Annotated in this window: 111 protein-coding genes, 4 tRNA genes and 1 other RNA gene (2 of these 116 cut by a window edge); 62 read left to right on the top strand and 54 right to left on the bottom strand. The window is 65.0% G+C overall.

All coding sequences use genetic code 11. The features are described from left to right. The 5 genes from H8F26_RS09960 to topA all read right to left on the bottom strand — a co-directional run. Positions 1-900, bottom strand: partial view of a twin-arginine translocation pathway signal gene (locus H8F26_RS09960; RefSeq protein ID WP_197153812.1) — the 5' portion only. It extends 105 nt beyond the left edge of the window; the window shows 900 of its 1,005 coding nt (coding positions 1-900); the start codon lies at positions 898-900; its stop codon lies off the left edge, out of view. A gap of 82 nt (positions 901-982) precedes the next feature. Then, positions 983-2,158 (bottom strand): nicotinate mononucleotide-dependent phosphoribosyltransferase CobT, encoded by a 1,176-nt coding sequence (cobT, locus tag H8F26_RS09955; protein WP_370594607.1) that lies wholly within the window; start codon positions 2,156-2,158, stop codon positions 983-985. Then, positions 2,155-2,760, bottom strand: a complete 606-nt coding sequence (locus H8F26_RS09950) for a DUF2232 domain-containing protein (RefSeq protein ID WP_197159109.1) — start codon at positions 2,758-2,760, stop codon at positions 2,155-2,157. Before H8F26_RS09950 ends, cobT begins: the two co-directional genes overlap by 4 nt. An 82-nt stretch (positions 2,761-2,842) precedes the next feature. After that, positions 2,843-3,427: a hypothetical protein gene (locus tag H8F26_RS09945; protein ID WP_197159361.1), complete on the bottom strand. Its 585-nt coding sequence runs from the start codon at positions 3,425-3,427 to the stop codon at positions 2,843-2,845. Further along, on the bottom strand, positions 3,424-6,207 hold the full coding sequence (gene topA / locus H8F26_RS09940; RefSeq protein WP_197153811.1) for a type I DNA topoisomerase: 2,784 nt from the start codon (positions 6,205-6,207) through the stop codon (positions 3,424-3,426). The genes H8F26_RS09945 and topA overlap by 4 nt, the downstream gene beginning before the upstream one ends. 162 nt (positions 6,208-6,369) lie before the next feature. Between topA and H8F26_RS09935 the strand changes: the two genes are divergently transcribed. Together H8F26_RS09935 and H8F26_RS09930 are read left to right on the top strand one after the other, a co-directional pair. Beyond that, on the top strand, positions 6,370-7,929 hold the full coding sequence (locus H8F26_RS09935) for an NAD(P)H-quinone oxidoreductase subunit N (RefSeq protein ID WP_197153810.1): 1,560 nt from the start codon (positions 6,370-6,372) through the stop codon (positions 7,927-7,929). Between the two features lie 50 nt (positions 7,930-7,979). Further along, positions 7,980-8,624, top strand: a complete 645-nt coding sequence (locus tag H8F26_RS09930) for an ABC transporter ATP-binding protein (RefSeq protein WP_231605124.1) — start codon at positions 7,980-7,982, stop codon at positions 8,622-8,624. A gap of 38 nt (positions 8,625-8,662) precedes the next feature. On the opposite strand, the gene H8F26_RS09925 is transcribed toward H8F26_RS09930, so the two are convergent. From H8F26_RS09925 to H8F26_RS09905, 5 genes are all read right to left on the bottom strand, one after another. Continuing rightward, the gene (locus H8F26_RS09925) at positions 8,663-9,877 is read right to left on the bottom strand and encodes a M23 family metallopeptidase (RefSeq protein WP_231597737.1); all 1,215 of its coding nucleotides are present in this window, start codon (positions 9,875-9,877) and stop codon (positions 8,663-8,665) included. A gap of 65 nt (positions 9,878-9,942) precedes the next feature. Further along, the gene (locus H8F26_RS09920) at positions 9,943-10,776 is read right to left on the bottom strand and encodes a biotin--[acetyl-CoA-carboxylase] ligase (RefSeq protein ID WP_231597730.1); all 834 of its coding nucleotides are present in this window, start codon (positions 10,774-10,776) and stop codon (positions 9,943-9,945) included. Further along, a complete protein-coding gene (locus H8F26_RS09915) occupies positions 10,773-11,984 on the bottom strand; it encodes an aminotransferase class I/II-fold pyridoxal phosphate-dependent enzyme (RefSeq protein WP_197153809.1) in 1,212 nt (403 codons plus the stop codon). The genes H8F26_RS09920 and H8F26_RS09915 overlap by 4 nt, the downstream gene beginning before the upstream one ends. Next, complete coding sequence (locus H8F26_RS09910; RefSeq protein WP_231597728.1) at positions 11,971-12,291, bottom strand: co-chaperone YbbN; 321 nt, start codon at positions 12,289-12,291, stop codon at positions 11,971-11,973. The genes H8F26_RS09915 and H8F26_RS09910 overlap by 14 nt, the downstream gene beginning before the upstream one ends. A 121-nt stretch (positions 12,292-12,412) precedes the next feature. Next, positions 12,413-13,189, bottom strand: a complete 777-nt coding sequence (locus H8F26_RS09905) for a PspA/IM30 family protein (protein ID WP_197153807.1) — start codon at positions 13,187-13,189, stop codon at positions 12,413-12,415. A gap of 82 nt (positions 13,190-13,271) precedes the next feature. On the opposite strand from H8F26_RS09905, the gene H8F26_RS09900 reads away from it, so the two are divergent. Continuing rightward, on the top strand, positions 13,272-14,018 hold the full coding sequence (locus H8F26_RS09900; protein ID WP_197153806.1) for a DUF721 domain-containing protein: 747 nt from the start codon (positions 13,272-13,274) through the stop codon (positions 14,016-14,018). Here H8F26_RS09900 and H8F26_RS09895 read toward each other — a convergent pair. From H8F26_RS09895 to H8F26_RS09885, 3 genes are all read right to left on the bottom strand, one after another. Next, the gene (locus H8F26_RS09895) at positions 14,012-15,859 is read right to left on the bottom strand and encodes a glycosyltransferase family 39 protein (protein ID WP_197153805.1); all 1,848 of its coding nucleotides are present in this window, start codon (positions 15,857-15,859) and stop codon (positions 14,012-14,014) included. The genes H8F26_RS09900 and H8F26_RS09895 overlap by 7 nt on opposite strands. A gap of 110 nt (positions 15,860-15,969) precedes the next feature. Then, a complete protein-coding gene (locus H8F26_RS09890) occupies positions 15,970-17,058 on the bottom strand; it encodes a glycosyltransferase (protein WP_197153804.1) in 1,089 nt (362 codons plus the stop codon). Beyond that, on the bottom strand, positions 17,058-18,047 hold the full coding sequence (locus H8F26_RS09885; RefSeq protein WP_197153803.1) for a DMT family transporter: 990 nt from the start codon (positions 18,045-18,047) through the stop codon (positions 17,058-17,060). Before H8F26_RS09885 ends, H8F26_RS09890 begins: the two co-directional genes overlap by 1 nt. A 52-nt stretch (positions 18,048-18,099) precedes the next feature. On the opposite strand from H8F26_RS09885, the gene sppA reads away from it, so the two are divergent. The 10 genes from sppA (at position 18,100) to H8F26_RS09835 (ending at position 24,858) form a co-directional block, all read left to right on the top strand. Further along, positions 18,100-18,912 (top strand): signal peptide peptidase SppA, encoded by an 813-nt coding sequence (gene sppA / locus H8F26_RS09880; protein WP_197153802.1) that lies wholly within the window; start codon positions 18,100-18,102, stop codon positions 18,910-18,912. Continuing rightward, positions 18,909-19,292 (top strand): chorismate mutase, encoded by a 384-nt coding sequence (aroH, locus tag H8F26_RS09875; protein ID WP_197153801.1) that lies wholly within the window; start codon positions 18,909-18,911, stop codon positions 19,290-19,292. The genes sppA and aroH overlap by 4 nt, the downstream gene beginning before the upstream one ends. Before the next feature lie 365 nt (positions 19,293-19,657). After that, complete coding sequence (locus H8F26_RS09870; RefSeq protein ID WP_197153800.1) at positions 19,658-20,119, top strand: DUF2808 domain-containing protein; 462 nt, start codon at positions 19,658-19,660, stop codon at positions 20,117-20,119. Between the two features lie 74 nt (positions 20,120-20,193). After that, the gene (rpmH, locus tag H8F26_RS09865) at positions 20,194-20,331 is read left to right on the top strand and encodes a 50S ribosomal protein L34 (RefSeq protein ID WP_006170261.1); all 138 of its coding nucleotides are present in this window, start codon (positions 20,194-20,196) and stop codon (positions 20,329-20,331) included. A 34-nt stretch (positions 20,332-20,365) separates the two neighbouring features. After that, the gene (gene rnpA, locus H8F26_RS09860; RefSeq protein ID WP_197153799.1) at positions 20,366-20,749 is read left to right on the top strand and encodes a ribonuclease P protein component; all 384 of its coding nucleotides are present in this window, start codon (positions 20,366-20,368) and stop codon (positions 20,747-20,749) included. Next, positions 20,746-21,264: a PH domain-containing protein gene (locus H8F26_RS09855; protein WP_197153798.1), complete on the top strand. Its 519-nt coding sequence runs from the start codon at positions 20,746-20,748 to the stop codon at positions 21,262-21,264. The genes rnpA and H8F26_RS09855 overlap by 4 nt, the downstream gene beginning before the upstream one ends. 80 nt (positions 21,265-21,344) lie before the next feature. Continuing rightward, positions 21,345-22,481, top strand: a complete 1,137-nt coding sequence (yidC, locus tag H8F26_RS09850) for a membrane protein insertase YidC (protein ID WP_197153797.1) — start codon at positions 21,345-21,347, stop codon at positions 22,479-22,481. A 10-nt stretch (positions 22,482-22,491) separates the two neighbouring features. Further along, on the top strand, positions 22,492-23,010 hold the full coding sequence (locus H8F26_RS09845) for a DUF177 domain-containing protein (RefSeq protein WP_197153796.1): 519 nt from the start codon (positions 22,492-22,494) through the stop codon (positions 23,008-23,010). A 49-nt stretch (positions 23,011-23,059) separates the two neighbouring features. Further along, positions 23,060-24,577: an AAA family ATPase gene (locus H8F26_RS09840; protein WP_197153795.1), complete on the top strand. Its 1,518-nt coding sequence runs from the start codon at positions 23,060-23,062 to the stop codon at positions 24,575-24,577. 101 nt (positions 24,578-24,678) lie between these two features. Next, entirely contained in the window at positions 24,679-24,858 is a 180-nt protein-coding gene (locus H8F26_RS09835; protein WP_197153794.1) for a hypothetical protein, read from the top strand. Here H8F26_RS09835 and H8F26_RS09830 read toward each other — a convergent pair. Further along, positions 24,846-26,417, bottom strand: coding sequence for an inorganic phosphate transporter (locus tag H8F26_RS09830; RefSeq protein WP_197153793.1), 1,572 nt, complete (start codon positions 26,415-26,417; stop codon positions 24,846-24,848). The genes H8F26_RS09835 and H8F26_RS09830 overlap by 13 nt on opposite strands. A 38-nt stretch (positions 26,418-26,455) precedes the next feature. Further along, the gene (locus H8F26_RS09825) at positions 26,456-27,181 is read right to left on the bottom strand and encodes a DUF47 domain-containing protein (RefSeq protein ID WP_231597724.1); all 726 of its coding nucleotides are present in this window, start codon (positions 27,179-27,181) and stop codon (positions 26,456-26,458) included. Positions 27,182-27,209: 28 nt separating this feature from the next. On the opposite strand from H8F26_RS09825, the gene H8F26_RS09820 reads away from it, so the two are divergent. Continuing rightward, entirely contained in the window at positions 27,210-28,502 is a 1,293-nt protein-coding gene (locus H8F26_RS09820) for an aminotransferase class V-fold PLP-dependent enzyme (RefSeq protein WP_197153792.1), read from the top strand. A 44-nt stretch (positions 28,503-28,546) separates the two neighbouring features. Here the strand turns inward: H8F26_RS09820 and aqpZ are convergent, their stop codons facing one another. The 4 genes from aqpZ to yidD all read right to left on the bottom strand — a co-directional run bounded on the left by aqpZ (position 28,547) and on the right by yidD (position 31,494). Further along, a complete protein-coding gene (aqpZ, locus tag H8F26_RS09815) occupies positions 28,547-29,317 on the bottom strand; it encodes an aquaporin Z (RefSeq protein WP_197153791.1) in 771 nt (256 codons plus the stop codon). A 77-nt stretch (positions 29,318-29,394) separates the two neighbouring features. Continuing rightward, positions 29,395-30,909, bottom strand: coding sequence for a UDP-N-acetylmuramoyl-L-alanyl-D-glutamate--2,6-diaminopimelate ligase (locus tag H8F26_RS09810; protein ID WP_197153790.1), 1,515 nt, complete (start codon positions 30,907-30,909; stop codon positions 29,395-29,397). A gap of 32 nt (positions 30,910-30,941) precedes the next feature. Beyond that, positions 30,942-31,214 carry a glutaredoxin family protein gene (locus H8F26_RS09805; protein ID WP_197153789.1) on the bottom strand — a complete coding sequence of 91 codons (273 nt, stop codon included), beginning with the start codon at positions 31,212-31,214 and terminating at the stop codon, positions 30,942-30,944. Positions 31,215-31,242: 28 nt separating this feature from the next. Continuing rightward, the gene (gene yidD / locus H8F26_RS09800) at positions 31,243-31,494 is read right to left on the bottom strand and encodes a membrane protein insertion efficiency factor YidD (protein ID WP_197159104.1); all 252 of its coding nucleotides are present in this window, start codon (positions 31,492-31,494) and stop codon (positions 31,243-31,245) included. Between the two features lie 189 nt (positions 31,495-31,683). Between yidD and rpsD the strand changes: the two genes are divergently transcribed. Then, positions 31,684-32,292, top strand: coding sequence for a 30S ribosomal protein S4 (rpsD, locus tag H8F26_RS09795; protein WP_197153788.1), 609 nt, complete (start codon positions 31,684-31,686; stop codon positions 32,290-32,292). Between the two features lie 224 nt (positions 32,293-32,516). Here the strand turns inward: rpsD and trpC are convergent, their stop codons facing one another. The 5 genes from trpC to H8F26_RS09770 all read right to left on the bottom strand — a co-directional run bounded on the left by trpC (position 32,517) and on the right by H8F26_RS09770 (position 36,175). Next, positions 32,517-33,404 (bottom strand): indole-3-glycerol phosphate synthase TrpC, encoded by an 888-nt coding sequence (trpC, locus tag H8F26_RS09790; protein ID WP_197153787.1) that lies wholly within the window; start codon positions 33,402-33,404, stop codon positions 32,517-32,519. A 58-nt stretch (positions 33,405-33,462) separates the two neighbouring features. Beyond that, complete coding sequence (locus H8F26_RS09785; RefSeq protein WP_197153786.1) at positions 33,463-34,905, bottom strand: dihydrolipoyl dehydrogenase; 1,443 nt, start codon at positions 34,903-34,905, stop codon at positions 33,463-33,465. A gap of 13 nt (positions 34,906-34,918) precedes the next feature. Then, the gene (locus H8F26_RS09780; RefSeq protein ID WP_197153785.1) at positions 34,919-35,860 is read right to left on the bottom strand and encodes an RNA methyltransferase; all 942 of its coding nucleotides are present in this window, start codon (positions 35,858-35,860) and stop codon (positions 34,919-34,921) included. Continuing rightward, positions 35,835-36,083: a hypothetical protein gene (locus H8F26_RS19405; RefSeq protein ID WP_231597723.1), complete on the bottom strand. Its 249-nt coding sequence runs from the start codon at positions 36,081-36,083 to the stop codon at positions 35,835-35,837. Before H8F26_RS19405 ends, H8F26_RS09780 begins: the two co-directional genes overlap by 26 nt. Before the next feature lie 8 nt (positions 36,084-36,091). After that, positions 36,092-36,175: transfer RNA gene (locus tag H8F26_RS09770), tRNA-Leu, on the bottom strand. 226 nt (positions 36,176-36,401) lie between these two features. On the opposite strand from H8F26_RS09770, the gene murA reads away from it, so the two are divergent. From murA to H8F26_RS09745, 5 genes are all read left to right on the top strand, one after another. Further along, the gene (gene murA / locus H8F26_RS09765; RefSeq protein WP_197153783.1) at positions 36,402-37,703 is read left to right on the top strand and encodes a UDP-N-acetylglucosamine 1-carboxyvinyltransferase; all 1,302 of its coding nucleotides are present in this window, start codon (positions 36,402-36,404) and stop codon (positions 37,701-37,703) included. Positions 37,704-37,746: 43 nt separating this feature from the next. After that, positions 37,747-37,828, top strand: a tRNA-Leu gene (locus H8F26_RS09760). Beyond that, the gene (locus H8F26_RS09755; RefSeq protein WP_370594606.1) at positions 37,802-39,076 is read left to right on the top strand and encodes an aspartate aminotransferase family protein; all 1,275 of its coding nucleotides are present in this window, start codon (positions 37,802-37,804) and stop codon (positions 39,074-39,076) included. The genes H8F26_RS09760 and H8F26_RS09755 overlap by 27 nt, the downstream gene beginning before the upstream one ends. Positions 39,077-39,080: 4 nt before the next feature. Continuing rightward, on the top strand, positions 39,081-40,343 hold the full coding sequence (locus H8F26_RS09750; protein ID WP_197153782.1) for a folylpolyglutamate synthase/dihydrofolate synthase family protein: 1,263 nt from the start codon (positions 39,081-39,083) through the stop codon (positions 40,341-40,343). 44 nt (positions 40,344-40,387) lie between these two features. Then, positions 40,388-41,020, top strand: a complete 633-nt coding sequence (locus tag H8F26_RS09745) for a pentapeptide repeat-containing protein (RefSeq protein WP_370594702.1) — start codon at positions 40,388-40,390, stop codon at positions 41,018-41,020. 34 nt (positions 41,021-41,054) lie between these two features. On the opposite strand, the gene H8F26_RS09740 is transcribed toward H8F26_RS09745, so the two are convergent. From H8F26_RS09740 to H8F26_RS09725, 4 genes are read right to left on the bottom strand one after another with little or no spacing between them, the layout of a single operon-like run. Then, a complete protein-coding gene (locus H8F26_RS09740; RefSeq protein ID WP_197153780.1) occupies positions 41,055-42,599 on the bottom strand; it encodes an FAD-binding oxidoreductase in 1,545 nt (514 codons plus the stop codon). 17 nt (positions 42,600-42,616) lie between these two features. Next, a complete protein-coding gene (locus H8F26_RS09735; protein ID WP_231605122.1) occupies positions 42,617-43,963 on the bottom strand; it encodes an amidohydrolase family protein in 1,347 nt (448 codons plus the stop codon). Next, on the bottom strand, positions 43,960-44,403 hold the full coding sequence (locus H8F26_RS09730) for a DUF4359 domain-containing protein (protein WP_231597710.1): 444 nt from the start codon (positions 44,401-44,403) through the stop codon (positions 43,960-43,962). Before H8F26_RS09730 ends, H8F26_RS09735 begins: the two co-directional genes overlap by 4 nt. Before the next feature lie 36 nt (positions 44,404-44,439). Then, on the bottom strand, positions 44,440-45,204 hold the full coding sequence (locus tag H8F26_RS09725; RefSeq protein ID WP_197153779.1) for a hypothetical protein: 765 nt from the start codon (positions 45,202-45,204) through the stop codon (positions 44,440-44,442). A gap of 154 nt (positions 45,205-45,358) precedes the next feature. On the opposite strand from H8F26_RS09725, the gene H8F26_RS09720 reads away from it, so the two are divergent. Continuing rightward, positions 45,359-45,431, top strand: a tRNA-His gene (locus tag H8F26_RS09720). A 188-nt stretch (positions 45,432-45,619) separates the two neighbouring features. Here H8F26_RS09720 and H8F26_RS09715 read toward each other — a convergent pair. After that, positions 45,620-46,705: a DUF1611 domain-containing protein gene (locus H8F26_RS09715; RefSeq protein ID WP_231605121.1), complete on the bottom strand. Its 1,086-nt coding sequence runs from the start codon at positions 46,703-46,705 to the stop codon at positions 45,620-45,622. After that, positions 46,699-47,805: a dipeptide epimerase gene (locus H8F26_RS09710; RefSeq protein ID WP_197153778.1), complete on the bottom strand. Its 1,107-nt coding sequence runs from the start codon at positions 47,803-47,805 to the stop codon at positions 46,699-46,701. The genes H8F26_RS09715 and H8F26_RS09710 overlap by 7 nt, the downstream gene beginning before the upstream one ends. Positions 47,806-47,970: 165 nt before the next feature. On the opposite strand from H8F26_RS09710, the gene glsA reads away from it, so the two are divergent. The 6 genes from glsA (at position 47,971) to ftsZ (ending at position 54,992) form a co-directional block, all read left to right on the top strand. Then, positions 47,971-49,803, top strand: a complete 1,833-nt coding sequence (glsA, locus tag H8F26_RS09705) for a glutaminase A (RefSeq protein WP_197153777.1) — start codon at positions 47,971-47,973, stop codon at positions 49,801-49,803. A 163-nt stretch (positions 49,804-49,966) separates the two neighbouring features. Beyond that, positions 49,967-51,271, top strand: a complete 1,305-nt coding sequence (miaB, locus tag H8F26_RS09700; protein WP_231598266.1) for a tRNA (N6-isopentenyl adenosine(37)-C2)-methylthiotransferase MiaB — start codon at positions 49,967-49,969, stop codon at positions 51,269-51,271. 39 nt (positions 51,272-51,310) lie between these two features. Beyond that, the gene (locus H8F26_RS09695; protein ID WP_197153775.1) at positions 51,311-52,408 is read left to right on the top strand and encodes a D-alanine--D-alanine ligase family protein; all 1,098 of its coding nucleotides are present in this window, start codon (positions 51,311-51,313) and stop codon (positions 52,406-52,408) included. Continuing rightward, on the top strand, positions 52,405-52,815 hold the full coding sequence (locus H8F26_RS09690; protein ID WP_197153774.1) for a hypothetical protein: 411 nt from the start codon (positions 52,405-52,407) through the stop codon (positions 52,813-52,815). Before H8F26_RS09695 ends, H8F26_RS09690 begins: the two co-directional genes overlap by 4 nt. Beyond that, the gene (locus H8F26_RS09685; RefSeq protein WP_197153773.1) at positions 52,812-53,663 is read left to right on the top strand and encodes a cell division protein FtsQ/DivIB; all 852 of its coding nucleotides are present in this window, start codon (positions 52,812-52,814) and stop codon (positions 53,661-53,663) included. The genes H8F26_RS09690 and H8F26_RS09685 overlap by 4 nt, the downstream gene beginning before the upstream one ends. Before the next feature lie 231 nt (positions 53,664-53,894). After that, positions 53,895-54,992 (top strand): cell division protein FtsZ, encoded by a 1,098-nt coding sequence (gene ftsZ / locus H8F26_RS09680; RefSeq protein ID WP_231605119.1) that lies wholly within the window; start codon positions 53,895-53,897, stop codon positions 54,990-54,992. Positions 54,993-55,289: 297 nt separating this feature from the next. Here ftsZ and ffs read toward each other — a convergent pair. After that, positions 55,290-55,386: signal recognition particle sRNA small type (ffs, locus tag H8F26_RS09675), an RNA gene on the bottom strand. Between the two features lie 46 nt (positions 55,387-55,432). Between ffs and panB the strand changes: the two genes are divergently transcribed. Next, on the top strand, positions 55,433-56,263 hold the full coding sequence (gene panB, locus H8F26_RS09670) for a 3-methyl-2-oxobutanoate hydroxymethyltransferase (RefSeq protein WP_197159099.1): 831 nt from the start codon (positions 55,433-55,435) through the stop codon (positions 56,261-56,263). Here panB and H8F26_RS09665 read toward each other — a convergent pair. Further along, the gene (locus H8F26_RS09665) at positions 56,157-57,473 is read right to left on the bottom strand and encodes a coproporphyrinogen-III oxidase family protein (protein ID WP_197153771.1); all 1,317 of its coding nucleotides are present in this window, start codon (positions 57,471-57,473) and stop codon (positions 56,157-56,159) included. The genes panB and H8F26_RS09665 overlap by 107 nt on opposite strands. Positions 57,474-57,551: 78 nt before the next feature. Between H8F26_RS09665 and H8F26_RS09660 the strand changes: the two genes are divergently transcribed. From H8F26_RS09660 to cbiB, 7 genes are all read left to right on the top strand, one after another. Beyond that, entirely contained in the window at positions 57,552-58,688 is a 1,137-nt protein-coding gene (locus H8F26_RS09660) for a PIN/TRAM domain-containing protein (protein WP_197153770.1), read from the top strand. Positions 58,689-58,718: 30 nt separating this feature from the next. Further along, on the top strand, positions 58,719-59,399 hold the full coding sequence (locus H8F26_RS09655) for an ATP-dependent Clp protease proteolytic subunit (RefSeq protein ID WP_197153769.1): 681 nt from the start codon (positions 58,719-58,721) through the stop codon (positions 59,397-59,399). Positions 59,400-59,470: 71 nt separating this feature from the next. Next, on the top strand, positions 59,471-60,073 hold the full coding sequence (locus H8F26_RS09650) for an ATP-dependent Clp protease proteolytic subunit (RefSeq protein ID WP_197153768.1): 603 nt from the start codon (positions 59,471-59,473) through the stop codon (positions 60,071-60,073). Positions 60,074-60,076: 3 nt separating this feature from the next. Next, entirely contained in the window at positions 60,077-61,129 is a 1,053-nt protein-coding gene (locus H8F26_RS09645) for a phytanoyl-CoA dioxygenase family protein (RefSeq protein ID WP_197153767.1), read from the top strand. A 64-nt stretch (positions 61,130-61,193) separates the two neighbouring features. Further along, positions 61,194-62,189 (top strand): ketol-acid reductoisomerase, encoded by a 996-nt coding sequence (gene ilvC / locus H8F26_RS09640; RefSeq protein WP_197153766.1) that lies wholly within the window; start codon positions 61,194-61,196, stop codon positions 62,187-62,189. A 70-nt stretch (positions 62,190-62,259) separates the two neighbouring features. Next, positions 62,260-63,345 carry a hypothetical protein gene (locus H8F26_RS09635; RefSeq protein WP_197153765.1) on the top strand — a complete coding sequence of 362 codons (1,086 nt, stop codon included), beginning with the start codon at positions 62,260-62,262 and terminating at the stop codon, positions 63,343-63,345. Between the two features lie 3 nt (positions 63,346-63,348). After that, positions 63,349-64,437: an adenosylcobinamide-phosphate synthase CbiB gene (gene cbiB / locus H8F26_RS09630; RefSeq protein WP_231605117.1), complete on the top strand. Its 1,089-nt coding sequence runs from the start codon at positions 63,349-63,351 to the stop codon at positions 64,435-64,437. Here the strand turns inward: cbiB and H8F26_RS09625 are convergent. Continuing rightward, complete coding sequence (locus H8F26_RS09625) at positions 64,431-65,129, bottom strand: sugar transferase (RefSeq protein WP_370594701.1); 699 nt, start codon at positions 65,127-65,129, stop codon at positions 64,431-64,433. The two genes, cbiB and H8F26_RS09625, sit on opposite strands and share 7 nt — an antisense overlap. 177 nt (positions 65,130-65,306) lie before the next feature. Continuing rightward, the gene (locus tag H8F26_RS09620; protein ID WP_197153764.1) at positions 65,307-66,521 is read right to left on the bottom strand and encodes a glycosyltransferase; all 1,215 of its coding nucleotides are present in this window, start codon (positions 66,519-66,521) and stop codon (positions 65,307-65,309) included. Positions 66,522-66,630: 109 nt separating this feature from the next. Here H8F26_RS09620 and H8F26_RS09615 point away from each other — a divergent pair, with 109 nt between their 5' ends. Beyond that, on the top strand, positions 66,631-66,873 hold the full coding sequence (locus H8F26_RS09615; RefSeq protein WP_197153763.1) for a hypothetical protein: 243 nt from the start codon (positions 66,631-66,633) through the stop codon (positions 66,871-66,873). Here H8F26_RS09615 and H8F26_RS09610 read toward each other — a convergent pair. Continuing rightward, positions 66,834-67,196: a YciI family protein gene (locus tag H8F26_RS09610; RefSeq protein WP_197153762.1), complete on the bottom strand. Its 363-nt coding sequence runs from the start codon at positions 67,194-67,196 to the stop codon at positions 66,834-66,836. The two genes, H8F26_RS09615 and H8F26_RS09610, sit on opposite strands and share 40 nt — an antisense overlap. A gap of 1,591 nt (positions 67,197-68,787) precedes the next feature. On the opposite strand from H8F26_RS09610, the gene H8F26_RS09605 reads away from it, so the two are divergent. After that, on the top strand, positions 68,788-69,375 hold the full coding sequence (locus tag H8F26_RS09605; protein ID WP_197153761.1) for a tyrosine-type recombinase/integrase: 588 nt from the start codon (positions 68,788-68,790) through the stop codon (positions 69,373-69,375). A 131-nt stretch (positions 69,376-69,506) separates the two neighbouring features. Here the strand turns inward: H8F26_RS09605 and H8F26_RS09600 are convergent, their stop codons facing one another. After that, a complete protein-coding gene (locus tag H8F26_RS09600) occupies positions 69,507-72,650 on the bottom strand; it encodes an AAA family ATPase (RefSeq protein ID WP_197153760.1) in 3,144 nt (1,047 codons plus the stop codon). 762 nt (positions 72,651-73,412) lie between these two features. Between H8F26_RS09600 and H8F26_RS09595 the strand changes: the two genes are divergently transcribed. From H8F26_RS09595 to H8F26_RS09565, 8 genes are all read left to right on the top strand, one after another. Then, positions 73,413-75,188 (top strand): class I SAM-dependent DNA methyltransferase, encoded by a 1,776-nt coding sequence (locus H8F26_RS09595; RefSeq protein WP_231605116.1) that lies wholly within the window; start codon positions 73,413-73,415, stop codon positions 75,186-75,188. Beyond that, positions 75,185-75,703 carry an AAA family ATPase gene (locus tag H8F26_RS09590; protein ID WP_197153759.1) on the top strand — a complete coding sequence of 173 codons (519 nt, stop codon included), beginning with the start codon at positions 75,185-75,187 and terminating at the stop codon, positions 75,701-75,703. Before H8F26_RS09595 ends, H8F26_RS09590 begins: the two co-directional genes overlap by 4 nt. A 235-nt stretch (positions 75,704-75,938) precedes the next feature. Next, positions 75,939-76,088, top strand: coding sequence for a hypothetical protein (locus tag H8F26_RS09585; RefSeq protein WP_197153758.1), 150 nt, complete (start codon positions 75,939-75,941; stop codon positions 76,086-76,088). Beyond that, positions 76,085-76,630 carry a restriction endonuclease subunit S gene (locus H8F26_RS09580; RefSeq protein ID WP_197153757.1) on the top strand — a complete coding sequence of 182 codons (546 nt, stop codon included), beginning with the start codon at positions 76,085-76,087 and terminating at the stop codon, positions 76,628-76,630. The genes H8F26_RS09585 and H8F26_RS09580 overlap by 4 nt, the downstream gene beginning before the upstream one ends. Before the next feature lie 608 nt (positions 76,631-77,238). Then, positions 77,239-77,526: a transposase gene (locus H8F26_RS19400; RefSeq protein ID WP_231597691.1), complete on the top strand. Its 288-nt coding sequence runs from the start codon at positions 77,239-77,241 to the stop codon at positions 77,524-77,526. A 10-nt stretch (positions 77,527-77,536) separates the two neighbouring features. After that, positions 77,537-78,409, top strand: coding sequence for an IS3 family transposase (locus H8F26_RS09575; RefSeq protein ID WP_231598222.1), 873 nt, complete (start codon positions 77,537-77,539; stop codon positions 78,407-78,409). 256 nt (positions 78,410-78,665) lie between these two features. Next, positions 78,666-79,622, top strand: coding sequence for a DUF4268 domain-containing protein (locus tag H8F26_RS09570; RefSeq protein WP_197153756.1), 957 nt, complete (start codon positions 78,666-78,668; stop codon positions 79,620-79,622). Next, positions 79,619-81,718: a type I restriction endonuclease subunit R gene (locus H8F26_RS09565; RefSeq protein ID WP_197153755.1), complete on the top strand. Its 2,100-nt coding sequence runs from the start codon at positions 79,619-79,621 to the stop codon at positions 81,716-81,718. The genes H8F26_RS09570 and H8F26_RS09565 overlap by 4 nt, the downstream gene beginning before the upstream one ends. 12 nt (positions 81,719-81,730) lie before the next feature. Here the strand turns inward: H8F26_RS09565 and H8F26_RS09560 are convergent, their stop codons facing one another. Further along, positions 81,731-82,564, bottom strand: coding sequence for an IS3 family transposase (locus tag H8F26_RS09560; protein ID WP_231598221.1), 834 nt, complete (start codon positions 82,562-82,564; stop codon positions 81,731-81,733). A 49-nt stretch (positions 82,565-82,613) separates the two neighbouring features. Next, positions 82,614-82,901, bottom strand: coding sequence for a transposase (locus H8F26_RS19395; RefSeq protein WP_231597691.1), 288 nt, complete (start codon positions 82,899-82,901; stop codon positions 82,614-82,616). Positions 82,902-83,058: 157 nt separating this feature from the next. On the opposite strand from H8F26_RS19395, the gene H8F26_RS09555 reads away from it, so the two are divergent. After that, on the top strand, positions 83,059-84,066 hold the full coding sequence (locus H8F26_RS09555) for a glycosyltransferase (RefSeq protein ID WP_197153754.1): 1,008 nt from the start codon (positions 83,059-83,061) through the stop codon (positions 84,064-84,066). Between the two features lie 231 nt (positions 84,067-84,297). On the opposite strand, the gene H8F26_RS09550 is transcribed toward H8F26_RS09555, so the two are convergent. The 3 genes from H8F26_RS09550 to H8F26_RS09540 form a co-directional block, all read right to left on the bottom strand. Then, complete coding sequence (locus tag H8F26_RS09550; protein ID WP_197153753.1) at positions 84,298-84,798, bottom strand: transposase; 501 nt, start codon at positions 84,796-84,798, stop codon at positions 84,298-84,300. Positions 84,799-85,144: 346 nt separating this feature from the next. Continuing rightward, positions 85,145-86,398, bottom strand: coding sequence for an IS256 family transposase (locus H8F26_RS09545; RefSeq protein WP_197153752.1), 1,254 nt, complete (start codon positions 86,396-86,398; stop codon positions 85,145-85,147). A 104-nt stretch (positions 86,399-86,502) separates the two neighbouring features. Then, positions 86,503-87,021, bottom strand: a complete 519-nt coding sequence (locus H8F26_RS09540) for a transposase (RefSeq protein WP_231605115.1) — start codon at positions 87,019-87,021, stop codon at positions 86,503-86,505. Positions 87,022-87,095: 74 nt separating this feature from the next. Here H8F26_RS09540 and H8F26_RS09535 point away from each other — a divergent pair, with 74 nt between their 5' ends. After that, positions 87,096-87,533: an archaeosortase/exosortase family protein gene (locus tag H8F26_RS09535; RefSeq protein WP_197153751.1), complete on the top strand. Its 438-nt coding sequence runs from the start codon at positions 87,096-87,098 to the stop codon at positions 87,531-87,533. A gap of 395 nt (positions 87,534-87,928) precedes the next feature. On the opposite strand, the gene H8F26_RS09530 is transcribed toward H8F26_RS09535, so the two are convergent. Beyond that, on the bottom strand, positions 87,929-89,419 hold the full coding sequence (locus H8F26_RS09530) for an IS66 family transposase (protein ID WP_197153750.1): 1,491 nt from the start codon (positions 89,417-89,419) through the stop codon (positions 87,929-87,931). A gap of 1,136 nt (positions 89,420-90,555) precedes the next feature. Between H8F26_RS09530 and H8F26_RS09525 the strand changes: the two genes are divergently transcribed. The 4 genes from H8F26_RS09525 to H8F26_RS09510 all read left to right on the top strand — a co-directional run bounded on the left by H8F26_RS09525 (position 90,556) and on the right by H8F26_RS09510 (position 93,532). Next, positions 90,556-90,840: a helix-turn-helix domain-containing protein gene (locus tag H8F26_RS09525; RefSeq protein ID WP_231605113.1), complete on the top strand. Its 285-nt coding sequence runs from the start codon at positions 90,556-90,558 to the stop codon at positions 90,838-90,840. 259 nt (positions 90,841-91,099) lie between these two features. Continuing rightward, on the top strand, positions 91,100-91,675 hold the full coding sequence (locus H8F26_RS09520) for a J domain-containing protein (protein WP_231605111.1): 576 nt from the start codon (positions 91,100-91,102) through the stop codon (positions 91,673-91,675). A 5-nt stretch (positions 91,676-91,680) separates the two neighbouring features. Beyond that, positions 91,681-92,664 (top strand): HNH endonuclease, encoded by a 984-nt coding sequence (locus H8F26_RS09515; RefSeq protein ID WP_197153749.1) that lies wholly within the window; start codon positions 91,681-91,683, stop codon positions 92,662-92,664. A 703-nt stretch (positions 92,665-93,367) separates the two neighbouring features. After that, the gene (locus H8F26_RS09510) at positions 93,368-93,532 is read left to right on the top strand and encodes a Nif11-like leader peptide family RiPP precursor (protein WP_197153748.1); all 165 of its coding nucleotides are present in this window, start codon (positions 93,368-93,370) and stop codon (positions 93,530-93,532) included. 427 nt (positions 93,533-93,959) lie between these two features. Here H8F26_RS09510 and H8F26_RS09505 read toward each other — a convergent pair whose 3' ends face one another. Further along, positions 93,960-94,757: a transposase gene (locus tag H8F26_RS09505; protein ID WP_197153747.1), complete on the bottom strand. Its 798-nt coding sequence runs from the start codon at positions 94,755-94,757 to the stop codon at positions 93,960-93,962. Between the two features lie 480 nt (positions 94,758-95,237). Continuing rightward, a complete protein-coding gene (locus H8F26_RS09500) occupies positions 95,238-96,335 on the bottom strand; it encodes a hypothetical protein (protein WP_197153746.1) in 1,098 nt (365 codons plus the stop codon). Positions 96,336-96,632: 297 nt separating this feature from the next. Between H8F26_RS09500 and H8F26_RS09495 the strand changes: the two genes are divergently transcribed. The 5 genes from H8F26_RS09495 (at position 96,633) to H8F26_RS09475 (ending at position 100,051) form a co-directional block, all read left to right on the top strand. After that, positions 96,633-96,706, top strand: a tRNA-Pro gene (locus H8F26_RS09495). A gap of 197 nt (positions 96,707-96,903) precedes the next feature. Next, positions 96,904-97,290, top strand: coding sequence for a hypothetical protein (locus H8F26_RS09490; protein ID WP_197153745.1), 387 nt, complete (start codon positions 96,904-96,906; stop codon positions 97,288-97,290). Positions 97,291-97,752: 462 nt separating this feature from the next. Next, positions 97,753-98,274 (top strand): SLOG family protein, encoded by a 522-nt coding sequence (locus tag H8F26_RS09485; RefSeq protein ID WP_197153744.1) that lies wholly within the window; start codon positions 97,753-97,755, stop codon positions 98,272-98,274. A 51-nt stretch (positions 98,275-98,325) separates the two neighbouring features. Beyond that, the gene (locus H8F26_RS09480; RefSeq protein WP_197153743.1) at positions 98,326-98,946 is read left to right on the top strand and encodes a siphovirus Gp157 family protein; all 621 of its coding nucleotides are present in this window, start codon (positions 98,326-98,328) and stop codon (positions 98,944-98,946) included. A gap of 82 nt (positions 98,947-99,028) precedes the next feature. Continuing rightward, the gene (locus tag H8F26_RS09475) at positions 99,029-100,051 is read left to right on the top strand and encodes an RAD52 family DNA repair protein (RefSeq protein ID WP_197153742.1); all 1,023 of its coding nucleotides are present in this window, start codon (positions 99,029-99,031) and stop codon (positions 100,049-100,051) included. Positions 100,052-100,119: 68 nt separating this feature from the next. Here H8F26_RS09475 and H8F26_RS09470 read toward each other — a convergent pair whose 3' ends face one another. Beyond that, a complete protein-coding gene (locus H8F26_RS09470) occupies positions 100,120-100,623 on the bottom strand; it encodes a recombinase (RefSeq protein ID WP_197153741.1) in 504 nt (167 codons plus the stop codon). Between the two features lie 125 nt (positions 100,624-100,748). On the opposite strand from H8F26_RS09470, the gene H8F26_RS09465 reads away from it, so the two are divergent. From H8F26_RS09465 to H8F26_RS09450, 4 genes are all read left to right on the top strand, one after another. Further along, on the top strand, positions 100,749-103,034 hold the full coding sequence (locus H8F26_RS09465; protein WP_197153740.1) for an ATP-dependent RecD-like DNA helicase: 2,286 nt from the start codon (positions 100,749-100,751) through the stop codon (positions 103,032-103,034). A gap of 54 nt (positions 103,035-103,088) precedes the next feature. Further along, entirely contained in the window at positions 103,089-103,454 is a 366-nt protein-coding gene (locus tag H8F26_RS09460; RefSeq protein WP_197153739.1) for an AbrB family transcriptional regulator, read from the top strand. An 80-nt stretch (positions 103,455-103,534) separates the two neighbouring features. Next, positions 103,535-104,065, top strand: coding sequence for a GNAT family N-acetyltransferase (locus tag H8F26_RS09455; RefSeq protein ID WP_231605109.1), 531 nt, complete (start codon positions 103,535-103,537; stop codon positions 104,063-104,065). Continuing rightward, entirely contained in the window at positions 104,062-104,466 is a 405-nt protein-coding gene (locus tag H8F26_RS09450; RefSeq protein WP_197153738.1) for a PPC domain-containing DNA-binding protein, read from the top strand. Before H8F26_RS09455 ends, H8F26_RS09450 begins: the two co-directional genes overlap by 4 nt. Here H8F26_RS09450 and H8F26_RS09445 read toward each other — a convergent pair. The 5 genes from H8F26_RS09445 to H8F26_RS09425 form a co-directional block, all read right to left on the bottom strand. Then, positions 104,444-104,641: a hypothetical protein gene (locus H8F26_RS09445; protein ID WP_197153737.1), complete on the bottom strand. Its 198-nt coding sequence runs from the start codon at positions 104,639-104,641 to the stop codon at positions 104,444-104,446. The two genes, H8F26_RS09450 and H8F26_RS09445, sit on opposite strands and share 23 nt — an antisense overlap. Before the next feature lie 14 nt (positions 104,642-104,655). Further along, entirely contained in the window at positions 104,656-105,036 is a 381-nt protein-coding gene (locus tag H8F26_RS09440; RefSeq protein ID WP_197153736.1) for a type II toxin-antitoxin system PemK/MazF family toxin, read from the bottom strand. Positions 105,037-105,044: 8 nt separating this feature from the next. Next, complete coding sequence (locus tag H8F26_RS09435; RefSeq protein ID WP_197153735.1) at positions 105,045-105,275, bottom strand: hypothetical protein; 231 nt, start codon at positions 105,273-105,275, stop codon at positions 105,045-105,047. Between the two features lie 68 nt (positions 105,276-105,343). Further along, positions 105,344-105,889: a hypothetical protein gene (locus H8F26_RS09430; RefSeq protein WP_197153734.1), complete on the bottom strand. Its 546-nt coding sequence runs from the start codon at positions 105,887-105,889 to the stop codon at positions 105,344-105,346. A 68-nt stretch (positions 105,890-105,957) separates the two neighbouring features. Then, positions 105,958-106,452, bottom strand: coding sequence for a hypothetical protein (locus tag H8F26_RS09425; protein ID WP_197153733.1), 495 nt, complete (start codon positions 106,450-106,452; stop codon positions 105,958-105,960). On the opposite strand from H8F26_RS09425, the gene H8F26_RS09420 reads away from it, so the two are divergent. Beyond that, positions 106,451-107,257 (top strand): hypothetical protein, encoded by an 807-nt coding sequence (locus H8F26_RS09420; RefSeq protein WP_197153732.1) that lies wholly within the window; start codon positions 106,451-106,453, stop codon positions 107,255-107,257. The two genes, H8F26_RS09425 and H8F26_RS09420, sit on opposite strands and share 2 nt — an antisense overlap. Positions 107,258-107,376: 119 nt before the next feature. Here the strand turns inward: H8F26_RS09420 and H8F26_RS09415 are convergent, their stop codons facing one another. After that, entirely contained in the window at positions 107,377-107,601 is a 225-nt protein-coding gene (locus tag H8F26_RS09415; RefSeq protein WP_197153731.1) for a hypothetical protein, read from the bottom strand. An 82-nt stretch (positions 107,602-107,683) separates the two neighbouring features. Between H8F26_RS09415 and H8F26_RS09410 the strand changes: the two genes are divergently transcribed. Further along, a complete protein-coding gene (locus tag H8F26_RS09410; RefSeq protein ID WP_197153730.1) occupies positions 107,684-108,820 on the top strand; it encodes an IS5 family transposase in 1,137 nt (378 codons plus the stop codon). Between the two features lie 189 nt (positions 108,821-109,009). On the opposite strand, the gene H8F26_RS09405 is transcribed toward H8F26_RS09410, so the two are convergent. The 3 genes in view from H8F26_RS09405 to H8F26_RS09395 are tightly spaced (each overlapping or abutting the next) and all read right to left on the bottom strand, a layout consistent with a single transcriptional unit that may run on beyond the window. Continuing rightward, complete coding sequence (locus H8F26_RS09405) at positions 109,010-109,495, bottom strand: GNAT family N-acetyltransferase (protein WP_197153729.1); 486 nt, start codon at positions 109,493-109,495, stop codon at positions 109,010-109,012. Further along, positions 109,482-109,763 (bottom strand): DUF1778 domain-containing protein, encoded by a 282-nt coding sequence (locus H8F26_RS09400; RefSeq protein ID WP_197153728.1) that lies wholly within the window; start codon positions 109,761-109,763, stop codon positions 109,482-109,484. The genes H8F26_RS09405 and H8F26_RS09400 overlap by 14 nt, the downstream gene beginning before the upstream one ends. Next, positions 109,723-110,534: the final stretch of an AAA family ATPase gene (locus H8F26_RS09395; protein ID WP_197153727.1), read on the bottom strand. 1,390 nt of this gene lie beyond the right edge of the window; only the last 812 of its 2,202 coding nucleotides appear in the window; its start codon lies off the right edge, out of view; its stop codon occupies positions 109,723-109,725. Before H8F26_RS09395 ends, H8F26_RS09400 begins: the two co-directional genes overlap by 41 nt.

The raw sequence follows: 110,534 nt of genomic DNA, 5'->3' as shown, positions 1-110,534 counted from the left end.
CAGCTCAGCGGTCGGGCGCGGCAGCTTGGCCAGCAGGGGCTCCAGGGCCGCTCGGGGCAGTGGAGGCACCCAGCCGGCGATGAGCAGGCTCTGCAGAAGGGGCGGCTCGAGAATCGCCGCCAGCCATTCCAGTGGCGGCGCCACCGGATGGCCGGCAGGGCGCAGCAGCAGGTTCCAGGCCAGGGGCGCGCCGCTGGCCGGCAGCAGGATCCGCAGCCGTGGATCGCGGCGCAGCAGGGGAATCAGCCGCTGGGCGGGCAGCACCGCCGCCTCGGCATCCCCCGCCAGCAGCAGGTTGAGGCCGTCGCGGTCGTCGTGGGCGAGAGCCTGACGACGCAGCTCCCGCAGGCGATCCAGATCCACGGCGATGGCCTCCGGCCCGCCTGCCGCCAGTTGCATCACCAGCCGCGGGCTGGAGGGGAGCACCAGCTTGCCCCGCAGGGTGGGATCGAACAGCAGCGACCAGCCCTCGCGGCTGCGGGCCGCCAGATCGGGCCGGCTGCGCAGCACCAGCACCCAGGGGGTGAAGGCCCAGGGATAGGCCAGGGCCGGTGCCCCTTCCGCCTGGAACAGGCGACTCACGAGGGCCGCTTCCGGTGTGAGCCGGGCCAGCAGGGCTGGAGCCGCCAGGGGCTGCCAGCGGGAGGGGGGCAGGCTGGTGGCCCAGCCATCGGTCAGCTGCACCAGGTCCGCCTTGGAAAGGGCGGCGAGCACGGCGGCGGGATCCTCCAGAAGATGCGAGCGCCAGGGGTCCTGCAGGTGTTTCAACCAGGCGGCGGGCAGCTCGCCGCGGCCGGACAGGAGCAGCGGTCCATCACCCCGCTGGCAGGAGGCCAGCAGCGGTGCCAGAAGCGAGACCGCTGCCAGGGTGCGGGCCCCCCGGCCGGCTCCCTGAAGCACCTGGCGCCGGCTCCAGCCGGAGGCCGACGAGGAAGCCCGTGCAGCCGGGGTTGGTTCTGCTGCGTTGCCCATTCCGGCGACCCTAGAGGCGCCCCTCCTCCAGAAGAAGGCCACAGGCCTGGTCGCAGGCGGCCGCCAGATCCTCCAGATGGCCGCCGCTCAGCGACCAGAGCATGGCCAGGCCGCCGGCCCCCACCCCTTCCTTGACGTAGCCGTGCTCGTAGTCCTGCAGGGCGCGCTGGTGGCAATTGTGGAACCGCAGCTCTGAGGCGAAGGCCAGGGGTTGCACCTGCCACCGCGCCCCGATGCGGTTCAGAAGCTCCTGCAGATCGCTGTCTGCCTCCGCCGCCACCCAGGCGGTGGTGCCCAGGGCCACCCGGCCCACCAGGCGGCTGCGCTGATCGGCCGGTGTGAGCGCCAGGGCGATGGCCAGCACTGCCGCCATCTGGCTGCCTCCGGCCAGGAGCACCGGAGGATGGGCTGGATGGGATGGAGATACCTCGCCCAGGCCCTGCCCCACCTGCCCCACGTCCTCCAGCAGCCCCAGCAGCAGGCCCGCCGCCAGCGGCTGCATTGGATCCCCCACCGCAGCCAGAACGCTCACCGGATCGCTCGGCCCTTGCCCCAGGCCGGCACGGGCCAGTCCCTGGGCGACCAGATGTGTCTTGAGCGCATGGGCAGGCTGGTGCAGGCTGCCGCTCACCAGGCCTTCAGCGGCCACCCCCAGCCCCGTCAGCACCGCCTGGGCCGTGGTGGTGCCGCCAGGCACGCATTCGGCGATCACCAGTGGCCGGCTCCCCAGCCGTCGGCCCCAGCTCCGGCCCAGCTCCAGCAGCTGCTCCACGCGCCGCCGCTCCATGGCGCGGCCGCTGCTCAGACAGGCCGCCGGGCCGCAGGCCCCTGGCAGACGCACATGCGGAACCGCCGGCCTCACCGGACAGCCCAGGTCGACCACCAGCGGATCCATGCCCAGCGTCTGCAGCACCACATGGCCGATCAGGGCCGGACTGACGCCGGCCGGCAGCGGCGGCAGGGCATGGGGACGGTGTGCGGCGGGGCCGAGCCGCAGCAGCTCCGCATCCGCCGCGGCTGTGCTTCGCCGGGAGGCGGGAGTGGCACCGGCGGCGGAGATACCCGGCACTGCTGCCGTCTCGGTGGCGGCCAGCAGCAGCAGCACGTCGGTGGCCCGGCAGTTCACCGAGAACCGCTCCAGCCAGCCCTGGGCAACGCCGGGCTCGCCCGCCAGGCGACGGATCACAGCGGATCGAGGGCCACCAGGGCCCGCAGGGCCTCAGGGGGTTCGCCGATCGGCGACTGCAGCCGTGGAAAGATCCAGTAGGCCACCGCATGCAGGGCCAGAACCACGATCACGTTCTGGATCAGCACCAGCAGGAGGGCGGCCAGCTGGACCTGCAGCAGCTCGAAGCCCGCCCCCATGCCCAGGAGGCCGCCGATTCGCTCCAACAGGCCGGCGGCGGCGGTGGTGATCACGACCCAGAGGTTTTCCCCCACCAGCACCGAGAGCACCACCACGCGCACCAGGAAGCCGGCCGCGCCGATCAACGCACCCACCGGCCAGGTGAGCCACCAGCTGGCCTGGCGCCGCCAGCCCCAGCCAAGCCAGAGGGCCAGCAGGCCATAGGGAAAGAGCACCAGGGGGCCCCGGATCGGGCCCATCAGGGCCACCAGCAGCAACGCCGTGACCACCACGCCCTCGCTGGCGCAACGCCAACCATGGCGAAGCTGCAGCAGGGCCAGCGGCAGGGGCAGGGCGAGGCGGAAGAGGGGACTGCCTACCGGCAGGTAATACAGCGCCATCCACAGCAGCGCCGTGGCGGCGGCCAGGTAGGCGGTCTCCATCAGCTGGCGGGCCTGGCGCTGGCTGAGGGGCGGGTTGCTGCGCACGGGGAGACGGCTCAACGGGCTGCTGCGGACGAGGGGCTCATCGGGGGGCGGGCGCCGGGGTGCTGATCGGAGCGGCGGGGGCACTGGCTGGGGCGGCTGCCGGCACCCGCTCGATGCTCTCCACCTCAAACGAGAGACCGGCGGCGCGCAGGGCCTGCGTCAGGGCCTCGGCCGGCGCGGCGGGATCGGCCTGGGGCAGCTGGATCGTGACCCGGTAGGGAGCTGGGGTGGAAGGTCGCACTTCACTGGGTCCCTTGCCGGCTGGCTTGCTGCCGGCTCCGCCGGCAGCGGCGGTTCCAGCCGATGGATCGGCTGGGGCAGAGGTCGTCTTGGACGGGTCAGTCCTGGCTGGGCCTGGGGTCGGTGGTGCCGTTTTGCCCTGGCCTGCCTTTGTCTGGTCAGCCGGCACAGGAGTGGTCAGCACCGGTGTTTCCGGCGTGGTGCCGGCAGTGCTGGAGGCGGCGGCGGGAGTCCCTGTCCCGGCTGGATCGGCGTTGCCGGCACCGGGGAAGCTGCCTGCCAGACGAGCCCCGAGGGGGGAGCCGCTGCAGCCGCCGGCCAGCAACGCCAGCAGGCCTGCCGCCAGCAGAGGCCGGAGGGGGCCGTGAGCGGGAGTGCTCAACTGCCGGCCGCCTTGATCACCCGCACGGCACTGGCCCGCAGGCGACCGGTCTTGGTGGTGGCGGGGGGCTTTTTCGCCGCTGGTTTGGCTGCGGAGGTGCCGCTGGCTGCATTCTTGGGGGTTCCGGTTTTGGAAGCGGTGCCTGTCTTGCCGGCACCGGTCTTGGCCGCAGTTGCTTTCGAGGAAGCGGTCTTGCGGCCCTTGCCCTTGCCGCTGGCCGCCTTGGCCCCCAGCAGCTCCACGGCCTGCTCCAGGGTGATCGTCTCGGCGGTGATGCCTTCCGGCAGGGAGGCATTCACCTTGCCCTGCTTCACATAGAGGCCATAGGGCCCATCGAACACCTGGATGGCCTCCTCGGCGCCCTCGGGCGTGCCCAGATCCTTGAGCGCCGTGCGGCCACCGCGGCCGCGCTTGGGCATGGCCAGCAGCTCCAGGGCCCGCTCCAGACCCACGGTGAGCACATCGTCTTCGGCCTTGAGGGAGCGGTAGTCCTTTTCCCCCTTGCCCTTGTCGTGCACCACGTACGGACCGAAGCGTCCCAGACCCGCCTGCACCTTGCCGCCATCGGGATGCTCTCCCAGCAGCCGCGGTAACCGCAGCAGGCCCAGGGCATCGGCGAGGCTGAGCTCCTCAGGCTTGACACCCTTGGGCAGGGAGGCCCGTTTGGGCTTGGGGTTCTCGTCGCTGACCTGGCCCTTCTGCACATAGGGGCCGTACTGGCCGAACAGCAGATAGACCGCTTCTCCGGTTTCAGGATCCTCCCCGAGGGATTCGGGCCCCTCAGCCTTCTGCTTGAGGATCAGCTCGGCCTTTTCCGCATCGAGATCACCGGGGGTGATCTCCTGGGGCAGGGTTGCCTTGAGCAGCTCTTCGCTGCCGTCTTCGCTGACGCGCTTGGTTTCGAGGTAGGCGCCGAAGCGGCCGATCCTCACCACGCAGGGCAGGCCCTCCAGCTCCACCGTGCGCGAGACGCCGGGGTCGATGTCCCCCTCCCTCTGCTGCACCTGGGTTTCGAGGCCGGTTTCGCCCTTGTAGAAAGCCTCGAGATACGGCAGCCAGGACACCTTGCCGTGGGAGATCTCATCGAGGGTGTTCTCCATGCGGGCGGTGAAACTCGTGTCCACCAGATCCGGAAAGTGCTCCTCCAGGAGTCCGGTCACGGCGAAGGCGGTGAAACTGGGAATCAGGGCGTTGCCCTGCTGAGTGGCATAGCCCCGGTCCACGATCGTGCCGATGATCGAGGCGTAGGTGGAGGGTCGACCGATGCCCTCCTTCTCAAGCATCTTCACCAGGGCCGCTTCGCTGTAGCGGGCGGGGGGCTGGGTCTGGTGGCCGAGGGCCTCCACGGCCTTGCAGGACGGGCTGTCCCCCACCGCCAGGGCGGGTAGCAGCACTTCCTGGCCCTCCAGGGCGGCATCGGGATCGTCGGATCCCTCCACGTAGGCCCGGAAGAATCCGGCGAAGTCGATCCGCTTGCCACCGGCGCGGAAGTTGGCGGTGCCGAGGCTGCCGCCGGCCGCCACCTCCAGTTCCACGCTCAGCATCGTCAGGCGGGCATCGGCCATCTGGCTGGCCACCGTGCGTTTCCAGATCAGCTCGTAGAGAGCCAGATCGCGGCCGTCCAGGCCGGTGTCGCTGGGGGTGCGGAATCGTTCGCCGGCAGGCCGGATCGCCTCGTGGGCCTCCTGGGCGTTGCGGGCCTTGGTGCTGAACTGCCGCGGTGCCGGGCTGAGGTAGTCCTTGCCATATTTCTCGCTGACGCAGCTGCGGGCGGCGGTGATGGCCTGATCACTGAGGTGCACCGAGTCGGTGCGCATGTAGGTGATGAAGCCCCGTTCGTAGAGGCCCTGGGCGGCGCGCATGGTCTCGCGGGCCGACAACCGCAGCTTGCGGTTCGCTTCCTGCTGCAGGGTGCTGGTGGTGAAGGGGGGCACGGGTCTGCGCACCGTGGGTTTCTCCTCCACCGTCTTCACCTTCCAGGTGGCGGCCTGCACGGCGTCCTGGAGCTGGCGGGCTTCGTCCTCGGCCAGCAGCTTCACGGTGCTGCCAGCCTTGATCGCGCCGGTGGTTTCGTCGAAGTCACTGCCGCCGGCGATCCTTTCGCCGCGCAGATGGGTGAGTTTGGCCTCGAAGCCACTGCCGGCCTGTTCCAGAGCGGCCTTGAGGTCCCAGTAGCTGCCACTGCGGAAGGCCCGCCGCGCTCGCTCGCGTTGCACCAGGAGGCGCACCGCAACCGACTGAACGCGTCCGGCCGACAGGCCCCAGGCCACCTTCTTCCACAGGAGGGGGGAGAGGGTGTAACCGACCAGCCGATCCAGGATGCGCCGCGTTTCCTGGGCGTGCACCAGCTCCATGTCGAGCTCGCGGGTCTGGTCCAGGGCCCGGCCGATCGCCTCCTTGGTGATCTCGTGGAACACCATCCTCTTGACCGGCACCTTGGGGCCGAGCAGCTGCAGCAGATGCCAGCTGATGCTCTCGCCTTCCCGGTCTTCGTCGGTGGCCAGCAGCAACTGATCGGCGCCCTTGAGGGCCTCCTTGAGCTCCTTCACCACCTTTTTCTTGTCCTTCGGCACCACGTAGAGCGGTTCGAAGGCATTGGCCGTGTTGACCCCCAGATTGGCCCACTTCTCGCCCTTGTGGGCCGCCGGGATCTCGCTGGCGTTGTTGGGCAGGTCACGCACGTGACCCATCGAGGCCTCCACCCGGAAGTCCTTGGGCAGGAAGCCACGGATCGTGCGGGCCTTGGTGGGGCTCTCGACGATGACCAGGGTGTGGGCCACAGAGACGCGACGGACCGGTTCCCTCTTTATCGCATCGACCAGCCGGTTGCCGTGTGTCGCTTTCTCGCCCCCCTGTCAGGAAGCCTCGGACAGGGTGCCGTGGCTACCAGGCGGCGCGGCTACAGTCCGCAGCACCGGATCCCTCCCTCGTCAGCTGCCGCGATGTTTCTGCCCGGTGTTCTTCCTCCCGCCGTGGCGGACAGTGCCTCGACGGCTGCGTTCTCCCCTGGGCTGAGCCTGCAGCTCCATGCCGGGGCGATCGCGCCGGAAGCGGCTGTGTTGATTGCCCTGCTGGCCTGTCTTCTGGTGGACCTGGCAGGCGAAAAAGCTGCGAGCCGTTGGGTCCCCCCTCTCTGTTACGCAGGTCTCGGCACGTCGCTGGTGCTGCTGGCCCTGCAATGGAATGGTCCGCAGGAGCCTGCGTTCCTCGGATCTTTCCTTGCCGACAACCTAGCGATCGCGTTCCGCGCTGTGGTGGCAGCCTCCACCCTCTTGTCCCTGCTGCTGAGCTGGCGCTACGTGGAACAGAGCGGCACGCCGGTGGGCGAGTACGCCGCCATCCTGCTGGCCGCAACCCTCGGGGCGATGTTCCTGTGTGGCGCCACGGATCTGGTCAGCATCTTCATCTCGCTTGAAACCCTGTCGGTCTCCAGTTATCTGCTGTCGGGCTACATGAAGCGTGACGCCCGCAGTTCCGAAGCAGCGCTGAAATATCTCCTGGTCGGTTCAGCGGCGGCGGCCGTGTTTCTCTACGGCGCCTCGCTTCTTTACGGCCTGACCGGTGGTGGCACCACCCTCACCGATGTGGCGGCCGCACTGCAGACGAGTGCCTCTCCGGTCACAGCCCTGGCCCTCGTGTTCGTTCTGGCCACGGTGGCCTTCAAGATCGCCGCCGTGCCGTTCCACCAGTGGACACCGGACGTGTACGAAGGATCCCCGACTCCGGTCGTGGCCTTTCTCTCGGTGGGCTCCAAGGCTGCGGGTTTTGCCCTGGCTCTGCGGTTACTGGTGGGTTGTTTCGAGAGCTTCGATGCCCAGTGGAAGCTTCTCTTCACTGTGCTTGCCGTGCTGAGCATGGTGCTCGGCAATGTGGTGGCTCTGGCCCAGACCTCCATGAAGCGGATGCTGGCCTACAGCTCGATCGGACAGGCCGGTTTTGTGATGATCGGTCTGGTCTGCGGCACCGAAGACGGCTTCGCGGCGATGGTGCTCTATATGGCGGCCTATTTGTTCATGAACCTGGGCGCCTTCGCCTGCATCATCCTCTTCTCGTTGCGTACGGGCAGTGATCGAATTGCCGATTACGCGGGTCTGTATCAGAAGGATCCTCTGATCACTCTCGGCCTCAGCCTCTGTCTGCTGTCGCTGGGCGGCATCCCGCCGATGCTCGGCTTCTTCGGCAAGATCTACCTCTTCTTCGCCGGCTGGGCCGACCACCAGTACCTCCTGGTGGTGGTGGGTCTGGTCACCTCCGTGGTGTCGATTTACTACTACATCTCCGTGATCAAGATGATGGTGGTCAAGGAGCCCCAGGAAGCTTCCGATGTGGTGAAGGCTTATCCAGAGATCAGCTGGAATCTCGCCGGTCTCCAACCGCTCCGTGCCGCCCTGATCACCTGCCTTCTGGCTACCGCCGTGGGCGGTGTGCTCTCCAATCCGCTGTTCACCTGGGCCAACAGCACCGTGGCGGGCACCCCTATTCTCATGCGCGCGATCGGTTGACGGTGGCATCGGAAACTGGCGTCGGCGACCCCGTTGCCTGCCTCGATCATGTGAGCAAGATCTACGGGGTCGGTGACCAGGAGGTCCGTGCCCTCGACGACCTCAGCCTCACCGTCAACCGGGGCGATTACCTGGCGGTGATGGGAGCCTCCGGATCCGGGAAAAGCACGGCCATGAACATTATTGGCTGCCTCGACCGCCCCAGCGGCGGCAGTTACCGCCTCAATGGCACGCCGGTGGAGCGGCTCGACGACGACCAGCTGGCCGATCTACGCAACCGCGAGCTCGGCTTTGTGTTTCAGCAGTTCCACCTGCTGCCCAACCTCAGCGCCCTCGACAACGTCGTACTGCCAATGGTGTACGCGGGAATTCCAACGGCGGAGCGGAGTGAGCGTGCCCGCCATGCCCTGGAGCAGGTGGGACTGGCCACACGGATGAACAACAGGCCCAACCAGCTCTCGGGTGGTCAGCAGCAGCGGGTCGCGATTGCGCGGGCGATCATCAACCAACCGGCCCTGCTCCTGGCCGATGAACCCACCGGGGCGCTCGATTCCCACACCACTGCTGAAGTGCTCGACATCTTCGATGACCTGCATCGCAACGGCATGACCGTCGTGATGGTGACCCACGAGGACGATGTGGCAGCCCGTGCTGAACGGGTGGTGCATTTTCGCGACGGGCATATCGCCGACTGACCATCCCTCAGCGGCTAATCCCACAGAGCCGGATTTGTTCAGCTCGCCTTGCTGGCGGAACTACCCGGTCCGGCTTGGGCCGACGGCCTCTCCAGGGTCTGCAGCAGCTGGCCCATCAGCAGGGCAATGGCATCGCTGCCCACGGCAGCTCCGCCTGGATCAAGGTCGCCAGGGTCGACGGCCACCCAGCCGCCATCCTGGGGAAGGCGCAGCTCGAAATGCAGATGAGGGCCTGTGCTCATGCCGGTACTGCCCACCCGGCCGATCACCTCACCCTGCCGTACCTGATCGCCTGCTTTGACGTAGAGCTCGGACAGGTGCCCGTACAGCGAGCGGCGGCGGGGGCGGTCGTGCTCCACCTCGATCGCCAGGCCGTAGCCGCCGGCAGGACCACTGCTCACCACCCGGCCGGAAAGAGCCGCCACCACTGGTGTTCCCTCCGGTGCAGCAAGATCGCGCCCTGCATGCATCAGCCAGTTGCCCAGAAGCGGGTGCAGTCGCCAGCCGAAGCCACTGCTGGTCACCGCCGACCCGATCAGAGGGAACAGCAGACGGCGGTTGCCGTTTCCGGCGATCGGGGCTGGCCGGGGGGTGACACGGAAGACCTGGGCCAGACTGAAGCTGCCGTCAGGGCCCGCCAGCAGCGCCGATACCGGCACTGTGAGCGGCGGCAGCGGCTGGCCATCTCCGCCGATCCGCGCGAAGCCTCCCTGCTCCAGGCCGGCAACCTGCGTTTCGGGACCACGACCGCGCCACCGCACCACCAGGCCGGTGCGGCATTCCTGGGCGGAGAGAGCGCCGCTGCTGCAGGCCTGCCGATGGGCCGGCAGCCCCTGGGGATAGATCGAGCCCGCTGAACGGACCCTGTCCCGCTCGGCAGAGGTCACCACTCCCTGGCGCACCAAGGCGTCGAGGGAAGCATCGAAGCGGCTGGGTGCCCGGGCTGGGGTGGCCTGGGGATCGGGGCGCAGCGGCTGGGGATCGAGGGCCGTGATCGGCCTCGGATTCCGTATCTGGGGATTGGGCGATTGCGGGGTGATCGGCCGGGCCGGCAGGACACGGGCCGGAGGGGTGGCCGGCTCAGGAGCCGCGGCGGATGGCGGAGCGATCAACTGAGGTGGCGGAGCCACCGGTGCTGAGAGATCGGCTGCACTGCCGCCCTCAGCGGGGGAGATGGCTTCACCCCAGGCCAGGCCGGCCGCCGTCAGGGGCAGCAGCGCCACCATGGCGATGAGGGTCTTGGCGGAGAGCACCGTCAGAAGGAAGGCAAAGGAAAATCTGATCTTGAGTTTAGGCAGCTCGGTCAGTCACCCAGAACTCAGAACCGGCGTTGCAGGAGGATGCGCTCCGCGCCACGCTGCAGCACCAGGCTGCCATTCGTCGACAGATCCACCGCCTTCCAGGCCACACCACCGTGTAGCACCGGCGCCACTGGAAGCAGCAGTCGCTGGCGGGCTTCCCGCAGCACCCGTCCTGGCGCAAGGGCGTGGGTCGCCGCCCACTCAAGGCCCCGCAGCAGATGGGCCGCCAGGCCGGTAGGAGCGGTAGCCCGGGCGGCGGCGCTGCCGCGCCAGCTCGGCTGGGTCGCCGCCAGGGCCGTCGCCACAGAAATAGCCCCCGGCGGCACCGGGTTGATGCCATTCAGGCCCACCCCGACCTGGGCCCAGCGCACCTGCTCGCCCCGCAGCCGCAGGCGAGGCAGGAGGCCAGCGATCTTTTGCCCCTCCACCAGAAGATCGTTGGGCCATTTCAGCTGCACCGTCAGGCCCAGGGCCTCGAGTTCCAGGGCCAGACCCACCGCGACCGCCAGGCCAACCGCCGCGCCGCGGGGTGGCGGCAGTGCCCAGGGCAGGGCGGCACTGAGCCACACTCCCCCGGCTGGAGATTGCCATGGGCGTCCCCGTTGCCCCTGGCCGAACCGCTGACGGGAGGCCAGCACCGCCCGCGGCGCGAATGCCGCCGACCTGGCGCAATCGGGTGGCACCGCCGTCAGCCAGGCCTCCAGTTCCCGCTCGGTGCTGGCGCAGATCGTTCGATGGCGCAGCCACCAGTCGGGGAAGGCGGAGGGGTCAGGCTGGCTGCGCTGCAGCCGCCGGCGGGCCCGCAGCACGGCGGCGGCACTGAGGGGCGAGCGTCGGGCCCGAAGGCTCACAACTGCCGCAACCAGGCCCCGATGCGAGCAGCACCGGCCTCCAGTTCCTCGCTGGGATGCACCAGGGCCAGGCGCAGCCACCCCTCACCGGCCGCCCCGAAGCCGTTGCCGGGGGTGAGGGCCACGCCGGTGGCCTCCAGCAGGGCGGCGCCGAAGGTCTCGGAATCCCAACCACGGGGCCTTGCCGCCGGTGGCAGGGCCAGCCAGAGGTAAAGGGCCATCGAGGGGCGCCGCACCGGCCAGCCCGCTGCCTCCAGAGCTGTCGCCATGCGATCACGCCGCTCCCGGTACACGGTTCGCAGGCGCTCGGGCCAGTGGGGCTCCTGTTCCAGGGCGGCGATTGCCCCGGCCTGCAACGCCAGGGACTGGTTGAAGTCCACCACTCCCTTGAGCTGACGCAGGGCCGTGATCAGCCACTCGGCTCCGATCGCAAAGGCCAGGCGATATCCCCCCAGGCACCAGCTCTTGGAGAGGGAGAAGAACTCGATGCCGCAACGGCGCCAGCCGGGATGGCGGAGCAAGGCCGGCGCCTCCCCCTCAAGCGCCAGATCCACGTAGGGGTTGTCGTGGGCCAGCACGATGTCGTGGCGCAGGGCGCGGTCCACGAAGGGATCCAGCCAGTCCTGGGCGCCGGTGGTGGCGGTGGGGTTGTGGGGAAAGCCCAGCACCATCAACTTCAGGGCCTGCCACTGGCTGGAGGAGAGCTGCTCGGGATCCGGCCGCCAGTTCCGCGCCGGGTCGAGGGGCAGGAACACCGGTCTGGCCGAGGCCAGGTGCAGGCCGCCCCGGTGGGAGGGGTAATAGGGATCCAGCAGCAGGGCCTGGTCCCCTGGATTCAGCACCGCCAGAGGCAGGTGGGCGGTGCCTTCCTGGGAACCGACCAACAGGAGCACTTCACGCTCCGGATCCACGGCCACGCCGAAGCGGCGCTCCGCCCAGGCGGCGGCGGCCTCCCGGAACGGCAGGGTGGCGGCATGCAGGCAATAGGCGGCACTGTCGGACCGCTGCAGGGCTGCAGCGATCGCGCTGATCGCCGCCGGCGGGGGTGGCAGGTCAGTGGAGCCGAGCGAGAGGTCGAGCAGGGGAGGCAGCGATGCGCCTGCTGTGGAGGCCTCCCGATTCAGACGGGCGACATAGTCAGCCTTGCGGCTGTCGTTGCGGGCGAAGACACCGCTGCCCAGCTGCGACAGACGCTCAGAGATGGGCATCCAGGAAAGCCTTGAGCTGCGGCCTGGCCATGGCGCCTTCGTGGCGCGCCACTTCGACGCCGTCGCGGAACAGGATCAAGGTGGGCAGTCCCTGAATCTTCTGGGCATCGCGGGTGGCGGGATTGGGATCGGCCTCCAGCTTGCCCACCAGCAGACGGCCGTCGTATTCGGAGGCGGCCCAGTCCATCAGCGGCGCCATCAGGCGACAGGGCCCGCACCAGGGGGCCCAGACATCGACCAGAACGGCCCCCTCAGCACCGAGTACCTCCGCTGCAAAAGTGGCATCGGTGACCTCGGCAACGGGCACGGCGGCAGAAGGAACGCTGGGTGAATTGTATGGACGGGGCCTGTGGATCCGGCGGATCAGAGCCCATGGATCCTGCGGATCAGGGCCCATGGATCCTGCCGAATCAGAGTCTGTGCCTGGATCAGAGCTTGTCGATCGAGCGCTTGAGTTCTTCCAGGTCGGCATCGACTTCCGCCACCTTGACCGGCTCAAGCTGCGGCATGGGGCCCTCGGCCGGCGGCAGGCCAGCCGCTGAGGCGCCGCCTTCGAGTCGGTTGCGCAGCGCCGCCAGCTCGTCGTCCACGTCATTGCCACCCTGCAGGGCCGCGAACTGGCTCTCGAGATCGGCACCGGCCAGCTCGGCCGCCGCCTGGCTGCGCGACTCCTGCTCCAGCACCTTCTCCTCCATCCGCTCGAAGGCGGCCATGGCGGAGTTGGTGCCGAGGTTGCCCACGGCGCTCTGCAGCTGCTCCTGGGCCTTGGCGGCCTGGGAGCGGGCCTTGAGCATGTCTTTCTTGGTCTTGGCTTCGGCGATCTTGCCCTCGAGCGCCACCAGGCTCTTCTTGAGGGTCTCCACCTGCCCCGCCTGCGACTGCAGCTGGGTGTTCAGTGCCGTGGCCGTGTCCTGGTAGGTCTTGCGACGGGACAGGGCCTCCCGGGCCAGATCCTCCTCCCCCTTCTTGAGGGCCAGCTCGGCGCGCTCGTACCAGATCTTGGACTGGGCTTCGGACTGCTCGGCCTGGTTCTGGATGCGCTTCTGAGAGGCGATGGCGGTGGCCACGGCCTGGCGCAGCTTCACCAGGTCGTCCTGCATGTCGGCGACCGACTGATCCAGGATCTTGGCGGGATCCTCCGCCTTGCTGACCAGGTCATTGAGGTTGGCCCGCAGCAGGCGGCTAATCCGATCAAAGAAGCCCATGGATCACGTACGGGGCAAGGCCCGAGGGTAGCGGGCATCGCCGGGGAACTCTGGATCGGTTGCCCACACCTAGGCTCGATCCATGGCCCCTCAGACCGGGAAGCCCGCCGCCGCAGGCGAGCCGCCAGAGCCCAACCAGCCCGACTCCCGGCCAAGCCCGGACGGCCCCACGATCGGCGAGAGTCTGTCCCGCAAGCTCAGTGCGGCAGGGCGCCAACAGCGGCCGGCGAGCAGCCGTCGGCGTGCGCGCAACCCTGCCGCCGCCAGCCGCCGCATCGGCTCGGTTTCGGTGCTTCTGCCGCCGCCGCGCCCACCGGCAGAAGCCCTCGCCACCTGCCTGGAGGCTCTGCAGCAGCACTGGCGCCAGGAGGGCCAGCTCGCTGCCCTCTGGCAGGTGTGGCCGCGCCTGGCGGGTGCCCAGCTGGCCCCCCACTGCCAGCCGCTCAGCTTCCACGGGGGACTGCTCACGATCGGGGCGGCACCGGGGCCGTGGCTGCAGGCCCTGCAATACAACCGCCATCAACTGCTCGGTGCCCTGCGCGGCGCCGGCTTCACGGTGCGCGATCTGCGGGTGCAGCAACACCATGCCCAGCCGTTGCCACCGGCGGGCACCACGATCGAAGCCGAGACCTGGGCGCAGCACCCCAGCCGCGTCGATGTTCATGGCCTCGGCGTCTGTCCCCGTTGCAGCAGCCCAGCCCCCCTGGGGGAGATGGGGCGTTGGGGACACTGCAGCTTCTGCCGCCGTCAGGCCCTGGCAGAGGCCGCCGCCGCCGCTGATCTGGCGCGAACACGGGCTGCAGCTGCCGCGTCTGGACTCGGTCAGTAGCGTTCCGGCCGAGGATCCTGCCAGTTGGGGCGCTCTCCCGCGGCATACAGCTCAGCGGAGCGCCGCTGCAGCTGGCTCCGCTGCAGGCGCCAGAGTCGGTACAGCCCGTCACTGCCCAGCTCCTGCGGTTCCAGCCCCTGCCAGTGGGGCAAGCGAGCCGTGCCCTGATCGATCACGACCAGCACCGTGGGTGCCTGCCGCGGCCTGGAGGGCTCCTGGCCGGCGCGGTGCTCGAGGCGCAGCCGCTCGTTGAGGTTGAGCAGCGCCGCCTGGGATTGCCCCTCGTACAGCACCACCTGGCGGGCGTAGTAGTGCAGCGACGGTTTGAGAATCCCCACCATCGCCAGGGGTTCGGGCAGGCCCTGACCCGATGGCGGCGGCAGGGCGCGCACCAGCTCCGCCATGCGCCGTACCGGTTGCCCCCGCAGGCGGTCGCCCAGCTCCCAAAGCGGCGTGATCGCCAGAGGGACGAAGGGCAGGATCGCCAGTTGCAGGACCAGCAGCGCCATGGGAGGCCGGCGGCGGCGCAGGAACCAGGCCAGGCCACCGGCGAGGGCGAAGCAGGCGGCGGCGATCAACAGCCGGCGGCTGGCCAGGATCTCCGCAGGCAGGGTGGGCAGCTCCGGATCGTTGATCGCCGGTACCCAGAGGGGGCCGGCCAGGAACACGGCTGCCAGCAGCAGCGTCAGGGCCAGAGTGGCAGACCAGGCCAGGCGCTGGGCCCGACCCCCCCAGCCCGCCTGGGCCGCCTGGGCTATCAGCAGGGCGGCGGCGGGGGTGGCCGGCAGCCAGTAACTCGGCAGCTTGGTGGCGGCCGCCGTGAAGAACACCAGCACCGCCAGCAGCCAGCAGGCGGCAAAGCGGGTCAGCGACTGCTCGGGCGGCAGGGGCTGGGCCCGGCGTCTCCAGGGCAGGGGGCCAACTCCCCGCACCAGACCGAGCAACAGCAGCGGGGTGACCGGCAGGCTGGCCACCACCAGCACCGGCAGAAAGAACCACCAGGGCTGCAGGTGATTGTTGACCACCACGCTGAAGCGCTGGAGGTTGTGGTAACCGAAAAAGCTGTTCCAGAACGCCTCGCCTTCCACCAGCAAGGCGGCTCCGTACCAGGGCAACGCCACCAGGGCCGTGAGGGTCAGACCCCGCAGGGGACGCAGCCGCCGCCAGAGCCCGGCCAGATCGCCTTGCAGCCAGCCGAAACCCAGCAGGGCCAGGCCCAGCAGCACCACCGCCACCGGGCCCTTGCTGAGGACCGCCAGGCCGAGCATCAGCCAGGTCAGCCACCAGGCCCCCCGCGGTGCCACGTAGGTGCGCCAACTCAGCAGCAGGGTGGCGCTCATCAGACCGCAGAGCAGGGCGTCGCTCACGGCGATGCGGCCCCAGAGCAGCACCAGTGGGGAGAGCGCGAAGGCCAGCGCCGCCGTGAACGCTGCGGTGAGGGCGGAGGGCACAGGGGGCGCGGAGCTCGCGGGCTCCGGCTTGTCGACACTGGACGGCCAAGGGGCCTGAGGCCAGCGCCAGAGCGTGTCGGCCAGCAGCAGCATCACGGCGATGGAGCTGAGAGCCGAGGGCAGGCGCGCCGCCCAGGTGCCGAGTGGATTCCACAGATCCTGCCCCGGCAGCAGGTAGCCCAGCCCCATCAGCCAGTACACCAGAGGAGGCTTGTCGTAGCGGGGTAGTCCGTTCACCCGCGGGATCAGCCAATCGCCGGTTTCGGCCATGGCCCGTGCGGAGGCGGCGAACAGGGGCGGGGTTTCATCCACCAGTCCGCTGCTCCCCAGTCTCCAGAGGAACAGCACCAGGCCACAGGCCAGCAGCGGCAGCCAGAGCTGCAGGGGCATCCGCCGCGCTGCGCTGGTTCGCGCTGAGATGGGCCGCGCCGAAAGCAATTGCGCCGATGGGTCCTCGCCGAAGCTGTCTGCCAAACGGGCCAGGGGCGGATCGGCCGAACCTAGGTCCCTTCGCAGGGGGGCTTGGCCAGTACGGCGTCGAGCCAGGCCTCGATCCGGCCGGCGAACGCCGAGCGGGAGCAATGGCTCTCCGCCCAGGCCCGTGGCTGGTGCCGGGGGATCTGCCAGGCCCGTTCCACCGCCTTTGTCAGAGCCTCGCCATCATCTGGTCGAGCCAGGCAGCCATTCACCCCCTCCTGCACCAGTTCCCCCGGTCCGCCGCGGGCGTAGGTGGCCACCGGCACACCGCAGGCCATCGCCTCCACCACCACGTTGCCGTAGGCCTCGTTCCACTTGGGTGTGTTCAGGAGCACGGCGCAGCGCCCCATCTCCTCCTGCAGGCGCTCGGTGGGCAGGAATCCACGCCAGTGCAGGGTTCCGCCGGGTACGGAGGCCTCGACCCGGCGCGCATAGGCCTCGTCTTCGCGCACGCCCCAGATCCAGAGCGGCCGCTGCAGCGTGGCCGCGACGGCGGCCGCATCCTCCAGCCCCTTCTCCGGTGCGATCCGGCCGGCCCAGCCCAGCACCGCATCGGCGTTGGGCCGGAAGTGATAGCGGTCCAGATCGAAGCCGTTGCCCACCAGCCGCGGCGCTCCTGGAAGGTCAAAATCCGCCGCCTGGCTGGCAGTATGAAAGGCCAGATGCTGCGGATGACTGCGGGCGATCTCAGCGATCACGGCATCCATGGCCGTGCTCACGGACCCCATGCTCACCAGGTGGGCGAGGGGAGTGCTGGTGTGAGGGGTCAGCCAGAGAGGAAGCCAGTCGTAGGCGAGGTTGATCAGCACATCGAAGTCGCCCTGCTCGGTCAGGGCACGACGCCAGAGGTAGCCCAGCAGCGCCTGGGCCGGGATCTGCACGGCGGCCTCGCGGCGGCAGTGCTGCCAGCTCGGCTGGCTGACACCGCCCTCGCACCAGAGCTGAGCCGCCTCGCAGCCGGCGGGCAGCTCCGATTGGGCTCCCGCCAGCACGGTGACGGCATGGCCGCGCTGCAGTAACCCTGCCACCAGGGAGGCGGCCGTGAGCTCCACACCCCCGCCCAGGCCGCTCCCCAGCCAGCCCACCGGTGTGCTCACCACCAGGACCCGCATCAGCTCGCCTCCGAAGGAGCCGCGACGGCTGCCGGGAGCGCGTCGCCGTGCCAGAGGACCTGGCGCCGATGGATCAGAACCACAGAGATCAGGGCCAATGCTGTCCCGAGCCATTGCAGGGGCTGCAACGATTCCTGGAGGAAGAGCACGCCGCAGAGCAAGGCGAATACCGGGGTCAGAAAGGTGAGCGCCGTGAAGCCGGTCAGATCACCGCTGCTGGCGAACCAGAAAAACAATCCATAGGCCAGGGCACTGCCGAACAGGCTGGCGTACGCCATCAGTCCCCACTGCAGCGTGTCCCAGTCCGGGCCGCTGGCCGGATCGAGCAGCACGGCCACCAGCAGCGGCAGACCTCCCAGCAGCATGTGCCAGCCCGTCACCGCCACCGGATCACTGCGGCGGGTGGCATAGCGGCAGAGCACCGTGCCCACGGCCATCGCAGCTGCGGCCCCCAGCATCCAGAGCTCGCCGTGGCTCCAGGGCCTCACGCCGAGAGCGGCTGGGCCCTCCAGCCACCAGTGGCGCAGCACGGCCGCCGGCAGGCCGAGACAGAGGATGCCCACCAGCCCAAGCAACAACCCGAGCCACCCCACCGGATTGATCGCCTCGGCGAACAGCGTGCGGGCCAGCAATGCCACCAGCAAGGGCTGCGAATCGATCAGCACCGACCCCAGGCCAGCGCCCGTACCCCCCAATCCCTGGGCCAGCAGCCCCTGAAACAGGGCACCATCCACCAGGGCAAACAACAGCAGCCAGGGGCGATCGACCGGATCGACCCGCAGGGAGCGGCCCAGGAGCAGGGCGGCAAACAGCAGCACCAGCCCCGCCGGCAGCAGGCGCAGACAGGCAAGGGTGAGGGGGGAGGCGCCCGCGAGCAGGGGCTTCATCGCCGCCATGGCCGTGCCCCACAGCGCGAAGGGCAGCACCATCAGCACTCCACGCCGTGGAGCCCAGCCGGGGCTGTCGAGCGCGGAACCTGGGTTGGGCATCGGGCACGCCAGAGGTCTCCTTTTTAAGATCCCCGCACTACACACCGCTCAGATGGTCTGGCCCTGGCGCCGCAAAGCACGTCGCACCATGACACGCATCGCCATCGAGGGGCCGATCGCCGGACCCACCCGCCAGCGGGTGCTGAAGGCCCTGCGACAGGTGGAGGAGCGCGAATGCCCGGCCCTGCTGCTTCGCATCGACAGCCCCGGTGGCACCGTGGGCGACAGCCAGGAGATCCATGCCGCGATCCGGCGCCTGCGCGACAAGGGGTGTCGGGTGGTGGCCAGCTTCGGCAACATCTCCGCCTCCGGCGGGGTCTACGTGGGCGTCGCTGCCGAGGCGATCGTGGCCAACCCCGGCACGATCACCGGTTCGATCGGTGTGATCCTGCGAGGCAACAACCTCTCCCGCCTGCTGGAGCGGATCGGGATCCAGTTCGAGACCGTCAAAAGCGGCTTGTTCAAGGACATCCTGTCGCCGGATCGGGCCCTCACGGAGCCCGAACGCCAGCTGCTGCAGGAGTTGATCGACTCCAGCTACGGCCAGTTCGTGGCCGCCGTGGCCGAAGGGCGTGGCCTCAGCGAGGAGGCGGTGCGCAGCTTCGCCGACGGCCGGGTCTTCACCGGCGCCCAGGCCCTGGCCCTCGGCCTGGTGGATGCTCTGGGAGATGAAGAGGTGGCCCGGATCAAGGCTGCCGAGCTGGCGGATCTGGATCCGCAGAAGACCCGGCCGATCACCTTCGGCAAAGCGCCCAAGGGCCTGGCCAGCCTGATCCCGGGCCGTGCCCTGCTGCAGCGGCTCGGTGAGCTCGTGAGCCTCGAGTTGGCCTGGAGCGGCCAACCCCTGTGGCTGTATCGCCCATGACGGCAGCCGTGCAACTGCGGGCCCTGCGCGGCGCCACCACCGCCACAGCCAACACCGCCGAGGCCATTGGTGCGGCCGTGATCGAACTGATCGATGCCCTTGTGGAGCACAACCGCCTTGAGGGGCCAAGGGTGCTCTCGATCACCTTTTCGGTGACGGCGGACCTCGACGCCTGCTTCCCCGCCGCCTACGCACGCCGGCGTGAGGGCTGGGAGCATGTGGCCCTGCTGGATTGTCAGCAGATGGCCGTACGTGGCGATCTGCCGCGCTGCATCCGCCTGCTGGCCCACGCCTGGATGGACGGCACCCTGGCACCGGTTCATCCCTATCTGCGCGAGGCGGTCAGATTGCGGCCCGACCGGGCGGTCGGGGCCATGTGAGTTGCATCTGGTCACACCTTCCACCTCCATCGCCGACCACCGCAGGCGCCGCGTGCCGATCGGCTCTGCCGAGAATCAGGCGACTCCCCCACACCCCAATCTCTGTCATGTCACGTCCTCGGAGCCTCCTGGCCCTGGCGGCTTCCGCCGGCCGCGCCCTCAACCCCCTTTCGTTGCGTCGTTCACACCGCAGCTCCCTACCCCTACCCCTGTCAACTTCACAGACAGCCTCCGCCATTGGCCGACCCCTCAGGGATCGACCTGCCTTGGCCCACCTGGCACTGGGAGGCCTGGCCCTGGGTGGACTTCTGACCACCGTTCTCACCCCGCAGCCTCCTGCCCTGGCCCAGGGAACCCCAAGCCTGATGGAGTTCCGCTGGGAGAACAACCGCGATTATCGCAAGCTCTATTACTTCATCACCGAAACAAGCCGTCTCAAACGCTCGGAGTATTACCTGCTGTTGCGGCCCAAAGACCGCAAAACAGCAATCCTGAAGCTGAGCATCTCAGTTCCCGATCACTTCGACGTCAAGATCGATCCCAAGCGCGTCAAACTCTGCGAGATGAAAGAGGGTGGCATGCTGTCGCGAACCCGCTGCGAGAAGGAGATTCCTGCCACGATTGAAATCTCTGAGAACGGCAAGGCGATTGAGATCTTCCCGGATACCCCAGTCTCTGATCAGGGCACGATCGGGGTATACATGAACATCTTCAATCCCTACAACATCGGCATGTACCAGTTCAACGCTCTCGCCCAGGCGCCTGGGGACGTGCCGATCTCTGGCTACCTCGGCAGCTGGCTGATCCAGATCGACCCCACCAACTGAGGCTGGAGTCGGAGCCTTGGGGCCGTTTGATAAGTTGGCGGATCGACGTGATCCAGAGGAGCTGATCGGCTGCCATGACCAAGCGCACTCTCGAAGGCACCAGCCGTAAGCGCAAGCGGGTCTCAGGCTTCCGGGTACGGATGCGCAGCCACACCGGCCGCCGTGTGATCCGCACCCGCCGCCGCCGCGGCCGCGCCCGCCTGGCGGTCTGAACCCCGGCCTTCGCCGGCTGGATCAACCGCTCTGATGGCCCTGCCCTACCAGCATCGTCTCAAAGGGCACCGCGCCTTCGATCTCCTGTACCAGAAGGGCCGAAAATTTCATGGCCCTTTTTTGCTGCTCCGCCTGATCGAAGCCAGGCCGGAACTGCTGCCTCCTCCCCAGCGCCTGGCACCTCCATCTGCCTGGCGCTGTGGTGTTGTCGTGAGCAGCAAGGTGAGCAAACGGGCCGTGCGGCGCAATCGGATCCGGCGTCTGCTGCATCGCCAACTGCTGGAAGCTCTCGCCCCAGCGTCGCAGCGCAGCCTCTGGTTACTGCTCAGCGTCAAGCCGGGCAGTGCTGAGCGGCCGGGGGAGCTCCTGCTGGGAGAATGCCGTGAGCTGTTGCTGAAGGCAGGCCTCACCGCATGACGGCAGACGACAAGACTTCCGCCTCCCCGGCCTCCGCTCAGGTGGCCTCTGCACCAGCCGCTGCAGCGGCCAAGCCCGCCACGCCTGGCACCACGATCGAGGAATCCGTTTTTTATGAAGGCGGGCCCGCCCGGGGCGACCTGGTCGTGAACCTCCTGTTCGGCCTCACCCTGATCGGCCTGCCGTTCGCCGTTGGAGCCGTTGTGCGCGCCCTCTGGCTGCGTTACCGCATCACCAGCCGCAGGATCTCCGTGAGCGGAGGCTGGCTGGGGCGCGATCGCACCCAGGTGGTCTACAGCCAGATCCGTGAGGTTCGCTGCGTTGCCCGTGGCCTCGGCTTCTGGGGCGACATGGTGCTGGTGCTCACCGATGGCTCCAAGCTCGAAATGCGCTCGGTGCCGCGCTACCGCGAGGTGGAGGCCTACATCGAGGAGCGGCGCCAGGCCAAGGGAGGCGGCAGCAGGAAACCGGCCACCAGCCAGGGCTTCGGCGGCGGTGATGCCCTGAGCGCCTAGTCACGTCCCACCCCGGCCATCCGGTCCAGCTTTCGGGCACACTGAGCCCTCTGTCCCGTCACCCCCCAGCCACCCCCGCCGTGATCGGCTACATCTCCGACAACCTGCTCCTCCCGATCCTCGATTTCTTCTACGGATTGGTGCCGAGCTATGGCCTGGCCATCATTGCCCTCACGGTGGTCATCCGCCTGGCCCTCTTCCCCCTCAGTGCAGGCTCGATCCGCAATGCCCGGCGCATGCGCATCGCCCAGCCGGTGATGCAGAAGCGGCAGGCCGAGATCAAGAGCCGCCACGCCAGCAACCCCCAGAAGCAGCAGGAGGAGCTGGGCAAGCTGATGAAGGAGTTCGGCAGCCCCCTGGCGGGTTGTCTGCCCCTGCTGGTGCAGATGCCGATCCTGTTCGCTCTGTTCGCCACCCTGCGGGGCTCACCGTTTGCAGACGTTCCCTACACGATCAACCTCAAAGTTCTTCCGGCCGACCAGATCGCGGCGGTGGAACCCAAGCCGTTCAACAGTGCCAGCCATTCGATCTTCGTCACCTCCACCAGCCATGTGCCGGTGATCGCCAGCCTCGAGGGTGGCAATCGCCTCGGGGTGGGCGACACCGCAATGGTTCAGCTCCATACCAAGACCGGTGAGAGCTTCGCCTCGGTGCTTTCAGGCGTGGAGAACGGTGAGGCCTTCTCCCCCAGCTGGAGCGTGACCAAGGGTGAGGGGGTTGTGCAGGTGGGTCCGGACGGCACCATCAAGGCCCTCAGCGAAGGCGATGCGGTGGTCGAGGCCAAGATCCCGGGCCTGGCGGCCCGCAGCGGCTTCCTGTTCATCAAGGCGCTTGGCCAGGTGGGCTTCTACACCGATGGCAGCGTCAACTGGGATATCGCCATTCTGGTGGGGGCCTTCGGCGCTTCCCTGTTCATCTCCCAGATCCTCTCGGGCATGGGGATGCCCCCCAACCCACAGCAGGCCACGGCCAACAAGATCACTCCGGTGATGATCACGGCGATGTTCCTGTTCTTCCCGCTGCCGGCTGGGGTGCTGCTCTACATGGTGGTGGCGAACGTGTTCCAGGCCCTGCAGACCTACCTGCTCACCCGTGAGGCCCTTCCTGACAACCTGCAGGCGATCCTTGATCAGCAGCTCAGCCAGCAGACCGTGACTGCCACGGCCACGGCCGGAGGTGCTGGCCGGCTTCCCTTCGAGCCCAAGGGCAAGAAGTGAGGCCAGGCTGATGCGAGCCGCTGCCCAGATCAGTTCCGGTGACCCGCTGCAGCCCGTAGCAGTTGCCGACCTGAAGTTGCTCGAGTCCGGCCGCAGCTGGCGGGTTGATCAACACATCGCCGATCTGGACAGCCTCACCCCCGTTCGCGGCGTCGTCTCGGCTGTCCATCGCGGCAACGTGCTGCAGGTCGAGGGGGAGGTGGAGACGATCGTGACCCTCTGCTGCGACCGCTGCCTGCAGCACTTCAACCATCCGCTGCAGGCATCCACCCAGGAATTGCTCTGGCTGGGCGAGACCTCTCCCGAGGACAGCGAGGTTCTGGAACTCGATCCCGACGATCTGGGTGAACAGCTCGATCCTCGCGGCAGCTTTGATCCGGAGCGATGGGTCTTCGAGCAGTTGCACCTGCGCCTGCCCTTGGTCAATCACTGCGGCACCGCCTGTCCGGGCCCCCCGCATTTGGGAGATGGTGATCGCACCGTCGATCCCCGCTGGGCAGCCCTGCAGGGGATTCAGCCTCCTGAATGAGGACCCGCCTCGCACCCTTCTGCCTGGATTCGACACCATCTCCGGCCCCATGCCCCCCACCCTGGTCGACCAGCTGGATCTACTGATCCGGGCCCGCACTCCCATCCTCTGGATCCGCAGCCTTGAGGAGGAGCGGGTCGTGGCCTTGCTGGGGCAGGTGGCCGATCTCCTGGGCGGGCGCACCCTGCTGGAGTGGGATTTCATCGGCGGCCTCAGCGGGGCTCCCAACCGCCTCGGTGAAGCAGCTCGCAATCCGATGGCGGCGCTCGATGCCCTCTCCGGCCTTGCACCGGAACAGGGGGCCATCCTGTTGCTCAAGGACTTTCACCGCTACGCCGAGGACGCGGGCATCTGCCGGCGGCTACGCAACCTGGCCAGCCAGCTGCGCCAGGTTCCCCAGACCCTGGTGATCAGCGCCCCGGACTGGACCTTGCCTCGGGAGCTGGAGGACAGCATCACGGTGCTGGATCTGCCCCTGCCCGATGCCGCCGAGATTTCGCGATTGCTCGGCTCGATCGCCCGAGCCAGCGGCGCGCCCCTGGCATCTGAGGTGCTCGAGCAACTCACCGCCGCCTGCCATGGCCTCAGTGAACAGCGGGTGCGGCAGCTGGCCGCCCGTGCCCTGGCCCGCCGCGGCCAGCTCGGCCTGGACGACCTGAACGAGGTGCTGGAGGAGAAGCGGCAGGCGATCGCCCGCAGCGCCCTGCTGGAGTACTGCCCCACCGAGGCCACCCCGGCCGATATCGGCGGACTGGATGCCCTCAAACGCTGGCTGGAGCAACGCCGCAGCGCCTTCAGCGAGGAGGCGCAGCGCTATGGGCTGCCCCTGCCGCGTGGGGTGTTGCTGGTGGGTCCGCAGGGCACGGGCAAATCCCTCACCGCCAAGGCGATCGCCCACGGCTGGAGCATGCCGCTGCTGCGCCTCGATGTGGGACGGCTGTTCGCCGGACTGGTGGGTGCCAGCGAGGCACGCACCCGCGAGATGATTCAGCGGGCCGAGGCGATGGCTCCCTGCGTGCTCTGGATCGATGAGATCGACAAGGGCTTCGGCGGCGACGGCCGCAGCGACGGTGGTACCAGCCAGAGGGTTCTGGCCAGCCTACTGACCTGGATGGCCGAAAAGACCAGTGCGGTGTTCGTCGTGGCCACCGCCAACGCGGTGGAACGGTTGCCGGGCGAACTGCTGCGCAAGGGCCGCTTCGATGAGATCTTCCTGCTGGATCTGCCCAGCCGCAGTGAACGGCGGGCGATCCTCGATCTGCAGCTGCGCCGCCGTCGGCCGGATCACGCCATTGCCATGGAGGTGGTGGTGGATCGCACGGCTGGCTTTTCCGGTGCCGAGCTCGAGCAGACGGTGATCGAGGCGATGCATCTGGCCTTCGGTGAACAGCGGGATTTCGGTGAATCCGACCTGATCGCCGCCGCCTCCCAGGTGGTGCCGCTGTCACGAACCGCCCGGGAGCAACTGGAGCAGCTGAAGCAGTGGGCCAGCGCTGGGCGGGCCAGGCCTGCCTCGCTGGGGGCAGAGGCTGGCAGCCCCTTCGCAACAAAACCGCAACAGGAATGATTGCGGGGGGTAACAAACCCCGACACCCGGTAACAAGCGCAGCCTGGAGCCCGGGTTGCCCTGGTTGGGGCCCCTACGGTCTGCCCAACCACAGGTTCGCCGTGATTCCCAGCCCCACCCCCCGCCCCCGCAGCGAAGTCGTCACTCAGCTGGCCGTGGCCTGCCTCGGCGCCGGTGTGGTGACCAGTGTGGCGGTGGCCCAGGGCCAGAATCCGCTCACGGCGCTGGGGATCACCCTGTTCTCGGCCGTGGCCGCCGTGATGCTGGGTCAGGTGCTCTGACCAGTCCCGCCGGTCGGACCGGTGTCGTTGGTTTGGACCCCAGGGCTGTCACGGGTCGTTGACGCACGCTGCAGAAAGGCACGTTCCACGTAGCCCAGCTGCCTCTCCAGCGTCACGGTCTGAGCCTGAGGGGTCCCATGCGCATCACCGATGGCAGGCTTCCAGGCCGAGCTTTCGTTGGCCAAAGCAGCCCGAAGTTGCCAACGGTGGCGGAAGCTGCGGCCTGCCAGCCGCCGCACAGCCTTGATCTGCTCGTCACTGAGCCGCTGGTGATCCAGGTGTCGAATCGCGGCACTGTCGATGTGGATGGGCGTGAGTTCGGCGCTGGCCAGAACGGCTGCCTCATCAGTAGGCGGCAAGACGGTTTGCTGCCGCAGAGCACGGCGGAAGGTCACGGCTCCGACGACAGGCTTGCTCTGAAGCCGCAAATTCGCGGTGGGAACCCCACGGGCCGCCAGATGCTCGATCACGGGGGCGCTCAACTGATAGCGAACCTCCTGGTAGACCTGCTGGCTGAAGACGTTCTGCACCACAAACAGCAGGATGAAGCCAACCAGGGCAGCGATCAGGGGCGTGGTGATCCAACCCGAGGCGATGCGCAGCAACACCATCCATCGAATCTGACGCACGCCCCTCAACCCCTGCAGCAGACCGATGCCGATCACGGCCCCCACCACCGCCTGGGAGCTGGACACCGGGATCAGAGGGATTGGAGGCAGGCCGAGGCTCACCACGAAGTGCGACAGCGGGGCTGACGAGAACACGAACAGAACCAGGGAGTTAGCGACCACCACCACCAGGGCCCCCAGCGGTGACAGGGTCATGAGGCTGCCGCCAACGGTGGTCATCACCCGGCGGGAATAGGTATAAACCCCAACAGCAATGGCGATCGCACCCAGGAAAAACAATTGCTGCGTTCCTGAGACCTGGTAGCCCCCAGCCAGGCTGAGACTGCTGAAGGGAGAGGCATCGAGAAAGACCCCCATCACATTGCCGATGTTGTTGGCCCCGAGGCTGTAGGAGCCAAACATTCCGGCCAGAATCAATCCGGTGCGCACATCCGCATCCAGCCGCAGCAGGTGTGGCCGCCGAAACCGGATGAATCGCACCGTGAAGGAATAGAGGGCGGCAGAGAAGATGCCGGCAAGAACTGGGCAGAACACCCAGGTTCCAAAGATTCGGGCCAGTTGATCAGTGTCGGTGATCGATCCGCTGAAGACGTTCCAACCGATGATCGCCCCCACCACCGCCTGGGTCGTGGAGACCGGCAGCCCCAGTTGCGTCATCCAGAAAACCGTGATCGCTGCCGCCAGAGCCGTGGTGAAGGAGCCCGGCAGAGCATTCACCGCTCCCAGCTCGCCAAGTCCCTGACTGGCGGCAGCGCCGGCGGTGACGGCGCCAATGATCACGAAGACGCTGCAGAGAAAAGCGGCCGTGGAAAAACGCACCATGCGACTGCCCACCGCCGAACCGAAGACATTGGAGGCATCGTTGGCACCCAGGGACCAGCCGAGAAACAGGCCGCTGGAGAGAAAAACCAGGCTGGAAATCAGATCCATGACGCACCGATGATGAGACTCTGCCAGCAAGACATTCCTTAGAGGGCCCGCTTGATCGCATAAATCGATAGTTCATCACTGACATCCTCTGCCAGGTCGGCAATGCCATCAATGGCATCGACCGCATCGCGTACATGCAGCTTCTGGACCAGGGAAAGGCTGGAGGAGAAAATCATTCGCTTCAGCCTGATTGCCGAACGGTCGGCTTCAGATTCGTAAACACGAATCTCGTAGATGTGGTCGCGAACTGCCGATGGATTTCGGAAGAATGCGCGTGCCGCCATGATGGCGGCCTGAACACTCTTGGTGACTACAGCCAGAAGATTCTTGAGCTCTTGAAGGAATTCCACTGCCCCCTTGTCGACCGTTGGATACTCAATCATGAACTCCTGGTAGCAATCCACGATCACGTCCAGCAGGCCGTAGAGATCGCTCAACAGGCTCAAGACATCCCCTCTGAAATCGGGGATCAACATTTCGCTGTAGAGCGTGCCCACAACGGATCGGCGGATCTCGTTGCAGCGGGCCTTCAGGTCATTCATCTGCTGAAGCTTTTCATCGCAGGCGTCGTTGACGCCCCGCTCCACCAGCAATAGCAAACCCGACTCGAAGTAAATCACACCTTCGGATAATTTATCGAGAAATTCATCAATCTTTCCCTCGAGGAATCTGGTCTTGCCGAACAGCTGCGGTGTTTCCTTCGACATGACGGCCCGAGGGTCTGGCGTACTGAAACAAGCGAGAGGTCTGGCCAGCAGCCCCATCTGCCACCAAGTTAGGCAGAGGCCTCTCATGGCCAAGCAGGCTCCACATACCGACACCCCCGTTGCCGTGATCGATCCCATGCCGTTGCGAGCGCAGATGCCTGCCCTCGCCAACAAGACCTACTTCAATTACGGCGGCCAGGGCCCCCTGCCCTCCGCTTCCCTGGAGGCGATCACGGCCGCATGGACCACCATTCAGGAGCTGGGGCCGTTCAGCGGGGCTGTGTGGCCCTACCTGGAGCAGGTCACGACCTCACTCCGGCAGCGGCTGGCCTCCTGGTTCGGGGTGTCGTCCCAGCGGGTGGCCCTCACCGAAAACGTGACCAGCGGCTGCGTGCTGCCGTTGTGGGGGTTGCCCTGGGAGCCGGGTGATGAGCTGCTGATCGGCGATTGTGAACATCCCGGTGTGGTGGCCGCCTGCCGGGAGCTGGCCCGGCGCCAGGGGTTGAGCCTGGCCACCCTGCCTGTGCAATGGCTGCGGAGAACCGCCTGTTCCGGTGATGCCGCCGCTCTGGAGCAGGCGGTGCTGGAGCAGCTGCAGCGCTGCCTGCGACCCCGGACCCGCCTGGTGGTGCTCTCGCACCTGCTCTGGAATACGGGCCAGGTGATGCCGATCGCGGCAGTGGCGGAGCGCCTCGCCGCGCACCCCCGCCGGCCCTGGCTGCTGGTGGATGGGGCCCAGTCGCTGGGAAGTCTGCCCCTGGCGGATGCTGGTGCCGCCAATGGGGCCGCCGCCGCCGATATCTACGGCTGTACCGGCCATAAGTGGTGCTGCGGCCCGGAAGGCCTGGGAGCGGTGGTGCTCTCCGAGCGACTGCTGGCAGAGGCTCACCCCACCTTGATCGGCTGGCGCAGCCTCCGCAACGAAGGCGAGGCCGGCAGCGACTTTCACCGCGACGGCCGCCGCTTCGAAGTGGCAACCTCCTGCACACCACTCATGGCCGGGCTGACGTGCTCCCTGCGGCTGCTGGAGGCCCAGGGCAGTGCGGAGCAGCGGCTGGCCCGAATCCAGCACCTGAACCGGCAGCTCTGGCATGGGTTGGGAACGTTGCCCGGAATTCAGCCCCTGCTCACGGCTCCGCCGCCGGCCGGGCTGGTGAGCTTTCAGCTGGATGCGGCCCAGGCCGGGGCCAGCGGCGGTGATGCCGCCCGTGCCACTGCGTTGGTCAAGGCCCTTGGCCAGAGGGGCGTGTGGATCCGCAGCCTTGATGATCCGATCTGCCTGCGGGCCTGCACCCACATCACCACCACCGAGGCGGAGGTGGAGCTGTTGCTCCATTGCCTCGCGGAGATTTTGGCCGGGGAGGCCAGCGTGAGCTGACCTCCAAACCCTGAAGGTGAGGTCGCGATGGCGCGACGCGACCCTCAGATGGGCTCCGACGGAATCGTTCCGTCGACGGCGGTCTCGTGGGTGAGCAGGTTGCTGTAGACCCAGCCGGCCAGCAGGGCACCGGCGATCGGGGCCACCCAGAACAGCCACAGCTGACCCAGGGCCTCGCCGCCCACCCAGAGAGCCACACCGGTGCTGCGCGCCGGATTGACCGAGGTGTTGGTGACGGGGATGCTGATCAGGTGGATCAGGGTGAGCGACAGACCGATCGGCAGACCCGCGAAGCCCACGGGGGCGAGCTTGTCGGTGGTGCCGAGGATCACCAGCAGGAAGATGAAGGTGAGCACCACCTCGATCACCAGGGCGGCAACAAAGCCATAGCCACCAGGAGAGTGCGCCCCGAAGCCATTGGTAGCGAGGGGATTGCTGCCGGCCAGCTCAAAGCCGGCACGGCCCGAAGCCACCAGCAGAATCAGGCCGCCGGCGATCACCGCACCGATCACCTGGGCGGCGATGTAGGGCAGCAGCAGAGAGCCGCGGAAGCGACCGCCGGCCCAGAGGCCGAAGCTCACGGCTGGGTTGATGTGGCAGCCGGAGATGTGTCCGATGGCATAGGCCATCGTCAGCAGCGTCAGTCCGAAGGCCAGGGAAACGCCGAGGAATCCCAGCCCCAGGGGATTGGCGGCAGCGTTGTCGTAGGGGAAATTGGCCGCGAGCACCGCACTGCCACAACCGCCGAGCACGAGCCAGAAGGTGCCGATCAGTTCCGCCAGAAACTTCTTCGACACGGGAATGTCTTGGGCCATCAGTGAAGGTATCGCGTTCGCAAGATAGGGAGCGACAGCAGCATTGACCTGCGGACTGTCACAAAGATCAGGTGATCTCAGGACGCCACGGCCCGCAGCGCCTTCTCGGCTTCTTCACGGTCATCGAAGTGGATCTTGGTGGTGCCGAGAATCTGGTAATCCTCGTGGCCCTTGCCCGCGATCAGCACCAGGTCCTGCGGGCCGGCCAGGGCAATGGCGCCAGCGATGGCCCGGGCCCGATCCACCTCCACGTCCATGGACGTGCTGACCGGGATGCCGGCCAGCACGTCCTCAAGGATCGCCTGGGGATTCTCGGTGCGGGGGTTGTCGGAGGTCACCACCACCTGATCGGCCAGGCGAGCCGCGATCGCGCCCATCAGGGGCCGCTTGGTGCGGTCGCGGTCGCCGCCGCAGCCGAACACGCAGATCAGACGGCCGCGACAGAAGGGCCGGCAGGCCAGCAGGGCGCTCTCCAGACCATCGGGGGTGTGGGCGTAGTCCACCAGCACCGCCGGAGCCGGTGGCCCACCGGCCAGGCTCACCCGCTCCATCCGGCCGGGCACTCCGCGGAAGCTTGCCAGCCCCTCCAGCAGCTGCGGCACTGGAATGTTCTGCTGCACCAACACCCCGACCGCCTGCAGCAGATTCATCAGATTGAAGCGGCCCACCAATGGCGAGCGGAAGGCTCCTGATCCCCTGGGCGTCACCAGGGTGCCGCGCACACCGGTGGCGTCCATCACCAGATCGGTGATCGTGAGTTCCATGGTGGGATCCTCGAGGGAGCTGCGCCAGCAGAGATCCCCCCGCTGCTGACGCAGGTACTGAGCGAGGCGGTGTCCCCAGGGATCATCCACGTTCACCACGGCGCCGCCGGCCAGCAGCGGCTCTTCGAACAGCCGACACTTGGCCGCGAAGTAGGCCTCCATCGAGGCGTGGTAGTCGAGGTGGTCCTGGGTGAGGTTGGTGAACACCGCCCCGGCGAAGCGGCAGCCGCTGACCCGCTCCTGATCGAGGGCATGGGAACTCACTTCCATGGCGCCGATCCGGGCACCGGCCTCCACGGCCTGGGCCAGCTGGGCCTGGAGCACATCGGCGAACGCCGTGGTGTGCTGCGCCGTCACGCTGTGACCGGGCCAGCGGTTCGCGAGGGTGCCGAACAGGGCCGCCGGCTGACCGGCCTCGCTGGCCAGATGCTCGATCAGATGGGTGGTGGTGGTTTTGCCATTGGTGCCGGTGACCCCGATCAGGGCCAGGCGCTGGCTGGGTTGCTGCCAGAAATCGGCAGCCAGCCGACCGGCCCAGTGGGCGACGGGATCACTCACCACCACCACCGGGTCGTCTTCGCCTGGTGGCCTGGCGGCTGCGGCTTCCGGGCCGATCACGGCGGCCACTGCACCGGCGGCCAGGGCCTCGGGCCAGAAGGTTCCGCCATCCACCTGGGCACCGGGCAGTCCCACGAAAAGAGTGCCCGGCTCGACCCGGCGGGAATCGCAATGGATGCCCAGCACCTCGGCGTTGGCACAGGCCGGCGGCACCGCCAGGCCGGCACGAAGCAGCAGCGGGTGGAGCAGCGGATCAGGCAGCGGATGCATCGGCAGCGCCGGAGCTGGAGACGGAAGCCTTTCTAGACGCCTGGACCGGGAAATCCGTTCTCCTGCAACCAAGTCCGGAGACGGGGGCCGGCCAGGCGCGGCGAGACCCGCGGCAACTCGCGCCGCGTGCCGTCCTGCTCGATCGCCAGCACCGGCACCGTCAGGTCGTAGCGGGCCTTGAGGGCGGGATCGCCATCCACATCCAGGCACTGCAGTGGCAGGGCTGGCTGCAGGGCCCGCAACCGCTCTTCCAGGCCTTGGCACAGGCAGCAGTCCTGGCGGGTGTAGAGGATCAGCTCAGCCATGGCTTATGCGGGGGCAGTCGGGAGCGCTTCAGTCGGGAACGGGATCGCAGCCGCAGGGGGTGAAGGGATGGCAACGCAGCAGCCGTCCCGCGGTGAGCCAGCTGCCACGCCAGGGTCCATGACGGCGGATCGCCTCAAGGCCATAGGCGCTGCAGCTGGGGATGAAGCGGCAACGGGGTCCGAGCAGCGGCGAGATCCAACGGCGGTAGATGCTGATCAGTCCGAGCAGCAGCAGGGCCAGCCAGCGCGTGGCCCACCCGCCCTGGAGGGTGTCAGCCATCGGATCGCCGGCTTCGGCCAGGGTCTCCAAGCCTGGACTGGGAGCCAGGCCGAGGGCTTCGGGGCCAACCGATAGGATCGATCGTTGGCGCTCCAAGACAAGGGCCTGCAGGACAGCGTCCAGCTTGCTCCATGACGCGGTCGCCGCTCCCCCTGTCCTGGGGGATTTCCGTCCCACGATCCAACCTTCATGTCTCGCTACCGCGGCCCTCGTCTGAGGATCACGCGGCGCTTGGGAGACCTCCCCGGTCTCACCCGTAAGGCCGCCAAGCGGTCTTATCCCCCCGGTCAGCACGGCCAAGCCCGTCGCAAGCGCTCCGAATACGCCATCCGCCTGGAAGAGAAGCAGAAGCTTCGCTTCAACTACGGCATCTCCGAGCGCCAGCTCGTGCGCTACGTCAAGAAGGCGCGCGCCCAGGAGGGTTCCACAGGAACCAACCTGCTGAAGCTGCTCGAGAACCGCCTTGACAATCTTTGTTTCCGCGTGGGCTTTGGTCCCACGGTGCCTGGTGCCCGCCAGCTGGTGAACCATGGCCACGTGACCGTGAACGGCCGCGTCGTGGATATCCCCAGCTACCAGTGCCGGGCCGGTGATGTGATCGCCATCCGTGAACGCAAGCAGAGCAAGCTCCTGGCTGAAGCCAACCTTGCCTTCCCGGGTCTGTCCAACATTCCCCCCCATCTTGAGTTCGACAAAGCCAAACTCACCGTCAAGGTGGGTGGCAAGATCGAGCGCGAATGGGTGGCTCTGGAGATCAACGAACTCCTGGTGGTTGAGTTCTACTCCCGCAAAGTCTGAGGTCGCCATCCGGCTGCCTTCAGCAGCTCGATATGGCGTCAGGCCCTCGCCTTACGGCGAGGGCTTTTTTGTGGGGGCTTTGTTGAGGTCAGTCTTTTTGAGAAGTTTTTTCGTGGCAGCTCTTCGCCCGTAGCCCTCCTATTCGACCCGTCACCCCTTGTTCGAGCAGGGTGCTCACTGCTGAGCCGTGCCCCGCCTCAGGCTTTCGTCCAGTTAGCGGTCGTCTATGCCCCTTCGATCAGCGTCTCCAGAGCAGCGGTCACATCGGGCTGCCGCATCAGCGCTTCGCCCACCAGCACCGCATCGGCGCCGGCGCTCTGCACCCGGTCGAGGTCGTCGCGGTTGAACAGGCCCGATTCGCTCACCAGCAGGGCCCCCTTGGCGCGCACCTGGGCTCCGTAGCGCTGCATCAGCTGCTCGGTGGTGGCCAGATCGGTGTGGAAGGTGCTCAGATCACGGTTGTTGATGCCGATCAGCGTCACCCCGTCGAGGGCCAGCACCCGCTCCATCTCGGTGGCATCGTGCACTTCCACCAGCACCGCCAACCCCAGACTGCGGGCCACCTTGAGCAGGTAGCCCAGGTCTTGATCGGTGAGGATGGCGGCGATCAGCAGGGCCGCGTCGGCGCCGGCCGCACGGGCCTGGTACAGCTGATAGGGGCTGAGGATGAAGTCTTTGCAGAGCAGCGGCAGGGCCACCACCTGGCGCACCTGCACCAGCACCTCGAAGCCGCCCTGGAAAAAGGTCTTGTCGGTGAGCACCGACAGGCAGCTGGCGCCACCGGCCGCGTAGCCGGCGGCAATGGCTTCGGGGTCGAAGTCTTCGCGGATCACACCCTTGCTGGGGCTGGCCTTCTTCACCTCGGCGATCACGGCGGGCTTACGGCAACTGGCCCGCAGGGCCGCCACGAAGTCCCGCGGGGCCGGCAGGTCGACCACCTGGGCCTTGAGCTGCTCCAGGCTCACCCGCTCCCGCGCGACCGCCACCTCCCGGTCTTTTTCCCAGACGATCTTCTCGAGGATGTGGCGGGGTTCAGCCTCCGGATGGGGAATGCCGTAGGTGAGGTGGGCCACCTTCACGGGGGGATTGGGCGGGCGGCGGCGGATCTCCATGCGGCTTCAGAGCGGGGAAAGGAAAAGGAGAAGGAAGGCGGTCCGGCGGGCTGAACCCTCAGCCCACGGCCATGGCGGCCTGCTTGTAGGCCACTTCCACCACCTCGCTGAGGGTGGGATGGGTGTGCACTTCGCTGGCCAGCTGCTGGACGTTCTGGCGGCGGGCCACGGCGTTGGCGATCTCCTGGATCAGATCAGCGGCGTGCAGGCCGTAGATGTGGGCGCCGAGCACTTCGCCACTGCTCTTGTTGAACAGCAGCTTCATCAGACCATCGCTCTCCAGCTCAGCCAGGGCCTTGGAGTTGGCCTTGAAATAGCTGCGCACCATGCCCAGCTCGAAGCCGTCACGGGCCGCCAGCGCCCTGGCGTCGGCTTCGCTCAGACCCACCGAACTGATCTCGGGGTGGGTGAAGGTGGCCGCCGGAATGGAGCGGTAATCAATCTCCCGGCCATGGCCCAGGATGTTGTCGATGGCCACGGTGCCCTGGGCGGCGGCGGTGTGGGCGAGCATCATCTTGCCGGTCACATCGCCCACGGCCCAGAGGTGGGGAACCGGTTCTCCATGCACGAGCACGCGCATCCGGTCATCCACCGGGATGAAGCCGCGGTTGGTCTCCACCCCCACGGAGGCCAGGTTGAGGTCCTTGCTGCTGGGAACCCGGCCGGTGGCCACCAGGACCGCATCGACCTCCAGGGTTTCGACCAACTCGCGGCTCTTCATGTCGGCCAGTTCAATCATGACCGGGCAGCCCGGTGTCACCTTGCGCGCCAGCAGGCCCGATCGAGCATCGATGTCGCGGCCGTCGATCAGCTTACGGGCCGCGATCTTGGCGATGTCGGGATCGAAGGTGGGCATCACCCGATCCAGGGCTTCAATCATCGTGACTTCACAGCCCAGGGCTGTGTAGACATCGGCAAACTCCAGTCCGATGTAGCCACTGCCGATGATCGCCAGCCAGCGGGGCAGCCACTCCAGGCTCACCGCTTCGTCGCTGGTGAACACGGTGCGGCCGTCGGTCTCGATGCCAGGTGGCACGAAGGGTTCCGAACCGGTGGCGAGGATCACCTCGCGGGCGGTGTAGGGGCGCTCGAGGCCACTGCCGCTCTCCCGCACCACCACGCGCTGCACCCCATCCAGGCGGCCCTTGCCCCGCAGGATGGTGGCGCCGGCCCGCTCCAGGGACTTGGTGAGATTGCCGCGGATCGTGGCCACCAGCTGGTTGGCGTGGTCGGCGATTTTCTGGCGTTCGAAGCGCACCGGCGCCGCATGGATGCCGAAGCCGGCCAGATGCTCGGCATCGGCCAGCTCGCGCACCCTGCCGCTGGCGGCCAGCAGAGCTTTGGAGGGCACACAGCCGCGATTCACGCAGGTGCCACCCATGTCGCGGGATTCGACGATGGCGACGCTCAGACCATGCTCTGCGGCATGTTTGGCCGCATCGAAACCGCCGTAGCCGGCGCCGATCACGATCACGTCGTAGTCGAAGGTCGCGTCGCTCACCGGGGCCGCTGCATCACTGATGCGGCATTCTCTCCTGTGGCTGGCTCCCGCGTTGCAGGATCCCCTGCCGCCAGCGTTCGAGCAGCAGCGGCGCTGCCGCCACCGCCACGTTCAGGGATTCCACCGCTGGGCTGTGGGGAATCGTGACCCGATGGCTGGCGAGAGTCAGGAGGTCGCTGCTGAGGCCTCCGCCTTCGTTGCCCAGCAGCAGGATCGTGGGCCGGCGCCAGTCGAGCTGCCAGTAAGCGATCGGGGCCTCCTCCGCCTCCAGCGCCGATGGCGCCATGGAGGCCACCACCTGATAACCAGCCTCCCGGGCCTGGCGCAACCGCAGCCGCAGCTCATCCTCCTCGAGGCGCTCCAGCGGCAGCTCCAGGGCGGATCCGGCGGAGGCTCGCAGCACCTTGGGCTGGAATGGATCGGCACCGCCGGCAAGCCAGAGCCGCTCCACCCCCGCCGCCAGAGCCGTGCGCATCAGGGTTCCCAGATTGCCGGGGTCCTGCAGCCGGTCAAGGACCAGCAGGAATGCGGGCAGCGTGCCATTGACGCAGAGGGGCAGCGGCAGGGTGAGCACCACCCCATCGGGGTGCTCGGTGGTGGCGGCAGCGGCCAGCACTTCGTCGCTCACCCGGTGCAGGCGCGTGCTGGCAGGCAGGGCCGCAACCAGCTCGGGGTGGCTCCCTTCCCAACGGGTCGTGAGCAGCAGATCACAGGGCCGCAGCCTCAGCCGCAGGACTTCCTGCAGCAGGTGCGTGCCCTCAAGCAGCATCAGGCCTGCATCACGGCGGCCTCGAGGATGGTGCAGCTGGCGCAGGTTCCGCACCAAGGGGTTTCGGCGGCTGCGGATCAGACCCTCGTCGCGGCTCAGGCTTTCCTCGCTGCTCAGCCCTTCCTCGTCGGGCTGCTGTCCAGGGCGATCCACGCCCGAATCAGAAGCTCTGGTGGCGCCGGACATGCATGTGATCGCGAACGAGGACGGACCCATCACCGATGTCAAGACCATTGACCACAGCGACTTCACCTTGGAGGCCTTCGGCCTCGAGGTTCTCGATCAACTTCTTGATGACGATGTCTTCAACCGTGGACTGATCAAAGGAATCAGGTGTAAGTCTCTCAAGAAACTTACCGACTTTGGAAGCAACGACCTCGGAGGCGTTGGTGATCTTGAGGACGATCATGAGAAAAGTGCGGATGGGGAGACTTGAACTCCCACGACATTGCTGCCACTAGTACCTGAAACTAGCGCGTCTACCAATTCCGCCACATCCGCTGGCGCGCCGCTCGTTGCGACTGGAAGACCATACGGCATGGTCCGCCCTCCCTCCAATACCGCCTCCGGGAATGCTCGCCATCGGCGTGGGCTGACTGGGCTGACGACGGCAGCGGATCGTGGCTAGGCAAGGGACTCGGGACGAGACAGTTCAAGGGGCGGCCGTCTAGACGGTCACACCGATCATTGTCAAGATGCCGCAACCGAAGACGGGACAGCCGCAGCCATGACCTACACCATTGTCCCGCCCCAGAAAATTCTCAATCCCCAGCTGGAAATTGCCGGCGGTCATGCCCTTTCCGGCGAAATCCGCGTCAGCGGTGCCAAGAATTCCGCCCTCGTGCTGATGGCGGCCTGCCTGCTGACCCGTGATCCGATCAGGCTGCGCAATATCCCTCCCCTCACCGACATCACGGCCATGGGAGAGATCCTGGCGGCTCTTGGAGTGCAGGTGATCCGTCAGGGAGAGGCGATTGAGCTGAACGGTGATCACATCAACCAGTCCACCGCTCCCTATGAGCTGGTCAACAGCCTGCGGGCCAGCTTCTTCTGCATTGGCCCCCTGCTGGCCCGCACCGGCATGGCGAAGATGCCCCTGCCCGGTGGCTGCCAGATCGGATCGCGGCCGGTGGTGGAGCACGTCAAGGGGCTCAAGGCCCTGGGTGCCCAGGTCACGATTGACCATGGCGTCGTCACGGCGGTCGTGCCCGGTCAGGGACACCGTCTGCGGGGCGGTCGCATCCATCTCGATTGCCCGAGCGTCGGGGCCACCGAGACCCTGATGATGGCGGCCGCCCTGGCCGAGGGCGAGACCAGGATCGACAACGCCGCCCAGGAACCCGAAGTGGTGGATCTGGCGGGCCTGCTGATCGCCATGGGAGCCCGGGTGCGTGGCGCCGGCACCCAGACGATCACGATCGTGGGTGTCGACCGCCTGCACGGCACCGACTACGCCGTGATCCCCGATCGGATCGAAGCCGGCACCTACCTGCTGGCGGCGGCGATCACCCGCTCCCATCTGCGGGTCGCCCCCGTGATCCCCGAGCACCTCGGCGCCGTGATCACCAAGCTCGAGGAAGCCGGCTGTCGCATTGAGAACGACGGCATCGGCCTCACCCTGCGGGCGGACAACGTTCGGGCGGTTGATCTGCGCACCCAGCCTTTCCCCGGCTTCCCCACCGACCTGCAGGCTCCGTTCATGAGCCTGCTCGCCACGGCGGAGGGCACCAGCGTGATCACCGAAAACATCTTCGAGAATCGGCTGCAGCACGTGGCTGAGCTGCAGCGCATGGGTGCTTCGATCCGCATGAAGGGCAATACCGCCTTCGTGGAGGGCGTCTCCCGGCTGAGCGGTGCACCGGTGCAGGGCACGGATCTGCGGGCCTCGGCGGCGATGGTGCTGGCCGGTCTGGCCGCCGAGGGCATCACCACCGTGCAGGGCCTCGAGTACCTCGATCGCGGCTACGCCGACCTTGAGGGCAAGCTCAATGGTGCCGGCGCGGCGATTCGGCGCACCAGCGCCGGCTGATGACGCCAGCCCAGGAAGGGGCCCCACGTAGGATCTGAGGCATGGGAGCGTGCCGGAATTGGTAGACGGACTCGACTCAAAATCGAGCGCCTTCGGGCATGTGGGTTCAAGTCCCACCGCTCCCATCTCGCCCCAGCGTTCCACCATCCGCTTCAGCCATCGTGTCCATCCCTCCGGCGCCCCTTTCCCCGGTGATGGACACCTATGCCCGCTTCCCCCTGGAGCTGGTCAAGGGCAAGGGGGTGCATGTCTGGGACAGCCAGGGCGACCGCTATCTCGACTGTGTCGCCGGCATCGCCGTCTGCACCCTTGGCCATAGCGACCGGGTGTTGAAGCGGGCCCTCTGCCGCCAGCTGGGCAAGCTGCAGCATGTCTCCAACCTCTACCGGATCCCGGAGCAGGAACAGCTGGCGGCCGCCATCACCGCCCGCAGCTGCACCGATCGGGTCTTCTTCTGCAATTCCGGCGCCGAGGCCAACGAGGCCGCCATCAAGCTGGCCCGCAAGCATGGTCATGGGACGCGGGGCATCACCCAGCCCCTGATCCTCACGGCCCAGGCCAGCTTTCACGGCCGCACCCTGGCAGCCGTCACCGCCACCGGTCAGCCCAAGTATCACCAGGGGTTCGAGCCCATGGTGCAGGGCTTCCGCTACTTCCCCTACAACGACATCGCCGCGTTCGAGGCCCTGCTGGCCGACTGCGAGGCCGAGGGGCCGACGGTGGCGGCCGTGCTGATTGAGCCGATCCAGGGTGAGGGCGGTGTCATCCCCGGTGATCCAGTTTTTTTTGCTCGGTTGCGCCAGCTCTGCGACGAGAAGCAGATCCTGCTGATCTTTGACGAAGTGCAGATCGGCGTGGGCCGCAGCGGTCGGATGTGGGGCTATGAAACCCTCGGTGTCGAACCCGACGCCATCACCCTGGCCAAGGGGCTGGGGGGTGGCGTGCCGATCGGCGCCCTGGCGGTGAAGGCGGCCGTTGACCACTTCCGTCCCGGCGAGCACGCCAGCACTTTTGGCGGCAACCCACTGGCCTGCCGGGCCGGCCTCACGGTGCTGCGCGAGATCGATCGGCGTTCGCTCCTGCCCCATGTGGAGCAGATGGGGCAGGTGCTGCGGCAGCTGCTCGAGGAGCTGGTTCGCCGCCATCCCCACCTGCTGGAGGGATGCCGAGGCTGGGGCCTGCTCCAGGGACTGGTGCTGCGTCCGGAGGCCCCCACCGCTCCCGAGATCGTCAAGGCGGCCATGGCCCAGGGGCTGCTGCTGGTGCCCGCCGGCCCCCAGGTGGTGCGCTTCGTGCCGCCGCTGGTGATCCAGGCGCGTCACCTGCACAAGGCGGTGAAGCGCCTGGAGAAGGCCCTGCTCAGCCTGGCCTGACGGGGTGGCCCTCGATGCCTTCGCCGACCTGATCGAGCCCTTCCAGCGGCGCGGTGTCGACCTCGGTCTGGAGCGATTGACGTGCGCCCTGGCGGACCTCGGCCATCCGGAAGGCCGCTTCCGCACCGTGCAGGTGGCTGGAACCAACGGCAAGGGATCGATCGCCACCCTGGTCCACGCGGCCCTGTTGCAGGCCGGGATTCGCTGCGGGCTCTACACCTCTCCCCACCTGGTGAGCTGGTGCGAGCGGATCCGGCTCGGCGCAGCGCCGATTCCCGCCCCGGAGCTGCGCCGCCAGCTTGAGGCGCTGCAGAGGGTGGGGCAGCGGCACCGGCTCACCCCGTTCGAACTGGTCACCGCCGCCGCCTTCTGTGCCTTTGCCGAGGCAGACCTGGAGCTGGTGGTGCTGGAAGTGGGGCTGGGGGGGCGACTTGATGCCACCACGGTGCATCCCCGGCGCGAGGTGATCGGCTTTGCCGCGATCGGCATGGATCACGCCGAATTTCTCGGATCGGATCCCGGCCAGATTGCCGCGGAGAAGGCCGGCGTGTTGCGGCCGGGTTCTGTGGCGATCAGCGGCCCCCAGAGCCCAGCCGTGGCGGCGGTGTTGCAGGAGCGGGCCGAGACGGTCGGGGCGGAGTTGCGCTGGATCGAGCCAGCCGTGGCGGCAGATCGGGGTGACGATTGGCTCCACAGCGATGGACTCACCTACCGCTGCGGCCTGAGTGGAGCGGTGCAGCGGCACAACAGCGCCGTGGCCCTGGGGATGCTGCGGGCGCTGATCGAAGGCGGCTGGCCGATCAGCGAGGAGGCGATCGCGGCGGGATTCGCGGCGGCCCGCTGGCCCGGCCGGCTGCAACCCGTGCACTGGCAGGGCCGCTCCCTGCTGCTGGATGGGGCCCACAATCTGCCGGCCGCCGAAGCCCTGCGCGCTGAGCTCGACCAGCGGGCTGCCCAGGGAACGATCGCGGCGGCAGGGGAACGGATCTGGTTGCTCGGCATCCTGGCCAACAAGCAGGGGCCGGCGATGCTGCGGGCTCTGCTGGCCCCGGGCGATCGGGCCTGGATCGTGCCGGTCAGCGGCCATTCCTGCTGGAGCCAGGACCAGCTGGCAGAGGCCTGCCCGGAGCTGGCCAGCCAGCTGCAGGCGGCGGCGGATTGGGCCTCGGCCCTGAACACCCTGCCGCCTGCTGGAACGACCCCGCTGATCGTGGCGGGTTCCCTGTATCTGATCGGCAGCCTTCTCGCCGTCGCTGCGACAGAGTGAAGCCAGACGCCGCCAGCACCGTGATGCCTGTCGTTCAGCTTCCGGTGCTCCGCCAGCCCGCGGCCACGACGCCCCGGAGGTCGCGGGGGGCATCAACGGGCTGTCGCAGCGGGCTGAAGCAACTGGATCTCGTCAGCGGACTCAGGGGACTGTTGGGTGGGCTGTTGGCCTGCACCCTGCTGCTCCTGCTGCTGCCGGCCGGTTTGCCGCCAGCTGCCGCCCTCGACACCGCCGCGGGGGTTGGATTGCAGGAGCGGGCCCTGTTCCAGGAGAGGGTCGACTACACCCTGACCAACCAGAGCGGCCAGGACTTCAGCGGCCAGGACCTGGCCAGCTCCTCCTTTGCTGGAGTGGTGGGGCGTCAGGCCAATTTCCACGGCGCCGACCTGCATGGGTCCATTCTCACCCAGGGCGCCTTTGCCGACGCTGATTTCAGCGGCGCCGACCTCAGTGATTCCCTGATGGACCGGGGCGATTTCAGCGGTGTCGATTTCCGGGGCGCGGTGCTGCGCGGCGCGATCGCCTCCGGGAGCAGTTTCGCTGGTGCCAATGTGACCGATGCCGACTTCAGCGACGCCCTGCTGGACCGCTCTGATCAGAAACAGCTCTGCCGCAGCGCCGAGGGCACCAACCCGATCACTGGGGTTGACACCCGCCTCAGCCTGGACTGCGGCTGAACCCCTAACGACTGACCGGTCAGCGCTTTCATGATCAGGCGGCGTTGGAGGCGCCCGTTGATCGGGCCGCATCCAGATACCAGCCGCGCAGCTTGCCGGGATTGAGCAGGCCGGCAGGGTCGTAGAGGGCCTTGGCCGCCACCTGATCGGTATCGACCACGCCAAGGCCGCCATCCTCGACGCTGATCACGTGCGGATTGAAGATCAGCGCTCCAAGGCTGCGGCAATGGTCCATCAGGGCTTGCAGGCGTTCGTTGTCGTGCCAGCGCAGCAGCGGCAGCCCTGCCAGCCGCGCCGCGCCGGACTGCCGCACGGCCTCCAGGTGCCAGAGCACATCGCCGCCCCAGCTGTCTCGCAAGGCCTCCAGCGCTGGCCCCTCCGGCTGGGGCAGGAGCATCTGCAGGTAGGTCCAGCCAGGGGTATGGGCCCGCCAGTGCAGGGTGGTGTGGTTCCAGGTGAGCTCCCGCAGGGGCAGTCCACGGCTCTGACCCTGGGGCGCCTGCCAGCAGACACTGCCACCTCGCTGGGCCAGCCAGTGCGGCAGCAGATCAAGGCTGTCGGGGGCGGCCAGCAGCAGCAGCCGATGCTCTCCCGCCTGCGGCGACGGACACCCCTGCGGCCAGGGGGAGCGTTCGGCGATCGGTGCCTCCAGCAGGCAGAGGGCATTGAGCAGCAGCGCCGTGGTTGGCAACTCCTGGGCCACGGCCAGGGCGTCCTGCCAGTGGGAGAACCCCACCACCAGCTCCTGCCACGCCACCGCTTCGGTGGTCGCCAGGGTCAGGGCGGTGAGGATGCCATTGGTGCCGTACGCGTGGTTGAGCGGGCGGCTGGCCTCCGCATCCAGCTGCAGCAGCCGCGGTTCCGGCTCCAGGGTCACGATCTCGAGCCCGAGCAGATGGCCTGGATCCCGCAGAAAGCCCCAGCGCAGCGATCCGATACCACCGGAGCCACCGGCGATGAAACCACCCAGGCTGGAGGTGCGGTAGGTACTGGGCGCCAGGCGCAGCGCCCGCCCATGGCCGGCCAGCTGCTGATCCAGGGGGGCCAGCAGGCAACCGGCCTCCGCCGTGATCACCCCGCTGTGGGGATCGACCCGTCGCAAGCGGTTCAGGCCGGAGAGATCGAGCACCACCCCACCAGCCAGGGGGACGCACTGGCCGTAATTCCCGGTGCCGGCACCCCGCAGCGTCAGTGGCACGGCATGGCGGGCACAGGCTGCCGCCACCACCATCACCTGATCGGTGGAGTTAGCGCTGACCGCCAGCTGGGCGCTGTGGTTCTGAAGCAGCGGCACCAGCACCGGCGAGTAGTCGTGATAGTCGTTGGAGCGCCGCCGGAGCTCACGGGCCATGGCAGCCGTCTGGTCCGCCTGCTGCGGCCCCTGATCACCGCTGGCCGATGGCAGGGGGCCCACCAGCGGCAGATCGGGGTGATGCCGCGCCAGGTCTTCGGCGAGGGCACGCACTGTGTCGACGGAACAGTGTCCCGCTGCCGCCAGCAGGGCCGCGGCGTCGTAGATGCTGTGGGCGGCTGGGCTGGGAGCCTGGGCGCTGGGTTGCGGCGAGTCTGTCGAGGGCATGCAGGGAGGTGATCAGCTCAGGGGCTGGGATGGGCGGTCATGCCCCCCACACTGGCCAGAACGGCCGCCGGCTGCTGCGACAGCGGTGGTGGCAACCAGTGACCGCCTCGCAGCACCCGTCGCTGCGGTGAGCGTGCCAGCACCTCGCTCCAGGAGCAGGCCGCCAGCACGACCAGGTCCGCCGGCCCCCCCTGGCGCAGCACCCCGTCCCAGGGGAGGCGCAGCAGCCGCGCCGCTTCGGTGCTGAAAGGAGCCAGCCCCTGGCGCAGCCAGGGGGCCTGATGGCTGGCGGCCACGCTGAAGCGCAGCACCTCGATCGGATCGAAATCGCCGCCGGGGAACCAGGGATCCTGCACGTTGTCGCCGCCGATGGCCACCAGCACCCCGGCGGCCTGCAGTTGGCGCACCGGCGCCTGGGGCCGCAGCCGCGGTGTGCAGCCCGGCCTGCGATCCAGCAACCAGTGGTTGGTGCCCGGCAAGGCCACCACGGCCACACCAGCGGCGGCGAGCTGATCGAGCAGGGGCCTCAGTTGCCGTTCCGGCAGCAGCGCCAGGCTGCTGGCGTGGCTGCAGGTGATCGGCACGGAACAGGGCTGGTGGCGCAGTGCCTGGAGCAGCATCCGCACGCCGCGGGCCTGACCCTTGTCGCTTTCGTCGATGTGCAGATCGATGCCGCAGCCGTGGCGCTCCGCCAGCCTCAGCAAAGCCTCCAGGGCCCGCTGGTCGTCGCGGCTGGGGCGATAGGGCGGGCCGAGCACACCACCGAGCAGTCCACCCGTCGCTGCGACCCTTGCCGCCAGGGCCTCGCCAGCCGGAGTGCCCCAGTGAGCCAGGGGCACCAGGGCCACCAGCTCCAGCTCCAGCCGATCGGCCCAGCGGAGGCGAAGCGCCTCCAGGGCCTGCCAGCTGGGCTCCCACCAGGCACCGAGGCTGTCGATGTGGCTGCGCATCGCCCGCAGGCCCTGCCGCCAGGCCCGCTCCAGGGCCCGTTCGCCCCGCCCGTGAATCTGCTCCTGGGTGCGTTCGTTGGCCTCGTTGCGATTGGCTGCCATGGCACCGGCGATCGTCCCGGACCGGTTGGCATGGCGCGCCCAACTGAAGGCTTTATCGAGGTGGGCGTGGGGTTCCACCAGGGGTGTGAGGGCCAGGGGCAGGGCGGCGGGATCGAGCCCGTGGTGGGGGCAGCCTGGCCAGGCCTCGATGGCCGCGATACGCCCATCGACACAACGCAGACGGACGGCCACCAGTCCATCGGCATCCGCTGCGGGCAGGCCCGTCAGGCCCGGATCGAGAAGCTGGCGCGGCAGCTGCAGGTCCAGGGCGCTAGGTGGGGCTGTCTGGTCAGGGCCGGCTTCGGGATTCAACGCCTGGCCTCCTTCTCCTGACCCTTCGGGTCTGGGCGGCGTTCTTCACCGGCCTCAAGCACCCAGAAGTGTCCAGCCATGGCCAGGGTCGAGACGGTGTAGTGGGGCAGCCGCCAGTTGGGCAGGAGCTGCTGGCCACCGATCTCGGTGCTGTAGAGACTGCCCACTCCGAAATCGATGCGGCGACTCTGGCTGCGGGCCAGCTGGCCGAGCACTCCGTGCTGGGCCCTGACCAGGCCATGGCAATCACTGATCACCAGTCGGATCATCAGCGGCAATCCCTTCTCGCTGCAGAGCTCTTCGGAAGCCATCGCCGCCAGCCGATCGCCGGCAAACCGTTCGAACTCGTCGGGGCCGGGGTTGGTGGCCGCCAGGCCAGCGACCCCCAGGAGCACCACGGGCAGGCCCACGAGCCAGGGTGTCAGCGATCGGGAGGGCAAGCGAGGTGATGACGTCGGTGCACAGGTTCGCAAAGTTCAGCTCTGGGGAGGGACCGGCGCTGCGGCTCCGGCTGGAACCGGTGGTGCATCGGCCTTGAGAAAGTCCTGAGCTCGGCACTGGCTGTAGCGGGAAACGGCCTGCTCCTGGAGCGCATCGCCTTTCAGGAGAGCGGGATTGCGGCGGCGCAGCTCGGCCAGCTGTTGCTGCTGCTGGGCTTCCAGCACCATCCGCCGCGCCCGGTGGCGAGCCTCCCAGCGTCGCCGCCGCTGCGACTCCGCCTCCCTCCAGGCCGCGAGAGCCGCCTCGTAACGCTCCCGATCGAGTTCCTGGTCTTCAGGCCGATAGCGAGCCTCAAGCTCCTCATCAGGGGGCTGTGGTCGTGGTGCGGGGGTGTAAGCCTCCAGGCGCTGATCGGCGAGGGTCTGCCGGGTGCGGCGCAGCTCCGTCACCAAGGCGAGCATGGGCTGGCGCTGCTGACGGCAGCGGGCCAGATCGGCCTGCAGCCGTTGCTGAGCCTGCTCCCGTCGCCGCCGTTCCTGGGCTGCCTCTGAGGCCAGGCGCTTGTCCACACCGGGCAGGCAGCGCAGCTCGCGCCAGGGCCCCAGCAGGGGAGGTCCCGAAGCAGCGGCCAGGTTGCGGCAACGCTGCCGGCCAGCCTCACTCACCCCAACCCCTGCCAGGGCACAGCTGCTCAGCAGCAGGGACAGGGCCAGCAAGGGCGTGACCAGGCGGAAGGGTCTCGCGACCAGACCGTCTCCGGCAGGGGGTGGGTCAGGGGAGGGGAAGCGACCGGCAGCCACGCGGTCTAAACCTGCATTGGATCGGCATGGACGCTAGAGCCCGAGCCGGGCGATGGGTTGACTCGTCCCAGGGCACCCTGCCGGCACGCCATCCCGGCAGGGTGGTCATGCGCTGTGGTGCAGCCTGTGCTGATGTAAGTTCTGCCTACCCACGGCGGGCGTCGCCAAGTGGTTAAGGCAGCGGCTTGTGGCGCCGCTATTCGGGGGTTCGAGTCCCCTCGCTCGCCCTCTTTCAGACCGGTGGCTTGTCCACCGGTTTTTTGCTCTGAAGCGTGATCGAGTCGCAAGCGCTGCAGGGGTGCCTTGTCGTTTCGCTTTCCGTCTCCGGCTTCGGTGGACCAGGCGATTCCTGTGCCATGGAGCGTGTCTGAGACGCATCGTGCATGGGCCGGTTGGACCAGCCCCGAAGTCCTGATCAGGAAGCCTCTGTCTCCTGATGCTGGCCCCCCAGGGCATCCAGGAGCCGATCGGCACCCGGCCAATCCCGCACCGGATCAGCGCAGACCAGCCCGGTCTCCTGCTCCACGGCCACCATGGCCGCAGCGGCCTGATCGGCGGTGAGATGGGCGGTGTTCAGAGCAATCGCCGCCACCCGAGGCGGGGGTGTGAGCCCCGGACGTCCCAGGGCAGCCACCGCTTCCAGGGTGGCGATCAGCTCGGCCAGCGCGGGCAGGGCAATGCTGGGGTGGCGCTGGATCGTGGTCTGGCCGGCCCGATGCACCAGCAGCAAGGCCGTGGGCTGGCTGCCACGCAGCAGGGGCAGGGTGGCGGTGGAGCCGGGGTGGCAGAGGGATCCCTGCCCTTCCACAACAAGCAGTCCCTGGCTGTTCAGGCCATCCGCCGCTGTCAGCACGGCCTGCTCCACCGCCCCGGCGGCGTAGTCCACCCGCACCGCATCAAGGGGAATGCCACGGCCGCTGATCAGGATGCCGGCCTGACCGGTGCCCACGAACCGGGCCGGCAGACTCCTCCTACCTGCGGCGGCGACCAGCTCCAGGCAGGCACTCATCTTCCCGACCGCCATGTCACTGCCCACCGCCAGCACCCGCCGGCAGGGCAGGGTCGCCGCCCGGGCCGACCCCACCACCAGGCCGGGTGGCTCCTGCCGCAGATCCCAGATCCACTGGCCGGGCTGCAGCCGCGCCGCCAGCTCCGGATCGTCGCCGAGGCGAGTGTGCAGGCCACTGGCCACGCACAGGCCCGCCTCCAGGGCCGCGGCCACATCCCCCCAGAGTGCCGGCGGCAACTTGCCGCCGGCGGGGGCCAGACCCACCACCGCCACGCGAGGTCCGAGCGGCAACGCCTCACGGAGGCTGGCCAGAACCGGCAGATCCCGGGGGATTCCTGTCAGCTCCTGAACGCGGCGACCGGCGTTCTCCGGGTCAATCACCGCCACGATCGGCCCATGGCGGTAGCGCAGCATCGCCAGGCCGGTCTTGCCGCCCTGATCCGTGAGCCCGCCGTGCTGCAGCAGCACGATCGGTGCGTCGTCCGTCAGCACGGCAGGTCCCCTAGCGAGGTTTCGGCAAGCCCTCCGTCCACCCCAATCCCCGGGCGATCGGACGGCCGCAGCTGGTCTCCCTCAAGCTCTGGCCCCAGGAAGGGATCGTCGACAAGGTTGAGGTGGCTGTCCAGATCGGGCCAGCGCACCAGTGGCAGCAGCTGGGACGCGGCGCCGTTGAGCAGGGCCGCATCGGAATAGCAGCCGAGCATCACCCCCAGTCCAAGCCGCTCGGCTGTGCGGGCCATCAGCAGGGCCTCGCTCAGACCACCACTCTTGAGCAGCTTGATGTTGATGCCGTCCACGTAGGGGGCCAGCCGCAGCAGATCCTCCACATTCCAGCAGCTCTCATCGGCCACCAGCGCCATCGGACAGTCGAGCTCCAGGGCGGCGAAGCCAGCCGTGTCCGCCTCCGGATCGCTGAGCGGCCCCAGGGGCTGCTCCACCAGCACCACGCCCTGGTGCTCCAGCCAGGGCAGCAGCGACCGGGCCGTTTCGAGGCCCCAGCCACCGTTGGCATCCACCTGCAGCTCACAGGGCTGCCCCGTGACCTGGCGGCGGCGCTCCAGGGCCACTGCCACCGCCTCCACCAGCTGCCGGTCGTGATCCGGCCCATCGGGGCTGCCGAGCTTGAGCTTGATGCGGCTGGCCGGCATCGCCTCCCACCAGCGCTCCAGCCGTGCCAGCACCGCCGCCACCGTTCCTAGGCCAAGGGTCACGCTGGTGGGCTCGCCGGCCTGGCGGTCCAGACCCCAGAGGCGCCAGAGGGGCTGGCCCAGCCGCTGCCCCCACCAATCCCAAAGGGCCAGGTCGACGGCGCAGCGCGCCGGCGGTGAGAGGTCTGCCAGCAGGGGCTGCAAGGCCTGCATCGGCTGGGGGGCCAGAGGCTCGATCCGGGGCAGGAACGCCGCGAGTTCTACCGCCAGTGTCTCGGTCTCGAAACAGCGGTGGCCGGTGTCGAACCCGCCGGTCTCCCCACGACCGATCACGCCCTCATGTTCGATCTCCAGCAGGAGGTGCTGCACCGCCGCCGTAGTGCCGCGGCTGATCGCCAGCGGCACCGCCTTGGTGAGGGTGAAGCGGAGTAACAGGCAGCGCATGCCAGCCAACAGCCCGTCAGGACAGTCAGATTGGAGTCACGCTGACACAATCACCGACGAGGCACCACATCGGTAACAGGAAGCACAGATTCGCGGGCCGAGGTGGCCTCAGATCACGGCAATCCAGACCCCTGCGATCCGCACCTTTGCGGCCCTGTTCACTCCATGCCCCATAGCGATGCGACCGCCTCGGCTATTCAGCAAATCCTGGAGGAGGTACACGCCCGCTTCCTGAACCTGCGTGACGGCGCTCCAGCTGACTACATCCCGGAGCTGGCCAAGGCTGATCCCGATGACTTCGGCATCGTGATCGCCACCACCGATGGCCGGGTCTACGAGGTGGGACAGACCCGCAAACTGTTCACGATCCAGTCGATCTCGAAGCCGTTCGCCTACGGCCTGGCCCTGAAATTGCTCTCGGCCGATCACATGCAGACGAAGGTGGGCGTTGAGCCCTCCGGCGACGCCTTCAACGCCATCAGCCTCCATCCGGTCAGCGGAATTCCCCGCAACCCGATGATCAATGCCGGCGCCATTGCCACCACGGCCCAGATCTGGGCCCACGATCCGGAGCGGGCCGAATCGATGCTGCTCGATTTTCTTTCGGACATGGCCGGCCATCGCCTGGAGGTGGATGAGGCGGTATTCCGTTCCGAGCGGGACACGGGGCACCGCAACCGGGCCATCGGCCATCTGCTGCGCAACTTCGATGTGATCAATGCCTCGCCGGAGCCCGGCCTGCAGCTCTATTTCCGCCAGTGCGCGGTGAAGGTCACCTGCCAGGACCTGGCGGTGATGGCGGCCACCCTGGCCTGCCAGGGCCGCAACCCACGCACCGGTGTGGTCACCCTGGATCCGGCGATCACCACCAATGTGCTGGCGGTGATGGGCAGCTGCGGCATGTACGACTACACCGGCCAGTGGCTCTACAACGTGGGCATGCCGGCCAAAAGTGGTGTGGGCGGCGGTGTGATGGCGGTGGTGCCCGGACGGGTGGGCCTGGCCGTCTACTCGCCGCCCCTCGATTCCTTCGGCAACTCCAGCCGCGGCATCGCCGTGTGTGAGGAGCTCTCCCATCGGCTGGAACTCCATCTGTTCGACCAACCCGCCCGCAGCGGCACCACGATCCGCTCCTCGGCCACCGGCAAGAACCGCTACTCGCGCCGATGGCGGAGCGCCGCCGAATTCGGCCATCTCGATCGTCATGGGGAGCGCATCCGGGTGCTGCAGGTGCAGGGGGTGCTCGATTTCGCCGCGGTGGAGGAACTGTTGTCTCACCTGGAGGCCAGTGTCATCTCCGAGTCGTTTGTGGTGATGGATCTGGCCCAGGTGGTGGGCCTGCCGTCGATCAGCGCCGGCCTGGTGCTGAACCAACTGGAGCTGCTGGCCCAGCGCGGCATCCGCTGCCTGCTCTGCCGGGGCGAGCATCTCGAGGGTTTCTGGCCAGGGGAGTCAGACACCCTTCCCCCCGACTGGTTCACGAGCCTCGACACGGCCCTGGAAACAGCGGAAAACCTGCTCCTTGAGAAGCTGCGGCTGGAAGACGCGCCAAACGCCCTGGAGTCCAACACGATCCACCTGCTCGAGGTTTTGCCGGAGGCCAGTCGGGCGGTCCTGGAACCATTGCTGGAACGGCGATCCTTCACCAAGGGTGAGGTGGTGTTCCGCCGTGGTGATGCCGGCCAGGAGCTGTTCCTGATCGAGGCGGGTTGCTTCAGTGCCGGTGAAGAACTCCAACCCGGTAAACGCATCCGTTTTGCCACATTCAGCACCGGCGTGAGTGTGGGGGAGATTGCCTTTCTCAATGGCACACCCCGCACCGCGGACATGGTGGCCGAGGAAGATGGCAGCTGCCTGGTGCTCCAGCGCGAGGCCTTTGACCGGTTGCATGAGGAGCGGCCGGATTTGGTGATCGAGATCCTGCTGGCCCTGCACGGGGATCTAGCCCTGAAGCTCCAGCGTGCCAACCAGCAGCTCTCGCTGCTGGAGCAGCGCTGAGCCTTCCAGAGCCCCACGGCGGTTGATGTCCGAAACTGGCGTCATGCAGGCCCCCTCCCGCCCCCAACACCCCGTCCCCGCAGAGCCGCTCTCTGCTCCTGTGCTCGACCCGGCAAAGCCACAGCAACGCGGCAGCTACTGGATCACCACCTTTGGCTGCCAGATGAACAAGGCGGATTCCGAGCGGATGGCAGGGATCCTCGAAGCGATGGGCTACGCCCCCGGCCGTGATGAACACACGGCCGATCTGGTGCTCTACAACACCTGCACGATTCGCGACAACGCCGAGCAGAAGGTCTACAGCTACCTGGGCCGTCAGGCCCAGCGCAAACGCGCCAACCCCCATCTCACCCTGGTGGTGGCGGGCTGCGTCGCCCAGCAGGAGGGGGAAGCGCTGCTGCGCCGGGTGCCGGAACTGGATCTGGTGATGGGTCCGCAGCACGCCAACCGGCTCGACACCCTGCTGAGCCAGGTGGAGAGCGGCCAGCAGGTGGTGGCCACCGGCGATCACCACATCCTGGAGGACATCACCACGGCCCGGCGGGACAGTGCGGTCTGCGCCTGGGTGAACGTGATCTATGGCTGCAACGAGCGCTGCACCTACTGCGTGGTGCCTTCGGTTCGGGGCGTTGAGCAGTCGCGCCGCCCCGAGGCGATCCGCCTGGAGATGGAAGGGCTGGCGGCGCGGGGTTACCGGGAAGTGACGCTGCTGGGCCAGAACATCGACGCCTATGGCCGCGATCTGCCCGGCATCACCCCCGAGGGGCGCCGTCAGCACACCCTCACGGATCTGCTCCGCTTCGTGCACGACGTGCGGGGCCTTGAGCGGATTCGCTTCGCCACCAGCCATCCCCGCTATTTCACCGACCGCCTGATCGACACCTGCGCCGACCTGGAGAAGGTGTGCGAACACTTCCACATCCCCTTTCAGAGCGGCGACAACGACGTCCTGCGGGCCATGGCCCGCGGCTACACGGTGGAGCGCTACCGGCGCATCCTCGACCGGATCCGGGAGCGCATGCCCGATGCCGCGATCAGCGCCGATGTGATCGTGGGTTTCCCCGGTGAGACCGATGCCCAGTACCGGCGCACCCTCGATCTGGTGGAGGAGGTGGGCTTCGATGCGGTCAACACCGCCGCCTATTCCCCCCGACCCAACACCCCCGCCGCCGCCTGGCCGGACCAGCTGAGCGAAGCAGTCAAGGTGGAGCGCCTGCAGGAGCTCAACGCCCTGGTCGAGACCCAGGCGAAACAGCGGAGTGCGCGCTACGCCGGCCGCTGCGAAGAGATCCTGGTGGAGGGCTCCAATCCCAGGGATCCGGCTCAGATGATGGGGCGCACCCGCACCAACCGGCTGACGTTCTTCCCGTCCAGCCGGCCTGATGGCAGCGTGATAGCTCCTGGTGATCTGGTCTCGGTGCGGATCGATCAGGTGCGTGCCTTTTCACTCAGCGGCGCCGTGCTCTGAAGCGATCGCTGATACCTTTGGCCCCTCTTCTCTGCCTCGATGGTCGTCGCGCCCACCCACCTCGGCCTGGTGTTCGGGGGGGCCTCCGGTGAGCACGCCGTGTCGATCCGCTCCGCCAACACCGTGGTGTCGGCTCTGCGCCGCGGTGCCAACGCCGAGCGCTATCGGCTCAGCTGCTTTTACATCGATCCCCAGGGCCGCTGGTGGCCGCCGGACGTGGCCGAAGCCGTGCTGGCCAAGGGAACACCTGCCGAACCCGGCGACCTGCCCCAGGCGCCCTCCCGCCCAGGCTTCCAGGGCTTTCCACCGGGTGCTCTGGAGGTGGAGGTGTGGATCCCCGTGTTGCATGGCCCGAATGGGGAGGACGGCACCATCCAGGGCCTGTTCACCCTGATGGGCGTTCCCTTCGTGGGCTCCGGCGTGCTGGGTTCCGCCGTGGGCATGGACAAACAGGCGATGAAGGCCGCCTTTGCCGCCGCCGCCCTGCCCCAGGTGCCCTACGCCTGCGTCGATGCCGCCGAACTCGCTGAGAACTCCGAGGCCCTCTGGACCCGCCTGGAGCAGCAGCTCGGCTATCCCTGCTTCGTCAAGCCCGCCAACATGGGCTCCTCGGTGGGAATCAGCAAGGCGGTCGACAGGCCAAGCCTGATCGAGGGCCTGCGCCAGGCCGCCGCCCTGGATCACCGGCTCGTGGTGGAGCAGGGCGTGGTGGCCAGGGAACTGGAATGTGCCGTGCTGGGGGGTGGAGCCAGGCCGTTGCAGGCATCGGTCGTGGGCGAGATCCGCTTTGATGCCGACTGGTACGACTACACCGCCAAATACAGCGAAGGTCTCAGCCACACTGTGATCCCAGCCGAGTTGGCACCCGAGGTGAGTGAGCGGATCCGCAACCTCGCCATCGCCGCCTGCCGCGCCGTTGGGGCCACAGGCCTGGCCCGGGTGGATTTTTTCTACGACGAGGCTGGTGCTGAGCTGCTGCTCAATGAGATCAACACCCTGCCGGGCTTCACCTCCCAGAGCATGTACCCGATGCTGTGGCAGGCCAGCGGCTTACCGCTTGAGGAGTTGTTGCATCAACTGGTGCAGGGCGCGAGAGAATGGGCTATGGCATCGGCAGCTGGAGACCCAACCCCATGACGCACGGCCTGCTCTGGCTTCCCCTGCTGCTGATCTTCATTCTCCTGCCGGCCCTGGGCTGGCTGGAGCGGCGTCGCCAGCACCTCTTCCGCACCTGGGCCGCCGGTTCGGAACTGGCCAAGCTGGATGGCTGTGGTGCCGCACGGCTCAAAGAGGGGGTGCTGAGCTGGAGCCGTTTTGAAGCCGGCACTCTCAAGCAGGCGGATGCCTTTCCGATCAAGCAGCTCGAACTGGTGGAGCTGCTGTCGCTCCATTCCGGTGAAGCGCCGCTCACCGATGAGAGCCATGGCAGTTGCCGGCTGCGGCTGGTGGGCGATGGCCGGCAGATGGATCTGCCCTTCTCCGATGCCGATCGGGCCCGCCGCTGGATGGATGAACTGATGGCGCGTTCCCGTTGCGACCTGTGAAAGCAGGCTCCCTGCAACCGGGGGTGGAACGGCGGCGTGAGCTGCGGCGCCAGCGTCGCCAGGAACGCCTCCGGAACACCTGGCGCCTGTTGGTGCTCAGCGGCCTCACCGCCGGCCTGGGCTACGTCCTGTTGCGCCAGGGCTGGACCCTCACCCGGCCTGATCAGGTGGAGGTACTGGGCAGCCGTCAGGTGAGCCGCGAGCAGGCCATCCAGGCCGCCGGCCTGCGCTTCCCACAGCCGTTGCTGACGGTCCATCCCCACGCCCTGATGGAGAGGCTTGCGGCGGCCCTGCCGGTGGAGAAGGTGCAGGTGAGTCGCCTGATGCTGCCGCCACGACTCCGCATCAACCTGGTGGATCGCCAGGCCGTCGCCCGTGCCGAACGCCGCACGCCCAAGGGCCTGGAGCAGGGTTACGTGGATCGTCTTGGGAACTGGATGAGTGCCCGCCAGAAGATCGGCGTCCCGTCGGCCGAGGTGATGGGCCTCAAGGTGGTGGGATGGAACGAACGCCATCGTGGCTCCCTGACGCAGCTGCTGGAGAATCGCCAGGCGATTGGGCCAGATCTGCGCCAGATCCGTTTCGAGCCGGATGGCTCCCTCTGGCTGGATACGGCCAGTCTTGGCCGCATCCGCCTGGGTCCGATGGACGGACAGTTGGAGCGCCGCCTGGCGGTGCTGCGCCACCTGAAAGAGGAGCTGCCGGCCCAGGTGAAGGGCCGACGGGTGCAATCGATTGATCTGAGCGATCCGAACCAACCGGAACTGGGCCTGCCGGCTCCAGCCCGTGGTGCGTCGGCCGCCAATGCTCCGGGGGCACCGGCGCCGGTACCGATCGGTGCCCAGTGAGAGGCCTACGGCGGTTTCCCGGGCTGGTTTTGGCCAGCACACCCACACAGGGCCTTGTCATTTCAGGGTTTCAACTGGAATCTATTCACCTCGATTCGGTGCTGGACGCCTTCCGCCGACATAATGCAGCCGCAGACCAACGGCACATGCCCTCCGATGCAGCATGACCAGGACCGACAGTTGCACCTGCCGGCCCATTCCGGCCATGCTGGACTACATGTCGACGCCGACTTGAGACAGACACTCGTGAGCAGCAACGGCATCGTCCCCAGTCAGTCCGCCCGCATTGAGGTGATCGGTGTGGGTGGAGGCGGAAGCAATGCCGTCAACCGCATGATTGCCTCCGACCTCCAAGGGGTCGGCTACCGGGTTCTCAATACCGACGCCCAGGCGCTGCTTCAATCTGCGGCTCAGCAACGGGTGCAGCTTGGCCAGAAACTCACCCGCGGCCTCGGAGCAGGCGGCAATCCTGTGATCGGCCAGAAGGCCGCCGAGGAGTCGCGCAATGAGCTGCTGGAGTCGCTTCAGGGTTCGGACCTGATCTTCATCGCCGCTGGCATGGGCGGCGGCACCGGCACCGGGGCGGCGCCGATCCTGGCCGAGGTGGCCAAGGAATGCGGAGCCCTCACGGTGGGCATCGTCACCAAACCCTTCAGTTTCGAGGGTCGCAAGCGCATGCGTCAGGCGGAGGAGGGCATCGCCCGCCTGGCCGAACATGTGGACACCCTGATCGTGATCCCCAACGACCGGCTGCGCGAAGCCATCGCCGGGGCTCCTCTGCAGGAGGCCTTCCGCGCCGCCGACGACGTGCTCCGGATGGGCGTCAAAGGCATCAGCGACATCATCACCCGCCCTGGCCTGGTCAACGTCGATTTCGCCGACGTGCGCTCGGTCATGTCCGAGGCCGGCACTGCTCTGCTGGGCATTGGTGTGGGGTCGGGTCGCTCCCGCGCCATCGAAGCCGCCCAGGCCGCCATGAGCAGCCCCCTGCTGGAGGCGGCCCGCATCGACGGAGCCCGCGGCTGTGTGATCAACATCAGTGGGGGTCGGGACATGACCCTCGAGGACATGACCACCGCCTCTGAGGTGATTTACGACGTGGTCGACCCTGATGCCAACATCATCGTCGGCGCCGTGGTGGACGAAGCCATGGAGGGCGAGATTCACGTGACCGTGATCGCCACAGGCTTCGACAGTGGCGGTCCCTACCGCGTGGAGCGCCCGGCGGTGACCCAGTTCACCCCTGCCGAGACTCTCAATGCCGACAGTTCAGACCAAGGCGCCAATATCCCCGCTTTCCTGCTCAAGCGCCAGACTCGCGCCGACTGAGTTCCTGCTGCCAGAAGGCGATCTGGGAAGAATTTTCACAACCTAGACATCCGCTTGAACCAGTGGTTGAGACGAGTTCTCTTCCAGTCCAGACAGCAGTTGTTCAACAGGCAGCTGTCAGGAACCTCCCTGGTTTCCTGGTTGCTACCGCTTGAGCGGAGCAATGTCTGAGAGGCCAGGTTCTGAGTGAAGGGATCATCACTCCGGCTGGAGGAGTCTCTCGCTCCAACAGTTGCCGGACTTCACTCTCCTGTTTCCCCTCCGATGACTTATCCGGAGGACTGTTGCAATCGAATGGGTGACCCGGAGTCCACGCCTGCTCTGAGCATCCCGTGTGGCTGCTCCCTTCCGGTCCTGACCAGATTTAGGCGTCAGGGCCGCGTGGGTCCGAGTCGAGGCAATGCTAGCAATGGGCCCTCCGCTGCCGTTCCGCCGTGCCCCTGCGCCCCGGTGATCTGCTGAGCCGCAAGCAAGCCGGCCTGCCGATCGCCATCCTCACCGCCTGGGATGCCCTCTCCGCGGCCCTGGTTGAGGAGGCGGGGGCCGATGCCGTGCTGGTCGGCGACTCCCTGGCCATGGTGGTGCTGGGGCATCCCACCACCCTGCCGGTGACGCTGGAGGAGATGCTGCACCACTGCCGGGCGGTGGGGCGGGGTCTGCGGCGGCCGCCGGCCCATCAGCCGCTGCTGATCTGCGATCTGCCATTTCTCAGCTATCAGTGCGGTCCCGATCAGGCGATGGCGGCGGCCGGCCGGGTGCTGAAGGACAGTCCGGCCGCCGCTGTGAAGCTGGAGGGGGCCGAACCGGAGACCCTGGCCGTGATGGACCGGTTGGTGCGTCATGGCATCCCGGTGATGGGGCATCTCGGGCTCACCCCCCAGGCCGTGCACCAGCTTGGCTATCGCCAGCAGGCAAACGATCCAGCCAGCCAGGAGCAGCTGAAGCGGCGTGCCAGGCAGCTGCAGGAGGTCGGCTGCTTTGCCCTGGTGCTGGAACATGTGCCATCGGCTCTGGCCACGGAACTCAGTCGGCAGCTGCTGCTGCCGGTGATCGGCATCGGCGCCGGCGATGGCTGTGATGGCCAGGTGCGGGTCACCGCCGATCTGCTTGGTCTGACCCACCGCCAGCCACCCTTCAGCCCGCCGCTGATCGATGGCCGCGGCCTCAGTGTGGAAGCTCTTCGGGGCTGGGTCGCGGGGCTGAACGCTTCGCCTGCCGCTCCTCCCACCCCTGATACCAGTCCAGCAGCTCCCGCAGCACCGCATTGCTGAGGGCAAGCCCCTTGGGATCGCTCAGGCGCCAGCGGGGGCCCTCGATCAGCAGCTGCCCGCCCTCCAGGAAGGACTGCAGTCGCTCTTGCAACGCGATCAGATCAGCTGCCGCCAGCCCATGGGAGCGGGCCAGTGCGGCCAGATTCACCCCCTCCCGCCGCCGTAACCCCACCAGCAGGCGCTCATCCAGCGGCATCCCCATGCTCTGGCTTGCCCCTGCGGCATCGGCGTTGTTCGGATCGGCTGCCGCGGCCAGCCAGGTGGCATAAGCCTCGCGGGTGCGAGGGCGGGCCAGCCGCGCGCCATCGGGAGCGCTGGTGGCCCCCATGCCAAAGCCCCACCAGCCGCCTCCGCTCCAGTAGACGCGGTTGTGGCGCGAGGCATGGCCAGGTCGGGCGTAGTTGGAGATCTCGTAATGGCCGTAGCCGGCAGCCTGAAGCCGCTCCCAGGTGAGCTCCATCAGATCCGCACCAAGATCCCCGTCCGGCAGATCCAGATTCCCCTGCTCCAGGCGACGGGCGAACACCGTGCCCGGCTCCACGATCAGGTCATAAATCGAGAGGTGGGGAGGCGCCTGGGCCACCGCCGCCTCCAACTGGGCCCGCCAGTGGCGTTGCACCGCCTCAGCGGCCCCAGCAGCGGTCTCTGAGGCCTCTGGGGCCGCCAGCATCAGGGGCAGACCCTGGATCAGATCCAGGCTCCAGCTGCGCAGGCTGCCGCGTCGTTGGGCGGCGGCCAGCCAGCCGCAGGCCTCCAGCAGATCAGAACGGCGGTGCCGCCGCCCCAGGCCCGCCAGCACGGTGTCGTCGAAGCTCTGGCCCCCCAGGCTGACCCGGTTGATGCCCGCCGACAAATAGCCCTCCAGCCGCGTCTGATCGAAACTGGCCGGATCGAGCTCCAGGCTGAGTTCGGCGCCTGCCGCCAGCCCATAGCGCCTCTGCAGCGACGCCAGCAGCCCCTCCACCTGCTCCGGCGTCAGCAGCGACGGTGTGCCGCCGCCCAGGTACACGGTGGAGAGGGATGGCCCCGGGGGCGACGCGGCGATCTCCGCCTCCAGCAGGGCCAGATAGGCGGGAATCGAGGGTGAGCGGCTGCCATCGGCCCGATCCCCCAGGGGTACCACCGGGAAGTCGCAGTAGAAGCAACGGCGATGGCAGAAGGGAATGTGCAGATAGGCACTGCGCGGTGGCCATGGCCATGGGGCCGTCATGGGCGGTTACCTGGCGCAGCCAAACAGGCGGGGATCCGGCATGCTGCCCGCACCTGCACATTGAGCCCCACCGGGCGGATGCTGGACACCCTCATCCTGATCCTGTTCCTGATCTCCGGCGCCGCCACCGGCTGGCTGGGCGTTGATCTGCTGCCCGAACCGCTGCTGCTGCAGGTCACCAACCTGGAAGGTCTGCGCTGGGTGATGGGGGGCTTCGGCGCCTTCTTCGGGCTGATCGCCGGTATCTTCTTCGGCCAGCTGCGCCGCCGCCTGATGGCCCAGGTGCGCAGCATGCCCACCGATCTGCTGGTCAGCCGGGCGGTGGGGCTCATCCTCGGTCTGCTGGTGGCCAACCTGTTATTGGCTCCGATTCTGCTGCTGCCCCTGCCGTGGGAAGTGGTGCTGGTGAAGCCATTGGCGGCAGTGCTCAGCAACGTGTTCTTCGGTGTGTCCGGCTACAACCTGGCCGAGGTGCATGGCCGCACCCTGTTGCGCCTGTTCAATCCGTCCAGCACCGAAGCGATGCTGGTGGCCGATGGCGTGTTGCAGCCCGCTACGGCCAAGATTCTCGACACCAGTGTGATCATTGACGGCCGCATCCGTGGCCTGCTGGATTCGGGGCTGCTGGAAGGCCAGGTGATCGTGGCCCAGGCCGTGATCGACGAGCTCCAGGCCCTGGCCGACTCCGGCAATGCCGAGAAGCGCGGCAAGGGGCGCCGCGGCCTCAAGCTGCTCACCGAACTGCGCACCGACTACGGCCGGCGGCTGGTGGTGAACAGCACCCGCTACGAGGGCGCCGGCGCCGACGACAAGCTGCTCGCCCTCACCGCAGACACCGGCGGCACTCTGTTGACCGCCGACTACAACCTGGCCCAGGTGGCCCAGGTGAAGCAGCTGCGGGTGCTCAACCTCAGCGAGCTGGTGATCGCCCTGCGTCCCGAGGTGCAGCCCGGCGACGGCCTGCAGCTGAAGATCGTGCGCGAGGGCAAGGAGGCGGCCCAGGGGGTGGGCTACCTGGAAGACGGCACCATGGTGGTGGTGGAAGACGCCAGCGGTCGCATCGGCGAACGCCTGCCGGTGGTGGTGACCGGGGCTCTCCAGACTCCCTCCGGTCGCATGGTCTTTGCCCGCTGCGAACCGCAGCCCTCTGGCGGCAAGACGGGCGGAAAGCCGACCCCCACAGCCCCTCGCGGCAGCCAGACCAACCCCCGCTAGGCTCCTGGCCAAGCCTCAGGTGCTCAGCGGATGTCGGTGTCGGCCCCCTACTACGGCGATTCAGCCGTCCTGCGCACGCCGCCGCCGGACCTGCCCAGCCTCCTGCTGAAGGAGCGGATCGTCTATCTCGGTCTGCCCCTGTTCAGCGACGACGATGCCAAGCGGCAGATGGGCATCGACGTGACTGAGCTGATCATTGCCCAGTTGCTCTACCTGGAGTTCGACAATCCGGAGAAGCCGATCTTCTTCTACATCAACTCCACCGGCACCAGCTGGTATTCGGGTGATGCCATCGGCTTCGAGACCGAGGCCTTCGCCATCGCCGACACGCTCCGCTATGTGAAGCCGCCGGTCCACACCATCTGCATCGGCCAGGCCATGGGCACGGCCGCCATGATCCTGTCGGCCGGCACGAAAGGCCACCGAGCCGCCCTGCGTCATGCCTCGATCGTGCTGCATCAGCCCCGCAGCGGCGCCCGTGGCCAGGCCACCGACATCCAGATCCGGGCCAAGGAAGTGCTGCACAACAAGCAGACCATGCTCGAGATGCTGGCCGCCAACACCGGCAAGAGCGTCGAGCAGCTCTCGCGCGACTCCGACCGCATGACTTACCTCACGGCCGAGGAAGCTGTGGAGTATGGCCTGATTGACCGGGTGCTCACCAGCCAGAAGGATCTGCCCGGCCCCGCCAAGGCGGCCGGCATCAGCTGAGCCGATCAGTTTCGTTCCAGTGCGGCCCCGGCCGCCATCCCCCAGTTCCCCTCCGCCACTCGCACGTCGTCATGCCCATCGGCACCCCCAGCGTTCCCTACCGCTTGCCCGGCAGCCAGTACGAGCGCTGGGTCGACATCTATACCCGCCTTGGGGTGGAGCGCATCCTGTTTCTTGGCTCCGAGGTGACCGATGCCGTGGCCAATGCCCTGGTGGCCCAGATGCTGTATCTGGATTCTGATGATAACTCCAAGCCGATTTATCTCTACATCAACTCTCCTGGTGGATCGGTGACCGCCGGCTTGGCGATCTTCGACACCATGCAGTATGTCAAGAGCGATGTGGTGACCATCTGTGTTGGCCTGGCGGCCAGCATGGGCGCTTTCCTGCTGGCCGCCGGCACGAAAGGCAAGCGGCTGGCGCTGCCCCACAGCCGGATCATGATTCACCAACCCCTCGGCGGCACCAGTCAGCGACAGGCCTCGGACATTGAGATCGAAGCCAAGGAGATCCTGCGCATGAAGGACATGCTGAACAACAGCATGGCTGAGATGACGGGCCAACCCTTTGAGAAGATCGAGAAGGACACCGATCGAGATTATTTCCTCAGCGCCGCTGAGGCCAAGGATTATGGACTGATTGATCGTGTGATTGCCCACCCGAGCGAGGCCTGAGCCGTGAAGGATGCAGCGGCATCCTCAGAACAGGAGCAGGGGGCGTCAGCTCATTCCACCAGGAATCTCCTGCCGGGGCTGCCGCTGGTCGATTCACCGTTGTTCCCCACTCTCCGATCCAAGGGTGCGTTTGGCCAATATCTCGCTGCAGCGGAATCCCTTCACAACAAAGGATATGCCATTGTAGATCTTGATGAAGCCACGATTGCAACCTTTGCGGAACCTATCTGCAGCTCCCTGAAGCCATGCTTCGATCTTGCTGCTTGGCGCCACTCGACGGATCACCATTCCCTTCGCATCCAGGATGCCTGGAAGAACGAAGCCAGCGTGAGGCATCTGGCGCTTCTTCCTGAAATCCTCGATCTTCTGGAGACTGTCTATGGGCGCAAACCCTTTGCCTTTCAGACCCTCAATTTTCCAGTCGGAACTCAGCAGCACTTTCACAGTGATGCGGTCCACTTTCACAGTGAGCCAGCCGGATTCATGTGTGGAGTCTGGATTGCCTTGGAAGACATCCACTCCGATTCAGGCCCCTTGGAGTACTTCCCATGCAGTCACCGGCTTCCCTACCTCCAGCTTCGCGATATCGGCAAGCAGGTGTCGGACGACCTCCCAGCCACTCAGGAGATTTTCCATGCTGTCTGGCAGGCCATGGTCCGCAGTGAAGGACTGCAGAAGCTGACCTTCACGCCTCGGCGGGGTCAGGCGTTGATCTGGGCGGCCAATCTGTTGCACGGGGGGGCGGCCGTCAGGGATCGGGGCCTAACGCGATGGAGCCAGGTCACCCATTACTTCTTCGAAAACTGTCTTCACTACACGCCTCTGCACAGCGACTGGCCATGGGGCTCAATCGCCTGGCGCAGGCCCCTGGATGCGGCGACCGGTGCGATCAGACCAGTCACCATCCCCGACTGGAAAGACGATGCTCTGATCGCACGGTTGGCCGACTTCACTCCTGAGAACTATCTGACGGTCAATCCTGATGTGAAGGCAGCGGGGGTGAATCCCTGGGTCCACCTGCTTCGGCATGGATTGCGAGAAAGACGGTCCTGGTGACGTCTGCTTGAAGGATCCCCTTGGGCGCAGCCGTACACTCGCCGTTTGCCCTGCCCGCCGCCGGATGGCCCAGCTCTTCTACGACTCCGATGCTGATCTCAGCCTGCTGAACGGCAAGACGGTGGCGATCATCGGCTATGGCTCCCAGGGCCATGCCCATGCCCTCAACCTCAAGGACAGCGGCGTCAACGTGGTGGTGGGCCTGTATGAGGGCAGTCGCTCGGCCGACAAGGCCAGGGCCGATGGCCTGGAGGTGCTGAGTGTGGCCGATGCGGCCGCCAAGGCCGACTGGATCATGGTGCTGCTGCCCGATGAGGCCCAGAAAGCGGTGTATGAGGCGGAGATCGCGCCGCACCTGAGCGCCGGCAAGGTGCTGAGCTTCGCCCATGGGTTCAATATCCGCTTCGAGCTGATCAAGCCCCCCGCCGATGTGGATGTGGTGATGATCGCCCCCAAGGGCCCTGGGCACACGGTGCGCTGGGAGTACCAGAACGGCATGGGCGTGCCTGCCCTGTTCGCCATCCACCAGGACGCCTCCGGCAATGCCCGCGGCCTGGCGATGGCCTACGCCAAGGGCATCGGTGGGACCCGTGCCGGCATTCTCGAGACCAATTTCAAGGAAGAGACCGAGACCGATCTGTTCGGTGAGCAGGCCGTGCTCTGCGGTGGCCTCAGTGAGCTGGTCAAGGCTGGCTTCGAGACCCTGGTGGAGGCCGGCTACCAGCCGGAGCTGGCCTACTTCGAGTGCCTGCACGAAGTGAAGCTGATCGTCGATCTGATGGTGAAGGGCGGCCTCACCGCCATGCGCGACTCGATCTCCAACACCGCCGAATACGGCGACTATGTGAGCGGTCCGCGCCTGATCACGGCCGACACCAAGGCCGAGATGAAGCGCATCCTGGCCGACATCCAGGACGGTACCTTCGCCCGCAACTTCGTGGCCGAATGCGAGGCCGGCAAGCCCGAGATGACCAAGGCCCGCAATCGCGACGCCGCCCATCCGATCGAGCAGGTGGGCAAGGGTCTGCGTTCGATGTTCAGCTGGCTCAAGGCCGCCTGATCCCGACCCGGCGCCTGTCACCATTCTGGGTCCGTGCCCTGCCGGCACGGACCGTTGTCGTGACCGCCCCATGCGCTCGCTCCGCCTCTCCCTGCTCTGGGGCAGCGCCCAGGCCGGCACCAGCCTCACCCTGGCCTCCACCGCCTGGATGGTGAGCGGCCTGACGCCGTCGCCGCTGCTCAACAGCCTGTTGCCGGCCCTCGGCACCCTGCCGGTGCTGTTGCCGCTGCGGCGCCGAGCCTCCGGCTATGGACTGCAGCTGGTCAGCGTGATGCTGCTGCTGGGCGTGAGTCTGGGCAAGCTCTCCGGCTGGCCGGCCACCGGGCTGCTGATGGCGTCCCTTCTGGCGGTTTTGCTGTTCGGCATCGGCGGAGAACTGAGCCAGCTGCCGTTGCAGCGGCGCCTGCTGCGCTCGCCAGGACTCTCGATCGAAGGCCTGCGGCAGGGCAGTGACCTCGGCTCCCTGGCGGGCAACCTGCTCACGGCCGTGTTGTTTCCGGCCGTGAGGCAGTTCGTGCCGGCTCTGTTGTTGCTGCTTCCCCTCGGGGCCACTGCTCTGATGCCGCGGGAGCAGGCTCCGGTTGGCTCGGCTGATGGCGCTGCGGAAGCGACTGCCGCGGCTGCGGCCCTGCCCTCGATGGCCCCGCTGCCCCTGGATCGCCACTGTGTGCTGCAGGGGCTGCTGTTCGGCAGCCTCTTCGCGCTGCTGCCCCTCTGGGTGCGGGCCGTGGGGGCAGGCAACTGCTTTGACTTCGCCATGGTGCTGGCGGCCTACGGCGTGGGCCGCAGCCTTCAGGGCCGCCTGCCGGTTCTGGCGACCTGGGCCCGCTATGGGCTGATGGCTGGCCTGCTGCTGCTGACCCAGGTTCAAGCCTTGCCGGGCTGGGGGGCGGTGCTGCTGTTCGTGCCCATCGGGGCTCTGGCTGCCGCCGCTGATGGAGCCTTGGTGGATCGCCTGGCCGTTCGGGGCGACGCTCCCCTGCGCTGGCAGACCTTGCAGCGCTCCGGCGCTGTGGGCGGCCTGGCCGGCAGCCTGGCGATGGGCCTGCTCACCCAGTCGCTGGGCCTGGGCCAAGCCATTCCGCTGCAGGTGCTCGCCTTTGTGGCGATGGCGCTGCTGCTGGGCCGGCCGCCACGGCCTGCGGTCTCCAGCTGAGCGATGGAGGCCTCTGTCCTGCCGCCGCTGCTGCGGCTGGTCCCCCTCGCCCCGATGCTCGCGGTTCTGGCGGGCGTGGCCCTGGATCGGCTGGTGGGTGATCCGCAGCGCTGGCTTCACCCGGTGCAGGTGATCGGCTGGGGCATCGGATGGTTCCGTCGGGTTGCTGAAGATTGGGCGGGCGATCGGCCCGGACGCTTGCGCCTGGCTGGCACCGGCCTCACCCTGCTGGTGGTCGGTCTGAGCGGCCTGGCTGGTTGGCAGGTCGAGCGGCTGACCCTTGTGCATCCGGTCGCGCTGCCGCTGCTGGTGATCGCCCTGGCCAGTGCTCTGGCCGGCCGCAGCCTGGAGCAGGCTGTCCAGGCCGTCGTCGCGGCTCTGCCGCCGTTCACGTCAGGGCGCTCGCCCGCTGATCTGGAGCTGGCCCGCCAGCGGCTGGCCTGGATCGTGGGCCGCGATGTGGATGGCCTGTGCCGCTCTGAGATCCTGCGGGCTGCCGCGGAAACCGCCAGCGAGAACGCGGTGGATGGTGTGTTCGCGCCCCTGTTCTGGATGCTGCTGGGTGCGCTGCTCTGGTGCGCCTGGCCTGATCGTGCTCTGGTCGTCCTGCCCGGCCCCCTCTGCCTGGCCTGGAGCTTCAAGGCGGCCAGCACCCTGGATTCGATGCTCGGTTACCGCCAGGGCCGTCTGCGTTGGCTCGGCACCGCCGGCGCCCGCCTCGATGATCTGCTCACCTGGCTGCCCTGCCGGCTGGTGGCCCTGAGCCTGCCGTTGGCGGCGGGTCGGCCAGGTTCAGCCCTGGTGAATTGTCGCCGGGCTCTGTTGCAGGGGAGGCCGGACCCGTCCCCCAATGCAGGCGTCTCTCAAGCCGCCTATGCCCTGGCAGCGGATGTGCACCTGGGGGGGCTGAACCATTACGGCGGCCTACCGAAGCTGAAGCCGGTGCTCCATGCCGCCGGAAGGCCCGCCGATGCACTGGCGGTGACCCGCATGCTTCAGCTCACCAGACGGCTCACGGGGCTGTGGTTGCTGTCGGCCCTCGCCATTGCCCTTGGCGGTTGCATTGACGTGACACCGTGGTCGACTCAGTAAGCGCCGCGGTCCGTGGGGTCGAGGATGACACTGAAGGTGCGCAGGATGATGCGCAGGTCCATCCAGAAACTCCGGTGCCGCGCGTAGGACACATCCAACTTGACCCGCTTGGCATAGGTGAGGTTGTTGCGGCCGGAGACCTGCCATAGGCCGGTCAGACCGGGCCGCACGGCCAACACTTCATCCATACGGTCGGCGTAGCGATCCAGCTCCTTTTCCACGATCGGCCGCGGACCCACCACGCTCATCTCACCGCGCAGCACATTCACGAACTGGGGCAACTCGTCGAGGCTGGAGCGACGCAGGAATTTGCCGAGGCGGGTGATGCGTGGATCCTTGCGCAGCTTGAAGTCGTTGCGGTATTCCTCCTCCAGATCGGGCGATTCCGCCAGCAGGGCGGAGAGCAACCTGTCGGCATCGCGCCGCATCGTGCGGAACTTGATGCAGCCAAAGCTGCGATAGCCCCGTCCCACCCGCTGCTGCACATAGAACACCGGCCCGCGGGAGGTGAGCCTGACCAGAAGGGCGAGCAGCAGGAACACCGGCGCACCCAGGCTGAGCACCGCCAGCGAAAACACGATGTCGCCGCTGCGCTTGATCACCCGCGAGCGCCTCGACTGCAGGCGAATCAGCTGATGGGCGGAGGGTCGCTTCACCAGTATGAGCGGGGAGGGCAGGGACAGCCGCCGCAGGGTTCCTGGCGGGGCCGTCCAGGCACCGACCAGGGAACCACCCCCAGAGAAAGCAGGGGAGGGTGCGGCGGAGATGGACGCGGACCCTGCGTTGGCAGGTCGGGAGGCAGGGGCAAGAAACGTAGCGGCAGACGGCAGCGAAGCCGCACGGCGGTGGCGGCAATCTAAAAATCGGAGTCAGGCCGCCCCATTCATCGGTGGCAGCTCCTCCAGAGGCACAGGGGCCCTGGCATGGGCGAGGCGGTGGCGATGGGCTAGCCACAGGGTCTCCAACCGCTCCTGCATGCGGCGACGGAAGCAGGCCGGGGAGAAACGCTGGGCCCAGTCGTGCTGGGCGTCAGCGGGAAACCGCCGCCAGAGCCGCTCCGTGTGGAAGTGATCCAGGGCCGCCGCCAGGCTCTCCACCGATTGATCAGGGAACAACAGCCCGGTGGGCTGGGCCGCGCCGCTCTCCAGACAACGCACACTATCCAGCAGACCGCCCTGCCCCAGCGCGATCACAGGGGCGCCGGCCGCCATTGCCTCCACCGGCGCGATCCCGAAATCCTCCAGCCCCGCATAGACGTAGGCACGGCACTGTTGCAACCAGGTGGTCACCTCATCGGCGGGGCGGTGGCCGAGAAACTGGACGTTGGGGCCTGCCATGGCTTCGAGTCGCCGTCGTTCGGGCCCATCGCCGATCACCACCAGCGGTAACCCGAGGCGATTGAAGGCTCCCACCACCAGATCGACCCGCTTGTAGGGCACCAACCTGCAGACGCTGAGATAGGTGTCGCTGCGAGGCTGGTCCCAGCGGAATCGAGCCACCTCGACCGGCGGATGCACCACCGTGGCGGTGCGTCGCCAGCAGCGCTGGATCCGGCGGGCAGTGAAGCGGGAATTGGCGATCAGATGGTCGACCCGGCTGCTGCTCACCACGTCCCACTGACGCAGGCGATGCAGCTGGCCGCGGATCAGCGGTCCGAGCGGACTGCGCGCCAGGGCGGAGCGCGCCAGATAGGCATGCATCTGATCCCAGGCGTATCGAACCGGCGTATGGACATAGCTCACATGCAGCTGATCGGGTCCGGTGATCACACCCTTGGCCACCAGATGGTTGCTGCTCAGCACCAGCGGGTAGCCGCCCAGGTCGAGCTGCTCGATCGCCAGGGGCAATAGGGGCAGGTACTGCTGCACATGGCTGACGCCCCACGGCAGCGTCTGGATGAAGGAGGTCTCAATCCGCCGGCCATGCAGCCAGCTCCCCGGTCGCTGACTCTCCCCATCCACCAGGGCAAAGAGCTGGGGATGGAGCAGGGCATCGAGCTGCTCGACCACGGCCTCCGCCCCCCCCACCGCCCGGGGTGTGAACCACTCGTGCACCAGCGCGATCGAGGTGGGCAGGGCTGTCATGGCGGGAAGGTTAGGCGGCCTTCATCACGAAAACTCTCAGCACCTTGCCCCCTCTGGGTCAGCTGTCGAAGCTGGGGCCACCACTTGGGAGTTCCCGCTACGGGTCACCATGCCCATCCGCGAACTGCTCGAAGACGCCCTGCAGGAACCTGCCATCGGCACGACTCCCTGCTTCAGCTGGCATGCAACCCCGGTCGGTATCGCTGCGCTCTGGTGTGCCGGTGAGGCTCCATCGGCTCCTCCGTTCGATGACGCCCTCAAGGAAGGTCTCCAGGTGGGGCTTGACCTGAGCCGGGAGGAACGTGAATTCCATCAACTCAGCTCAGGGCTGGTGCTGCTGTTCCACTCCTGAGGGGGACCAGCGAGCTCGCCTGCCACCACGCACCACTCGTGCACAACCCAGCGCACGCAGCCCTGGCGCACCAGCGGATCGCAGGAGACCAGCCGTTCGGCCTCGTCGCGATCGCTGGCCATGAACAACAACATCCCGCCAGCTCCACTGAGGCCCTGACGATCCCTCCAGTAGCCGCTGCTGGGGCGATGACCCGCAGCCTCCAGCTCAGCCAGCCAGCCCCGATGGGCCGGCACCGCCGCATCGAAGCGTGCCTTGTCCACGATGCCCTCCTCGAGCTTCACGAACCAGCGCTGTCTTGTCGCCCGCTCCACTGCGCCCATGCCGCTGGCCCCAAAATTAGGAAGCGCTGTCGTATCCAAGGGTGCTGTCGTGACCTGAGGCGCCAGATGCTGAGGTTTAGAGTCTCGTCACCGGGGCGTGGCGCAGCTTGGTAGCGCGGGTGCTTTGGGAGCACAGCGCGAGACAAGCAAAGACGCAGTGATCGCAATCGCTCTCGGGACACAGGGAAGGCATATGAGAGCTGGTGAGAGCTGATGACGTCAGTCCAGGGCGCCCTGTGAGCCCACTGACGACTTCCCGGAGATCGCTCTCCAACCCCAACGTCTCTATCCAAGCAGCTGCACCAAGCGGAGAAAAGTCACCCCCGAGAGCGCCAAATCGAAGCACCAGCAAAGTGACCCCTAGGAAAGAATGAATATCATTTTCAATGATTGCGGCGCCTGACGGGCAAGTGGCTATCCCGCATGGCTTAAGCGACGAAATCACTGCCCAAGCCTGGTCGGCCTGAGCCAGTCGTCCGAGGGCCGATTGACAGGCTCCTCAGCCCCACCCCACCCCTGAGGGAAGGGTCCGCTCTCGGGGGAATGCCCTGACCCCTCTGCTCGAGCCCCTGGTCGGCCCCAGGAGCACTTGGAACGGCCTTCAGATGGCCTGCACGGTCCTGCCCGGCGCCGTTGGGGCATGGGGGCCAGCCTGGGCCGGCTAGCCCGCAGTAGATCCGCCAGGCTCGCCTGTCCCCCGAGGGCGGAGCGACGGACCATGCACGGTGCGGACGATCAGCGGCTCGATCCCTCGCGCGGATCCGCCTCCCCTCCCTTCTCCACACCAGCAAGCGCGAGCGAGCGCGTGTGGCGATTTACGGCCTCGGGGGGGGGCAACCAAAAGCCATCCTCCTTATTGAGAATGGTTATCATTAGCCAATGCTGCTCGGCCTGGCCGGCTCCCCGCCGCTCTGCCCGTGGAAGAAATCGGAAATTCCAGGAAGATCAATGGCTAAATGCGGTCACGGAACGGTGTACCCCACTGTCTTGGCGGCAGCCATTTCCGACCTCGAGGGGATGGCTGCCGCTTGTGGCTACGAGCAACCTCGCTGGCTCACGATCACACCGTTTTGCGAGCTTGTAGGCGTACCGCGCCAAACGATGATTGGTCGCCTGTCTTCCTGGTACGCCCACTGCAACAGGGGTGGCTACAAGCCTTGGACCGATCCTCTGGTATGTCCGATTTACCGGCGTGGTTCACTTCCTGGTCTGCCGCGCCGAGGTCGCCCGCCTGGATGTTGGCTGCTTGATGCAACCAGAGAACGGGCGATTTGGATCCATCTGAGGAACTTCAGTCGATGGAGTGATCAGGAGCGAAGGCGTAAGTGTCTTCGCGACCTCGGGGGACTGCACCAGAAGCAGCTGTGACTTGTTTGTGTTGACGAGTAGGTGCTTGGCAGGGGTGACTTTGCCCCAGCCAAAGGCAACAGATTCGACCAGGGAAGGCTGAGAGCTCGGGATTCTCAATAGGGGCCATAGCTGAGAATCAAGAAGGGGGCGGCTGGCGTCTACTGGAAGCCGGGTGTCGAGATCGCTTGCGGGCCCTGGGAGGTTGTCGTATCTTACGAAAGGACAACCACCGAGAGCGGCGATGCCCAAGACATGCGGCTCCGGTCAGGCCCGAGTGCTCTCGCCGGAGCAGCTGGATCAGCTGATTGCGGCGGCGCCCAATCCCGAGCACCGAGCCCTGTGGAGCGTGATGCGATTCACGGGCAGTCGCACGACTGAGACGCTGAGACTGCACTGGGGCGCTATTCACAGCGACCGAATCGTCTTCGCAGCCGCCACCACCAAGACCCGCCGCACTCGCGAGCCTCTGATCGCACCGCGCCTGGGGGTGGAGCTGGACCAGTTCCGGCTTCACTGGGAGGAGCGCCACCGGCGCCCTGCCCGCAACGGGTCGCTGCTCTTCCTCAGTCCTGGGAGCGAGAACCAACCCATGACCCGCCAAGCGGCCGACAAGGCCCTGCGGCGGGCTGTGGCGGCCCTTGGACCGGACTTCCCGTCAGGGGTGTCTCTGCATAGCTTCCGCAGAAGCCTGGCCACGACGATGGCGCAGCGTGGCGCGAGCTTGAGAACCGTTCAGCGATTCACGGGGCACGCCAGTCTTGGTCAGCTTCAGAACTACATCGACGTGGCTGAGGCCGACGAAGAGGCGGCGCTGCGGCTTCTGGACTGAGTTCAGGAGTCTTGATTTGGAAGGGTTGTTGACAAAGCAAAGGGGGTAGAGGGAGGCAGGGGGAGGCCAGGAGCCCCCCCCCTTCCCCGATCAGTGAGACAGGGGTTCTATCTGCACGGGATGACCATCCATCAAGCCACCATTCCCATCCCTTCCATCTGTGGGAACGGGGTTGGCCGGCAAGCTTCCGGGTCGAGGCCCGTGAAGGCTGCGACGTTCTCCTCGTCCGCGCAAGGCTCCAGGGCCAGGATCGCCTCGATGTCGAGCTCCTCAGGCTCCTGCTCCTGCTCGTCCCTCGCGCACGCGCCCGCACGCGCACGCGTAGAGGGGGAGAGACCCGTTTGTGTCCATAATTCCCCTTCGCCGATACTCGTTGCAGCGGAAGGGTTCTCAGCGATTCCTTCCTCCAGTAATTTTGGACACCTTCCGAAATCTTCCACCTGTTTCTGAGAATTCGGTATCAAACCGATACCGTTTTTGCCCTCCAAACTGGTGGTTTCACCCCCCTGTGTCCATAATTCTGGGGTCGATGTCCGTAATTCCTCGACCTTTTCTGGTATCGCAGTGATACCAGATTCTCCAGAACTGGTGGAAGATTTCGGAAGTCCAGGGGATAGTCCCCCCGTTCTCACCCCGAGACCGTGAGACTGGCTTTCGACCCCCGAATAATTATGGACACGCCCCTCAGCATCGTCGGGAATCGAAGACCCGTGTCCATAATTCCCCTCCGCCGAAACCCCTTGCGCTGGAATGGATTCCGAGGACGACGGAGCCGCAGAAGCCGAATTATGGACACAATCTCTCTCTAGAGGGTTTCCGCTCTCGGGGGGCCGCCCCTCTCCCCCTCCACCGAACACCTGGGCCAGGAAGCGGATCGTTTGCGACTCAGTCTGAGACGCCACGTCGCACCCGGCCCAGCGGTAGAGCTGAGCTGGCCGCCCCGCCTTGTCGGGATCCGTCCACCCGGCCTCAGCGATCAGCTTCGCCTCGATCCACTTCTTGATCCAACGCTGAACCGTACGCCGGCCGACCGGGCCATCCCCCGAGCCCGACCCCTGCACCCGAGCGTCGATCCCGAGCTTGATCTCCGTCGCCGTCATCGGCTCGCTCGCCTCCTTCAGCAGTGACAGCACCAGCGAAGGCCCGGTGACATCGCCGGTCCCCTGCCGCCGCTCCTCCAGAGGAGTGAGATCACTGAACGTCAGCAGCTCTTCGAAGTTCTCGGAGACCAGGAACCGCGCCCCGTCCCGCATGCCGCGAGACTTGCCGATCTGGAGGATCTTGCTTCCCGCAGGGAAGTCGCCCTGCTCCTCGGTCTCGAGCTCCTTCAACTCCCAGGTGTCATCCACCGCATTCCGCAACACATCGGTGCCACGGAACGTCGTCCCGTCCTTCTTGTTGTGGTGGATCCACAGGAAGCACGTCGGCGGAAACTGCACCCCGTTGAACCGCGCCATGTCGTACACCGTCCTGGCGTACTCCTTGTCGTTCTCCGAGTGCGCCGCGTTGTTGCTCGCCGATGACAGCGAGTCGATGATCACCAGCTTCGGCTGCAGCTCATTGAGCAGATCGATCAGCTCCAGCTCCTGCTCCACATCCCAGTTCCAGACCGCCTTCATCCAGTGGCTGTCCCTCCCCTGGATGTCGATCCCCTGCTGCTTCAGGTAGGCCACGTACCCCGAGGGCGTCATGTCGTTCCCCAGCAGCAGCACCTTCCCCGTGGTGGTCGGTGCGAAGTCAGCACCCCTGATGCGGGTGGGCTCCCCGTGACCGACCTTCCGCGCCAGCGCCAAGGCCAGCTTGGTCTTCCCGAGACCGCCACGGGCGTGGAACATCACGCTGCTGGGACAGCGGAGGAAATCAGGAATGATGTAGTCGGTCTCGGTGATGGCGCTAAGCTGCTCAGGGGTTTGAACCTTGATGTCAGCGGTCAGCTCACCGATGTAGAAGCGCTTGTAGCTGTCGTAGATCTCGCGGCCGTTCTTGAAGAGGTAGAAACCGCTGACCTGGGCGTGAGCCCACATCAACAGACGGGCTTGTTCCTTGTTAGGAGTGGCCTTGTCGATCTTCCTACACTCTTTATACAACCCCTCCAAGTCCTGCGCCGTAGGCACCTTATTCGCTACACGTTGCGTCGGCAGGACATCATCTGGATACGTAAACCCCAATTTTCCTGCAATTTCAGCGACGTACCCCTCTAGCGTCGGCCCTGTCGGATTCTCTGCATACGGGTCGTTGGTCTTGGCCGCATGCACGAACTTCAGCACGTCGCCGCCGACAGCGCAGGCGTGGCAGTACCAGACCCCCGAGTTCTTGTTGACCTGGAACGCAGTCCCTGACTCCGATTTGTGCCAGGGGCAGCCCGACATCCAGTGCGCCTCGCCGCCCTCCTTGTCGAGCCAGCCGTACTCGTCAAAGACCGGGTGCTTGTAGATGAGGTCGCGGAGCTTCGGCCGCAGCAGGGCCTGGACCTCCTCCTTGAAGAACCAGCCCCGGATCTGCGGCGGGGGAACAGCCGTGTCGCCGTGCGTCTCGTTGAGCTGCTTCTGGTCGTCGCTGTTCAGCCAGGTGACCGGCTTGCAGTGCGGTAGCAGCAGCTCGATCAGCCAGCGCGGCGCGTCGGCGGGCCGCCCCTCGTTGTAGCTCAGCCAGCGGTAGCGCCTGTAGTTGCTGCCAGGGCGCGGGCTTCCCGGCAACACCGACTGGCAGCGGTTGAACCGCAGTACGACTTCCTCGTAGGCCGGTTGATCGTCAACCCGCTTGATCCTGTTCTTGTCGCCGGTCCCCGGCTCCCAGTCCCCGGTCTCCCGCAGGATCAGCGTGTTGAAGTCCCGCAGTTGCGGCACCAGCGCGGCTGGAACCTTCCAGAGAATCTGCCGCCGGCCCCGCTTGCCTGATGTCCAGGCCATCGTGGTCTCCCGGCCCCGCTTCTCGTAGTTCTCCTCGCCGATCGCGGCTTTGAGCCGAGCCGCCGCTGTTAGCCCGTCGATGTCCAGGGCGATCAGGCCGCCGCTGGCTTCGCCTGTGATCACCCCGAGACCGCGATACCGGTGGTCCTTGTCGTACTCCTGCATCAGTTGAGTGAGCGAAAGTCGGCTCTTCGACCAACCTTTGAGGTAGGTCGCTTTTCCATCGACGGGAATGCACGACCAGTCAGGAGGGAGCACCCCGGCTTTGAGCTGCTGCATAGCAGTACCAGTGGGCTTTTGGGGTACGGAAGTGTTGTCACTGGAAGAATCACCATTGCCTTCAATCGGGGATTCGTTGCTGGTCATTACGTGAGTCGGGGGAAGCTGGCGACAAAATCCAAGTCATCAAGTCAGCTGAATGTTGCCATTCAACTGATAGGCGTAGACACCTCATAGATCCCCTGCGCCAGTGGAACAAGGACCTAGGCGATGTGGCCCGCTGCTTGATTCGTGTCGCGGTTACTCGTCATTTTGGCGGAAATCTTGGCAGATATTGCTAGCGAAGATGTACAGTCTATGCTCGATAGTTGTTGCTAGCATCAAAATGCATGAGGGTGTAGACAGCAAAGACGCCTATGGCTTATCAGTTGATCGCCGCTCGGATGCATGTCAATTCCACTCTCTATTGAGCATTGGGCCTTCAGATGGCGCGGGAGGCATTACATCGACACCCCTCAAGTTCGCTACAAACCAAAAGACACGATCCTGAGAAGACATCAGACCGTTCTTGCTCATGCAGTCACACCCACGGCATGCTGTCTCTGACCTCCCACTGCCATGCACGCCAGTCCATCCCCCGCCCTGGGCGCCTCTCCCGAGCCCGATCCCCTGCACGAGGAGTTCCTAGGCGCTCTGGAAGCCCTGGGCGGCTCAGCCGGCAACGGCAGGCTCCAGGAGCTCCTGGGCTGGGAGGAAGGCACCTATAACGCAGTGCGAGCGGCTCTGCTAGCGACTGGGATGATCGTCCCTGGACGCGGCCGGGGAGGCTCAGTGGCTCTCGTCACCGGCAACCCGACGCCAGCCGGGAGAGCATCCGATCCCAGCCGATCCACCCAGCAGCGCACAAGCGTGTCAACCGCCGCCCCCCTCGGCCCCCAGCCCACCGGCAAACAGAACCTCTCGGCCTTCATCTGGTCAGTCGCTGACCTGCTGCGGGGCGACTACAAGCAGAGCGACTACGGCAAGGTGATCCTGCCGTTCACGGTGCTGCGCCGGCTCGACTGCGTGCTGGAGCCCACCAAGGCCGCCGTACTGGAGGAGAAGACCCTGCGGGAAGGCCAGGGCCTGGACCCCGAGCCCTTCCTGCTTCGCAAGGCAGGGCAGAACTTCTGCAACACATCCAAGCTGTGCCTGAAAAATTTGAAGGGCGACGCGGACAACATCGGCGAGAACCTGCGGGCCTACATCCAGGCGTTCACCCCGGCGGTGCGGGACATCTTCGAGAGCTTTGAGTTCCACCTGCAGGTGGACCGGCTGGAGAAGGCAGGGCTGCTGTACCTGGTCTCCGAGAAGTTCGCCCAGATCGACCTCCACCCAGACAAGGTGAGCAATGCCGAGATGGGGCTGGTGTTCGAGGAGCTGATCCGCAAGTTCGCGGAACTCTCCAACGAGACCGCCGGGGAGCACTTCACCCCACGGGAGGTGATCCGCCTGATGGTGAACCTGATCTTCATCGAAGACGATGAGGCCCTGACCCAGCCCGGCATCGTCCGTAGCCTCTATGACCCTGCTGCTGGGACCGGCGGGATGCTCAGCGTGGCGGAGGAGCACCTCACGGGCCACAACCCCACAGCGCGGCTGGTGCTGTCCGGTCAAGAGCTGAACCCTGAGTCGTACGCCATCTGCAAGGCGGACATGCTGATCAAGGGGCAGGACATCAACAAGATCTGCTTTGGCAACACGCTGTCTGACGACCAGCTGCCGGAGGCGAAGTACGACTACATGCTCTCCAATCCGCCGTTTGGAGTGGAGTGGAAGAAGATTCAGAAGGAGATCGAGCGAGAAGCGAAGCTGATGGGCTTCAGCGGCCGCTTTGGGCCGGGGCTGCCCAGGGTAAGTGATGGCTCGCTGCTGTTCCTGATGCATCTGATCAGCAAGATGCGGCCTGCCTTGGAGGGTGGTAGCCGCTTTGGCATTGTCCTCAACGGTTCACCCCTGTTCACCGGTGGGGCGGGCTCGGGGGAAAGCGAGATCCGCCGGTATGTGCTGGAGAACGACCTGGTGGAGGCGATCATTGCCCTGCCCACGGACATGTTCTACAACACCGGGATCAGCACCTACATCTGGATCCTGACTAACCGCAAGCCGGTGGCGCGGAAAGGGAAAGTACAGCTGATCGATGCCAGCAGCTACTGGCAGAAGATGCGCAAGAGCCTGGGCAGCAAGCGCAAGGAACTGAGCCCCGAGCACATCGAGGTGATCACCCAGCTGTTCGGTTCGTTCGAAGAAGCTGAGAAGGACGGCAAGCCGATCAGCAAGATCTTCCCCAATGAAGCCTTTGGCTACCGCACGATCACGGTGGAGCGTCCCCTGCGGGATGAAGCAGGCAAGGTGGTGGTGGGCCAGAAGGGAAAGGCCAAGGGCAAGCCCCAGGCGGACAGCAGCCTGCGGGACACCGAGAACGTGCCTCTCTCGGAAGACGTGGAGACCTACTTCGCGCGGGAGGTGCTGCCCCATGTGCCGGACGCCTGGATCGACCACGAGAAGACCAAGGTGGGCTACGAGATCCCCTTCAACCGGCACTTCTATGTGTTCACACCCCCGAGACCGCTGGAGGTGATCGACGCTGAGCTGAAGCAGGTGACGGATCGCATCCTGGAGATGATTGGGGGGCTCTCACATTGAAGCCCAGGGTCATCATCATCGCCGGGCCCAATGGTGCAGGGAAAACGACATTTGCACGCGAGTACCTACCGCTGGAGATCGGGATCACCACCTTCATCAATGCCGATCTGATTGCGGCTGGTCTGTCTCCTTTCGCTCCTGAGCTGGCAGCACGTCGGGCAGGGCGTTTGATGCTGGAAGAAATGGATCGTAGTGCAGCAGCGCGTGAGAGCTTTGCGTTTGAAACAACATTGGCTGGCAAGGGATATGTGCAGCGCATTAGGGACTGGCAAGCTCAGTGCTATTCCGTAAAGCTCATTTTTCTGTCTCTGCCGACGGTGGAGCAGGCCGTGACCCGTGTGCGGTTGCGAGTGCGTCAAGGGGGACACACCATCCCAGCGGAGGTGATCGCTCGTCGCTTCAAGGCAGGGCTCCACAATTTGGAAACCCTCTACAAGCCACTGGTGGATGAATGGCAGATGATTGATAATGGTGGTGCTGTTCCGCAGTTTCTCAGTGAGGGAGGTCGGCCATGACTGCTGGATTCCAGAGCCAACGCCATGACGCTGACCTCGAGCGCGTCTCCGCAGCGCTGCTTCGTGCTGGGCAGCGTGCCCGTGAACTGGCCCGTCAGACGGGAACAGGAATTGCTGTGACGATCAGTGGTGAATTGCAGGTGCTGACGCAGCACCAGCTGGATATTGAGTGCCCAGGCCATGAGCCAGAAGCTCCGCTTCAACCATGAGGCAGACAGAGTCTCATCCTTGCTTGATGCCAACCATTCAAGAATTCCGGATGGTTCAAGCCACCGCAAGCAGCGACCAGTGGATGAACGGTGCCAAGAGCAGGAAGAGATACGAGGCTGAGCTGAAGCAGGTGAAGGATCGGATCCTGGAGATGATTGGAGGGCTGACGGCATGAGCTTTCCGAGGTATCCGGCCTATAAGGAGAGTGGCGTGGAGTGGCTCGGGGAGGTGCCGGAGCATTGGAACCTCTCAAAGCTGGGAATGCGATGTGCCTTCCAGCCTGGCAAGGCGCATGAGCCATTTGTCGCAGACGACGGTCAATACATTTGCGTAAACTCCAGGTTTGTCTCTACTCAGGGAGAGAAAGTCAAGAGGTGCTCAGAGAATCTTACCCCTGCGTCGATCAATGATATCTTGATGGTGATGAGCGATTTGCCGAATGGCAGGGCACTTGGGAAAGCCTTCTATGTCAGCAATGACGATCTATACGCCGTCAATCAGCGCGTCTGCCGACTCACGCCTCTTGAAGACCACCCTAAATACGTATTCTATGTTCTTGATAGGAATCCGGGGCTTCTATGGTTTGACGATGGGGTCAATCAGACTCATATTCCAAATTCTGGTTTCACCAAGCTCTTTCTCTCAGTTCCTCCACTAGAGGAGCAAATATCTATTGCTTTTTCCTCGACCACGAAACCGCCAAGATCGATGCCTTAATCGCCGAGCAGCAGCGGCTGATCGAGCTGCTCCAGGAGAAGCGTCAAGCCGTCGTCTCCCATGCCGTCACCAAGGGGCTGAATCCTGATGCGCCGATGAAGGACTCAGGCGTGGAGTGGCTGGGAGAGGTGCCGGAGTATTGGAGAGTGACGCGATTGAAGCACGCAACAGTTCTGGCAGTCGACTGCCCGCATGAAACTCCTGTATACAGCGAAGATGGTGAGTATCTTGTAATCAGGACTGCTGATGTGGACAAGGGCTCCTTGCTTGAGATGAGCATGAAGCGGATTGATAGAAGTGAGTACAAGCGAAGAGTCCGCAGGGCAACTCTCTGCAAAGACGACATCGTCTATGGAAGGGAGGGAGAGCGATGGGGGCATGCAGCGCTTGTCCCCTCATCCGACAATTTTTGCCTTGGCCAACGAATGATGCAATTTCGTTGCAATCAAGTATGGAATCCAGGGTTTCTCATGTGGATGCTTAATTCTCAAGCTGTCTATCTTCAGGGCGCCTTGGATACAGTTGGTGTGAGGTGGTCTGGCTTTTCTGGACAGGCCCCATCGTTAACCTCTGAGGCGGGGTACCGCCCCTGAAAGGGGCTCCCACCGATGAGCAAGCGCCGCACCCACAGCCCCGAGTTCAAGGCCAGGGTCGCCATGGAGGCGATCAGTGGCCGCAAGACGATCCAGGAGATCGCCGCCGACCACGCCATCCACCCGATCCAGGTGAGCCAGTGGAAGCGGCAGCTCCTGGACGGTGCCAGCGAGCTCTTCACCCGAGGCAAGAAGACCAAGGACAAGGAGGAGGGGCAGGCCAAGGAGGCGGAGCTGTTCCAGCAGATCGGACGGCTGCAGATGGAGCTGGAGTGGCTCAAAAAAAAGTCTCAACTGCTCTGATGCCCGTGAACTGCGCAAGCTGGTCGATCACGACCACCCCGAGCTCAGCATCAGCAGGCAGTGTGCGCTGCTGGGGCTGCCTCGATCCACGCTGTACTACCGGCCGACACCGGTCCGTGTATCGACGCTGCGGATCATGGCCAGGATCGATGCTCTCTACCTGGAGGATCCCTGCAGCGGCAGCCGCCGGATGGTGGACTATCTGGCCCAAGATGGTATCCCGATCAGCCGAGATCGAGTGCGAAACCTCATGCGGCGCATGGGATTACGGGCGATCTACCAGAAGCCCCGGACGACGGTTCCAGGTGATCCGTCCGTGCGGTTCCCCTGCCTGGTGGACCTCACGCAGGTCACGTCGGTGGATCAGGTCTGGGCGACCGACATCACCTACATCCCTCTGCAGAAAGGGTTCCTCTATCTGGTGGCGATCATGGATCTCCATTCCAGGCATGTGCTCAGCTGGAGGCTCTCCAACAGCCTTGACACGAAGTTCTGTCTGGAGGCCCTGGAGATGGCCTTGGGAGGCGGCCGTAGGCCAGAGATCTTCCACTCCGATCAAGGCTGTCAGTTCACGTCCGCTGACTTTGTGGCCAGACTCAAAGGGGAGCGGATCCAGATCAGCTGGTCCGGCAGAAAGCGGTGCTACGACAACATCCTTGTTGAACGGCTGTGGAGGACTGTCAAGTACGAGGAGGTCTACCTACGGGCATACAGCGATGGCTGGGACGCTGAAATCAGCCTGGCCCGCTTCCTGTGGCGGTATTGCCATGTAAGACCTCACAGTTCCCTTGGAGGCAAAACTCCCCACGCGGTCTACACTGAGGCCGAACCATGTTCCACCCGTCCTGGGTTAACGATGTCAGGGGCCGGAACTGTCCAATAAAAGGCACCCACCTCAGTGCCACTTCGCCGCACGTGAACGTAGGAACCATTTTAAACTTCATACTTGCTGAGCCGCCAGCGGCCGAACAATCTTCTATTTGTGATTTTCTCAATGAGGTTTCCGCTAGCTTTGATAATTTGATTCGCCATTCCTCTTCTAGCTTGAGCTTGCTCCAAGAGCGTCGCTCCTCCCTGATTTCCTCTGCTGTCACGGGCCAGATCGACGTACGGGGGCTGGTGCCCGTGGACGCAGCCGCATGAACCATTCATCCATCGGCAAGCTCCAGCGAGTTCCTCTGCGTGAAGTCTGGAAGCATGAGGCTTACGACTTCACCCAGTGGTTGCAGGAGAACATCGACATTCTCAACGACTCCCTCGATCTCAACCTCATCACTGCAGACCGAGAGCAGGCAGCAGGATCGTTCAGTATTGATCTCGTTGCTGAAGACGAAGATGGCACCACCTACGTGATCGAGAACCAGCTTGAAAAGAGCAATCACGACCACCTAGGCAAACTGATCACCTACCTAACCGCAAGGAGTGCCCGAGGGGGGATCTGGATTGTTTCTGAACCTCGGCCCGAGCATGTTGCTGCTATGGCTTGGCTTAATGAGTCTCCCAGTGCAGATTTCTACTTGGTGAAGGTAGAGGCTGTACGGATTGGAGATTCGCCAGCAGCTCCACTCCTTACCCTGATCGTTGGCCCATCGGAGGAGGCGAAGTCAACCGGGCGGGCCAAGCAGGAGCTATCGGAACGCCATGAGATCCGCAAGCGATGGTGGGCGGCCCTTATCACCCAACCTGGTGCAAAGCTCCATGCTCACATCACCCCAGGAATTAGTAGCTGGCTAGGTGCTTCATCTGGTACTCCTGGACTGACTTACTGGTATGGGGTGACCAAGGCCAACTGCACTGCCGAGCTGTATATCGATCGTGGAAAGGGCAACGATGAGCAAAATAAGCGTATCTTTGATCAGTTGAAAGGGTTGCAGGCAGAGATCAATAGCTCCATCACTCTTCCTGTCACCTGGGAAAGGCTTGATGATCGGCGGGCTTGCCGAATTCGAATCAGTCTTCCTGGTGGCTACCGTTCACTAGAAGATGAGTGGCCTGCAATCCAAGCGAAGCAGATCTCAGCCATGAACGAGCTGGAGCAGGCCCTTCGGCCAGCCCTCAAGAACATCCGTTTTGGCAGTCAGGAGACAGCCGGATGAGTCTGCACAAGGAAAGCGCCTTTGAAACTGAGATCTGCGACCACCTCGGCAGCCACGGCTGGCTCTACACCGAGGGCGATGCCGCTCACTACGACCGCAAGCTCGCTCTCTACCCACCCGACCTGATCGCCTGGGTGCAGCAGGCCCAGCCCGATGCCTGGGAGACCCTGCAGAGGAACCACGGCTCCAAGGCCGCAGACACCCTGCTGCAGCGGGTGCGCCAACAGCTGGATCTGATCGGCACCCTCGATGTACTCCGTAATGGCGTCGAACTGCTGGGACTGAGCAAGGCCCTCAAGCTGGCGGAGTTCAAGCCCGCCCTGGGCCTCAACCCCGAGATCCTGGCCCGCTACCAGGCCAACCGGCTGCGGGTGGTGCGCCAAGTCCGCTACTCACTCCACAACGAGAACTCCATCGACCTGGTGCTGTTCCTCAATGGCCTCCCGGTGGCCACGGTCGAACTCAAGACCGACAACACCCAGTCCATCGAAGACGCGATCTGGCAGTACAAGAAAGACCGCAACCCCAAGCCGCCAGGCCAGACGCCCGAGCCCCTGCTCACCTTCCCCAGCGGTGCCCTGGTCCACTTCGCTGTCAGCAACCGCGAAGTCCACATGACCACCAGGCTGGCGGGCTTCTCCACGGTGTTCCTCCCCTTCAACCGTGGGTCAGAACCCGGTGGCAAGAACTGCGGTGCCGGCAACCCCCTCACCGATGGCCATCGCACCGCCTACCTCTGGGAGGAGGTCTGGCAGCGGGAGAGCTGGCTGGAGATCCTCGGTCGCTACTGCATCGCGGAGCGCAACAAGAAGAAGCAGATCTCCAGGGTCCTGTTCCCCCGCTACCACCAGTTGGTCGTCACCCGCATGCTCCAGGAGGCGGTGCTGGCAGAGGGCCCTGGCCACAAGTACCTGGTGCAGCACTCAGCCGGGTCCGGCAAGACCAACTCCATCGCCTGGACTGCCCACTTCTTCTCCGAGCTGCACGACGCCAACGACCAGAAGGTCTTCGACTCGGTGCTGGTGGTCAGCGACCGCAATGTGATCGACACCCAGCTGCAGGAGGCCCTGGAGTCGTTCGAGCGCAAAAAAGGGGTCGTCGCTTCCGTCACCAGTGAGGACGGCAGCAAGAGCACCCAGCTCGCCGAAGCCCTCAGCGGCGACAAGAAGGTGGTGGTCTGCACCATCCAGACCTTCCCGTTTGCCCTGCAGGCCGTGCGTGATCTGGCCGCCACCGGTGGCAAACGCTTTGCCGTGATCGCTGATGAGGCCCACAGCTCCCAGAGCGGAGAAGCGGCCACCAAGCTCAAGCAGGTGCTCTCCGCTGCTGAGGTCACCGATCTGGAGGACGGCGGTGAGGTCTCCATCGATGACGTGCTGGCGGCCCAGATGGCTGCTCGGGCCAAGGAGAGCGGCATCACCTACGTGGCCTTCACCGCCACGCCCAAGGCCAAGACACTGGAGCTGTTCGGCAGACGCCCCAACCCCAGCGAGCCCGCTGGGGACGGCAACCTGCCGGAGCCGTTCCACGTTTATTCGATGCGGCAGGCGATCGAGGAGGGCTTCATCCTCGACGTCTTGCAGAACTACACCAGCTACAAGCTGGCTTTCCAGCTGGCCCAGCAGGGGCAGGCCATCTCCAACGAGGAGGTGGAACGCAGCGCGGCCCTCAAGAAGCTGATGATCTGGGTCAAGCTTCACCCCCACAACATCGCCCAAAGGGTTCAACTGATCGTTGAGCACTTCCGTCAGTACGTCTGGCCGCTGCTCGACGGCAAAGCGAAGGCCATGGTCGTCGTCGCCAGCCGCAAGGAAGCGGTGCGCTGGAAGCTGGCGATCGACAAGTACATCAAGGGCAAGGGCTACCCCCTCGGCACCTTGGTGGCCTTCAGCGGCGAGGTGAACGACCCCGAGAGCGGTCCTGATGGATTCACCGAGCACAGCCAGGCCCTCAACCCAGGGCTCAAGAGCGACATCCGCGAAGCCTTCAAGGGGGAGGACTACCAGATCCTGCTGGTGGCGAACAAGTTTCAGACCGGCTTCGATCAGCCCCTGCTCTGCGGCATGTACATCGACAGGCGGTTGGCTGGGCTCTGAGGTGGGTGCCTTTTATTGGACAGTTCCGGCCCCTGACATCGTTAACCCAGGACGGGTGGAACATGGTTCGGCCTCAGTGTAGACCGCGTGGGGAGTTTTGCCTCCAAGGGAACTGTGAGGTCTTACATGGCAATACCGCCACAGGAAGCGGGCCAGGCTGATTTCAGCGTCCCAGCCATCGCTGTATGCCCGTAGGTAGACCTCCTCGTACTTGACAGTCCTCCACAGCCGTTCAACAAGGATGTTGTCGTAGCACCGCTTTCTGCCGGACCAGCTGATCTGGATCCGCTCCCCTTTGAGTCTGGCCACAAAGTCAGCGGACGTGAACTGACAGCCTTGATCGGAGTGGAAGATCTCTGGCCTACGGCCGCCTCCCAAGGCCATCTCCAGGGCCTCCAGACAGAACTTCGTGTCAAGGCTGTTGGAGAGCCTCCAGCTGAGCACATGCCTGGAATGGAGATCCATGATCGCCACCAGATAGAGGAACCCTTTCTGCAGAGGGATGTAGGTGATGTCGGTCGCCCAGACCTGATCCACCGACGTGACCTGCGTGAGGTCCACCAGGCAGGGGAACCGCACGGACGGATCACCTGGAACCGTCGTCCGGGGCTTCTGGTAGATCGCCCGTAATCCCATGCGCCGCATGAGGTTTCGCACTCGATCTCGGCTGATCGGGATACCATCTTGGGCCAGATAGTCCACCATCCGGCGGCTGCCGCTGCAGGGATCCTCCAGGTAGAGAGCATCGATCCTGGCCATGATCCGCAGCGTCGATACACGGACCGGTGTCGGCCGGTAGTACAGCGTGGATCGAGGCAGCCCCAGCAGCGCACACTGCCTGCTGATGCTGAGCTCGGGGTGGTCGTGATCGACCAGCTTGCGCAGTTCACGGGCATCAGAGCAGTTGAGACTTTTTTTTGAGCCACTCCAGCTCCATCTGCAGCCGTCCGATCTGCTGGAACAGCTCCGCCTCCTTGGCCTGCCCCTCCTCCTTGTCCTTGGTCTTCTTGCCTCGGGTGAAGAGCTCGCTGGCACCGTCCAGGAGCTGCCGCTTCCACTGGCTCACCTGGATCGGGTGGATGGCGTGGTCGGCGGCGATCTCCTGGATCGTCTTGCGGCCACTGATCGCCTCCATGGCGACCCTGGCCTTGAACTCGGGGCTGTGGGTGCGGCGCTTGCTCATCGGTGGGAGCCCCTTTCAGGGGCGGTACCCCGCCTCAGAGGTTAACGATGGGGCCTGTCCAGAAAAGCCAGACCACCTCAAAGGATTAGACTTTCTGGCAAAAGCCATCCTCCGATTGCTAGAGTCCTCTTGACTGCAAGCAAGGGGACTACGCATCATGAAAAAAAGAGTCCTCTTCATTATCGATGGATATCCTTGCCTTTCCCAGACATACAAGGAGAATGAAATTAAATATGCCTCTCTTTCTTACGAGATCGTCGTGGCATCCTTTGGATCCTCTCCAGCCAAGTACAGATCACACCATCCATACTTACCAATAACGTCCACGGACGACCTAAAGAAAATAATCAGAGAGTTCCAGCCAGATATTATCCATGGTCACTATTTTCACAACCTTCCATTACTAGACATGGCCTCTCGGATGGCCGGCGGAGCCCCTTTTACGATACGAACCCATTCATATGACCTAATTAATATTCCGCCAGAGAGACTTAAAGAGCTAGCTACTTATTCTAAGTCGTCAAGATGCTATGGCATTATTTGCTTTCCCTTCTTACGCAGCCTATTGACACAAGCGGGAGTGCCCGAGTCAGCCATAGTCGCTGACTTCCCAGTCGTGGATTACTCGAGATTTTACGATAGGTCACAGAATGGCTCATATGTATTCAATACTGGTGCAATGATCCCCAAAAAAGACATTGCTTCCTACGCAATAATTGCGAGACTTCAGACATCCAAACGTTTTTTATATTGCCCCGTTGGCCACAACAACAGTTCCTGTGAGAGGAATTTTTCAGAACTCAACTCTAGACTAGGAAGCCCAGTAGATTTAATTGCAAATGTAGAGCCATATGACATGCCAAAGCTCTACAAATCTTGCGAATGGCTTGTTTATACAGCGAATTCATCTCTGGCAACGGTAGGCTGGCCGATGGCTATTGCAGAAGCGCAAGCCAGCGGATGTGGTGTTTTAATGCAGAATATCCGTCCTGACATCCAAGACTACATTGGGGGAGCAGGCTTTGTATTTAACGAAATCACAGAAGCTGTTGACATCCTGTCCAGTCCCTATCCTTCGGAGCTCCGCGAGCTTGGCTTCAAACTTGCGAAAAGATCAGATATCCGTGTTAACATTCAGAAGCTCTTCCGATTGTGGGAAAAGTAATATAAGCGTAGCCAGTTCATACGCTCACCCAATCTTGCAGTCGGCTTGATTACTGAATCGATTAAGTGTGATGCCATATACCGATCAAGTAACTTATGGCCACCTCGAATAATCAGCTATTCGCAAGGTCTCTGTGGACACGAAAAAGCCGCCGAAGAGGCGGCAGAGCATGAGAGCCTTATATCGTCTATTGACGAGATCTCCTGAACTATGGGAGCTTCTCTGGGAGATTCATGCAACAGTTGCTATATGGGAAGAGCGCTGGAGATAACGAAGGAAGTTGAAGGTCAGGTTCTTGAGGCCCCACCAAGCATCATTCCTTTCTAGCCCAATTTTTCTTGTCAGTTTTCCACCCATGGACATAGTCATGCAGCCGAAGACATGCTCCACACAAGCTCTGATTGACGACTTGACACGATTCAGTTCCTTGGCTTTGTCGCTGAGAGGATGATTGCGAGCACCTTTTTCATGGATCAGGCTTTCGAAGCCACCTAGACTCAGAAGATCCTCAAAGCATTCACCTGAATACGCTGAGTCTGCCCAAACAAAGTCATGTTCGTTTTCTGGATCCAGCAAGCGTGGGAGCAACTGGCTGTCGTGAATGTTGGCAGGAGTGACAGCATATCGGCGGATGAATCCATGGTCAACATCGATACAGATGCTGTTCTTGTAACCGTAGTAACTGATGCCGTTCTTTTTTGTCCAGCGAGCATCTAAATCCTTCTGCTGCAAGCGATCTGGGTTTTCATCCCAGCCCTCCGGCAGCCTCCCGGCTTTGATTTCTTTGTTCTCCTCGCGGGTATTGCGTTGGCCGCGTCCCTTTGCGTGGTGTAAAACCCGAGGCCCGAATGCCCTGACTCAGAGGGTGAACAGGGTGGAATGACGGGCTGTCATTCCTGAGGTGCAGATGCACCTCGTTCTTCCACGATGAAACGAGACGATTGACTTGTCAAGTCTCTCGTCTGATCGCGGCTGTGTTGTGAGCGGCAGGAGTCTTCTATGCAGCCCAGGGGTTACAGCGCCGGCCCCCGGGCGGCGATCGAGGCCGCTGCGCCCTGTGGGGGCGCTGCCACCTCAATCACCTGGGGCCTGCGTCTTGCACCTCTGCGGCGGCGGCGCTGAGCAGGGCCGGCAGATCCTCCAGCTCCGGGATGGCAGCCATGCTTTCGGCGGAGAACATGCGGCGGCCTTCCAGCTGCCAATGCTCGTGCTGCTCCAGCAGCACCGCGCCCACCAGGCGGGTGATCGACGCGTCGTTGGGGAAGATGCCGACGACGCGGGTGCGGCGCTTGATCTCCTCGTTGACCCGCTCCAGCAGGTTGGTGCTCCAGACCTTCTTCCAGTGAGGCTGCGGGAAGTGACGGAAGGCCAGCACGTCCTCTCTGGCCTCGTTCATGAGCTCGGTGGCCTTGGGGAAGCGCTCCGCCAGCGAGGCGGCCAGGTCATCCCAGCGGCTGAGGATCTCTCCGGCATCCTCCTGAGCGAACACCGAGCGCAGGGCGGCGGTGACCATGCCCTGGTGGGCTTTGGGGACGCGCTGGAGAAGGTTGCGGGCGAAGTGGACGCGGCAGCGCTGCCACACACAGCCCTGCAGCTGGCGCCTGATGGCCTTGGTGAGGCCCACGTGGGCGTCGCTGATCACCAGCTTGACGCCAGTGAGGCCGCGCTCCTTGAGCGAGGCAATGAACTCGCTCCAGAAGCCCTCGGTTTCGCTGTCGCCCACCTTGAGACCCAGCAACTCCCGGCGGCCGTCCGCGTTCACCCCCATGGCGACGACGACAGCCCGTGAGCAGACCTGCAGGGCCTTGCCCAGCCTGCCCTTGAGGTAGGTGGCATCCAGGTAGACGTAGGCGTAGCCGGACTCCTGCAGGGGCCGGCTCAGGAACGCCTGCACCTGCTGGTCGATCTCCTGGCAGATGCGACTGACCTGGGATTTGGAGATACCGCTCTGGGATCCCAGGGCGGCGACCAGGGCATCCACCTTGCGGGTGGAGACCCCACAGATGTAGGCCTCCATGATCACGCCGTAGAGGGCCTGCTCCACCCGGCGACGGGGCTCGAGGATCGAGGGCAGGAAGCTGCCAGCCCGCAGTTTGGGGATCAGCAGGTCGATGTCGCCTACCTGGGTGGTCAGACTGCGGGGCCGGTAACCGTTGCGATAGCCGAGCCGCTCCTCGGTGCGCTCGTGGCGGTCGGCACCCAGCACGGCAGCGACCTCCAGCTCGATCAGCTGCTGCAGGCCGTAACGGGCCAGCTCGGGGATCAACTCACCGGCAGTGCTGCCATCCAGTAGCGGCGCGAGGTCGGGTGCGGCACAGTAAGTCTTGGGCATGGTTCGTCTGGTTGAGGTGGTTCTCGAACCAGGGAAACGGGCCTGCCCACCCCTTGCAACGCCAGCCGCTGGGCCAGCCACCTGAGGTGCGCGGCCCACCCCGGCTACGCCGGGGTGGGGGTGCCGGGGGATTTACACCAAGCCTTGGGACGCCAGCTATTGCGTTGCTTGGGAACCGGAACAAGAGTTGCATCGATGATCTGGCCACCGCGGGCTTGGAGGCCCTGGGAGCGGAGGTATGCCTCAAACATCTCGAAGAGCTCCTCGATAACTTCCGCCTTGCGCAGTCGCTCTCTGAAGAAGGCGACTGTGGTGGCATCAGGAATGCTGTTCATCACACCAAGCCCGACAAACTCCTCAAAGGAGCGCCTGTCATTCACCTGAAATTCAAGCTCTTCATCGCTGAGGTTGAAAAGCTGCTGGAGAACGAGCATCTTGAAAAGGATCAGCGGATCAATCCTCTTGCGCCCTGCATTAGTCTTGCGCTCATGGACATAGCCCTTGTCAAGCAGTGGGCGGAATGAATCCCAAGGGATCGATTCAGAAAGTCGCTGAAGAACCGGCTTCTTCTCCTTGAGCTTTGCGACTCTTTGCTGTTCGTCCCAGAAGCCTCTCTGACCCACTGCAGAATTAGAATGTCATCAATCTAATATTAGCTCAGATTAGGCATATTGCATTGGCTTGTTGATTTATCGAGGTGCCCTTAAGCCATCTCACCGCACGGGTTTCTCAGGCATTACTACTTTCGTTTGGTGTGAATGCCGCGGCATCTGGGCGAGAGCTGATGCTAGCTGGCGGAGCGATTCGCGTTGCGGGACCGTGTGCAGGAGTGGGGCAGATCGCACAGCTCTTGGTGATAGCCGGAATTTTTCTGCTCGCTTTTCCGTTGCCCTTTCATCGCAGCCGATTCTGGATGCTATTCGCCGCTCCCCTGGTTGCTTTTTTCGGCAACGTTGTACGGATTGTGCTTTTGGCAGTGATTAATGCAAGCAACTGGACAAATAAGGACTGGTGGTTTGATTTCTTTCATGAGGACACCGGCTCGATGGTGTTCGCTGCGATTAGCGTAAGTGTGTTTGGTTCTCTCTACATCACAGTTCTAGAGAAACAATTGCGGCTTCTCGATGAACGCTGATGCTCCCTCACCCCGGCTGCTGATTGCCGTACTGTTTGGGTTAACGACTGCTGCTGTGTGTGTCCTGCTATATCTTCTTCTTGCCCCATTGCCATTGCCAGCGCCATTGCAATTAGATTTAACAGAAGCGGTAATACCTGGTTTCCGGATAAAGCCGCTAGTAGGCCATGATTCCTTTTCAGGCCGCAATTTCTCACGCAGTCAGCTGCATCGTTTTGAGGTCAAGGCTGTGGACGGTGGGCTCCCCTTAGAGTTAACACTCGTCAACCTACATAGTCGCAGCCACAAAAACTTTCAGTATGCGTTCAGGGGTCGGGACGCCCCACCGCACGAATGCAAGCCTGATCGCTCACCGCTGAGCGATCAGAGACTCTTCCTTGTCCTTTCTTCTGCCTTCAGGGATCGCTCAGCAGTGACGGCATCACCCCATCGCGGTGATGGGCGATCCAGGCCTGCTCCAGGAACTCCCAGACATCCCGCCCCTGTTGCCTGAGGGTAGTGGTGACCGTGAGCAGGCGGCTCCGGCAGATCGCACCTTGGCGGGATTGGACTCCTTGACTGATCTTGCGCTGAATCACCGATTGGCGCAGGGCACGTTCTGCGGCGTTGTTGGTGGGCTCTATTCCCTCGTTCTCCAGGAAGGTCCACAACCCACCTGTCACCTTCTGGAGCTGCTGGCACGTGCGCACTGTGCTGGCCCAAGGCGTTCGCTCGCCGCGCTGGTAGCCGAGCTCTACTACCCGCTGCAGCGTGGTCTCAAAGGTCTGGCGGATCGGCCGGCAGCTTTGCTGCAAGGCGGGCCAGTCAATCTTTCCCTCCTTGTAGCGGTGCCAGTGGCCAAACAGCTGCTGCTGCAGGCCCAGCAGCTGGGCTCCGAATTCAGCGCTGGCGCCCGGGCGTTCGGCGATGGCCGTCAGGTCGCGGATCAGGTGCGCCCAGCACAGCTGGCGCTGCTTGGTGGGCAGGTGGTTGTAGGCCGAGAAGCGATCGCTCACCACAATCCCGCCAAAGGCGTTCCCCAGCAGCTCGATGGCAGCGGTCGTCGATCGACTCAGCCCTTGCACAAATACCGTCACCACGGCGGTGACCATGACCCACTGCCAGCCCCGCTTTCCAGTGGGATTGTTGCCGTCGGCATTGCCGGTGGGGGCGCCAGTTTCATCTACGTAGGCCACCGGCTGCACGCGGGCAAAAGCAAGGGCCTCCTGCATGGGCTGCTCCAGTGCTGCACTCAAGCGCTGGCGGACCCGTGCAATCGCGCCGCGGCTCATCTCCACTCCTACCAGCTGCTGGAGCAGGGCCTGGGTCTTGCTGAAACTCAACGGAAAGGCACTGCCCAGCAGGCCCACCAGTGCACTGAGCCTTGGGCCGTAGTGACTGGCCTCCACATCCGCCGGCAACGAGGCGCAGGTGCTGGTGGAACAGCAGGGGCAGACCAGGCGATGCAGCCGGTGCTCGATCACCAGCGGGGTAATCGGCGGGATCTCGATCACCTGATGGCGCAGGGGATCGAGATCCTCTCCCTGGAGCAAGGTGCCACAGCGGCGGCAGGCATCAGGGTGGTGATCCACCACCTGATCCACCCGCTCGATCGACAGCAGCTCTGGTCCGGATCCGGGATGGCCCTGCTGGCCGCCCCGCTTGCGGCCACTGCCCTTGCGCCGTTCTGGCGGCTTAAAACCCAGACCATCACTGGAGGGAGGTTTGGATGAGTTGCGAGAGCTGCGTCCGATCCGCTCACGCAGGTTTGCCAACTCGGTGGCCAAGGAGGTGAGTTGGCCGCGCAACAGCTCGATCTCCTGCTGCTGGGCGTTGATCAGCGCTCTGACGCTGGCGGGAGTTTCCAGCCAGTCGGCTTCTGGAATTCCAGCCGGATGTGCGGTCATCACAGGCGGGTCTCTACCTGAGATGCAACCGGAAATCAAGCTGTCGTCAAGGGTTCAGCAGGGCCGATGTTCGCCGCGAGCTGTCACGCCCCCTGAACGGATACAACTTTCAATTGGCAGCCCTCACACATGGGGCGGACTCACCGGCAGGTTTGGAGCTGCGGCAACGACGCGTTATTTCTAAGTCTCCAGCAGTAGCGATCGGTAATTTGTCTGGTAAGCAGCCTAGAACAGCTTTACAAAGCTGTCTGATTGACGGCAGCCGCATCACCGATTTATCCAGCATTGAGGGAGTCGTTGGCGGTGTGACCCAGGATGAACTTACTGGCTTGCTTAGGCCACGCCATAGGAGTGGTGCGACACTACCTCTGTTGCAGCGTATTTTTGCAAGGCTTCTGAATTTAGAGCCCAATGTGCGCTGGCAGTGTTTGCTGGTGAGCGTAGCCACATCAGAGCCAGGACAAGCAGGCGAAGCTGCGCTTTTCGAGTTCTGGCGGGCATCAGCCCACACATTATCTCTGCTTGCCCCTTAACAACACAACTTACAATAGCTGAGTTGAGTGCAGTATTGAAGACAGCGATACTTGCAGGCTCGTATCCAGTTTTATATCGTCGTAAAAATCGCTCAAGATCAATCGCGCATCCCAGGCTCGCACGCTATTTCACTCTTAAAGCAGAATCACTATGCACTTGAATGACATGCCAAGCGAAGCACTTGTAAGGCTAGAAATTCATGAAATTCGCCTCTTTGTAGCAGAATACTAAACGCTTTGGCGCTCCAAGGCCCCAGCTTCACAGCGGTACCGCCAGCGCAATTTGCCAGGAGCGAGCCGATGCCTACGAGAAGCTCCGCTAGGCTCATCCAAGACGCTGGAGCCGATCCACTCGCTGCTGGCGCCAACCCGAAGACGTGTGGATCAACAAGCCACCAGAGGAACCAGATCCGATCCTCGCGCTACCCTTAATCGAGGCCGCCTGAATGGCAGCCAAGGAGTGACATCTTCCCTGAAAGTCACCGCCCTCTGCCAGGAAAGTTGACGCCTCTCCATCCCGATCACTTTTTCCACCAGGGGGCTTGAGGGAGCAGAGCCATGCGGCGCTACAGCGATGCCGTCAAAGCTGATGTGAGGAGGCGGATGAGTCCGCCCATGCGGCAGAGCGTGGCCCAGATCTCAGCAGAGCTGGGCATCCACGTGATCACCCTCTACAAATGGAGGAAGACCTGGCGGTTGCAAGGAGAGCTGGTGCCGGCATCCGATAAGGTCACTGACGGCTGGAGCGCTGCCGACAAGTTGACGGTGGTGCTGGAGACGGCCGGGTTGAACGCCACTGAGCTCAGTGCCTATTGCCGCGAGCGGGGGCTCTTTCCTGAACAGGTGGAGAGCCGAAGGCTGTCCACGCATCGTACTGAGGGCGCGTAGTCTCAATGAAGCCACTTTATTGATAGCCACTAGTACCTATTCATTCATTGATATGCTGGTCGATAGCACTTGGACATACGTCATGCCCTGTCGGCAAGGTTTCTCTGTAAGCTCTTACCACCAACTGCCCAAGCTCATGACAAAGTCGAAAACTAAAATGCCATCCACAGTCGCAATTGTAACCAATCATAAGCAGTACAGTTGACTTGACTGGACCATGCTAAACATTGAGAAAAGTATCATTGCATGAGGCCGGGCTATGGTGAAAAATGCCGCGAATAGACTTCAAGCTTCTCAAAATCTAAACTCTTATGTCCTAAGGGAGATTAGAAGGGTTCTCTCGCTCCAAGAAATAAGTCAGAATGTTCTCGAAGAGTTTGCAAGATATGTAATTGCCAACCACAATAAAAAAGAGCCCACTCTAACCACTGCTGCAATAAAGAAAGCTGTCTATGACCATTTTGGGGTCGGAGAGAAGCGCACAGTCGCCAATCTGCGGAAAAGCTCCCGCTTCTTAATGGAGACAGAAGGCATGGAGATTCCCGCTCTCTCCAGCAGTGAAGGCTGGAAAGCCCTGTACAGAGAGTTTATTGGCTATCTCCCTAGCGAAGAATATCAAGCGGGTTATGGATGTATCAATGGCGTCAACATCTTCCAGTATTTCAAGCCATGGCGAGTCTTTGGACTTGACCCGGAAAAGGCTACACAGCAGGACAAGAAAGATGCGTACTATAGGCTAAGCAAGATCTATCATCCTGACAACAAGGAGACGGGGGATGGACGAATATTTGACCTAATTAATAACATGTATGCAAGTATCACCGCGGAGGCTTGAGGCGCATGACCAAAGCTGCTTATGAAGGGTTCTCCCTATGCGAAGAAGCTGTTGCAAAGTGCTTGGAGATCTCCAGAGAGGAGCTTGACGAGATTGTTGCACATTTCGATTCAGATCCCGATGATCAGTGGGATCTTGTCGAGGGAGAGCACTTTATCTTCGTCAACAAGTCTTTGGGGGAGAGAGCCTTTTCCCTCCGGGGGGCTCATGCCATAGCTGAATACATTAGAGCTACGAAGCCAAGCTCGTTCTGGGAAGGTTTTCTTGAGTTTGTGACTAGGCACAAGACTCGTATCAGAGAGTCCTTAGTCGCTGCCCATATTGTACAGAATAGTTCATCTCTTATCCTGAGATCAAAGCGCCACTACCTTTCAAAACCTGACACTACCAAGATCCTTGGTACTAGTCCTGCTCGCCTTAATCGCTCATTTCAGGAGCTTCAAGCAGCCAGCATGATGAGGCAAGGTGTTGATTTCCTCGATGAGGAAGGCAAACGCTTTTACTCGATACGAGGAGTTAGTCGATTGGCGGAGGACCTTGGTAGTAAGCTTACTTCAAGAGAACGACAGTTATGGTGCCAAGCTGTCAGAGTAACTGGCAATAAAACCATCAAGATGCTCGCCAGCGCAGAGGATCAAAGGCAAGTGAGAATCACAAGGGCGTGCGAGCTCGCTAAGCAGCGTGACAAGAAAACCTGTGTCATAACTGGAAGGAACAGAAAGAAGGAGGACAAGACTAACTTGGTCGCCCATCATCTGTATTCCAAGCAACATTACAGGCATCTTGCTGACAGCATCGATAATCTCATAACTTTATGTTCGGAAGTGCATGAGCAGTTTCACGGATGGAATGGCGGATACTCCAAGCGGTGCACACCAGATGACTTGATTCAGTTTGTCCAGCAGATTTATCCCCAGAGCTCTGGCCGTGTGACGATGATTGTCATGAATGCAAAGATGAAGCTTGGCGAGCAGTCGCAAACTGCCTAGTTGCCCATCTTGGGGTGCTGCATTGCTCGGTGTGGCCTCCATTCAGGAGTGGCACCCACCTCAGAGAGCTCAAGCAGACCGCCAATGCCGAGATCTCCCCTTCGAGCAGGAGGGCTACCGACAAACTCAAGGTAGTGATTGAGACCGCTGGCTTGAACGCCATCGAGCTCGGGGGCGGGGGGGGGGGAAGCTCTCCGTGGACGCCCTCGCCAGGCTTGCCCTAAGATGTCTCGTGGGCGTCGATGCAGGCCACTCGGATGGTTACGGCTTGTCCGGCAGCGTCTTTCATCCGGATGGTGTCGCCATCGCCCACCGAGATCAGGGTTACAGGACCGCTGGGCACTGTGGAAGCAGGGCGCCGCTGTGACAGTGGAACTGACGTACTCGGAGCCGGAGCCCTGATCAGTGCGCTGGTGGTCCCACGCGGAGAGCAGCTGCCACCGCTACTGAGGTCGTCTGGTTTTTCTGGACAGCCTCCATCGTTAACCTCTGAGGCAGGGCACTGCCCCTGAAAGAGGCTCCCACCGAAGAGCAAGCGCCGTACCCACACTCCCGAGTTCAAGCCTAAGTTCGCCATGGATCAGCACTGGGTTCCCGCGCAGGAGCCTGTTCATTAGCTCGTGTTGGCTGCTGCGGGGCGTGGAGCCGACCTCGCCCTGACACGCAATGGACTATTCATGGAAGGGACCCAAGGGAGCTTCCCGTGTCCAAAGCCCAGCTCAACGCCTTCATGGTCAAAGTGGCGGGCGATGCTGCCCTCAAGGCCCAGGTCGACGCCGCCGCAGATTCAGCAGCGGTGGTCGCCATCGCTAGTGGAGAGGGTCACAGCTTCACGGCAGCCACCTGGTCCCGTCACGTTCGTGGCTAAGGGGTGATCGACGCCTCAAATCCGGGTCTCTCACTAGATGACAACTGCCATCAGCACCATGCTGATGGTCTTTCCGATTCGGCATTGCCGGTCTTGTGGGCTTGCCTGATCTTTACCAGCCTGCCGATAAAGTCTGGAGGCTGTCATGTCTTGAGCCTGACCTTTGCGCGCAGCGCCCTTGAACTCTGGGCTCGAAGTCAGGCGTTCCCGGGCTGAATGGCCCTTGACGGGGTTTTTCAGCAAACTCTTAGGAGTTTGCGGAAAAACCAGCTGAGACGTCGCGTTTTCCCCTCCTGAGAGCTGTTGCAGCTCATTTCGGTCTGGTTTTCAGGGTTTCAGCGGTTCAGAGCACGCGTTTCGGTGTGTTTGGCCCCTCTGGGGCACCCTGATCACTGCCGTCTGGGCACACTTCTGGGCAACCACCTGTTCACGCCGCCGCCATCGCCGGTTTGAGCAGGTTGCCCAGGCGGATCAGGTTGTAGGCGATCACGTGCAGGCCAAACACCGCACTCACCTTTTCGCTGCCGCGCAGCTTGAACTGGCGCAGGCCGCCCCACTGTTTGATCCAGCCGAACACCTTCTCAATGCCGCGGCGGGCATGGATCGACTTGGCGTAGCCCTGGTGGCGGGTGGTGCGGCCATCGATGGCGGAACCACCAGATCGGGCGGTGTTCTGCACCACGTGCGGCGTCACGCCGATGCGGCGCATCTCGGCGACAAAGCCCCTGGTGTCGTAGTGCTTGTCGGCACCGATGGTTTTCTGGTGGGCACCGGGACTCAGGGTGCCATCGTCGGAAAAGTGCTCGTTGCTGAGCAGCGGTTTGACCTCCGGCGCTGCCAGCAGCTTCTCCAGGAATCTCCCCATCACCTGCTTGTTCAGGAGCCGCTCCCGGTTCTTGGTGAATGTCGTCGGATGCCAGATCGGATCATCCGGGCTCAGGCCCACAATCCAGCGGAACAGCAGGTTGTAGTGGAGCTGCTCCAGCAGCAACCGCTCTGAGCGGATCCCGTAGAACGCCTGCAGCAACGAGGCCAGCAGCAACTGCTCCGGCGGCATGGAAGGGCGGCCTTCTGAGGCATAGAGCTGACAGAAGGTGGGATTCAGGCGATCGAGGGCTTGGTCCGCCAGCTTGCGAATCCGCCGCAGCGGATGAGTGGCCGGGATCCGATCCTCGATCGAGACGTAGGAGAATAGTGAGCCGCTGCGCTCCCGTTGACCTCGCATCTGGGCTGGGCAACTGGCCCATTTTCGCAGAGATGGCCGGGTTTTTCAGCAAACTCTTAGGCAGCCCGTCGGCTCTTCACCTCTACATCTACGCTTGTCCAACGGGCTTGCGCTTCTCTTATCTGCTGCGGCGCCCACAAGACACGACCTGTCTTCCCCGGTGTTGTTTTTATGAAATGGATACCAGCCTCTAGCCTTCCCATTTGGCGAAGCCTGTAGAGCGAAGCGCGTGAGATGCCAACTTCAACAGCGGCCTTCTCTGCACTTACCCAAGGCCCCGCATGTACTGCGGTAGTCATGAGATCAGTATGTAGAGATTGACAGCCTTCTGGAGTTAGCGGTGTTGCGCCGCTTCGGCTGCGGCACTCTGCCTCACGCAGAGCCAATAGGCGATTGCCTTACACCAGATCCCTGCCGAGGGGTGCTGATGCGTCCGCCAGGAAGGACGTCTGGCGTGCTTTGAATCTACACGGGCTTGCCTCAATCTGTCAACCGTCGGTAATTGAGACCCCTATTGATTGCAGCATCGATAGTCTCTTGATCACTCCAAGTGCCATAGACCGATTGATGTGTATTGACTGAGTGCCCCATCAATGCAGCAGCAATCCTCGGGCTTAATCCATAGCTTTGATGCGCCCTTAGTGCATAGCCGTGTCGGAATCCATACACAGTGCAACCCATGCGCGCAAGGAGCTGCCAAGACTCCTGTCGCATGAGGTAGCGCCTGGCTGCTTCTGCCACGCCTCCTCCAAATGGCGGCAGCGCCTCACCAGCCACCAAGCGGTCGCGCAAGGACCACTCCTGCTCCCACTCGGGATGGAGAGCCCTGAGCGGCCGGGGCTTGGTGACCCCTCCCCCGCTGCGCTTCTGGTAGTCACACCACAACTGCCCATCAGGCCGAGGCCGCAGATGTAGCAGCTCCACTGGCCGTAGCCCGTAGGCAGCGATCAGCCGCAGTGCGTAGCTCCATCGCTGGCCAGCCGCATCAATGGGAAGAGCCTCCAGTAGACACAGAATCTGCTCATCCGAGATCGGCACTGCCACTTCCTTGCTCGACAGGGCTTCTCCGACGAACCGGCTCAGGCTGCTAGGTGGTGTCCACCGGTCGGGCGGCAAGAGATCCTCGTCACAGGCCCAGCGGAGCATTGCCGCAACGTGCTGGATTGCGATCTGGCGGCGGCGGGCGCCTGCAGGCCACTTCTCCCCAAGCGTGCAGAGCAACTCCTTGGCGTTGGTCGACCCTTCGACCACCTGAGACAACCGCTTCTCGGTCTGCTTGTAGTCCTTGGCCCAGGTGGTGGGTTTGATTCGCCCGCTGCGGACTTTGTCTTCACCGAAGCGGGACCAAATCCCCATGAGGTCTGGGGTCCCTGCTGGGGGGGCGGGAGCCGCCTTCTGGGTGCCGGTAAAGGGAGCAGCGGCTTCGACCAGCGAAGACCCTGCTGCAACCTGCTCCACGATCCGCTCTACGGCCGCTTGGATCTCCCGAGCCTGGGCCGGAACCCACGCATATGGCAGCACCACGGAGCGGCGGCTTCCATCAGCGAAGCGGACGAACAGCTTCGCCTTGCCCCTCATGGGGCTGACGCACCAGGCCCGACCCACGGACGAGAGGAGGTTGGCCCGCAGCCCCCGCACCCACAGCGCGGAGGCCGCTTCCTGCTGCTGGGATGCCATGAGCGCTGAGAGCTGTGAGAGCTGAGTGAGAGCTGAGTGAGAGCTGAGTGAGAGCTGAGGGGAGCCTAATCGGGACAAATGGCGACAAGCTGCGACAAGTGGGCAGCCAGGGCTATCCCAATGGCCAGAAGCTCTGCAGTGCCTAATCTCAGGCCACATCAGGCGTGGCGGGCCACCACCACGTAGTGTGGTGGCCAACGGGGCGTGGCGCAGCTTGGTAGCGCGGGTGCTTTGGGAGCACTAGGTCGCAGGTTCGAATCCTGTCGCCCCGACTGACTTTTCACCGATCGACCAAGGGAGATGGGAGAGATTTGGGGAGAGATTCCCGCTCCGCTCCCCGCCGGGTGATCTCTCCCGCTCCAGATGGGAGAGGTTCTCTCCCGTGCTCGGTCGGACCGGATGGGCCACTGAAGCCTGATTGCCGTGAGGCCTCCAGGATTGAGGTCCTGATCCGCCAAGGGCCGAGGTTGTGTCCAATCGCCTGATCATTTCCGACAACCGTGACGACCCGGGCAACCCGCTGGTGCTCGATGGTGAAGCCATTGACGCAGCGGCGCGGGATCCCCTGGCGATCGGCAAGCTGATGGTCGATCAGGTCTGGGCCGAGGGGAGCGATCCCACAGGTGGGGGCCTGTACTACGAGCGCAGCAGCAACCAGCACCGGCGGCTGCAGGCCTTTGAGACCGGCAGCGAAGACTTCATGACCGGCGGCTGGGTGCGGGTGCTGGCCAGCGCCGAGCAGGTCCGCAAGGAGCGTCCTGGGATGGAGCGTGCTGCCAAAGCTGGCCTGGTGAAGATCCATGGCACCCACCGGGGCGTGCTGCTGGTGGAGTTCATGGACGTTCCCTGGGGCTGAGCAACCGCCGCAGGGCTCCGGTCGGATTCGCTGAGCGCACCTCTCGGTGCGACGACGGCCGTCCTTCAGCGTGCCACGGCTGCACCGTGGCGTGCATCGGCCAGCCGCCGCCGCCCTCCGCTCCGGGGCCGGTGTGGGGGTGGTGGGCAGAGCCGCTCTCCCGCGACTGCGGTGGCCGGGCCTTCGCTCGCGTTGATGGGGAGGAGGAAGGCCCCAGGCTTCCTCGCGCGGCTGCGCGGTCAGCTGGGCATTCCGTGCGGAATCTGGCGGGTCTGCTTATCAGCTTTCCGATCCATCAGCGCATGGCTTTGCTTTGCGTAGATCCATTGCCCCGCAAGCACTCTGCTCGCCTCTCAGTGCGTTTGTACTGGTAGAATAAGACCTGCGCCAAAGGCCACGAGCCCATCGCCTGCGGCAACGAAATCCTTGGACAACTTGCCCCGTTCGTTTGCTCTGTAGCCCATGAGCTTGTCCTCTGCTGCAGTGGCCCAGGCCGCTGCATTGTCTCTTCCTGGCCTGTTGCCGCCGCCGGCGTTGGCCCATCGCTCGGTCGTCATCGTCGCCGCTGGTGGCCGTGATCTCGTCTGGCCCCAGGAGCGCATCGCCTCCGCCCTGCTCCAGCGCAGCGGTGGCCGGCCTGTCCATCTGCTGCTGCATGGCGGGGCCCGTGGCGCTGATCGCGCTATCGGCCGCGCCGCCCATCAGCTCGGCTGGCGGGTCCAAGAGCTCGCCGCTGATTGGCGCCGCCATGGCCGCGCTGCGGGCCCCATCCGCAATCGCCTTCTGCTCGAACAGGCCCTGGTGGAGGCCCAGACCCACACCTCCCCAGCGTTCAGCGCCTCGGTGCTGGTGATCGCCTTCCCCGGCGGAGCAGGCACGGCCTCGCTGGTGCAGCAGGCCCGCCGCTGCTCCTCCCGTGCGCCGGTGCCGGTGGTGGTGATGGAAGTACCGCCGCCCTTCTCACCGGAGCCCCTCGCCGCCTGAGCGGCATCCGCCGCCCCGTTCCTCTTGTTCCTCGTTCCCATTCACATCCCCATGGCTGTTCTCACTGCCCCCGCCGCTCCTCTCTCCCCATCTCTCCCCCAGGCCGCCGGGCCGTCCTGCTCCCTGCAGCGCACCGGTTCGCTCTGGCAGCTGGGCATTGAGGCCCAGGAGCTCACCACCGCCATCGGCCAGCTGGCCGAAAAGCTCGAAACCGATGACGACGACGCCCGATCTCATGCCCTCGCTGAGTTGGAGGCCGCCCTCCTTGCGGAAGAGGGCAACAAGCAGGCTCTCGCCGCCAAGGCCGATGCCACCTGCTGGGTGATCGAGCACCTCCGCGGCCAGGCCGCCTACCGGCAGCAGCAGGCAAAGCGGCTCACCGATCTCTCCCGCTCCGATGCCAGCCGGGCCGACGCGCTGGAGGAGTCGCTGGTGTTTGTCCTCACCCAGCTCCAGCCGGCAGCCACCCGCTTCTCGTTCCCGAATCACGAGCTCACCTCCCGCAAGTCCTCTGCCGTGGTGATTGACGACGAGCAGGCCCTCGATCCCGCCTGGTTGAGCTTCACCACCACCAGCAAGCCGGACAAGGCCGCCATCAAGGAGGCCCTCAAAGCTGGCCAGCAGATCACCGGTGCCCAGCTCCTCTCCCGCCGCTCCTGGCGCATCTGCTGAGGGGGCAAAGCCCCCTCACAGGTGGGGTCCTGGCTGAGCAGCCGGGGCCCTCTCCCCTCCTCACACCATTGCTTCCAACGCCATGACCGTCGCCGTTCCATCCGCCAACGGTGCCCGCACCACCAGCCGCCCTGCTCCTCCTCGACCCAACCAGAGGCCTCCATCGGCCCTGGAGCTGATCCGCTCTGCTGACCGCGCCGAGGAGGCCCTACCAGAAGCTGACTCCGCTCCCCAAGCTCATCCCTCCGGCTTCTCCCCAGAACAGCTCGCTGCACTCTCCGCTCCCCTCGATCGAGCCAACGTCCGCCAGCGGGAGCAGGGCCGCAGCCGTGTGAGCTATCTGGAGGGTTGGCAGGTGATCGCGGAAGCGAACCGCATCTTTGGCTTTGATGGCTGGCAGCGGCAGACGATCGCCCTCCGCTGTGTCGCCCAGGCCGAACGGTTGATTGGCCGGGACCAGAAGCCTGGCTGGGGTGTCACCTTCACCGCCCGCGTGCGCGTCACCGTCACCGCCGGAGGCCTGGTGCCTCTGGTCCGCGAGGGGAGCGGCGCTGGCCACGGCATTGACGTGGATCTGGGCCAGGCCCATGAATCCGCCCTCAAGGAGGCCGAGACCGACGCGATGAAGCGGGCGCTCATGACCTTCGGCAACCCGTTTGGCCTCGCTTTGTACGACAAGGCGCAGAGGCAGGTCAGCAGCGCAGGAGGCCAGGGTGATGGAGCTCAGCGGCCAGGCGGGCAGCGGCCTCCCGTGAGCCGGCCGGCAGCTGGCGCTCCTACTGCCGCCGGAACATCCCCGGCCCAAGGCCGCACCCAGGCCGCGGCCCCCACACAACAGCCATCAGCCCCGGCTGATCCCGGCCAGCAGGCCCTCGATGCCGACACGATCCAGCACCTCCACACCAGCCTGCGGGCTCTCCCCAGGCCCCAGCTGGAGAGCCTCACCCGGGCCTTCCGCAAGCGATTCCAGATTCCCGAGGAGGCGGTGACCATCGCCGATCGGATCAACCAGAGGCGACACCACGACTGGATCGAAGCGTTTTTGGTGTCGCACCGGGAGGTGCGCTTGGCAGACCAGCACCAGGCTTGTCACCAGGCCGGCTGACCTCACCAGCTGTGACAAGCCCGCAGCCGCAGCCAGGCAACATCTGCGGCTGCGGCGCGACCTCCATTTCAGATGGGCCAGCCATCCTCAAGGAGGTCAGCATCCGGGTTGTTGTATCTCTTGACAGCGTCCAGCCAGTCCGGCAGCTCATCCTTGATCTGCTGTTTCAGCGAGGTGAACTCTTCAGGCTTGATCAGCCCTCGCTCGGCCATGAAGCCATAGAACTTCTTCAGGCTGGTGGCATTGGCCTTGACCGTGGTTTTGTTGGACCACATGGCCTTGTGAATAAACCAGTCGCCAAGAAACTCGCCAACACAGCTGACTCCATCGGCAGGCGTCAATAGATCTGCGTAGAGCAGGAAGTGATTCAAATAGAAGTCCAGATTGGTGCAATGGCTTCTGATCGTTGCCGCGCCAAGGCCAGCCTTCTTGAGCCAATGACTGAATTCGCCAAGAAGGGCTGCATTCTCCTGGCGGATCTGTTGACAACGTTTGTCGTACTCCGATTCGTCGTCGAGCATCAGATTTCGCTCATCGGTGCTGGCCCTGCCGATGCCGGTCGCATCGGCCATGGACTTCCACCCATGTTGCCGGGAGTACGTCAGCAGCCGAGGAGGACGTTGCAAGAGGCTGTAAGCATGGCCCGATGGCACCGCGGGGAGGCATGAACAAGCCGGTCGCTGGCCGGTCCCGCGGGATGGCGGACACCGCAGCCGAGCCCACCGAGGTGCTGGCCGGCTCGATCGAGCGTGTCACCTTCCACAACCCCAGCAACGGCTTCTGCGTGCTGCGCATCAAGGCGCGCGGTCACCGCGAGCTGGTGACGGTGGTGGGCCATGCCGCCGAGATCAGTGCTGGCGAGTGGGTCACGGTGAGTGGCACCTGGGTGAATGACCGGGAGCACGGCCAGCAGTTCAAGGCCGCCTTCCTGCGCTCCTCACCGCCCACCACCGCCGAGGGGATCGAGAAGTACCTGGGCTCCGGGATGATCCGCGGCATCGGCCCGATCTACGCCAGCAAGCTCGTGGCGGTCTTCGGGGCGGAGGTGTTCGAGGTGATCGAACAGGCCCCCGAGCGGCTGCGGGAGGTGCCGGGCATCGGCAAGGTGCGCGCCGGCCGGATTGCTCAGGCCTGGGCTGATCAGAAGGTGGTGCGCGAAATCATGGTCTTCCTGCACAGCCATGGCGTCGGCACCGCCCGGGCGGTGCGGATCTTCAAGACGTACGGGAACGACGCCGTGCAGGTGATGGCGGAGAACCCCTATCGCCTGGCGCGCGACATCCGCGGCATCGGCTTTCGCACCGCCGATGCCATCGCCGCCCGCCTCGGCATCGAACCCACCGCCACGATCCGGCTGCGGGCGGGGATCAACTACGCCCTGCTGGAGGCCAGCGGTGATGGCCACTGCGGCCTGCCCACCGCCGAGCTGCTCAAGCTGGCGGGTGAGCTGCTGGCGGTGGACCGCCCCGATGAAACCGGCTCCAGCAATCGCGAGCCGCTGGAGCCGGAACAGATCCAATCAGCCCTGGATCTCGAGCTCGCAAAAGGTGCCGTGGTGGCGGACAGCCTGGCGGACGAGCCGGCGATCTTCCTGGCCCACCTGCACAAGGCCGAGCGCCAGATCGCCGAATCGCTTCAGGAGCTGGCGCAGGGGGCTCCGCCCTGGGGCGTGATCGACTCGGCCAAGGCAATCGGCTGGGTGGAGCAGCGGCTTGGCCTGCAGCTGGCCGCCAGCCAGCAGGAAGCGGTGGAGCAGGCCCTGGCCAGCAAGGTGTTGGTGATTACCGGCGGGCCAGGGGTGGGCAAGACCACCCTGATCAACGCCATCCTGCAGATCCTGGCGGCCAAGAAGCTGCGCATCCAGCTCTGCGCCCCCACCGGCCGCGCCGCCAAACGCATGGCTGAGGCCACCGGCCTGGAGGCGAAAACGATCCATCGGTTGCTGGAGTTCGATCCGGCCAGCTACGGCTTCCGGCGTGGCGCCGAGTTGCCGCTGGAGTGCGACCTGCTGGTGGTGGACGAGACATCGATGGTGGATGTACCGCTGATGGCCTCGCTGCTGGCGGCGATCCCGCCGGAGGCGGCGCTGCTGCTGGTGGGCGATGTGGACCAGCTGCCGTCGGTGGGTCCAGGGCAGGTGCTGGCCGATGCGATCAACAGCGGTGCGCTGCCGGTGACGCGGCTCACCGAGGTGTTTCGCCAGGCGGCATCCAGCCGGATCATCACCACTGCCCACGCCATCAACGGCGGCACCATCCCCGATCTGCGGGCCCCGGCCGAGGGCGTAAGCAGCGACTTCTACTTCCTGCCGGCCGAGACGCCTGAGCAGGCGGTGGCCCTGATCTTGAAAGTGGTGGGCGAGCGCATCCCGGCTCGCTTTGGCCTCGATCCGATCGCCCAGGTGCAGGTGCTCTGCCCGATGGCGCGCGGCGGCTGCGGCTCGCGCTCGCTGAACATCGAGCTGCAGAAGCTGCTCAACCCAGATCCGCCCGAGCACGTGGAGCGCTTTGGCTGGCGGTTCGCGCCGGGCGACAAGGTGATGCAGATCGCCAACGACTACGAGAAGGAGGTGTTCAACGGCGATGTGGGCACCATCGATTCGATCGACTCAGACAACAGCGAATTGAGCGTGTTGTTCCCAACCAACGAGGCCGGCGCCGCAGGCGGCCGGGCCGTGATCTATGGCTGGGGAGAGCTCGACACCCTGGTGCCGGCCTATGCCTGCACGATCCACAAGAGCCAAGGCAGCGAGTACCCAGCGGTGGTGATTCCGCTGCTGACACAGCACTACGCGATGCTGCAGCGGAACCTGGTGTACACGGGCCTCACCCGCGGCAAGCAGCTGGTGGTGCTGGTGGGCCAGAAGAAGGCCCTGGCCATGGCCGTGAAGAACCACCTGGGGCGGAAGCGCTACACCAAGCTGGCGGAGTGGCTCACTCCGGAGCGGCTTTCAGCGGACATGGGTCACAACCACGGCAGTTGACAACGCCTGCAGGCCTGGCAAAAAGAGGCTGTCGATCCACCCAACTCCCGCATCATGCTGACCGGTTCTGATCTTCTGGCGAAAGTCAAGGAGCTGGGCGATGCCTCCAAGTCTGATCTGGTACGGGGTTGCGGCTATGTGAGCACCAAGAAGGACGGCACGGAGCGCCTGAACTTCACGGCCTTCTATGAGGCGCTGCTGGAGGCCAAGGGCATGAGCCTGGGCACCGGAGCGGGTGGCGGACGTGGTAAGGCAGGCCGCAGCCTGAGTTATGTGGCCAAGGTTCAGTTCAACGGCAATCTGCTGGTCGGCAAGGCCTACACCGCTCAGCTGGGCTTGGAACCCGGCGATGAGTTCGAGATCAAGCTGGGCCGCAAGCAGATCAAACTCATCCCCCTTGGCGCTGCAGAAGAGGATTGAGCGACGGTTTCCAGCACAGGGGGCCTGCGGTGTATGGCCCCTGAGGGCCGTTGAACGAGACAATCGACTCCGGCCGCTGCTTGTCCCTGGCCACGCACACCACCCCCCTGCAGATCCGCCCCTATGAAGCCGCCGACTGGCCGGCGGTGTGGGCGCTGCTGGAGCCGGTGTTCCGCGCCGGTGAAACCTTCCCTCACGACCCGGCCATCACCGAGGCGGAAGCTCAAGTGGCGTGGGTGGAGCAGAGCCAGGCGGTGATGGTGGCCGTGGATGCCGCGGGTGCGCTGGTGGGCACCTACTACCTGAAGCCCAACTCCCTCGCCCTCGGCGCCCACGTCGCCAATGCGGGCTACGTAGTGGCCGACCACTGCAGGCGCCAGGGAATCGGCAGCAGGCTCTGCCAGCACTCCCTGCAGGCGGCGCGGCGACTGGGGTTTCGGCTGATGCAGTTCAACCTGGTGGTGAGCACCAACACGGCCGGCATCCGCTGCTGGCAGCGCAACGGCTTTCAGGTCGTCGGCACTCTGCCTGGGGCGTTTCGCCACCGGCAACGGGGCTATGTCGATGCCCTGGTGATGGTGCAGGCGCTGGTGGAGGGGCCTGGAGCATGAAGGTGGTGCCGTTGCGCCTGCAGCCCGGCGATGACCTGCGCCTGGCTCTGGAGGCCTGGATGGGAGCGCAGCAGGAACTGGCCGGCTGCGTGATCAGTGCCGTCGGCAGCCTGTCGCTGGCCCAGCTGCGCCTGGCAGGAGCGGCCGAGGCCACGGCGATCCACGGCGAGCTGGAGATCGTCAGCCTCTCGGGCACCCTTTCGCCCGATGGCGCCCACCTGCACATCGCCATCGCCGACAGCAGCGGTACCGTGATCGGCGGGCACCTCTGCGCCGGCTCGCTGGTGCGCACCACCGCCGAGCTGGTGGTCGGCCTGCTGCCGGAGTGGCGCTTCCGGCGAGAGCTGGATCCAGCCACCGGCCACGCCGAGCTGCGGATCAGTCCTGGGGATCTGAGCTGAGGGGCGGCAACCGCCGCTCCACCTGCAGGAATACCAACCAGGCCACGCCGGCACTGATGCCGCCGGTCCAGTCGTTGCGGAGCAGCTCCACGATCGACACCGTGCTGGCGCCGATGCGCAGACCGCGCAGCAGGAAGCGGCCCAGTTTCTCCAGCGTGTCGCGGTTCTTCGTCATCGGCTCAGAATGCGTCAGCTCAGGCCGCCGATGGTCAGCACCACCAACTGGCGCAGCTGCTGCAGTTCGGCTGGGGTGATCTGTGAGTAGGTGGCTGCGGTGATGCGTGTCTTGGCCACGCAGGTCAGGCTCTGCGGGAGCAGGTCGCTCACCTTCTTGCAGCCGTTGCTGGGACTGGGCTGCAGCACCACCGTCAGATCGGGGATCGCCAGGGCTGGGTCGCCTGTCATCGGCACCACCAGCACCGTGGGGTAAGCGGGGTCAAACAGCTCGATGTCCTGCACCACGACAGCCGGCCGGAGCTTGTTCGGCTCAGGGGGCTGGGGATCCTGGGCGGGGTGGTCTGGATCCTTGCGCCAGTCAACGGTGACGATCTGCCCAGCCTTGAGCTCCACGCTGGTCGTCAGCGGGTGATGGGCTCAGGGGTGGCCCAGTCGTCAATGAAGGCTTGGGCCTCAGGATCAGCCGCGATGTGATCGGCCACCATTTTGCTCTGGGCACGGATACGGGCTCGCAGGGCATCCATCGCGCTCACCGAGCTGCTCACCGCCACGATTCGTCTGCCGCCGCGTTGGCGGCGGCGAATGGAGAAGGGAGCTTCCGGCTCCTGAATGGCTGAATCGGCTGGGGTCATGACGGCAGCGGCTCTCGCCGACCGCATAGACGTTGCCTCAACCTTAATCGCGGTGTCAGTGTTGGGGTTCATGGCTGCAGCCGCTCGTCCAGCAGCGTCAGGGCCAGGGCCTGTTCACGGGCGCTGCCGCCGCGCACCGCATCGAACAGGGCCAGCAGCTCCCCCAGGGCCGGGTTGCGCTCCGCTGCCTCGGGAACACTGGGATAGAGCGGGTGGAAGGCGATGCCGCGGGCTGTTCCCTTCTTCCACGGCCACACCGGTGGAGGGTCGTTGCCCGGCCGGATCTGCGCGTTGAGGGGGGAGGCGGCGTAGCCGGTGGGAAGACCGCGGCTGAGCCCGCCCTGTGTGGCGGGAAAGCAGTAGCGAGCGCCGTGCTGCACGAAGGTTTTCAAGGCAGCACGAACCACCGCGGGCTTGCCGGCCTCATCCTTGATCGCCAGCCTGGCGGCGACGGCCCGCTCTACGGCTGCATGGGTTTCTGAGGCCGTCATCCCAAGCTCAGCGCCAAGGGCTGCGTAGGTGGGCGCGGGTCCAGGATCCAGGGCAAGGCGCAGCAGCACCACCAGGTCCTGCGGACGCAGGACGAGCTGGGGATTGGACGGTGAGCGGGCCACGGACGCAGAGGCCATTCGGCATTCGCGAATAGCGAATCTAGGGCGCCTGTCGCGGGTTGTCTGCTCTCTCAGGCCTCTGGAGCAGCCGGCGACAGCAGCCGCTCGATCGCCTCATGGGGCACGCCCACCTGCTGGGCGATCAGCAGCACCAGCTGCTCCAGGCGATCGAGGCGCTGCTCCAGGGCCTGCAGCTCGGCACCGCCAGCCTTGCTCCCCGCGGCCTTCCCACCTGCGGTGGTTTTGGTCTTGGGAGGAGGCAGCAGGGACAGGGGCGGCGGGCCGTTGGGATCGGCCAGCAGCAGGCCCACCATCAGATCTTTCCTGGGGCGCTTGGGCACCTTGATGCCCCTCTGGGCGCAAAGCTCCTGCAGGGCGTCGTTCTTCAGGGCCAGGAGTTGGGCTTCCGTAGCGGGTGTGCCGCCCTCCTGCTGGATCAGGGCGCGGGGTTCCTCGACTGCCGTGGCGCTGTCGCCCAGCTCTTCCGCCAGGCCGCGATAGAGCCTGGCATCGGCCTGAGCCAGCTGCTGCAGGGTGGAGCGCATGGTGTCGGCGATCTCACCCATGGTCGTCGGCTCCTTTGGCTTGATCCTGGATCTGCGGCTTGCTCTCTGGATTGGGCTGGTTCAGCTGTGGCTGCTGAGGGCCTGTGGGCTCGGCCGGGCGTGGGGGCTGAATGCCATTGGCGCTCAGGTCGATGGGCCGCTGCGCACTGTCCCCCGGCGGTGTGGGTGTCCCGGCTGCGGGTCCGTGGCCGTTGCCATTGCCGCCGTGGGGTGGCGGTGGCGGGAGCAGATCCTTGGACTTGTTGATCAGCTCCTGCTGCTTCTGCTTGAGATCGCCAAGGCGGTCTTTGGTGCGGCCCCAACGATTGATGAAATGAATCACTGCACGGACGAGATCACCGATATACCCGCCACCTTGAAAGCTATGGCGACCTTTCTTGTAGCGACTGAAGCCATTCACCAGATCATCGCCGACATCTTCAATGTCACCGGCGATGGCCGTCACGATCTCCAGGAGCTCATAAAGTTCCTTGCGCTGGGGCAGATCGCGACTGGCGAGGGCCGTGATCCGTTCCTTGAGCAGGGCGGTTTCATCCTTGGCCTTGTTGGCCAGACGCCGATGCTGGGCGCGGCTTCGCATCAGGCTGGAGTAACAATTGCGCAGTTCCAGGTAGGTGCTGTTGAGCTCCTCACGTTCAAGAGGTTCGGGATCGGGCGGGAAATCGGAGGTTGGGGGCAGGAAGACCATGCCGTGCTGCACATCGGCTTCCATCCTCGGAACGCAGCTGCAGGTGACAGCGATGGCAAGGAGGCTGGATCTATGCGTGGGGTGAATAGTTCCGGCATCGCCCCTTATGACGACTGAGGCGAGAAGGGTGCTGAACGAGCTGCAGATCCGCAGCAATCTTCACAATGTCGCCGGAATCTGCCAAACAAAGCGGAATCAGTCCGCCTACGAGCGCCAGCTCGCTGCCCTGAAGCCACTCAACCGTTCACCTCATCAATGGTGATCTCCTGCTCCCAGGCTTTGGCGATCGAGCGATCCAGCCTCCGCAGCAGCGCCACGAAGCTCTCCCCGTCGCGCCGCACCAACATCACCGGACAGTCGTAGCTGGTGCTGGCGGAGGCCACGCAGTCGATCGGGCCGACGCGTCCGACCGAGATGTCACCGCCTTCTTCCAGGATCGCTTCGATGTTGGGATAAGCCATGAACTGTCTGGTGTGGGGGGCTTAAGAGTTTGCTGAAAAACCCCGCCGCCTCTGCGAAAATAGGGCAACTGCCCCAGGTTTGATGCGAGGTCAGCAGGAGCGCAGCGGCTCCTTGTTCTCCTACGTCTCGATCGAGGAGCGGATCCCGACCAGCCATCCACTCAGGCGGATTCGCAAGCTGGCGGATCAGGCCCTCGATCGACTCAATCCCACCTTCTGCAGGTTGTATGCCTCAGAAGGGAGACCATCGGTGCCGCCAGAGCAGCTGCTGCTGGCCTCGTTGTTGCAGGCGTTCTACGGCATCCGCTCCGAGAGGCTGCTGCTGGAGCAGGTCCACTACAACCTGCTGTTCCGCTGGTTTGTGGGCTTGAGCCCTGACGATGCGATCTGGCATCCGACCACATTCACCAAGAATCGTGATCGGCTCCTCACTGACGACGTCATGGGGCTGTTCCTGGAGAAGCTGATGGGAGCACCCGAGGTCAAACCGCTGCTCAGTGACGAGCACTTTTCGGTGGACGGCACGTTGCTCCAGGCCTGGGCGTCACACGCTTCCTTGGAGCGGATCGATGGCCAGGAGGATCCTCCGCCTCCGCCCACAGGTCCTGGCGAAGGATTCGGTGCTCCCAAAGAGGGAAAGAAGCGCGCCAAAGGGGACTTTCGCGGCATCAAGCTCAGCAACGAGACCCACCGCTCCAGCACCGATCCTGAGGCACGGCTGGCCCGGAAATCGAATGCCCATCCAGCGCAGCTGAGCTATCGGGGCCATGTCCTCATGGACAACCGCCACGACCTGATCGTCGATTGCCGCGTCACCCAGGCCACGGGCACCGGTGAGCGGGATGCCGCCAAAGAGATGGCAGCAGACCTCACCGGTGCCCACCAGAAGACCGTCGGCGCCGACAAGAACTACGACACCAAAGGGTTTGTCGCTGAGATGCGGCGGATCGGTGTCACGCCCCACGTGGCCCAGAACACGGCCCGCAGCGGTGGCTCAGCCATTGATGGCCGCACCACCCGTCACGTGGGCTACTCCAAATCGATCAACGCCCGCCGGGGGATCGAAAAGGTGTTTGGTTGGATCAAGGCGTTCGGAGGGCTGCGCCAGTTCAAACTGCGCGGTACCGAGAAGGTCGGCGCCGTGTTTGGCCTGCATGTGATCGCCTACAACCTGATCCGCCTGGGCAACCTGCTCAAGCCCGCGATGGAGGCGGCATGAACAGCCCGTTGTCCAGAGGTGTGCCCAATAGGCCTCAACCAATGCCTTGCAGAGAGGCCAACGATGCCGAAATCGGGCTGTTTGCGGCTCTGATAGCCGCCGATCCGTCTTTTTGAGCCGGAAATCCACTGATGCCTGTGGAAAACTGGCTCGTGGGTTGGTTTTTCAGCAAACTCTTAAGGGCAGTTGTCAGCCGTCTGGTTCGGAGAGCTGCAGCATTAACGTCGAGGCGCTGAGCGGCGAGGGGCGAAAGCCAAGCGAGCGGTAGAACGCAGCCGCCTGCTCATCGATCGCGTGCACGAGCAGGGCTCTGGCGCCAATCAGGCGCCGAGCGGCCAGGCTGCGCCGCAGCGCATCGGCCACCAGGGCGCGGCCGAGGCCCTGGCCTTGATGGCGTCGGTCAACCGCCAGGCGGCCCAGCACTACAACGGGAAGCGGGTCCGGCATGTTGCGTCGCAAGGCACCAGGCACCTCTGCCAGCACGATTGCGCCAGCCGACAGGCAGGCGTAGGCGATCACGTTGCTGTCCTCGTCTGAGCAGACCACCACGGTGCGCGACACCCCTTGGCGCTCATTGGCCAGGGCCCGCTGCTGCAGCCAGCGGTTCAATGCGGTGTTGCCGCAGTCGAAGCCTTCCAGCTGATGCTGGGGGCCGAGGGGCTCAGGCGGGCGCATGCCACGGCTGCGGCAGGTCGAGCAGGCGCTCGATGCTGGCCTGATCCTGGGCGGCAGCGCCGGAATCCTCCAGATCAGCCAGCAGGGCCGTGGTCTGCTCCTGCGTGAGGGAGAACAGTGTGCGATCCAGGAGCACATCGCGTGCCCGTTCCTGGCAGCTGCGCAGGATGAATTCGGTGCGGCTGATGCCTTCCGCCGCAGCGGCCTGATCAATCAGCTGGCGCTGCTCAGCCGAGGCCCGCAGCTGCAGCACCTGATCGCGCGCCATGACCCTCCGCTCTGGCTGTCATTACATTGTAGTGCGACTCCTCAGGCTGCTCATACACCGCCAAGGCAGTCTCCAGCTTCTGCCGGTGCTCATCCCGCAGGGCCTGAGGGCTGTCGATGCGGATGCCGGCGCCAAAAGCAAACAGCCAGGTGCGCAGGTCGATGTCAGCCGCCACGGTCCAGCTGGGGAGGTCCAGCTCCACCGGATAGGGGTGGCTGTCGGCCGGCGAGCCGGGCTGCAGTACATGCGGTGCCTTGGGGTGGTGCCACCAGGTGTCGCCAGGCAGGGGGAGCGAGAGGCGGGTGTGCTCGATCGGGTAGCGCTGCAAGCCCTCACGCACGAAAGCGAAGCACCAGCCCTGGCAGCAAAAGCGCAGGGTGACCATCTCCCGCTCGCGACTGCGGCCGCGGGGATGGCACAACCGCAGCTGGGCCGCCAGGTCGTCGCCGAAGTAGATGCCGCCGCTGTGATGCAGCAACAGCTCCAGCCGCTTGAGGCCCTGGGCGTGGGCCTCCTCACTGCGCCGGTTGCCGCGTTCGCTGCGGCGCAGGGCCAGGCGATCGAGGCGTTCGCAGCGGATCAACCCATGCTCCTGGCCGGGGCTGTCCTCTTCAAACACGAGGTACCAGCCGATGGTGTGAAAGAGCAGCTGCAGCGGCCACACCCGCAAGCTCCCCAGGGGGCTGCCGGGGAAGGAGCCCACCGAGGCGTAGCGCTCCAGCTCGATGCGGCGCCGCTCCACAATTGCCGTCTCCAGCGCCTCGGCCTGGC

This window comes from Synechococcus sp. CBW1006 (assembly GCF_015840525.1).
GTDB lineage: Bacteria > Cyanobacteriota > Cyanobacteriia > PCC-6307 > Cyanobiaceae > CBW1002.
The sequence above is the reverse complement of the archived record's forward strand: the minus strand, read 5'-3'. Positions and strand labels throughout refer to the sequence as shown.

Excerpts from the sequence above, each read along its gene's own strand:
- H8F26_RS09950 (WP_197159109.1), bottom strand. The coding sequence starts at position 2,760 with ATGGAGACCGCCTACCTGGCCGCCGCCACGGCGCTGCTGTGGATGGCG.
- H8F26_RS09935 (WP_197153810.1), top strand. The coding sequence starts at position 6,370 with ATGTTTCTGCCCGGTGTTCTTCCTCCCGCCGTGGCGGACAGTGCCTCG.
- H8F26_RS09915 (WP_197153809.1), bottom strand. The coding sequence starts at position 11,984 with ATGCCCATCTCTGAGCGTCTGTCGCAGCTGGGCAGCGGTGTCTTCGCC.
- H8F26_RS09905 (WP_197153807.1), bottom strand. The coding sequence starts at position 13,189 with ATGGGCTTCTTTGATCGGATTAGCCGCCTGCTGCGGGCCAACCTCAAT.
- H8F26_RS09900 (WP_197153806.1), top strand. The coding sequence starts at position 13,272 with ATGGCCCCTCAGACCGGGAAGCCCGCCGCCGCAGGCGAGCCGCCAGAG.
- H8F26_RS09895 (WP_197153805.1), bottom strand. The coding sequence starts at position 15,859 with ATGCCCCTGCAGCTCTGGCTGCCGCTGCTGGCCTGTGGCCTGGTGCTG.
- H8F26_RS09890 (WP_197153804.1), bottom strand. The coding sequence starts at position 17,058 with ATGCGGGTCCTGGTGGTGAGCACACCGGTGGGCTGGCTGGGGAGCGGC.
- H8F26_RS09885 (WP_197153803.1), bottom strand. The coding sequence starts at position 18,047 with ATGCCCAACCCAGGTTCCGCGCTCGACAGCCCCGGCTGGGCTCCACGG.
- sppA (WP_197153802.1), top strand. The coding sequence starts at position 18,100 with ATGGTCTGGCCCTGGCGCCGCAAAGCACGTCGCACCATGACACGCATC.
- aroH (WP_197153801.1), top strand. The coding sequence starts at position 18,909 with ATGACGGCAGCCGTGCAACTGCGGGCCCTGCGCGGCGCCACCACCGCC.
- H8F26_RS09870 (WP_197153800.1), top strand. The coding sequence starts at position 19,658 with ATGGAGTTCCGCTGGGAGAACAACCGCGATTATCGCAAGCTCTATTAC.
- rpmH (WP_006170261.1), top strand. The coding sequence starts at position 20,194 with ATGACCAAGCGCACTCTCGAAGGCACCAGCCGTAAGCGCAAGCGGGTC.
- rnpA (WP_197153799.1), top strand. The coding sequence starts at position 20,366 with ATGGCCCTGCCCTACCAGCATCGTCTCAAAGGGCACCGCGCCTTCGAT.
- H8F26_RS09855 (WP_197153798.1), top strand. The coding sequence starts at position 20,746 with ATGACGGCAGACGACAAGACTTCCGCCTCCCCGGCCTCCGCTCAGGTG.
- H8F26_RS09845 (WP_197153796.1), top strand. The coding sequence starts at position 22,492 with ATGCGAGCCGCTGCCCAGATCAGTTCCGGTGACCCGCTGCAGCCCGTA.
- H8F26_RS09840 (WP_197153795.1), top strand. The coding sequence starts at position 23,060 with ATGCCCCCCACCCTGGTCGACCAGCTGGATCTACTGATCCGGGCCCGC.
- H8F26_RS09830 (WP_197153793.1), bottom strand. The coding sequence starts at position 26,417 with ATGGATCTGATTTCCAGCCTGGTTTTTCTCTCCAGCGGCCTGTTTCTC.
- H8F26_RS09825 (WP_231597724.1), bottom strand. The coding sequence starts at position 27,181 with ATGGGGCTGCTGGCCAGACCTCTCGCTTGTTTCAGTACGCCAGACCCT.
- H8F26_RS09820 (WP_197153792.1), top strand. The coding sequence starts at position 27,210 with ATGGCCAAGCAGGCTCCACATACCGACACCCCCGTTGCCGTGATCGAT.
- aqpZ (WP_197153791.1), bottom strand. The coding sequence starts at position 29,317 with ATGGCCCAAGACATTCCCGTGTCGAAGAAGTTTCTGGCGGAACTGATC.
- H8F26_RS09810 (WP_197153790.1), bottom strand. The coding sequence starts at position 30,909 with ATGCATCCGCTGCCTGATCCGCTGCTCCACCCGCTGCTGCTTCGTGCC.
- H8F26_RS09805 (WP_197153789.1), bottom strand. The coding sequence starts at position 31,214 with ATGGCTGAGCTGATCCTCTACACCCGCCAGGACTGCTGCCTGTGCCAA.
- yidD (WP_197159104.1), bottom strand. The coding sequence starts at position 31,494 with ATGGCTGACACCCTCCAGGGCGGGTGGGCCACGCGCTGGCTGGCCCTG.
- rpsD (WP_197153788.1), top strand. The coding sequence starts at position 31,684 with ATGTCTCGCTACCGCGGCCCTCGTCTGAGGATCACGCGGCGCTTGGGA.
- trpC (WP_197153787.1), bottom strand. The coding sequence starts at position 33,404 with ATGGAGATCCGCCGCCGCCCGCCCAATCCCCCCGTGAAGGTGGCCCAC.
- H8F26_RS09780 (WP_197153785.1), bottom strand. The coding sequence starts at position 35,860 with ATGTCCGGCGCCACCAGAGCTTCTGATTCGGGCGTGGATCGCCCTGGA.
- H8F26_RS19405 (WP_231597723.1), bottom strand. The coding sequence starts at position 36,083 with ATGATCGTCCTCAAGATCACCAACGCCTCCGAGGTCGTTGCTTCCAAA.
- murA (WP_197153783.1), top strand. The coding sequence starts at position 36,402 with ATGACCTACACCATTGTCCCGCCCCAGAAAATTCTCAATCCCCAGCTG.
- H8F26_RS09755 (WP_370594606.1), top strand. The coding sequence starts at position 37,802 with ATGTGGGTTCAAGTCCCACCGCTCCCATCTCGCCCCAGCGTTCCACCA.
- H8F26_RS09740 (WP_197153780.1), bottom strand. The coding sequence starts at position 42,599 with ATGCCCTCGACAGACTCGCCGCAACCCAGCGCCCAGGCTCCCAGCCCA.
- H8F26_RS09710 (WP_197153778.1), bottom strand. The coding sequence starts at position 47,805 with ATGCGCTGCCTGTTACTCCGCTTCACCCTCACCAAGGCGGTGCCGCTG.
- glsA (WP_197153777.1), top strand. The coding sequence starts at position 47,971 with ATGCCCCATAGCGATGCGACCGCCTCGGCTATTCAGCAAATCCTGGAG.
- miaB (WP_231598266.1), top strand. The coding sequence starts at position 49,967 with ATGAACAAGGCGGATTCCGAGCGGATGGCAGGGATCCTCGAAGCGATG.
- H8F26_RS09695 (WP_197153775.1), top strand. The coding sequence starts at position 51,311 with ATGGTCGTCGCGCCCACCCACCTCGGCCTGGTGTTCGGGGGGGCCTCC.
- H8F26_RS09690 (WP_197153774.1), top strand. The coding sequence starts at position 52,405 with ATGACGCACGGCCTGCTCTGGCTTCCCCTGCTGCTGATCTTCATTCTC.
- H8F26_RS09665 (WP_197153771.1), bottom strand. The coding sequence starts at position 57,473 with ATGACGGCCCCATGGCCATGGCCACCGCGCAGTGCCTATCTGCACATT.
- H8F26_RS09660 (WP_197153770.1), top strand. The coding sequence starts at position 57,552 with ATGCTGGACACCCTCATCCTGATCCTGTTCCTGATCTCCGGCGCCGCC.
- H8F26_RS09655 (WP_197153769.1), top strand. The coding sequence starts at position 58,719 with ATGTCGGTGTCGGCCCCCTACTACGGCGATTCAGCCGTCCTGCGCACG.
- H8F26_RS09650 (WP_197153768.1), top strand. The coding sequence starts at position 59,471 with ATGCCCATCGGCACCCCCAGCGTTCCCTACCGCTTGCCCGGCAGCCAG.
- ilvC (WP_197153766.1), top strand. The coding sequence starts at position 61,194 with ATGGCCCAGCTCTTCTACGACTCCGATGCTGATCTCAGCCTGCTGAAC.
- H8F26_RS09635 (WP_197153765.1), top strand. The coding sequence starts at position 62,260 with ATGCGCTCGCTCCGCCTCTCCCTGCTCTGGGGCAGCGCCCAGGCCGGC.
- cbiB (WP_231605117.1), top strand. The coding sequence starts at position 63,349 with ATGGAGGCCTCTGTCCTGCCGCCGCTGCTGCGGCTGGTCCCCCTCGCC.
- H8F26_RS09620 (WP_197153764.1), bottom strand. The coding sequence starts at position 66,521 with ATGACAGCCCTGCCCACCTCGATCGCGCTGGTGCACGAGTGGTTCACA.
- H8F26_RS09615 (WP_197153763.1), top strand. The coding sequence starts at position 66,631 with ATGCCCATCCGCGAACTGCTCGAAGACGCCCTGCAGGAACCTGCCATC.
- H8F26_RS09610 (WP_197153762.1), bottom strand. The coding sequence starts at position 67,196 with ATGGGCGCAGTGGAGCGGGCGACAAGACAGCGCTGGTTCGTGAAGCTC.
- H8F26_RS09605 (WP_197153761.1), top strand. The coding sequence starts at position 68,788 with ATGCCCAAGACATGCGGCTCCGGTCAGGCCCGAGTGCTCTCGCCGGAG.
- H8F26_RS09600 (WP_197153760.1), bottom strand. The coding sequence starts at position 72,650 with ATGACCAGCAACGAATCCCCGATTGAAGGCAATGGTGATTCTTCCAGT.
- H8F26_RS09585 (WP_197153758.1), top strand. The coding sequence starts at position 75,939 with ATGCCAACCATTCAAGAATTCCGGATGGTTCAAGCCACCGCAAGCAGC.
- H8F26_RS09580 (WP_197153757.1), top strand. The coding sequence starts at position 76,085 with ATGAGCTTTCCGAGGTATCCGGCCTATAAGGAGAGTGGCGTGGAGTGG.
- H8F26_RS19400 (WP_231597691.1), top strand. The coding sequence starts at position 77,239 with ATGAGCAAGCGCCGCACCCACAGCCCCGAGTTCAAGGCCAGGGTCGCC.
- H8F26_RS09570 (WP_197153756.1), top strand. The coding sequence starts at position 78,666 with ATGAACCATTCATCCATCGGCAAGCTCCAGCGAGTTCCTCTGCGTGAA.
- H8F26_RS09565 (WP_197153755.1), top strand. The coding sequence starts at position 79,619 with ATGAGTCTGCACAAGGAAAGCGCCTTTGAAACTGAGATCTGCGACCAC.
- H8F26_RS19395 (WP_231597691.1), bottom strand. The coding sequence starts at position 82,901 with ATGAGCAAGCGCCGCACCCACAGCCCCGAGTTCAAGGCCAGGGTCGCC.
- H8F26_RS09555 (WP_197153754.1), top strand. The coding sequence starts at position 83,059 with ATGAAAAAAAGAGTCCTCTTCATTATCGATGGATATCCTTGCCTTTCC.
- H8F26_RS09545 (WP_197153752.1), bottom strand. The coding sequence starts at position 86,398 with ATGCCCAAGACTTACTGTGCCGCACCCGACCTCGCGCCGCTACTGGAT.
- H8F26_RS09530 (WP_197153750.1), bottom strand. The coding sequence starts at position 89,419 with ATGACCGCACATCCGGCTGGAATTCCAGAAGCCGACTGGCTGGAAACT.
- H8F26_RS09525 (WP_231605113.1), top strand. The coding sequence starts at position 90,556 with ATGAGTCCGCCCATGCGGCAGAGCGTGGCCCAGATCTCAGCAGAGCTG.
- H8F26_RS09520 (WP_231605111.1), top strand. The coding sequence starts at position 91,100 with ATGGTGAAAAATGCCGCGAATAGACTTCAAGCTTCTCAAAATCTAAAC.
- H8F26_RS09515 (WP_197153749.1), top strand. The coding sequence starts at position 91,681 with ATGACCAAAGCTGCTTATGAAGGGTTCTCCCTATGCGAAGAAGCTGTT.
- H8F26_RS09505 (WP_197153747.1), bottom strand. The coding sequence starts at position 94,757 with ATGCGAGGTCAACGGGAGCGCAGCGGCTCACTATTCTCCTACGTCTCG.
- H8F26_RS09500 (WP_197153746.1), bottom strand. The coding sequence starts at position 96,335 with ATGAGGGGCAAGGCGAAGCTGTTCGTCCGCTTCGCTGATGGAAGCCGC.
- H8F26_RS09485 (WP_197153744.1), top strand. The coding sequence starts at position 97,753 with ATGAGCTTGTCCTCTGCTGCAGTGGCCCAGGCCGCTGCATTGTCTCTT.
- H8F26_RS09480 (WP_197153743.1), top strand. The coding sequence starts at position 98,326 with ATGGCTGTTCTCACTGCCCCCGCCGCTCCTCTCTCCCCATCTCTCCCC.
- H8F26_RS09475 (WP_197153742.1), top strand. The coding sequence starts at position 99,029 with ATGACCGTCGCCGTTCCATCCGCCAACGGTGCCCGCACCACCAGCCGC.
- H8F26_RS09470 (WP_197153741.1), bottom strand. The coding sequence starts at position 100,623 with ATGGCCGATGCGACCGGCATCGGCAGGGCCAGCACCGATGAGCGAAAT.
- H8F26_RS09465 (WP_197153740.1), top strand. The coding sequence starts at position 100,749 with ATGGCGGACACCGCAGCCGAGCCCACCGAGGTGCTGGCCGGCTCGATC.
- H8F26_RS09460 (WP_197153739.1), top strand. The coding sequence starts at position 103,089 with ATGCTGACCGGTTCTGATCTTCTGGCGAAAGTCAAGGAGCTGGGCGAT.
- H8F26_RS09450 (WP_197153738.1), top strand. The coding sequence starts at position 104,062 with ATGAAGGTGGTGCCGTTGCGCCTGCAGCCCGGCGATGACCTGCGCCTG.
- H8F26_RS09445 (WP_197153737.1), bottom strand. The coding sequence starts at position 104,641 with ATGACGAAGAACCGCGACACGCTGGAGAAACTGGGCCGCTTCCTGCTG.
- H8F26_RS09435 (WP_197153735.1), bottom strand. The coding sequence starts at position 105,275 with ATGACCCCAGCCGATTCAGCCATTCAGGAGCCGGAAGCTCCCTTCTCC.
- H8F26_RS09420 (WP_197153732.1), top strand. The coding sequence starts at position 106,451 with ATGGTCGTCGGCTCCTTTGGCTTGATCCTGGATCTGCGGCTTGCTCTC.
- H8F26_RS09425 (WP_197153733.1), bottom strand. The coding sequence starts at position 106,452 with ATGGGTGAGATCGCCGACACCATGCGCTCCACCCTGCAGCAGCTGGCT.
- H8F26_RS09415 (WP_197153731.1), bottom strand. The coding sequence starts at position 107,601 with ATGGCTTATCCCAACATCGAAGCGATCCTGGAAGAAGGCGGTGACATC.
- H8F26_RS09410 (WP_197153730.1), top strand. The coding sequence starts at position 107,684 with ATGCGAGGTCAGCAGGAGCGCAGCGGCTCCTTGTTCTCCTACGTCTCG.
- H8F26_RS09405 (WP_197153729.1), bottom strand. The coding sequence starts at position 109,495 with ATGCGCCCGCCTGAGCCCCTCGGCCCCCAGCATCAGCTGGAAGGCTTC.
- H8F26_RS09400 (WP_197153728.1), bottom strand. The coding sequence starts at position 109,763 with ATGGCGCGCGATCAGGTGCTGCAGCTGCGGGCCTCGGCTGAGCAGCGC.